General features: G+C 61.5%; 113 protein-coding genes and 6 pseudogenes (1 of these 119 running past the window's edge). 50 read left to right on the forward strand and 69 right to left on the reverse strand.

Annotation, left to right across the window (positions count from 1 at the left end; translation table 11 throughout):
* Together GGD53_RS21505 and GGD53_RS21510 are read left to right on the forward strand one after the other, a co-directional pair.
* Positions 1-100 (forward strand): annotated as a pseudogene (locus tag GGD53_RS21505) (IS481 family transposase); the annotation flags it as partial.
* Positions 96-1,145, forward strand: a pseudogene (locus GGD53_RS21510) (alpha-L-fucosidase); the annotation flags it as partial. The pseudogenes GGD53_RS21505 and GGD53_RS21510, both read left to right, overlap by 5 nt.
* 34 nt (positions 1,146-1,179) lie before the next feature.
* Here the strand turns inward: GGD53_RS21510 and GGD53_RS21515 are convergent.
* Together GGD53_RS21515 and GGD53_RS21520 are read right to left on the reverse strand one after the other, a co-directional pair.
* A complete protein-coding gene (locus tag GGD53_RS21515) occupies positions 1,180-2,322 on the reverse strand; it encodes a M24 family metallopeptidase (protein ID WP_184458889.1) in 1,143 nt (380 codons plus the stop codon).
* Positions 2,323-2,372: 50 nt separating this feature from the next.
* On the reverse strand, positions 2,373-3,077 hold the full coding sequence (locus GGD53_RS21520) for a GntR family transcriptional regulator (RefSeq protein ID WP_184458890.1): 705 nt from the start codon (positions 3,075-3,077) through the stop codon (positions 2,373-2,375).
* A 137-nt stretch (positions 3,078-3,214) separates the two neighbouring features.
* On the opposite strand from GGD53_RS21520, the gene GGD53_RS21525 reads away from it, so the two are divergent.
* Positions 3,215-4,126 (forward strand): dihydrodipicolinate synthase family protein, encoded by a 912-nt coding sequence (locus GGD53_RS21525; protein WP_184458891.1) that lies wholly within the window; start codon positions 3,215-3,217, stop codon positions 4,124-4,126.
* Between the two features lie 51 nt (positions 4,127-4,177).
* Here GGD53_RS21525 and GGD53_RS21530 read toward each other — a convergent pair whose 3' ends face one another.
* Positions 4,178-5,236 carry a LacI family DNA-binding transcriptional regulator gene (locus GGD53_RS21530; RefSeq protein ID WP_184458892.1) on the reverse strand — a complete coding sequence of 353 codons (1,059 nt, stop codon included), beginning with the start codon at positions 5,234-5,236 and terminating at the stop codon, positions 4,178-4,180.
* Between the two features lie 142 nt (positions 5,237-5,378).
* Here GGD53_RS21530 and GGD53_RS21535 point away from each other — a divergent pair, with 142 nt between their 5' ends.
* The 5 genes from GGD53_RS21535 to GGD53_RS21555 all read left to right on the forward strand — a co-directional run bounded on the left by GGD53_RS21535 (position 5,379) and on the right by GGD53_RS21555 (position 11,771).
* A complete protein-coding gene (locus GGD53_RS21535; protein WP_184458893.1) occupies positions 5,379-7,700 on the forward strand; it encodes an alpha-L-rhamnosidase in 2,322 nt (773 codons plus the stop codon).
* Positions 7,701-7,737: 37 nt separating this feature from the next.
* Positions 7,738-9,021 (forward strand): ABC transporter substrate-binding protein, encoded by a 1,284-nt coding sequence (locus GGD53_RS21540; protein ID WP_184458894.1) that lies wholly within the window; start codon positions 7,738-7,740, stop codon positions 9,019-9,021.
* A gap of 65 nt (positions 9,022-9,086) precedes the next feature.
* Positions 9,087-9,965 carry a carbohydrate ABC transporter permease gene (locus GGD53_RS21545; RefSeq protein ID WP_184458895.1) on the forward strand — a complete coding sequence of 293 codons (879 nt, stop codon included), beginning with the start codon at positions 9,087-9,089 and terminating at the stop codon, positions 9,963-9,965.
* A complete protein-coding gene (locus tag GGD53_RS21550) occupies positions 9,962-10,789 on the forward strand; it encodes a carbohydrate ABC transporter permease (protein ID WP_184458896.1) in 828 nt (275 codons plus the stop codon). The genes GGD53_RS21545 and GGD53_RS21550 overlap by 4 nt, the downstream gene beginning before the upstream one ends.
* Before the next feature lie 4 nt (positions 10,790-10,793).
* Positions 10,794-11,771 (forward strand): ABC transporter ATP-binding protein, encoded by a 978-nt coding sequence (locus GGD53_RS21555; protein ID WP_184458897.1) that lies wholly within the window; start codon positions 10,794-10,796, stop codon positions 11,769-11,771.
* A 56-nt stretch (positions 11,772-11,827) separates the two neighbouring features.
* Here GGD53_RS21555 and GGD53_RS32305 read toward each other — a convergent pair.
* Both GGD53_RS32305 and GGD53_RS21560 read right to left on the reverse strand, forming a co-directional pair.
* A pseudogene (locus GGD53_RS32305) lies at positions 11,828-12,140 on the reverse strand (type II toxin-antitoxin system RelE/ParE family toxin).
* Between the two features lie 41 nt (positions 12,141-12,181).
* On the reverse strand, positions 12,182-12,415 hold the full coding sequence (locus tag GGD53_RS21560) for a transcriptional regulator (protein ID WP_184459008.1): 234 nt from the start codon (positions 12,413-12,415) through the stop codon (positions 12,182-12,184).
* 535 nt (positions 12,416-12,950) lie between these two features.
* Between GGD53_RS21560 and GGD53_RS21565 the strand changes: the two genes are divergently transcribed.
* On the forward strand, positions 12,951-13,892 hold the full coding sequence (locus GGD53_RS21565) for a phosphatase PAP2 family protein (RefSeq protein ID WP_184458898.1): 942 nt from the start codon (positions 12,951-12,953) through the stop codon (positions 13,890-13,892).
* Positions 13,893-13,996: 104 nt separating this feature from the next.
* On the opposite strand, the pseudogene GGD53_RS21570 reads toward GGD53_RS21565, so the two are convergent.
* The 14 genes and pseudogenes from GGD53_RS21570 to GGD53_RS21635 all read right to left on the reverse strand — a co-directional run bounded on the left by GGD53_RS21570 (position 13,997) and on the right by GGD53_RS21635 (position 28,145).
* Positions 13,997-14,826, reverse strand: a pseudogene (locus GGD53_RS21570) (phosphate/phosphite/phosphonate ABC transporter substrate-binding protein).
* Positions 14,827-14,834: 8 nt separating this feature from the next.
* Positions 14,835-16,289, reverse strand: coding sequence for an NAD-dependent succinate-semialdehyde dehydrogenase (locus GGD53_RS21575; RefSeq protein ID WP_184458899.1), 1,455 nt, complete (start codon positions 16,287-16,289; stop codon positions 14,835-14,837).
* 10 nt (positions 16,290-16,299) lie between these two features.
* Positions 16,300-17,379 (reverse strand): ABC transporter ATP-binding protein, encoded by a 1,080-nt coding sequence (locus tag GGD53_RS21580; protein ID WP_184458900.1) that lies wholly within the window; start codon positions 17,377-17,379, stop codon positions 16,300-16,302.
* Positions 17,376-18,176, reverse strand: a complete 801-nt coding sequence (locus GGD53_RS21585) for an ABC transporter permease (RefSeq protein ID WP_184458901.1) — start codon at positions 18,174-18,176, stop codon at positions 17,376-17,378. The genes GGD53_RS21580 and GGD53_RS21585 overlap by 4 nt, the downstream gene beginning before the upstream one ends.
* Position 18,177: 1 nt before the next feature.
* The gene (locus GGD53_RS21590) at positions 18,178-19,050 is read right to left on the reverse strand and encodes an ABC transporter permease (protein WP_184458902.1); all 873 of its coding nucleotides are present in this window, start codon (positions 19,048-19,050) and stop codon (positions 18,178-18,180) included.
* Positions 19,051-19,162: 112 nt separating this feature from the next.
* On the reverse strand, positions 19,163-20,173 hold the full coding sequence (locus tag GGD53_RS21595; RefSeq protein WP_184458903.1) for an ABC transporter substrate-binding protein: 1,011 nt from the start codon (positions 20,171-20,173) through the stop codon (positions 19,163-19,165).
* A 48-nt stretch (positions 20,174-20,221) separates the two neighbouring features.
* Entirely contained in the window at positions 20,222-20,545 is a 324-nt protein-coding gene (locus GGD53_RS21600; protein ID WP_184458904.1) for an NIPSNAP family protein, read from the reverse strand.
* Between the two features lie 5 nt (positions 20,546-20,550).
* The gene (locus GGD53_RS21605; protein ID WP_184458905.1) at positions 20,551-22,014 is read right to left on the reverse strand and encodes an aldehyde dehydrogenase; all 1,464 of its coding nucleotides are present in this window, start codon (positions 22,012-22,014) and stop codon (positions 20,551-20,553) included.
* A gap of 4 nt (positions 22,015-22,018) precedes the next feature.
* Complete coding sequence (locus GGD53_RS21610; RefSeq protein ID WP_184458906.1) at positions 22,019-23,059, reverse strand: LLM class flavin-dependent oxidoreductase; 1,041 nt, start codon at positions 23,057-23,059, stop codon at positions 22,019-22,021.
* Positions 23,056-23,991 carry a flavin reductase family protein gene (locus GGD53_RS21615; protein ID WP_184459009.1) on the reverse strand — a complete coding sequence of 312 codons (936 nt, stop codon included), beginning with the start codon at positions 23,989-23,991 and terminating at the stop codon, positions 23,056-23,058. Before GGD53_RS21615 ends, GGD53_RS21610 begins: the two co-directional genes overlap by 4 nt.
* On the reverse strand, positions 23,991-24,833 hold the full coding sequence (locus GGD53_RS21620; RefSeq protein WP_184458907.1) for an alpha/beta fold hydrolase: 843 nt from the start codon (positions 24,831-24,833) through the stop codon (positions 23,991-23,993). The genes GGD53_RS21615 and GGD53_RS21620 overlap by 1 nt, the downstream gene beginning before the upstream one ends.
* A 15-nt stretch (positions 24,834-24,848) precedes the next feature.
* Complete coding sequence (locus GGD53_RS21625) at positions 24,849-25,451, reverse strand: amino acid synthesis family protein (protein WP_184458908.1); 603 nt, start codon at positions 25,449-25,451, stop codon at positions 24,849-24,851.
* A gap of 482 nt (positions 25,452-25,933) precedes the next feature.
* Positions 25,934-26,629, reverse strand: a complete 696-nt coding sequence (locus tag GGD53_RS21630; protein ID WP_184458909.1) for a GntR family transcriptional regulator — start codon at positions 26,627-26,629, stop codon at positions 25,934-25,936.
* A 145-nt stretch (positions 26,630-26,774) separates the two neighbouring features.
* A complete protein-coding gene (locus tag GGD53_RS21635; protein WP_184458910.1) occupies positions 26,775-28,145 on the reverse strand; it encodes an FAD/NAD(P)-binding protein in 1,371 nt (456 codons plus the stop codon).
* A 202-nt stretch (positions 28,146-28,347) separates the two neighbouring features.
* Here GGD53_RS21635 and tauA point away from each other — a divergent pair, with 202 nt between their 5' ends.
* Genes tauA through GGD53_RS21650 form a run of 3 tightly spaced genes read left to right on the forward strand, consistent with a single transcriptional unit; the run spans position 28,348 to position 31,057 of the window.
* Complete coding sequence (gene tauA / locus GGD53_RS21640) at positions 28,348-29,361, forward strand: taurine ABC transporter substrate-binding protein (protein WP_184458911.1); 1,014 nt, start codon at positions 28,348-28,350, stop codon at positions 29,359-29,361.
* Between the two features lie 56 nt (positions 29,362-29,417).
* Positions 29,418-30,206: a taurine ABC transporter ATP-binding protein gene (locus GGD53_RS21645; RefSeq protein ID WP_184458912.1), complete on the forward strand. Its 789-nt coding sequence runs from the start codon at positions 29,418-29,420 to the stop codon at positions 30,204-30,206.
* Entirely contained in the window at positions 30,203-31,057 is an 855-nt protein-coding gene (locus tag GGD53_RS21650; protein WP_184458913.1) for an ABC transporter permease subunit, read from the forward strand. Before GGD53_RS21645 ends, GGD53_RS21650 begins: the two co-directional genes overlap by 4 nt.
* Before the next feature lie 97 nt (positions 31,058-31,154).
* On the opposite strand, the pseudogene GGD53_RS31915 reads toward GGD53_RS21650, so the two are convergent.
* Together GGD53_RS31915 and GGD53_RS21655 are read right to left on the reverse strand one after the other, a co-directional pair.
* A pseudogene (locus tag GGD53_RS31915) lies at positions 31,155-31,434 on the reverse strand (hypothetical protein).
* Positions 31,435-31,468: 34 nt separating this feature from the next.
* Positions 31,469-32,050 (reverse strand): RBBP9/YdeN family alpha/beta hydrolase, encoded by a 582-nt coding sequence (locus GGD53_RS21655; protein ID WP_184459010.1) that lies wholly within the window; start codon positions 32,048-32,050, stop codon positions 31,469-31,471.
* 194 nt (positions 32,051-32,244) lie between these two features.
* On the opposite strand from GGD53_RS21655, the gene GGD53_RS21660 reads away from it, so the two are divergent.
* Positions 32,245-32,520 carry a hypothetical protein gene (locus tag GGD53_RS21660; RefSeq protein ID WP_184458914.1) on the forward strand — a complete coding sequence of 92 codons (276 nt, stop codon included), beginning with the start codon at positions 32,245-32,247 and terminating at the stop codon, positions 32,518-32,520.
* Here GGD53_RS21660 and GGD53_RS21665 read toward each other — a convergent pair.
* The 11 genes from GGD53_RS21665 to GGD53_RS21715 form a co-directional block, all read right to left on the reverse strand.
* The gene (locus GGD53_RS21665; RefSeq protein WP_184458915.1) at positions 32,502-32,699 is read right to left on the reverse strand and encodes a hypothetical protein; all 198 of its coding nucleotides are present in this window, start codon (positions 32,697-32,699) and stop codon (positions 32,502-32,504) included. The two genes, GGD53_RS21660 and GGD53_RS21665, sit on opposite strands and share 19 nt — an antisense overlap.
* 8 nt (positions 32,700-32,707) lie before the next feature.
* The gene (gene msuE, locus GGD53_RS21670; protein ID WP_184458916.1) at positions 32,708-33,268 is read right to left on the reverse strand and encodes an FMN reductase; all 561 of its coding nucleotides are present in this window, start codon (positions 33,266-33,268) and stop codon (positions 32,708-32,710) included.
* Positions 33,269-33,389: 121 nt separating this feature from the next.
* A complete protein-coding gene (locus GGD53_RS21675) occupies positions 33,390-33,986 on the reverse strand; it encodes a DsbA family protein (RefSeq protein WP_184458917.1) in 597 nt (198 codons plus the stop codon).
* A 54-nt stretch (positions 33,987-34,040) separates the two neighbouring features.
* Positions 34,041-35,075: an LLM class flavin-dependent oxidoreductase gene (locus GGD53_RS21680; protein WP_184458918.1), complete on the reverse strand. Its 1,035-nt coding sequence runs from the start codon at positions 35,073-35,075 to the stop codon at positions 34,041-34,043.
* Between the two features lie 14 nt (positions 35,076-35,089).
* Positions 35,090-36,025: an ABC transporter substrate-binding protein gene (locus GGD53_RS21685; RefSeq protein ID WP_184458919.1), complete on the reverse strand. Its 936-nt coding sequence runs from the start codon at positions 36,023-36,025 to the stop codon at positions 35,090-35,092.
* Between the two features lie 70 nt (positions 36,026-36,095).
* Complete coding sequence (locus GGD53_RS21690) at positions 36,096-37,040, reverse strand: transporter substrate-binding domain-containing protein (RefSeq protein WP_184458920.1); 945 nt, start codon at positions 37,038-37,040, stop codon at positions 36,096-36,098.
* A gap of 91 nt (positions 37,041-37,131) precedes the next feature.
* Positions 37,132-38,907, reverse strand: a complete 1,776-nt coding sequence (locus GGD53_RS32185; RefSeq protein ID WP_184458921.1) for an amino acid ABC transporter permease/ATP-binding protein — start codon at positions 38,905-38,907, stop codon at positions 37,132-37,134.
* Between the two features lie 36 nt (positions 38,908-38,943).
* Complete coding sequence (locus GGD53_RS21700) at positions 38,944-39,498, reverse strand: GNAT family N-acetyltransferase (RefSeq protein ID WP_184458922.1); 555 nt, start codon at positions 39,496-39,498, stop codon at positions 38,944-38,946.
* Entirely contained in the window at positions 39,495-40,694 is a 1,200-nt protein-coding gene (locus GGD53_RS21705) for a M20 aminoacylase family protein (protein WP_184458923.1), read from the reverse strand. The genes GGD53_RS21700 and GGD53_RS21705 overlap by 4 nt, the downstream gene beginning before the upstream one ends.
* Before the next feature lie 17 nt (positions 40,695-40,711).
* Entirely contained in the window at positions 40,712-42,061 is a 1,350-nt protein-coding gene (locus tag GGD53_RS21710; protein ID WP_184458924.1) for an LLM class flavin-dependent oxidoreductase, read from the reverse strand.
* Between the two features lie 24 nt (positions 42,062-42,085).
* Positions 42,086-43,078: an LLM class flavin-dependent oxidoreductase gene (locus tag GGD53_RS21715; RefSeq protein ID WP_184458925.1), complete on the reverse strand. Its 993-nt coding sequence runs from the start codon at positions 43,076-43,078 to the stop codon at positions 42,086-42,088.
* 202 nt (positions 43,079-43,280) lie between these two features.
* On the opposite strand from GGD53_RS21715, the gene GGD53_RS21720 reads away from it, so the two are divergent.
* Together GGD53_RS21720 and GGD53_RS21725 are read left to right on the forward strand one after the other, a co-directional pair.
* A complete protein-coding gene (locus tag GGD53_RS21720) occupies positions 43,281-43,562 on the forward strand; it encodes a type II toxin-antitoxin system Phd/YefM family antitoxin (RefSeq protein WP_184458926.1) in 282 nt (93 codons plus the stop codon).
* Complete coding sequence (locus GGD53_RS21725) at positions 43,562-43,885, forward strand: type II toxin-antitoxin system RelE/ParE family toxin (RefSeq protein ID WP_184458927.1); 324 nt, start codon at positions 43,562-43,564, stop codon at positions 43,883-43,885. The genes GGD53_RS21720 and GGD53_RS21725 overlap by 1 nt, the downstream gene beginning before the upstream one ends.
* A 74-nt stretch (positions 43,886-43,959) precedes the next feature.
* Here GGD53_RS21725 and repC read toward each other — a convergent pair whose 3' ends face one another.
* From repC to GGD53_RS21745, 4 genes are all read right to left on the reverse strand, one after another.
* Positions 43,960-45,264, reverse strand: coding sequence for a plasmid replication protein RepC (gene repC, locus GGD53_RS21730; protein ID WP_184458928.1), 1,305 nt, complete (start codon positions 45,262-45,264; stop codon positions 43,960-43,962).
* Positions 45,265-45,464: 200 nt separating this feature from the next.
* Positions 45,465-46,454 (reverse strand): plasmid partitioning protein RepB, encoded by a 990-nt coding sequence (repB, locus tag GGD53_RS21735; protein WP_184458929.1) that lies wholly within the window; start codon positions 46,452-46,454, stop codon positions 45,465-45,467.
* Complete coding sequence (gene repA / locus GGD53_RS21740; protein ID WP_184458930.1) at positions 46,451-47,668, reverse strand: plasmid partitioning protein RepA; 1,218 nt, start codon at positions 47,666-47,668, stop codon at positions 46,451-46,453. Before repA ends, repB begins: the two co-directional genes overlap by 4 nt.
* Positions 47,669-48,718: 1,050 nt before the next feature.
* On the reverse strand, positions 48,719-49,801 hold the full coding sequence (locus GGD53_RS21745; RefSeq protein WP_184458931.1) for an ROK family protein: 1,083 nt from the start codon (positions 49,799-49,801) through the stop codon (positions 48,719-48,721).
* 123 nt (positions 49,802-49,924) lie between these two features.
* Here GGD53_RS21745 and otsB point away from each other — a divergent pair, with 123 nt between their 5' ends.
* The 7 genes from otsB to GGD53_RS21780 all read left to right on the forward strand — a co-directional run bounded on the left by otsB (position 49,925) and on the right by GGD53_RS21780 (position 56,774).
* Positions 49,925-50,704 carry a trehalose-phosphatase gene (gene otsB / locus GGD53_RS21750; RefSeq protein WP_184458932.1) on the forward strand — a complete coding sequence of 260 codons (780 nt, stop codon included), beginning with the start codon at positions 49,925-49,927 and terminating at the stop codon, positions 50,702-50,704.
* A 200-nt stretch (positions 50,705-50,904) separates the two neighbouring features.
* A complete protein-coding gene (locus tag GGD53_RS21755) occupies positions 50,905-51,789 on the forward strand; it encodes an AraC family transcriptional regulator (protein WP_184458933.1) in 885 nt (294 codons plus the stop codon).
* Between the two features lie 210 nt (positions 51,790-51,999).
* Positions 52,000-53,073, forward strand: a complete 1,074-nt coding sequence (locus GGD53_RS21760) for an ABC transporter substrate-binding protein (protein ID WP_184458934.1) — start codon at positions 52,000-52,002, stop codon at positions 53,071-53,073.
* Positions 53,074-53,137: 64 nt separating this feature from the next.
* Positions 53,138-53,956 carry an ATP-binding cassette domain-containing protein gene (locus GGD53_RS21765; protein WP_184458935.1) on the forward strand — a complete coding sequence of 273 codons (819 nt, stop codon included), beginning with the start codon at positions 53,138-53,140 and terminating at the stop codon, positions 53,954-53,956.
* Positions 53,953-55,212, forward strand: a complete 1,260-nt coding sequence (locus GGD53_RS21770) for a sugar ABC transporter permease (RefSeq protein WP_184458936.1) — start codon at positions 53,953-53,955, stop codon at positions 55,210-55,212. The genes GGD53_RS21765 and GGD53_RS21770 overlap by 4 nt, the downstream gene beginning before the upstream one ends.
* A gap of 25 nt (positions 55,213-55,237) precedes the next feature.
* Positions 55,238-55,966, forward strand: a complete 729-nt coding sequence (locus GGD53_RS21775) for an SDR family oxidoreductase (protein ID WP_184458937.1) — start codon at positions 55,238-55,240, stop codon at positions 55,964-55,966.
* 43 nt (positions 55,967-56,009) lie between these two features.
* Positions 56,010-56,774, forward strand: a complete 765-nt coding sequence (locus GGD53_RS21780; RefSeq protein WP_184458938.1) for an SDR family NAD(P)-dependent oxidoreductase — start codon at positions 56,010-56,012, stop codon at positions 56,772-56,774.
* Between the two features lie 75 nt (positions 56,775-56,849).
* Here GGD53_RS21780 and GGD53_RS21785 read toward each other — a convergent pair whose 3' ends face one another.
* A complete protein-coding gene (locus GGD53_RS21785) occupies positions 56,850-57,245 on the reverse strand; it encodes a VOC family protein (protein ID WP_184458939.1) in 396 nt (131 codons plus the stop codon).
* A gap of 93 nt (positions 57,246-57,338) precedes the next feature.
* Positions 57,339-57,767 (reverse strand): tautomerase family protein, encoded by a 429-nt coding sequence (locus GGD53_RS21790; RefSeq protein ID WP_184458940.1) that lies wholly within the window; start codon positions 57,765-57,767, stop codon positions 57,339-57,341.
* Positions 57,768-57,887: 120 nt separating this feature from the next.
* Here GGD53_RS21790 and GGD53_RS21795 point away from each other — a divergent pair, with 120 nt between their 5' ends.
* Positions 57,888-58,487: a TetR/AcrR family transcriptional regulator gene (locus tag GGD53_RS21795; protein WP_184458941.1), complete on the forward strand. Its 600-nt coding sequence runs from the start codon at positions 57,888-57,890 to the stop codon at positions 58,485-58,487.
* Positions 58,488-58,515: 28 nt separating this feature from the next.
* Here GGD53_RS21795 and GGD53_RS21800 read toward each other — a convergent pair whose 3' ends face one another.
* Positions 58,516-59,784: a D-tagatose-bisphosphate aldolase, class II, non-catalytic subunit gene (locus GGD53_RS21800; protein WP_184458942.1), complete on the reverse strand. Its 1,269-nt coding sequence runs from the start codon at positions 59,782-59,784 to the stop codon at positions 58,516-58,518.
* Positions 59,785-59,787: 3 nt separating this feature from the next.
* Positions 59,788-60,771 (reverse strand): tagatose kinase, encoded by a 984-nt coding sequence (locus tag GGD53_RS21805; RefSeq protein ID WP_184458943.1) that lies wholly within the window; start codon positions 60,769-60,771, stop codon positions 59,788-59,790.
* A gap of 304 nt (positions 60,772-61,075) precedes the next feature.
* Here GGD53_RS21805 and GGD53_RS21810 point away from each other — a divergent pair, with 304 nt between their 5' ends.
* The 4 genes from GGD53_RS21810 to GGD53_RS21825 all read left to right on the forward strand — a co-directional run bounded on the left by GGD53_RS21810 (position 61,076) and on the right by GGD53_RS21825 (position 65,491).
* Positions 61,076-62,389: an ABC transporter substrate-binding protein gene (locus GGD53_RS21810; RefSeq protein WP_184458944.1), complete on the forward strand. Its 1,314-nt coding sequence runs from the start codon at positions 61,076-61,078 to the stop codon at positions 62,387-62,389.
* A gap of 146 nt (positions 62,390-62,535) precedes the next feature.
* Complete coding sequence (locus GGD53_RS21815; protein ID WP_184458945.1) at positions 62,536-63,306, forward strand: L-iditol 2-dehydrogenase; 771 nt, start codon at positions 62,536-62,538, stop codon at positions 63,304-63,306.
* 38 nt (positions 63,307-63,344) lie between these two features.
* Positions 63,345-64,355, forward strand: a complete 1,011-nt coding sequence (locus GGD53_RS21820) for a zinc-dependent alcohol dehydrogenase family protein (RefSeq protein ID WP_184458946.1) — start codon at positions 63,345-63,347, stop codon at positions 64,353-64,355.
* A gap of 125 nt (positions 64,356-64,480) precedes the next feature.
* A complete protein-coding gene (locus GGD53_RS21825; protein ID WP_184459011.1) occupies positions 64,481-65,491 on the forward strand; it encodes a LacI family DNA-binding transcriptional regulator in 1,011 nt (336 codons plus the stop codon).
* Positions 65,492-65,498: 7 nt separating this feature from the next.
* Here GGD53_RS21825 and GGD53_RS21830 read toward each other — a convergent pair whose 3' ends face one another.
* The 5 genes from GGD53_RS21830 to GGD53_RS21850 all read right to left on the reverse strand — a co-directional run bounded on the left by GGD53_RS21830 (position 65,499) and on the right by GGD53_RS21850 (position 71,275).
* A complete protein-coding gene (locus tag GGD53_RS21830; protein WP_184458947.1) occupies positions 65,499-67,388 on the reverse strand; it encodes a bifunctional sugar phosphate isomerase/epimerase/4-hydroxyphenylpyruvate dioxygenase family protein in 1,890 nt (629 codons plus the stop codon).
* Between the two features lie 23 nt (positions 67,389-67,411).
* Positions 67,412-68,272 carry a shikimate dehydrogenase gene (locus tag GGD53_RS21835; RefSeq protein WP_184458948.1) on the reverse strand — a complete coding sequence of 287 codons (861 nt, stop codon included), beginning with the start codon at positions 68,270-68,272 and terminating at the stop codon, positions 67,412-67,414.
* Positions 68,273-68,335: 63 nt separating this feature from the next.
* Positions 68,336-69,352, reverse strand: coding sequence for a TRAP transporter substrate-binding protein (locus GGD53_RS21840; RefSeq protein WP_184458949.1), 1,017 nt, complete (start codon positions 69,350-69,352; stop codon positions 68,336-68,338).
* A gap of 68 nt (positions 69,353-69,420) precedes the next feature.
* Positions 69,421-70,701, reverse strand: coding sequence for a TRAP transporter large permease subunit (locus tag GGD53_RS21845; protein WP_184458950.1), 1,281 nt, complete (start codon positions 70,699-70,701; stop codon positions 69,421-69,423).
* 10 nt (positions 70,702-70,711) lie between these two features.
* Entirely contained in the window at positions 70,712-71,275 is a 564-nt protein-coding gene (locus GGD53_RS21850) for a TRAP transporter small permease (protein WP_184458951.1), read from the reverse strand.
* A 280-nt stretch (positions 71,276-71,555) separates the two neighbouring features.
* On the opposite strand from GGD53_RS21850, the gene GGD53_RS21855 reads away from it, so the two are divergent.
* Entirely contained in the window at positions 71,556-72,194 is a 639-nt protein-coding gene (locus GGD53_RS21855) for a TetR/AcrR family transcriptional regulator (protein WP_184458952.1), read from the forward strand.
* 13 nt (positions 72,195-72,207) lie between these two features.
* On the opposite strand, the gene GGD53_RS21860 is transcribed toward GGD53_RS21855, so the two are convergent.
* The 6 genes and pseudogenes from GGD53_RS21860 to GGD53_RS21880 form a co-directional block, all read right to left on the reverse strand.
* Entirely contained in the window at positions 72,208-73,230 is a 1,023-nt protein-coding gene (locus GGD53_RS21860; RefSeq protein WP_184458953.1) for a sensor histidine kinase, read from the reverse strand.
* Entirely contained in the window at positions 73,230-73,934 is a 705-nt protein-coding gene (locus GGD53_RS21865; protein WP_184458954.1) for a response regulator, read from the reverse strand. Before GGD53_RS21865 ends, GGD53_RS21860 begins: the two co-directional genes overlap by 1 nt.
* Before the next feature lie 45 nt (positions 73,935-73,979).
* Positions 73,980-74,780, reverse strand: coding sequence for a DUF4153 domain-containing protein (locus GGD53_RS31930; RefSeq protein ID WP_348647445.1), 801 nt, complete (start codon positions 74,778-74,780; stop codon positions 73,980-73,982).
* Positions 74,689-75,792, reverse strand: coding sequence for a hypothetical protein (locus tag GGD53_RS31935; RefSeq protein ID WP_246717853.1), 1,104 nt, complete (start codon positions 75,790-75,792; stop codon positions 74,689-74,691). Before GGD53_RS31935 ends, GGD53_RS31930 begins: the two co-directional genes overlap by 92 nt.
* Before the next feature lie 76 nt (positions 75,793-75,868).
* Positions 75,869-76,057, reverse strand: a complete 189-nt coding sequence (locus GGD53_RS21875; protein ID WP_184458955.1) for a hypothetical protein — start codon at positions 76,055-76,057, stop codon at positions 75,869-75,871.
* A 145-nt stretch (positions 76,058-76,202) separates the two neighbouring features.
* Positions 76,203-76,355 (reverse strand): annotated as a pseudogene (locus GGD53_RS21880) (autoaggregation protein); the annotation flags it as partial.
* A gap of 442 nt (positions 76,356-76,797) precedes the next feature.
* Between GGD53_RS21880 and rpsU the strand changes: the two are divergent.
* The 4 genes from rpsU to GGD53_RS21900 are packed head-to-tail and all read left to right on the forward strand — an operon-like array spanning position 76,798 to position 78,401.
* Positions 76,798-77,031, forward strand: coding sequence for a 30S ribosomal protein S21 (rpsU, locus tag GGD53_RS21885; RefSeq protein ID WP_011427834.1), 234 nt, complete (start codon positions 76,798-76,800; stop codon positions 77,029-77,031).
* 46 nt (positions 77,032-77,077) lie between these two features.
* Positions 77,078-77,272: a hypothetical protein gene (locus tag GGD53_RS21890; RefSeq protein WP_064807118.1), complete on the forward strand. Its 195-nt coding sequence runs from the start codon at positions 77,078-77,080 to the stop codon at positions 77,270-77,272.
* A 19-nt stretch (positions 77,273-77,291) separates the two neighbouring features.
* Entirely contained in the window at positions 77,292-77,861 is a 570-nt protein-coding gene (locus tag GGD53_RS21895) for an alpha-ketoglutarate-dependent dioxygenase AlkB (RefSeq protein ID WP_184459012.1), read from the forward strand.
* 60 nt (positions 77,862-77,921) lie between these two features.
* Positions 77,922-78,401 carry a pyridoxamine 5'-phosphate oxidase family protein gene (locus GGD53_RS21900; RefSeq protein WP_184458956.1) on the forward strand — a complete coding sequence of 160 codons (480 nt, stop codon included), beginning with the start codon at positions 77,922-77,924 and terminating at the stop codon, positions 78,399-78,401.
* Positions 78,402-78,445: 44 nt separating this feature from the next.
* On the opposite strand, the gene GGD53_RS21905 is transcribed toward GGD53_RS21900, so the two are convergent.
* Complete coding sequence (locus tag GGD53_RS21905) at positions 78,446-79,357, reverse strand: LysR substrate-binding domain-containing protein (protein WP_184458957.1); 912 nt, start codon at positions 79,355-79,357, stop codon at positions 78,446-78,448.
* Positions 79,358-79,454: 97 nt separating this feature from the next.
* Here GGD53_RS21905 and GGD53_RS21910 point away from each other — a divergent pair, with 97 nt between their 5' ends.
* Positions 79,455-80,330: an aldo/keto reductase family oxidoreductase gene (locus tag GGD53_RS21910; protein ID WP_184458958.1), complete on the forward strand. Its 876-nt coding sequence runs from the start codon at positions 79,455-79,457 to the stop codon at positions 80,328-80,330.
* Between the two features lie 128 nt (positions 80,331-80,458).
* Here the strand turns inward: GGD53_RS21910 and GGD53_RS21915 are convergent, their stop codons facing one another.
* From GGD53_RS21915 to GGD53_RS21950, 8 genes are all read right to left on the reverse strand, one after another.
* Positions 80,459-80,650 (reverse strand): hypothetical protein, encoded by a 192-nt coding sequence (locus GGD53_RS21915; RefSeq protein WP_184458959.1) that lies wholly within the window; start codon positions 80,648-80,650, stop codon positions 80,459-80,461.
* Positions 80,651-80,807: 157 nt separating this feature from the next.
* On the reverse strand, positions 80,808-81,722 hold the full coding sequence (gene ppk2 / locus GGD53_RS21920) for a polyphosphate kinase 2 (RefSeq protein WP_184458960.1): 915 nt from the start codon (positions 81,720-81,722) through the stop codon (positions 80,808-80,810).
* Between the two features lie 153 nt (positions 81,723-81,875).
* Entirely contained in the window at positions 81,876-83,528 is a 1,653-nt protein-coding gene (locus tag GGD53_RS21925) for a GMC oxidoreductase (protein WP_184458961.1), read from the reverse strand.
* Between the two features lie 83 nt (positions 83,529-83,611).
* Positions 83,612-84,694 carry an ABC transporter ATP-binding protein gene (locus GGD53_RS21930; RefSeq protein ID WP_184458962.1) on the reverse strand — a complete coding sequence of 361 codons (1,083 nt, stop codon included), beginning with the start codon at positions 84,692-84,694 and terminating at the stop codon, positions 83,612-83,614.
* Positions 84,695-84,701: 7 nt separating this feature from the next.
* Positions 84,702-85,586 (reverse strand): carbohydrate ABC transporter permease, encoded by an 885-nt coding sequence (locus GGD53_RS21935; RefSeq protein WP_184458963.1) that lies wholly within the window; start codon positions 85,584-85,586, stop codon positions 84,702-84,704.
* Positions 85,586-86,473: a carbohydrate ABC transporter permease gene (locus GGD53_RS21940; protein WP_184458964.1), complete on the reverse strand. Its 888-nt coding sequence runs from the start codon at positions 86,471-86,473 to the stop codon at positions 85,586-85,588. The genes GGD53_RS21935 and GGD53_RS21940 overlap by 1 nt, the downstream gene beginning before the upstream one ends.
* Before the next feature lie 76 nt (positions 86,474-86,549).
* Positions 86,550-87,782, reverse strand: a complete 1,233-nt coding sequence (locus tag GGD53_RS21945) for an ABC transporter substrate-binding protein (protein ID WP_184458965.1) — start codon at positions 87,780-87,782, stop codon at positions 86,550-86,552.
* A gap of 57 nt (positions 87,783-87,839) precedes the next feature.
* Positions 87,840-88,793 carry a sugar phosphate isomerase/epimerase family protein gene (locus GGD53_RS21950; protein ID WP_184458966.1) on the reverse strand — a complete coding sequence of 318 codons (954 nt, stop codon included), beginning with the start codon at positions 88,791-88,793 and terminating at the stop codon, positions 87,840-87,842.
* A gap of 221 nt (positions 88,794-89,014) precedes the next feature.
* Between GGD53_RS21950 and GGD53_RS21955 the strand changes: the two genes are divergently transcribed.
* The 10 genes from GGD53_RS21955 (at position 89,015) to GGD53_RS22000 (ending at position 96,964) form a co-directional block, all read left to right on the forward strand.
* A complete protein-coding gene (locus tag GGD53_RS21955) occupies positions 89,015-90,085 on the forward strand; it encodes a substrate-binding domain-containing protein (protein ID WP_184458967.1) in 1,071 nt (356 codons plus the stop codon).
* Positions 90,086-90,224: 139 nt separating this feature from the next.
* Complete coding sequence (locus GGD53_RS21960; protein ID WP_184458968.1) at positions 90,225-90,503, forward strand: CopG family ribbon-helix-helix protein; 279 nt, start codon at positions 90,225-90,227, stop codon at positions 90,501-90,503.
* A complete protein-coding gene (locus tag GGD53_RS21965) occupies positions 90,491-90,781 on the forward strand; it encodes a type II toxin-antitoxin system RelE/ParE family toxin (protein ID WP_184458969.1) in 291 nt (96 codons plus the stop codon). The genes GGD53_RS21960 and GGD53_RS21965 overlap by 13 nt, the downstream gene beginning before the upstream one ends.
* 198 nt (positions 90,782-90,979) lie before the next feature.
* Positions 90,980-91,399: an acetyl-CoA carboxylase biotin carboxyl carrier protein gene (locus GGD53_RS21970; RefSeq protein ID WP_184458970.1), complete on the forward strand. Its 420-nt coding sequence runs from the start codon at positions 90,980-90,982 to the stop codon at positions 91,397-91,399.
* A complete protein-coding gene (gene accC / locus GGD53_RS21975; protein ID WP_184458971.1) occupies positions 91,399-92,793 on the forward strand; it encodes an acetyl-CoA carboxylase biotin carboxylase subunit in 1,395 nt (464 codons plus the stop codon). The genes GGD53_RS21970 and accC overlap by 1 nt, the downstream gene beginning before the upstream one ends.
* Complete coding sequence (locus tag GGD53_RS21980; protein ID WP_184458972.1) at positions 92,790-93,215, forward strand: acetyl-CoA carboxylase; 426 nt, start codon at positions 92,790-92,792, stop codon at positions 93,213-93,215. Before accC ends, GGD53_RS21980 begins: the two co-directional genes overlap by 4 nt.
* The gene (gene pxpB, locus GGD53_RS21985; protein WP_184458973.1) at positions 93,212-93,919 is read left to right on the forward strand and encodes a 5-oxoprolinase subunit PxpB; all 708 of its coding nucleotides are present in this window, start codon (positions 93,212-93,214) and stop codon (positions 93,917-93,919) included. Before GGD53_RS21980 ends, pxpB begins: the two co-directional genes overlap by 4 nt.
* On the forward strand, positions 93,916-94,911 hold the full coding sequence (locus tag GGD53_RS21990; RefSeq protein ID WP_184458974.1) for a biotin-dependent carboxyltransferase family protein: 996 nt from the start codon (positions 93,916-93,918) through the stop codon (positions 94,909-94,911). The genes pxpB and GGD53_RS21990 overlap by 4 nt, the downstream gene beginning before the upstream one ends.
* Positions 94,912-94,932: 21 nt before the next feature.
* A complete protein-coding gene (locus GGD53_RS21995) occupies positions 94,933-95,700 on the forward strand; it encodes a 5-oxoprolinase subunit PxpA (RefSeq protein WP_184458975.1) in 768 nt (255 codons plus the stop codon).
* A 61-nt stretch (positions 95,701-95,761) separates the two neighbouring features.
* Positions 95,762-96,964, forward strand: coding sequence for a pyridoxal phosphate-dependent aminotransferase (locus GGD53_RS22000; RefSeq protein WP_184458976.1), 1,203 nt, complete (start codon positions 95,762-95,764; stop codon positions 96,962-96,964).
* A gap of 13 nt (positions 96,965-96,977) precedes the next feature.
* Here GGD53_RS22000 and nac read toward each other — a convergent pair whose 3' ends face one another.
* The gene (nac, locus tag GGD53_RS22005; RefSeq protein ID WP_064807084.1) at positions 96,978-97,883 is read right to left on the reverse strand and encodes a nitrogen assimilation transcriptional regulator NAC; all 906 of its coding nucleotides are present in this window, start codon (positions 97,881-97,883) and stop codon (positions 96,978-96,980) included.
* A gap of 256 nt (positions 97,884-98,139) precedes the next feature.
* Here nac and GGD53_RS22010 point away from each other — a divergent pair, with 256 nt between their 5' ends.
* The 7 genes from GGD53_RS22010 (at position 98,140) to GGD53_RS22040 (ending at position 104,039) form a co-directional block, all read left to right on the forward strand.
* Positions 98,140-98,901: an SDR family oxidoreductase gene (locus GGD53_RS22010; protein WP_184458977.1), complete on the forward strand. Its 762-nt coding sequence runs from the start codon at positions 98,140-98,142 to the stop codon at positions 98,899-98,901.
* Complete coding sequence (locus GGD53_RS22015) at positions 98,898-99,605, forward strand: ABC transporter permease subunit (RefSeq protein ID WP_184458978.1); 708 nt, start codon at positions 98,898-98,900, stop codon at positions 99,603-99,605. Before GGD53_RS22010 ends, GGD53_RS22015 begins: the two co-directional genes overlap by 4 nt.
* The gene (locus tag GGD53_RS22020; RefSeq protein WP_184458979.1) at positions 99,602-100,360 is read left to right on the forward strand and encodes an amino acid ABC transporter permease; all 759 of its coding nucleotides are present in this window, start codon (positions 99,602-99,604) and stop codon (positions 100,358-100,360) included. The genes GGD53_RS22015 and GGD53_RS22020 overlap by 4 nt, the downstream gene beginning before the upstream one ends.
* Complete coding sequence (locus GGD53_RS22025; RefSeq protein WP_184458980.1) at positions 100,357-101,121, forward strand: amino acid ABC transporter ATP-binding protein; 765 nt, start codon at positions 100,357-100,359, stop codon at positions 101,119-101,121. The genes GGD53_RS22020 and GGD53_RS22025 overlap by 4 nt, the downstream gene beginning before the upstream one ends.
* Before the next feature lie 31 nt (positions 101,122-101,152).
* On the forward strand, positions 101,153-101,989 hold the full coding sequence (locus tag GGD53_RS22030) for an ABC transporter substrate-binding protein (protein ID WP_184458981.1): 837 nt from the start codon (positions 101,153-101,155) through the stop codon (positions 101,987-101,989).
* A gap of 90 nt (positions 101,990-102,079) precedes the next feature.
* Positions 102,080-102,754 (forward strand): 4-carboxy-4-hydroxy-2-oxoadipate aldolase/oxaloacetate decarboxylase, encoded by a 675-nt coding sequence (locus GGD53_RS22035; RefSeq protein ID WP_184458982.1) that lies wholly within the window; start codon positions 102,080-102,082, stop codon positions 102,752-102,754.
* Between the two features lie 100 nt (positions 102,755-102,854).
* Positions 102,855-104,039 carry a hypothetical protein gene (locus GGD53_RS22040; RefSeq protein ID WP_184458983.1) on the forward strand — a complete coding sequence of 395 codons (1,185 nt, stop codon included), beginning with the start codon at positions 102,855-102,857 and terminating at the stop codon, positions 104,037-104,039.
* A 25-nt stretch (positions 104,040-104,064) separates the two neighbouring features.
* Here the strand turns inward: GGD53_RS22040 and GGD53_RS22045 are convergent, their stop codons facing one another.
* The 8 genes in view from GGD53_RS22045 to GGD53_RS22080 are tightly spaced (at most 38 nt apart) and all read right to left on the reverse strand, a layout consistent with a single transcriptional unit that may run on beyond the window.
* Positions 104,065-105,078 carry a succinylglutamate desuccinylase/aspartoacylase family protein gene (locus tag GGD53_RS22045; protein ID WP_184458984.1) on the reverse strand — a complete coding sequence of 338 codons (1,014 nt, stop codon included), beginning with the start codon at positions 105,076-105,078 and terminating at the stop codon, positions 104,065-104,067.
* Between the two features lie 31 nt (positions 105,079-105,109).
* Entirely contained in the window at positions 105,110-105,454 is a 345-nt protein-coding gene (locus GGD53_RS22050; RefSeq protein ID WP_088394588.1) for a RidA family protein, read from the reverse strand.
* Between the two features lie 38 nt (positions 105,455-105,492).
* Complete coding sequence (locus GGD53_RS22055; RefSeq protein ID WP_184458985.1) at positions 105,493-106,803, reverse strand: alanine racemase; 1,311 nt, start codon at positions 106,801-106,803, stop codon at positions 105,493-105,495.
* The gene (locus GGD53_RS22060; RefSeq protein ID WP_184458986.1) at positions 106,796-107,752 is read right to left on the reverse strand and encodes an amidohydrolase family protein; all 957 of its coding nucleotides are present in this window, start codon (positions 107,750-107,752) and stop codon (positions 106,796-106,798) included. Before GGD53_RS22060 ends, GGD53_RS22055 begins: the two co-directional genes overlap by 8 nt.
* Positions 107,749-108,690, reverse strand: a complete 942-nt coding sequence (locus tag GGD53_RS22065; protein WP_184458987.1) for an ABC transporter permease — start codon at positions 108,688-108,690, stop codon at positions 107,749-107,751. The genes GGD53_RS22060 and GGD53_RS22065 overlap by 4 nt, the downstream gene beginning before the upstream one ends.
* Positions 108,687-109,649 carry an ABC transporter permease gene (locus GGD53_RS22070; RefSeq protein ID WP_184458988.1) on the reverse strand — a complete coding sequence of 321 codons (963 nt, stop codon included), beginning with the start codon at positions 109,647-109,649 and terminating at the stop codon, positions 108,687-108,689. Before GGD53_RS22070 ends, GGD53_RS22065 begins: the two co-directional genes overlap by 4 nt.
* Entirely contained in the window at positions 109,646-111,160 is a 1,515-nt protein-coding gene (locus tag GGD53_RS22075; protein ID WP_184458989.1) for a sugar ABC transporter ATP-binding protein, read from the reverse strand. Before GGD53_RS22075 ends, GGD53_RS22070 begins: the two co-directional genes overlap by 4 nt.
* Positions 111,161-111,182: 22 nt before the next feature.
* On the reverse strand, positions 111,183-111,227 hold the 3' portion of the coding sequence (locus GGD53_RS22080) for an ABC transporter substrate-binding protein (protein ID WP_184458990.1). It continues 1,026 nt past the right edge of the window; only the last 45 of its 1,071 coding nucleotides appear in the window; its start codon lies off the right edge, out of view; it ends in the stop codon at positions 111,183-111,185.

Genomic DNA, 111,227 nt, shown 5'->3' on the forward strand with positions numbered 1-111,227 from the left:
TCGCTACAATTGGCACAGGCCTCACGGAAGCCTAAATTCAAAACCACCAATCAGCAGACTCGCTCTTACCCAGGACAACCTGTTGAGGCTCCACAACTAGAGCCACCGACTTCAAAGTGACCAACACGCCGTATGGCAAAGATCTGCTGGGGCCCTTCGTCGACGCCTTCCGCGCCGAGGGCCTGAGGATCGGCTTCTACTATTCACTGATCGACTGGCATCATCCCGACTTCACGGTCGATCCGCGCCACCCGCAGCGCAATCATCCCGATGCCATGAAAATCAACGAAGGCCGCGACATCAGGCGCTATGCCGCCTTCATGCGCGAGCAGGTGCGCGAACTGCTGACCGGGTTCGGGCGGATCGACATCATGTGGTTCGACTTCAGCTATCCCCAATGGAAGCTCGGAGAGCTGGTCGGAAAGGGCCATCAGGATTGGGAAAGCGAGAAGCTCGTGCGGCTGGTGCGCGAGCTTGCCCCCGATATCATCATCAACAACCGGCTCGATCTCGCCGGCCTGCAGCCCGACATCGTCACGCCGGAGCAATATATGCCGCGTGCCTGGCCGAAACGCGACGGCGGGCGGGTCGTCTGGGAAGCCTGCCAGACGCTCAGCGGCTCCTGGGGCTATCACCGTGACGAGGATACCTGGAAGAGCACCGAACAACTGGTGCAGATGCTGGTCGGCACCGTTGCCATCGGCGGCAATCTGCTGATGAATGTCGGGCCGACGGCCCGCGGCACGCTCGACCATCGCGCCATATCAGCGCTTTCAGCCTATGAGGAGTGGATGGCGCTGCACGAGCGCAGCATCGTCGGCTGCACCCAGTCCGACTTCACCGCGCCGCCCGATTGCCGCCTCACCCAGAACGGCGATCGCCTCTACATCCACCTGTTCAACTGGCCCTATAAGCATCTGCATTTCGATGCGCTGGCGGGCAAAGTCGAATATGCGCAATTCCTGCATGACGCCAGCGAGGTCACCTGGCTGCGCCCGTCGGCCAATACCTTATGGGCGAACACGCAATTCCCCGTCGCCGAGGACGAACTGACCTTCGTCCTGCCGGTGCGCCGCCCCAAGGTCACCGTCCCGGTCATCGAGGTCAAGCTCAAGTCCGGAAGCGCTGCCGGCATCCAAAAATGAGGTGCAGCTGCCTGAGTGGGCGGACGGCGCCCGCTCAGGAGAACGGCTCGGTCGGTCCGGCTGCCGGCGCGGTGAACCAGCGCGGTCCCTCGGCGGTCATATGGATATGGTCCTCCAGCCGGATCCCGAATTTGTCGGGAAAGACAATCATCGGTTCGTTGGAAAAACACATGCCGGCGGCAAGCGGCGTGTCGTTGCCGCGAACAATATAGGGCTCTTCATGGATTTCCAGCCCGAGTCCGTGGCCGGCGCGATGTGGCAATCCCGGCAGGCAATAGTCGGGACCGAGCGAATGTTTGGCGAGCACCTTGCGGGCCGCATCGTCGAGACTGGAGCAGGCGGCGCCGATCCGGGCGGCGTCAAAGACGGCCTGCTGCGCCTCGCGTTCGATCCACCAGGCACGCTCAAAGGCGCCGTTGCCGCCGCCGAGCATATAGGTCCTGGTGATATCGGAATGATAGCCGTCGATCCGGCAGCCGGTATCGACGAGAACGACGTCGTCGTCGCCAAGGATCTGCTCGCCGTCGGCGCCATGCGGAAGCGAGGTCGCCGCGCCGAAGGAGACGATTGCGAATGTCGAGCCGTCGTCGGCGCCGGCTTGGCGATGCTGCCGATCGATGAAATCGACCACCCCCGGTGAGCTGATGCCGGGCTTCAACAGCGCGTGCACCTGTCTGTGGACATCGAGCGTCAGGTTCATCGCATATTGAATGAGCGCAATCTCGGCCGCCGACTTGATGCGGCGCAGGCCGTGGATCAGCCGCCCGCCATCGGCGAGCCTTTCGGCGCCCATCGCCGCCGCCAAGGCGTGATAGAAGAAAAGCGGCAGGCCGTCATCAAGGGCAAGCCGGCCGCTCTGGCCGACTAGCCGGGCGATAAGCGCGGCACTGTTTTCCTCCTCTTCCCAGACCAGGATCTCTCCCGGCAGATGCGGCAGGGTTTCGACGCGACTGCGCTCGAAACCGGGAACGATATAGAAAACGGCCGTGGGCGTGACGAGCGCGCCAAGGAACCTTTCGCTCGGATGCCAGACGAGGCCGGTGAAATAACGCAGACTTTCAGTCGGGCCGAGAAGCATACCGGCCAGTCCTTCGGCGTCGATCGCTTCTCGAAGCCTGGTGAGGCGAACTTGCCGTTCGTCTGCAGTGATGCGGGGTATGGGATGCTGCCACGACATGTCGTTTTCCTGTTCTTACCGTTTCTGCTGTCCTCGCCGCGACCGGCGCTTCAGGACAGGCCGATCGCCACCGGCCGGTCAAGGTCGCGGGCGAGATAGTCCTGGATCTGGCGGACGATCTGGCCGGCGTGGGCGATTGCCAGCCGATCAGCGCGCTCGGCGTCGCCGGCCTCGATCGCGGCGATGATTTCCTCATGCTCGTCGACATATTGGCGGGGCAGCCGGTCGTCGAAGGTCGAATAATACAAGCGAAGGATGCGCCGGCCTTCGTCGAGCAGTTTGGCGAAGAAGGCCGTGTAATAGGCGTTGCCGGCAAGCTCGGCGATCGCCACGTGGAATTCGCGGTTGGCTTCGATCATCGCATAGGCGTCGCGCTTAGCAACCGCGCTGGCGAAGTCCTTCTGGTGCCGGCGGATGGTCTCCATGATCGCGTCGTTTCGCCGCCCGGCGGCCCCGCGAGTCGTCACCCGGTACATCAGCGTCAGCGCTTCGAAATAGGTGGGCAGGTTGGCGAAATCGATCGGCGCAACGATCGTGTTCCGGTTCGGCAGGGTCGTGACCAGCCCATCGGCGGCAAGCCGCAACAGCGCTTCGCGAATAGGTGTCCTCGACATGCCGAAACGCTCCGACAGCCGCACCTCGTCGAGCGGACTGGCTGGCTCCAGCGCCATCGACAGGATCTCCCGGCGCAGCGTGGCATAGATGCTCTGCGTGCCGGAACCGCGCACCCGCACATTTTCCGCGTCGTTCTGCATGCGTCCCTCCCCTTGATGAGAGCCTTGTAGTGCGTTTTAGGTGATTTCGGCAACGCCCCACGAATTTACAAATTGTGGCGATTGAGTCTTGTCGACAGTTTGTATATAACGAACCGACTTTAACGGAGTTTCGATCGATGACAACAGGATGGAAGGGCGTATTTCCCGCCGTAACGACGCAGTTCAACGAAGATCTGTCCGTGGATCTTTCCGCGACCCAGCGTGTTCAGGACGCGCTCGTCAACGACGGCGTCAACGGGCTGATCGTCATGGGCACATGCGGTGAGAACAACTCACTCGATCCCGACGAGAAGCGCACGATCCTCAAAGCCGCCGTCGAGGTCGTCAACGGCCGCGTTCCCGTCGTGACGGGCGTCTCCGAATTCGATACGCGCCGTGCCGTCGCCTATGCCCGCGACGCCGAAAAACTCGGCGCCGACGGGCTGATGCTGCTGCCGGCCATGGTCTATGTGCCGAAGCCGGAAGAGCTGATCGCGCATTTCCGCACCGTCGCCGAGGCGACCTCGCTGCCGATCATGCTCTACAACAATCCGCCCGCCTACCGCGTCAACATCGGCGCCGATGTGCTGAAGGTGCTTGCCGACGTGCCGAACATCAAGGCGGTCAAGGAAAGCGCCCCGGATCCGCGCCGCTTCACTGACCTTATCAACGAATTCGGCGACCGTTTCGATATCTTTGCCGGCCTCGACGACGTCGCGCTCGAGGGCCTCATGCTCGGCGCCAAGGGCTGGGTCTCGGGCCTGACCAGCGCCTTCCCTGAGGAATCCGTGCAGCTCGTTGCCGCCGCCGAACGCGGCGACTGGGAAGAGGCCCGCAGGATCTACCGCTGGTTCATGCCGCTTCTGCATCTCGATGCCGAGCATGACCTCGTGCAGTCGATCAAGCTCGCCGAGCAGATCATGGGCCGCGGCTCCGAGCGCGTCCGTATGCCGCGCCTGCCGCTTTCAGGGGCACGGCGCACCGAAGTCACCGCCATGGTCGAGAAGGCTGCCGCCACCCGTCCCTCGAAACTCGGCAAGGCCGCCTGAGATTACGAGCCCGGCAGCGCACACGGGCTGCCGGCCCTTCCATCCCTCGCTTTAAGTGACCGGAGCCTTGCCGGATCGGGTCAGGCTGTTGCGGCTGACCAGCGACGGCATCTGAAAAATATGCTCGGCGCCGGTGCGGCCCTCTATTCTCGAGATCAACGTCCGGGTGGCGACCTGACCGAGCTCCCTTCCCGACTGATCGATGCTTGCGAGATTGACGAGGCCGAGCGCTGCGGTCGACGAATTGTCATATCCGACGACGGCAAGATCTTCGGGCACACGCACACCCATCTCGATCGCCAGGCTCAGAAGGGTGATGGCATCGAGATCGCTCCAGCAGAACACGGCGCGCGGCCTGTTCTTCCTCGACAGGAACTTTCGCATCGTTTCCTCCCGCTTTGGCGGGGCGATCGGAATTTTAGTGATCGGCGCAGACGATCCCAATCCGGCGCGCTGTATCGCCCGGCGGAAGCCGATCTCGCGCTGGCGGACGACGGAGACCTGGTGGCCCTCACGCTCGCCGAGGCTCAGCATTTCGATGTCGCGATAGCCGCAGGCAAGCAACGCTTCCACCGCGATCTCGGCTCCACGCTGATCGTCGGCATTGACGGTATCGAAGGCCGTGGCGCCGGCATCGTGATAACCGACTGCGACGATCGGTATCTGAGCCGCGAATTTTGCGATGATGTCCGAAGGCAGGCGCGGCGCAACCAGGATCAGGCCGTCCATCTTATAGTCGATCATCGACTCGATCAGCGACGTCTCCAATTGCACGCGCGCATCGCTGACGCCGATCATCGCCTGGTAATGCGAAGGCGCCAGCACGCCGTTCACGCCGGCAATCACCTCCGGAAGGAAGGGATTGCGAATGTCGATCAAAAGCACGCCGATGGTGAAACTGCGGCCCCGTAACCCGCGCGCCGCCCGTGACGGACGATATCCAAGCACTTCGATAGCGTTGGTCACTCTCGCCCGTAGCGCCTCACTGACACCGTAGGCGTTTCGCATCACCTTGGAGACCGCGGCGACCGATACGCCTGCATGCGTTGCCACTGTCCGGATCGTCACGCGATCATTTCGTTGCAGTCTTTTTTTCTCTTCGATCGACATGAAATCTCTGGGCTACTCTGCGGGCCGTCACAATCGCCCGCAGAACCACCATGGCAGACTGGCGACGAAATTTCTATTGCGCTTCCGAAAAAAATGTAGAACGTTATATGGAGAACGTTCTACAACTCGTCGGGAGAACTTGATGAACTTTCAGCCGGCAGCCATCGACGGCAATCTCGTTTCGCGCGCCTGGTCCGGAGAGATGATCGCACCGCTGTCGGACCGCGGCCAGGGAACGGCCGCAAGCTTCGTCTCCAAGACCTTCGATCATGGCGGCACCGGCCTTCCGATCGAACTCTTCATCTCGGCGCTCGGCCTCTATCGCTGCTTCATCAACGGCACGCGCGTCGGCAACGATCTGCTGACCCCCGGCTGGACGAATTACGACGCCCGCATTGCCTATCAGCGATACGACATCTCGAGATTGCTGAAGTCAGGCTCCAACCGGATAGAAATCTGGCTCGCCGACGGATGGTACCGCTCGCCGATCATGTGGGGCGCCCAGGCTATTCCCAACTGCTGGGGCGACAGGATCGGGGCCATTGCGGATCTGGTCGGCCCCGGCGGCACCATTCTTTCTACCGATACGACTTGGCAAAGCGGCCTTCTGCCGATCCAGAAGTCGGGGATCTATTTCGGTGAGATTTACGACGCACGCCTGGAAAAGGTCGCCGAAACCCACGGGACCGAGCGATTGCCGTTCGACGAGGGGCTGCTCGTCGCGCATGAGACGGCAGCGGTGCGGGAGCTGCGGCCGCTCACCCCCATCGAAAACTGGACCGATCATGAAGGCAGGACGATCTATGATTTCGGCCAGAATGTCGGCGGCTACGTCAGATATACGGTCCGTGGCGTCGGCGGCGCCGAAGTGCGGGTCGAGCACTCGGAAGTCCTTGGGCCGGAACGCCACTTCGACAATCGCAACTATCGCGCGGCTGCCGCGCACACCCTCTATACGCTCAGCGGAGATAGCGACGAGACCTATGCGCCGCATTTCACCTTCCACGGCTTCCGTTATGCCAGGGTGACGATCAAAGGCGATGCGGAGATTGTTGACATCGCCTCGATCCCGATCTCCTCGGTGCCGGAACCGGCCGGCGGCTTCACCTCGGGCAACCCTCTCGTCAATCGCCTGGTTGAGAATACCATCTGGTCACAGCGCGCCAATTTCATCGAAGTGCCCACAGATTGCCCGCAACGCGACGAACGGCTTGGCTGGACGGGTGATGCCCAAGTCTTTGCCGCGACGGCCTGCTGGCTGAGCGACAGTCAGTCCTTCCTCAAGAAATATCTGCGCGATGTGATGGCCGACCAGCGCGAGGACGGCGCCGTTTCGCATTTCTCGCCCGACCCGACGCGTCTGCACCCCGGCAATTTCCCGGGCTATGCCGGCTCGACCGGCTGGGGTGACGCGATTGTCGTGATCCCCTGGGTCCTCTACACCCATTACGGCGACCGGTCCGTTCTTTCCGAATGCCTGAGCTCGATGGTGCGATGGGTCGATTTCGTCTGGTCCATCTCGGAGGGCCCGATCGTCCATCCGCCCTCGCATTGGGGCGCCCGCGGCTTCACCTTCGGCGACTGGCTGCAGCCGGTCGGCGATAACAGAAAGCCGCGCCCGACGATTGCCGACGATTGTGCAGCCACCCTCTACCACTTCATTTCGACGGATCTTCTCGCGAAGATCGCAGGCGTACTCGGCGAGCAAGCGCTTGAAGAACAGATGAAAGGCCGCGCTGACAAGATCAGGTTGGCTTTCGCCAACGAGTTCATCACGCCGGCCGGGCGGCTCGCCCATAACGATCAGACATCCTATGCGCTGGCCTTCCTGTATGACCTGATACCGGGCGAGCATCATGCGGCCGCCCGGCGACATTTCAGGCAGGTGGTCGTCGATGCCGACTACAAGATCGGCACCGGCTTCATTGGCACGCCGGCCCTTTTGCCGGCCCTGACGAAACTCGGCATGGACGACCTCGCCGAAAAAGTCTTCCTGCAGGAGGATGTGCCGGGCTGGCTCTACCAGGTCTCCAAGGGGGCAACGACGATCTGGGAGCGCTGGGATTCGATGGCGCCCGACGGCACGATCTACGAACCCGACATGAACAGCTATAATCACTATGCCTATGGCGCGGTCTGCCAATGGCTGTTCGAATGTGTCGCCGGCATTTCGCCGAGCCCGGCCGCACCCGGCTTTGCCGAAGTGATCGTCGACCCGGCGCCGATCCCGTCGCTTTCGTCGGTTTCGGCCTATCACGATATCAGCCAAGGGCGCATCGAGGCCGGCTGGCACTGCACCGGCAGCGAGGTCACCTATGCGCTGACGCTTCCGGAGGGTTGCGTCGGCCGCTTCCGGCCCGGTCGGCGGCACCGGAATGCGTCACTCAATGGGGAGCCTGTTATCGAGGAGGCGGTTCTTCCCCCGGGTACGCACCAGCTGGTCTTTTCCCTACCCGATTACTGAGGAGCATACAGGTCACACCGTTCAGAGGAGGAACGTCATGACACATCGGATAAAGCTCATTCTTGCCGGCGCATCCACGCTTCTGGCCTTGGCCGCGGCCAGCCCGTCGCATGCAGAAACCACGCTGTCTTTTCTGATCGACAACAACCCCGACACGGTCGCGGCAGCCGAAGCACTGGTTGCGGCCTACCAGGCCAAGGCGCCCGACGTGACGATCGAAATCGAGCCGCGGGCAGGCGGCGGCGAGGGTGACAACATCATCAAGACGCGCCTGGCAACGGGAGAGATGTCCGATGTGTTCCTCTATAATTCCGGTTCGCTCTTGCAGGCGCTGAAGCCGGCGCAGACACTTATCGATCTGAGCGGTCTCGCCTCGCAGGCGAAGGTGGACGAAAGCTTCAAGTCGGTGGTCAGCGCCGGCGGCAAACTCTACGGCGTTCCTTTCGGCACGGCCATGGCGGGCGGGATCCTTTACAACAGGAAGATCTATCAGGATCTCGGCCTTACCGTTCCGAAGACATGGGCGGATTTCATGGCCAACAATGCCAAGGTCAAGGCTTCGGGCAAGGTCGCCGTGGCGCAGACCTATCGCGATACCTGGACATCGCAGCTGTTCGTTCTGGCCGACTATTACAATCTGCATGCCGCCGTGCCGAACTTCGCCGCCGACTATACCACCAACAAGGCAAAATATGCGGAGACACCCGCCGCCACCAAAGGCTTCGAACGGCTGAAGGACGTTCACGACGCCGGCCTGATGAACGAGGATTTCGGCGCGGCAAGTTATGACGACGGCCTGAGAATGGTGGCGACCGGCGAAGCGGCGCATTATCCGATGCTGAGCTTCGCCATCGGCGCCATCAAGCAGAATTATCCCGAGAATCTCGCAGATGTCGGTTTCTTCGCGCAACCGAGCGACGATGCGGCGACGAACGGCCTGACCGTCTGGATGCCGCCCGCCCTCTATATTCCCCTGACCAGCCAGCACCCAGAGGAAGCGAAGAAATTCGTGGATTTCGCCGGCAGCGTCGAAGGCTGCAAGATCATGGTGGAAACGAACACCGTGCAGGGGCCTCCGCTGATCAACGGCTGCGATCTGCCTGCCGACGTACCGCCCGCCGTAAAGGACATGCTCCCCTATTTCGACGCCAAGGGAAAGACGACCCCGGCATTGGAATTCGTATCGCCGGTGAAGGGCCCGGCTCTCGAGCAGATCACCGTCGAAGTCGGTTCCGGCATTCGCCAGCCCGCCGAGGCAGCGAAGCTCTATGACGAGGATGTGCGCAAACAGGCCAAGCAGCTCGGCCTGCCCAACTGGTAGCGGTCGTTCGGGCCAGCTAACCTCGCTCCTGACGGGGCGAGGTTTCCCCGATCGAAGAGGTAGTCATGACCGAGATACGCCCGCACTCGCGCAAATCGCCCTACCCGCTGTGGTTTTTCATTCCCGCCGCCATCATCTACGGCGTGCTGTTCCTTTTTCCGACCATATCGTCTCTCTGGTACAGCCTGACGCGTTGGGATCTCTCGACAGCCCAATTTATCGGGCTTGAAAATTTCCAGCAGTTCTTTTCCGAGCCGTTCCTGGTCAAGGGGCTGATCAACACGCTGATCTATGCGCTGACGACATCTGGCCTGAAAACGGTCTGCGGCCTGCTGCTGGCCGTGCTGCTGACCAGCAATATCTTCGCCCGCGGCTTCCTGCGCACGCTGGTCTTCTTTCCCGTGCTGGTCTCGACCATCGGCATCGGCATCACCTTCACGGTCATGATGCATCCGACCAAGGGCATCATCAATGTTACGCTCGAGACGCTTGGAATGCCTGGGCCTGGATGGCTGACCAATCCGACGCTTGCGCTTTTTTCGGTGGCCCTGGTCGATGTCTGGAAGGGTGTCGGCCTCGCCACCCTGATTTTCATCGCCGGTCTTGCCGCGATCAGTCCCGATTATTACGAGGCGGCGAGAATCGACGGCGCCACGCGCCTCCAGCAATTTTTCCGCATCACCCTGCCGCTCGTGCGCCCCGCCACGGTCATCGTCGTGACCTTGTCGCTGATCGGCGGGCTCCGTTCCTTCGACCTGATCTGGGCCATGACCCGGGGCGGACCCGGTTTCTCCTCCGATGTGATCGCCTCGGTCATCTACAAGCAGTACCAGGCTGGTTTTTATGGGCTGTCGACGGCCGGAAACGTCATTCTGTTCGCACTGATCGCCGTGATCATCCTGCCCTTCACCCTATGGTTCAACCGACGCGAGGTCGAGGAATGAGAAGCGTCCGCCCCTATGTGACGGGCGCGATAGCCCTTGCCGTCGCGGCCGTCATCTTCGTCATGCCTTTCGTTTTCGTCGCCCTCCAGGCCGTCAAATCCAAATCGGAGGCCTCCCGCCTCGATTTCGAACTTCCTGAGCATTGGCTGTTCTGGGATAATCTCGTCGCCGTCTTCAAGGCGCGCGACTATCAGCTCGTGCTTGCCTATTTCAATTCGACATTGATCACGGTCGTTTCCGTCACGATCCTGATCCTGCTGTCGGCGATGGTCGGATATGTGATGCAGCGCCGTAAGACGGCCTGGAACCGCGTGGCTTTCGCTGCGCTGTTCATGGGTCTGATGATGCCGCCGGCCGTTGTGCCCACCATCGGCCTTTTGCAGGATATCGGCCTCTTCAAGACCATGACCGGGATGATCCTGATCCAGGTGGCCTATAATCTCTCCTTTTCGGTCCTGCTCTATCGGTCGTTCATCTCGACCATCCCGTGCGATCTCGACGAGGCGGCGCTGATCGACGGCGCCAAGCCCCGGCAGATCTTCTTCCGGGTGGTCCTGCCGCTACTGAAGCCGGTGACCGTGACCAATATCGTCGTTCAATCGATCGCGATCTTCAACGATTTCACCAATCCGCTCTACTACCTGCCGGGCAAGGAGAATGTGACGGTGCAGCTGACGCTCTATAATTTCCAGAGCATGTATTCGAGCCAGTATAATCTGCTCTTCATGAACATCCTCCTCGTGACGATCCCGCCGCTGATCGTCTTCATTTTCTTCAACCGTCAGATCGTCGCAGGCATGACGTCAGGCGGAGTCAAAGGGTAGCAGAATGGCTGAGCTCACTCTCAAACAGGTTCGCAAGAGCTTTGGCGCTCTCGAGGTCATCAAGGGCGTCGATCTGGAGGTTGCCTCCGGCGAGTTCGTCGTCTTCGTCGGCCCGTCGGGATGTGGGAAGTCGACGCTGCTGCGTATCATCGCCGGCCTGGAAGAGACGACCTCGGGCAGGCTGACCATCGGCGGCAAGGACGTGACCTATGCGGAACCTTCCGAGCGGGGCATCGCCATGGTGTTCCAGAGCTATGCGCTCTATCCGCATATGACGGTTGCCGAGAATATCGGCTTCGGGCTTTCGCTCGCCCGCCGCCCGAAGGCTGAAATCGCCGAGAAGGTCGCGGCGGCGGCCGAAACGCTGCAGCTCACTCATCTGCTGCAGAGAAAGCCGAAAGCGCTTTCCGGCGGCCAGCGGCAGCGCGTCGCCATCGGCCGGGCGATCGTGCGCGATCCCAGGGTGTTCCTGTTCGACGAGCCGCTCTCCAATCTCGATGCTTCGCTGCGGGCACAGATGCGCCTGGAGATCTCAGAACTCCACGCCCGTCTGAACTCGACGATGATCTATGTCACCCACGACCAGGTCGAGGCGATGACGATGGCCGACAAGATCGTCGTTTTGAACGGTGGCGCCGTCGAGCAGATCGGCAGCCCGATGGAGCTCTACCGCAATCCCGCCACACCCTTCGTCGCCGGCTTCATCGGCAGCCCGAAGATGAACCTCTATGGCGGCGAGACGGCACGGCGAATGAACTGCACGACCTACGGCATCCGCCCGGAACATGTCAGGCTTTCGGAAGGCACCGGCCAGTGGCAAGGCAGGATCCGACATGTGGAACGGCTCGGCGCCGATGCGATCCTTTATCTCGATGTTCCCGAACTCGGCGAAATGATCGTGCGCGCCGAAGGCGAGACGCCATTTGCATCAGGCATGACGGTCTGGGCAAATCCGGTGGAGGGAGCGGAACACCGGTTCTAAGACCGGGTTAAAGCCCCACCTCGAGGAGCAATCCTACTGACCGAAAGTCCCGCCCCTCACGGCTGTTTGTTTGAGAGAGCCGCCAGATCCTCTCTGAGCCGGACCGGCAGATTCATCCGTTCGTGAAGAATGCTCATGACACCAAGATCGCCGTTCTTAAGCTCGCGAAAGAACACATGGTGATGCTCATAACGGCCGAAAAAGGCTGAACGCTTGATGTCTGCCGGAACTGCCAGACGTTGCGGAAGTCGTCGCCAGATCGACCGATCCTCGCACAAACGCTGCAAATAGGCCGTGCAGCCCGAGAATATAGGCGTCTGCCTGCTTCTCTCCCCACGCCTCAACCGTGTCGCGCCAAATCTTGTCCAGCGCTCCTCAGCACGGATAAAATCAGTTTGTCGCCATCAGGCTTATCGGCGCTTGTTGCGGCGGATGACGTCGTCGGCCGAAACCGCGACGAATTCGATGTCTTCAGCCCGCATCGCCGGCGCGAGCTCCCTTTGCAGCAAATCCCAAGCCTCATCACGGGTCTGCAAGTCGCAGCGAATGAGAGCGCGAATATACTCGCTGGCGTTTTCATACAGGCCGTCATCGCCGACCTGCAACTGCCCACCGATCTTCACATGAATACTACCGGATGCCATCGGCATACCCTTTCGTTCGTCTGATCGTGGGTAGCGTAGCGAATATTGTCAATATTCATCACACCCAGCCCAAACACATAATCCCCAGAACCGGTCGGGACGAAGCGGCGTCAGATCCGCAGCGGGCGTCCGGCCGCCGACAAGCTCAGTAACGAGATAGCCAGTCAGAGGGGACAATGTAACGGCGAGATGGCCGTTCCCGAAGGCATAGGTGAGGTGGGGCAAGAGGCGGGAGTTGCCGATGACGGGAAGCGAATCGGCGGAACATCGCCGTCGCCGCGGATTCAAGGGAGCGGCAAGCCCCAGAGTTCGAGGTTCCGGCCGCGCGCACTCGGTCCGCCCATCGGCACCATGTAGCAGCCGTGCTCGGGATAACAGGGCGGGCGCGAGAGCAGCTTGCCAGCCTGCGGGAAGGGACACTTGGGTGCCATCCGGTCACGTGCCGGTGCGCGGTCGAAGCAAGACTTACCGCGCCGGAGCTACTTAATCTTAACTTGTCACACGTAATAAGTCGCGCATAAATTGAGGGTATTCGATGACGGAGACGTCCATAGCGCGAGCCTTTCTGATAGGCCTTACTGGAGCTGTCTACGCGATTGTTCCGATGCTGGCTTGGCTCGTCGGCCTACCGGTGGATCCGAGAGGCTTTATGCAGCTAAGCACGGTCGCCCTGATTTATCTATTGGGATTCGGCCTCCTATGCAGTTGGCGGAGAATCCCATCGCTGCTCTGCATTGTCGAATGCACAGGCATCGGCTTATTGCTAACGAGCCCGCTTGTCGTGTCCACTTACGTTGCTTTTGCGTTGAATCGGCCCCTGCAGGATCAACAACTGCTCCAATTGGATCGTCTTCTTGGCGTCGACTGGTTGAGCTTGATTGCTTTTCTCGACGCAAATCCTCTGCTTGCAAAGTCAATGACGTTTGCTTACCAAACGTTCCATCACCAGCTTTTGTTTCTTCCAGTTGTGCTAAGTCTGTGTGGTCACCGAGCGCGCGCGTATCAGGTTGTCGGGACATACGGCTTGATCTGCGTCATCGCGAGTTTCATCACCATTTGGTATCCTGCCCTAGGTACCTACACTGATTTTGCCGTCAATCCCGGCGATCTCAAAAACATCAATGGAATGCTTGGTTTGGAATACGTTCCTCAGATCCTAGCAGTCAGGGATGACCCCCACTTTGTCCTGCAACTGGAGCATGCAAGCGGCATTATCTCGTTCCCGTCGGTTCATGCAGCGGTAGCGGTGTTGTGCTGTTGGGGTGCGTGGACGATACGATGGACACGATTTCCGATGATCTTCTTAAATACGCTAATGCTGCTGTCCGCAATCACTGAAGGCGGACACTATATCGTCGATTTGATTGCCGGAATTGGTGTCGCCGGATTCAGTATAGCGTCGGTGTTGTATATATCGCGTACCGGCAGCGTTCCGTTCTATCGCAACCAATTTCAGCAAAACCCTCAACAGATCTAACGCGGTAATGAACCGAATAAATTCCTTGAAAGCAATGCGCCATCGCATCGCCCATCATCTCACGGAAACAGAAGCAAAGCCGGCGCTCTGAATCATTCGGCTCTTCAGGCTCTCAGCTGTGGCAGCGTATCTCCGGCCAATGATAGAAGCGGCTCGTAATCGGCTTCGGAAAGCACCGAAATATCAACGAGACCCAGAGCCGCACGCATTTCGGCCAGCAACGGCTCCTTGGTGGCGGCATGCAGTGCGTTTCGCAGGAGTTGGACCCTCTCCTCCGGTGCATCGCCCGACGTGATGAACGGCAGGCCGGGGCCTTGAGGTGTTTCGGCGAGGACGCGAACCCGCTTCAGATCGACGGCATCGAAACGGCCGATATTGGCATAGGTGATGCAATCGACGGCCGCGCTGTCTGCCAGGCCTTCAGCCACTGCGGCAATGCTGCCGCCGTGGCTGCCGGTTTCGATGATCCGGCCAAAGAAGCGGCCGCCCTGGGCAAGCGGAGCGACGGCGGCGCGAAACAGATTGCTGCCGGAATTGCTGTCGGGACTGTTGATCGCGGCGGTGGTGCCGCGCAGATCCTCCAGCGACCGAAGCGCAGAATCCTTGCGGACGATGATGAAGCTGCGCATCAGCGGACCGTCGCAGCCGGGATGGCCGTAGAAGGGCGTCGCCACTAGGCGTACCTGCCACGCAGGCGCGTGGCAAAGGGATAACCGCATGTCTGGGACAGGAGCAGATCCGGCCGCAGCCAGGCCTCGTCATAGCCAGCCGTCCGGTCAAGCTTTTCCGGCACATCCTGAAGGCCGGCCTTCGAGAGATAGTCTCGGAGGAACGACCACAGCTCGGCCGTCGCATGCGCGAGCGGCTCTGATGTGACATACATGGCGATGCTGACGAGCCCCGTTCCGGTGCTTTCCGCGGGAAGCGCAAGCATCGACCCGCTCAGGCGATGCCGCCCAGGCACACATATTTGAGTTCGGTATATTCGTCCAAACCATGGCTCGACCCTTCGCGACCGAGACCCGACATCTTGACGCCGCCGAACGGCGCTTCCGCCGTCGAGACGAGACCGGTATTGACGCCGACCATCCCATATTCCAGCGCTTCGGCGACGCGAAACACCCGCGACAGGTCGCGCGCGTAAAAATAGGAAGCTAGGCCGAACTCTGTATCGTTCGCCTGCTCGATAACGTCCTGCTCGTCGCGGAAACGGAAAAGCGGGGCAAGCGGCCCGAAGGTTTCCTCGCGCGCGACCTGCATGCCGGCATCGACATCGCGCAGGATCGTCGGTTCGAAGAAATGACCGCCGAGCGCGTGGCGTTTGCCTCCCGAAACAATGCCGGCACCTTTTGCAACGGCGTCCTGAATATGGCTTTCGACCTTTGCCACAGCGTTGTCGTCGATGAGGGGGCCAAGCACGACGTCACGTTCCAGACCGTTACCGACCTTCAATGCCGAAACGGCAGCGGCCAGCTTGGTGGCAAATGCCTCATAAACGCCGTCCTGGACGTAAAGCCGGTTGGCGCAGACGCAGGTCTGGCCGTTGTTGCGGAACTTGGCGATGATTGCGCCTTCGACCGCCGCATCGAGATCGGCGTCGTCGAAGACGATGAAGGGGGCATTGCCGCCGAGTTCGAGACCGAGTTTCTTGATCGTCGGCGCGCATTGCCGGTAAAGCAGCTCGCCCGTCCGAGTGGAGCCGGTGAATGTCAGGACTCGGACGTCGCGGCTTGCGGTCATCGCTCCGCCGATTGCAGCGGCATCTCCCGTGACGATGTTGAGCAGCCCCGCCGGCAGGCCGGCGCGCTCTGCGAGAACGGCAATCGCGATTGCGGAGAATGGTGTCTGCAGCGCCGGTTTGAGGACGACGGCGCAGCCGGTGGCAAGCGCAGGGCCGATCTTGCGGGTGATCATCGCGTTCGGGAAATTCCAGGGCGTGATCGCCGCCACGACGCCGGCCGGCTGGCGCAGGACGAGGATGCGCTTGTCCGGCTGATGCCCCGGTATGGTCTCACCGTTGATGCGCCTTGCCTCTTCGGCAAACCATTCGATGAAACTCGCGCCATAGGTGATTTCCCCCTTGGCCTCAGTGAGCGGCTTTCCCTGCTCCATCGTCAGGATCATCGCCAAATCGTCGCGGTTTTCGATCATCAGACGATGCCAGGCCTTGAGGACAGCGGCGCGTTCGCCGGCGGTCTTCTTCGCCCAGAGCTTCTGGGCGACGACGGCGGCGGCGATGGCGTCTTCCGTTTCGGCCGCACCGAGATCAGGGACCGCGCCCAGCACCTCACCTGTCGCCGGATTGCGGACCATGGCCGCCCGGCGCCCTTCTGCCTCGATCCAGCGATCGGCGATGGGGCAGGCCTGACGGAACAGCGAGGGATCATTGAGCTTCATGGAACAACTTTCAGCAGAATACGTGAGCGGCGCCGGGATCGAAATCCAGATGGACTATATCTCCACGATTGAGCCCGGCAATAGCCTCATGACCGAACGGCAAACGAACCGAAAGCGCCTCGCCTGTCGCCGTCTCTGTGGAGACGTGGATATTGTTGCCGAGAAAGGTAATGTCGCTGACGGTTGCGGCAAGACCTGCGCCGGCGGCTCTTGCGCGCGACAGCCGAATGCGCTCCGGTCTCAGCATCAGCGCCGCCCTTGCGCCGGAGGTGCCTTTGCCATGCACCGGGATTTGATTGAAGATGCTTCCGCCTCCGAGCGCGATGGTGGCCTGTCCATCGGAGGAGGACACCAGGTCGCATGAAATGAAGTCGCTATCGCCGATGAATTCGGCGACGAAGCGGGTCTTGGGATTGGCGTAAAGTTCGGGGCCAGTCCCGATCTGGTCGATGACGCCCTTCGAAAAGACCGCGATGCGGTCAGAGAGCCGCAGCGCCTCTTCCTGGTCGTGCGTGACATAGAGGATCGTCACTTCGGTCTGCTGGTGGATGCGGCGGATCTCGTGCTGGATTTCCTCGCGCAGCTTCTTGTCGAGCGCCGACAGCGGCTCGTCCATCAGCAGCACTGGCGGATCATAGGCAAGTGCCCTGGCAAGGGCGACACGCTGCTGCTGGCCGCCGGACATTTGCGCGGGCTTGCGATCCTCGAAACCTTCGAGCCTGACGAGACGCAGCATCTCCTTTACCTTGCTATCGATCTCGGCCTTCGACCTGCGCCGGACTTTCAGCGGAAATGCGATGTTCTCACCCACCGTCAGATGCGGAAACAGGGTGTAGCGCTGGAACACCATGCCGATGTTGCGCTTGTGCGACGGCGTGGCGAGCAGGGTCTTGCCCTCGAGCGTAATGTCGCCCTTGGTCGGGTTTTCGAAGCCCGCCAGGATGTAGAGCGTCGTGCTCTTGCCGGATCCGGACGGTCCGAGAAAGGTCAGGAACTCGCCACGCCGGACATCGAGATTGACGTCGTGCACGGCGACGACGGGGCCGTATTCCTTGCGTATGCCGCAGATCTGAAGGAATGGTTCGTTCATTGTTTCAGTACCTTACGCACGACGGCAACCAGTGCCATCAAGATGATCGTCAAGAGGATGAGAAGGGTCGAGGCTGCTGCGACGACGGGTGTCAGATCCTGCCGCAGCGTCGCCCAGACCTTCACAGGCAGTGTCTGCAGGGTCGGACTGGACATGAAGATCGCCACCACCACCTCGTCCCAGGATGTCAGGAACGAGAAGACGGCCGCCGAAAACAGCCCGTGGCTGATGGCCGGAAGCGTGACCCTGATCTTTGCTTCGAGCGGCGAGGCGCCGCAGAGCACCGCCGCGTCCTCGATCGACTTGTCAAAACCCTCGAGCGCACTCGATATCGACAGGATCGAGAAGGGTAGCGCCAGCACGAGGTGCGAAATGACAAAGCCCGTCAAGGTGCCGCCAAGGCCGATCCTCAAGAAGAAGGCGTAGAGAGCAACCGCGAGAACCACGACCGGCAGGATCATCGGCGTAAGGAACAACGCCTTCAGCGCATCGCGGAACAGGAACGAACCGCGCACCAGCCCGAAGGACGTCACAAGCCCGAGCAGCACCGACAGAACCGTCACAATGACCGCGATCTTGAAGCTCGTCAAAGCCGATTCCAGCCATCGCGGATCGGCGAAGAGTTCACTGTACCATTGAAACGTCCAACCGGGCGGCGGAAAGATCAGCCATTGCGAGGAGCCGAAGGACAGCGCGGCGATAAAGACGATCGGCAACAGCAGGAAGGCTGCAGTCAGAAGCGTGATCGCCAGGAGGAGATATTTCCACCAGCCAAGACGATCGAAATTGAGCAACATATCAACGCCCTCCCGGGTTCTGGCTGCCGAAGAACCGCAGCTGCACGGCATAGAGCGACAGTGTCACCACGAGGAGCACCAGCGCCGCCGCACCGCCCATTCCCCAGTTGACCAGCGACTGCACGAATTGCGCGATCAGCTCCGCGAGCATCATGTTGGCGGTACCGCCGAGAAGCGACGGGGTGACGAAATAGCCGAGCGACATCACGAAGACCATGAGGGCGCCAGCCGCCATGCCGGGCATCGCCAGGGGCAGCAGAACGCGGGTCAGGCACTGCCAGCGGTTGGCGCCGCAAAGGGCTGCCGCCTGCAGGGTCGACGGGTCGATTTTCTTGATCACCCCGTAGAGCGGCAGGATAATGAAAGGTAGCATGATATAGGTCATGCCGATCGTGACGCCTGTGAGATTGTTGACGAGCGCGAGCGGCTGGTCGATCAGGCCCATTCCCATCAGCATCTTGTTGATCAGCCCGGTCCGCTGCAGCAGCACCATCCAGGCATAGGTGCGGGCCAGCAGATTGGTCCACATCGACAAGAGCAGGATCGCAAAGATCACCGACGTCAGGCGACCGGGCATGATCGCCAGCGACCAGGCGACGGGAAAACCGGTCAAAAGCGAAATCACCGTGACGAAACCCGAGACGATGAAGGTATTGGCGAAAATCTTGAGATAGGTCGCCGACCCGATCAGTTGCGCATAATTGCCAAGACCCGGGACGGGTTCCAAAACGCTTCGCAGCAGCAGGACCACCACCGGCACGACGAAAAAGATTGCCACGAAGGCCAGAGCCGGAACGACCCCGCCAAAACCTGTTGCCCTGCGCGCCTTCGGCAGAGGCATGATCGCGCCAGAGGCATCGCTATATGTCGTCATGACAGTCCTTCCCACCCGTCAGTTTCCGCTGGCGGCGAGGTCCGATGACCGGCGCCGACGCTGCGGGAGGCACGGCGAACAATCGCCGTGCCCGTTGCTATGCCATTCCAGCTTATTTCGCCTGCCAGGCGTACCACTTCTCGCCGATGGCATCGCGATTGTCGGCCCAGTAATTCATATCGGCATTGACCTGGCTTGCCGTCTGTTGGTCCGGCAGGGTCTTGGCGGTTTCCGGATCCATCAGCTTGGCCGACTCGACATTGATCGGCGCATATCCCGTGGCCTTTGCAAGGGCAGCCTGCGGTTCGGCGGAGGTCGCCAGCGCGATGAATTTCATCGCAGCCTCGGCATTCGGCGCGCCCTTCGGCACGACGAGCGCATCCGCAGCGGTGATGTTCTGCTCCCAGGAGGTCTCCACCTTGATGCCGGTCGCCGCAAGCGCCGTCATGCGGCCATTCCAGACGCTGCCGAAGGGCGCCTCCGCGGAGGCCAGGAGCTGCTGCGACTGCGCGCCGCCCGACCACCAGATGATATCGGACTTGATCGTATCCAGCTTCTTGAAGGCGCGGTCGAGATCGAGCGGATAGAGCTTGTCCGCAGGCACGCCGTCGGCAAGCAGCGCCGCCTCGATCACACCGGGAGCCGACCATTTGTAGAATGTGCGTTTTCCCGGAAACTTCGCCGTGTCGAACAGGTCGGCCCATGTCTTCGGGCAAGCTTTGACGGCGTCGGCATTGCAGCCGATCACGAAGGAATAATAGAAGCTGCCGACCGAATAATCGGTGACGAAACGCGGATCGAGCTTGGACTTGTCGATGACGGAGAAGTCGAGCTTCTCGAGCTGGCCGTTCTTGCCAGCCTGAGCGGCGTAATCACCTTCGACGTCGACGACATCCCAGTTGACTTCGCCGGCCTCGACCATCGCCTTGAGCTTGCCGTAATCCGTCGGCCCGTCCTGCACGACGGTGATGCCCGTCTTCTCGGTGAAGGGGCTTGCCCATGCAGCCTTCTGCGCATCCTGGGTTGTTCCTCCCCAGCTCGAGAAGACCAGGCTGTCGGCCCTGGCCGGGGCGGAGACCGCCACGAATGCGGCAACCGCCGCGAAAGCAAATGCTGTTTTCATGTTCCCTTATCCTTGTTCTGGTTTGTCCTACGGGTATGCCTTATGCCGTCAGTGCGCCTCGCCCCTGGGAGAAAAGCTTGCTGGCTTCATAATCTTGTTTTCCGCCACCTCGATGAGATCGCGGATCTTGGGCAGGAAGGCCTGCCAGCGGGGATCGGCCAGAAGCCGTTGGCGTCTCGCCTCCCGGTCGTCCAGGCTCGCAAAGGCCCAGATGTGAACGATTTCGTTGATCGTCCCGATCTCCGAAAAGAAGTAGCCGACCAGCGTGCCGAGATGGCTCTTCTGGATTTCGATCCCCTCTTCCTCGACGACCTTGAGATATTGCGGGATCGCGCCGTTCTTCAGCCGATAAGTGCGGATTTCGTAAAACATCGGCGCTACCTCATCACGAAAGGATCGGGGATCGGATCGTCCGACGTCCGGAGCCAGATCGTCTTGGTGCGGGTATAGTCGAGCGCTGCGGCCATGCCGCCTTCCCTGCCATGGCCGGAGAGGCCGAACCCGCCGAACGGCGCGATCGGTGATACCGCCCGATAGGTATTGACCCAGACGATGCCGGCGCGGATCCCCTTCATCAGCCGGTGCGCCCGCGTCAGGTTCTGGGTGAAGATGCCGGAGGCCAGGCCATAGCGCGTATCGTTGGCCAGCTTCAGCGCCTCGGCCTCGCTGTCAAACGAGACGACGGAGAGGACCGGGCCGAAGAATTCCTCGATCAGCGAAGGCGAGATGACATCGTCGCAATCGAGGATCGTCGGCGCGAAGTAAAAGCCTTCGCCATCGATCTTGCGTCCGCCGGTGACGAGACGGGCGCCGCTTTCGATCGACTTTGTGACGAGCGCGCCGATATTGTCCTGCTGGCGCTTGGTGGCGAGCGGACCGACCTCGGTCGCCATGTCGAGCGGCGCGCCGATCCGGATTGTCTCGGCCTTCTCCCGCAGCAGGGCGACGAACTTGTCCTTGACGCTGCGTTCGACGATCAGGCGCGATCCGGCAACGCAGCTTTGTCCCGTTGCGGCGAAGATGCCGGCGACCTGGGCGTTGGCGGCACTTTCGAGGTCGGCATCGGCAAAAACGATGAAGGGCGACTTGCCGCCGAGTTCGAGCGAGGTGGAAGCGAGATTTTCGGCCGAGTTTCGAACGACGTGCCGCGCGGTCTCGGGACCGCCGGTGAAGGCGACGTGAGCGACTTTCGGATGACGGCCGAGTGCCGCACCGCAGGAGGCGCCGAAACCGGTGATGATGTTGACGACGCCGGCGGGAAAGCCCGCTTCATGCACGAGGCGCGCAAATTCGAGAAGCGGCGCCGGCCCGTCTTCCGAGGCCTTGACCACCATCGTGCAGCCGGCCGCGAGCGCCGGGCCGATCTTGACCGCCGACAGGAAGAGCTGACTGTTCCATGGCACGACCATCGCGACGACGCCGATCGGCTCGCGGCGAAGCCAGACATCCATGTCGGGCTTGTCGATCGGCAGGTAGGAACCTTCGATCTTGTCCGATATGCCGGCATAATAGCGATAATATTCGGCGACATAAGCGATCTGCGCCGATGTCTCGCGGATGATCTTGCCGGTGTCGCGGGTCTCCAGCTCGGCAAGGACCTGTGCATTGGCGGCAACGAGGTCGGCGAGTTTATAGAGCAACTTGCCGCGCTGCGTGGCCGTCATCTTCGCCCAGGGACCCTCGTAAAGCGCCTTCTCGGCAGCGTTCACGGCCCGATCGACATCGCCCTCGCGCGCTTCTGGCATTTCAGCCCAGACCGCGCCGGTGGCCGGATCGATGCTCGGATAGGAAGCCTCGCCATCCGAGAATTCGCCGTTTATGTAATGCTGGAAACGCCGCATGGCCCTACTCCTGAAATGCCGGCATGACCTCGGCGATGAAGCGCTCGAGCGACGCCTTCTTGCGCTCGAAACTCATGCCGGTATCGATCCAGAAGGAATATTCGTCGTAGCCGAGGGCTTCATAGGCCTTGAGCCTGCTGATGACGGTCTCGGCGTCGCCAACGACATTGTTGGTGCGCATGACCTGATCCGAGAGCATGGCGTTGGCTCGGATCTGCTCGTCCGGTATCCGTTCGATCAGGCCTTGGGTCACCGGCTTCTCATTCTTGAACCAGGCGAAGAAGTAGTTGTAGTAGACGCTGAGTTCATGGGCGGCCTGGGCGACGTCTTCTTCCGAAAAGCCGACATAGGTATGCCGCAGCAACATGATCTTCGGCCGCTCGATATACGGATTCTTGGCGCAGGCATCGTTGAAGCGGTCCATCAGCGACTGGACCTCGTCGTCGCCCTGCCAGAGCGGCGTGACCTGAACATTGCAGCCGTTGGCGACGGCAAATTCATGCGAATTCGGATCGCGGGCCGCAACCCAGATCGGCGGGTTCGGCTGCTGCAGCGGCTTCGGGGCAGACGTCGTCGCGGGGAACTTGAAAAACTCCCCGTCATGGGCGTAGTCGCCGTTCCAGATGCCCTTGACCGCCGGGATAAGCTCGCGCATGCGCTGGCCGGCACCCCAGGCGTCGAGGCCGGGCAGCAGGCGTTCATATTCGAAGGAATAGGCGCCGCGCGCAATCCCGATATCGAGCCTGCCGTCGCAGATGATATCGGTCATGGCAGCTTCGCCGGCAAGCTTGATCGGATGCCAGAAGGGGGCGATCACCGTTCCGGTCCCAAGCCTTGCCCGCGAGGTGCGGCGGGCGAGATCGGCGATGGTCACGAAGGGGTTGGGGGCGATGGTGAAATCCATGCCATGGTGTTCGCCCGTCCAGATCGCATGCATGCCGCCCTTGTCGGCGATCTCGCAGAGCGCGACGAATTCGTCGTAGAGGCTCTTGTGGCTCTGGCTGGCGTCGAGCCGTTCCATGTGGACGAAGAGGGAGAACTTCATGCTTTTGCGCTCTTGGCTGGAATAGGATGAACTTTGCCGCCGGTCTCGTCGCCGAAATAGACGCCGAAATTGCCGATCGAGCTTTCCATCGCGAAACGGTTGACGATATCGGCGGTCGAACTGGTCTTGAATTGCGCGCCAGATAGAGCGTCGGGTTTCACGAACCTGCCGCTCGCCGGCTCCCCATCGCCTGCCACAGCGTGGTAGACGATGTGCTGCTTGCCGTCGCTCTTGCCCTCGTAGACCGAATAGAGAAAGCCGATGCTGACCTTCAGCCCGGTGAGAGCCTCCAGGTATTTTTCCAGCGCCTCGGTCGGATTGCCGTCATGGGCGTCGATGCTCGGGAGAGCCAGCACGTCCTCACCGAGGAGCAGAACTTCGCCGCGGCGTTCGACGACGGCCGCAAGTTCGATATTGCCTTCGGCCGCCGCCGAAACCGCCTTGCTGGCGAGCGTCGGCGTGAAGTAGCCGCCACGGGCATAACCGAGGCCGTTGCGGCCGCTATTGTCGAAGGATTCGATGCGCCCCATCAGGATGACGTGGTCGCCGGCCTCGATGACCTCTTCCAAGGCGCATTCGAACCAAGCCGCCACATTCGAGAAGACCGGGCAGCCTGCCGACCCCTTGGTCCATTCGACTGCCGCAAATCGGTCTTCAACAGGGCGCGCGAAGGTATTCGACACGTCCTTCTGCGTTTCCGACAGCACGTTGATCGCGAAATGCTGCGCGCCGGTCATGGTCGCGAAATTGCGCGAGGTCTTGGCAAGGCAGACGAGAAGCAGCGGCGGGTTGAGGGAAACAGAGGTGAAGGAATTCGCCGTGAAGCCGATCGGATTCCCCTCCCCGTCGCAGGCGGTGACGACGGTCACGCCGGTCGGAAAAGCCCCGAATGCATCTCGCAATGCCCTTGGATCGACAGTCTGGATTGTCATCATTTATCCTCCCCGAACGACAGCCACTCAGCGAGCAGCGAATTGACGATATCGGGCGCGGTCAGGTTCACCATGTGGCGATGACCTTCGACGATGCGGGACCAGCCCTTGGGTGCAAGCGCCGCCATCTGCGTTGCCATCAGAGGCGTCGAGTTGGGATCATCCGATCCCGTCAAGAACAGGGCCGGGCCGCGGACGTCCTTCCAGCGATCGGCATAGGTTTCGTCTCCTCCAGCGAAGGCGGCGTAAGCGACGGCATAGCCCTCCGGATCGACGAGGTTCAGCCATTCCCGTGTCAATTCACGCGCAACGAGGCTGTCCGGGTCGTCGCCGAACCAGCGAGCCAGAGGGCCTTCCTTGTCGACGCCCGTCGCCGGAATGGCGGCAGCCCGTGCAAGGACGGCAGCCTTTGCTTCAGGGTCGCGCCTGTAGACGCCGTTGAGATATGCGACACGGCTGATCCGTTCGCCGAAGGTCGCCGCCGCCCCGCCGGAGACCAGCGCCCCCATGGAATGTCCGGCGACATTCGTCGTTTCGATCGCCATCTCATTGAGAAAGCGCCCGAACCAGGCGACGAACTCCTCAAGGCGGCTGCCCACCGGCAGCTTCGCGCTCTCGCCGTGTCCCGGCATATCGACAGCGATGACGCGATGACCGACCGACAGAAAGGCGATCTGCGGCGCCCAGGCCTCGAGCCGCATGCCGACGCCATGGATCAGAACCAGCGCTTCGCCGCTACCGACCTCGTGATAGGCCGTTCCGCTTGCCGTCCTCTTTCGGGGCAAGGCACCGGCAGCGCTCGTTGCTGCAGCGGTGCCTTTGGTCGATCCGGCTGTCAGCATCTGAGACGCGCTCCCTCAAACGCCTGCAGGATTGGCGACGTCCTGCCCCAGGTCTTTCAGATCCTGGTAGCGGTCGCCAATGCGGTGATGCGGACGTCCGCCGACCGAAGCGCCGAGAGCCACGACGATCTCGTCGGAAGCAGGCGCGTCTGGGATCGACGTCTGGATGGTCAGATAGTGCGAGCGGCGGCCTTCGTCATTCTTGTCCATCAGCGGGATCATGATCGGCGCGTTGGCAGGGCCGCGGGTATTACAGAAGGCGAGATAGGACTTGGCGCCGACGGCCTGGCGATAGAAGTTGCCGAAGCGCAGCGTATGGATGAGCGCGGACGCATGTTCGATCTCGCCATCCAGGCCGACAACGGCCGATTTTCCATAGGCTTCGACAGCATCGCCCGATCCGACGGCATCGATGATCATCTTGGTCAGCAATTCGCCAAGCACCGGCGCGCTCGCCTGAATCTCGGGCTTGAGGTCTTCGACGAAGCCCTGCCCCGCCCAGGGGTTCTTCACGATAGCGTAGGCGGAGAACAGCCTCAGCGGCACGGCCGCGGCCTTGCCGCCTTCGATCAGCGTCGTTTCGATCTGCAGTCCCGTCTTGCGAATTTGAATGGTCACCTGAACACCTCAATCTCGTTAATGCGTATTATGGTATACCATAGTATCGGACTGTCAAGTTCGTTATGCGCGCGGCCTCGACAGAGCCAAGCGCCTTTCAGGATATTCGCCAGAAAACAATAGATTACTGCTTCGCCAGCTTTATCCGCATGGGCCACCACGGCATTTACCCCGGCTGCCAACTTCGAGGCGCACTAAGTCGCTTAGTCCCAATAATCTCTTCGTTCCTGTCCATTGTTGTCAGCTGACACAGCCTCTGCGCACGGCGGCCCACGGGCTCGCAAGGAGGCTGCAAGGCAGAAGGATCCAAGCCCATGCCATGTCACCTTAGATATTATTTATTATGGCATACCATCACATCGGACAAACTGGGTGTCAAGCGGGAGTGGAGACTCTCCGGCATGGTGACCACGTATGATGATAGAGTCGATCGTGCGAATGCTTCGCCCGCTTGCTTTGGAAGCTGGGGCGATTGCCCGAGGTTACTCGGCGGACTTCTTGGCCGACAGCACCGCTTCGGCAATCGCGCTCGCGGCAGCAACATGTTCCATCGCCGCCCGGTAAGCGCCCTCGCCGTCGCCACGACGGATGGCGTCGACGATCTTGGACATCTGCGCCGGCCCTTCGATGCCGCGCCTCTCCGTCTTGATCGTCATCGAGCGCAAGTGGTTTATGCGCACGGTGAGGAGATTGACGACACCCCAGGCAACGTGCCTGTCGACCATCGTGAACAGCGTCTGGTAGAAGGAAGAGGTGTTGGCCAGCACTCCTGCCATATCGTTGTCGCGATAACTGTTGCGGATCCCGGTAAGGGCTTCCTCCAGCGCGGCGACGATTTCGGGACTGCTGCGTTCCGCACAGAGCCGCGCCGCCATGCCTTCGAGCGCCCCACGGATTTCATAGATCTGTTTGGCTTCCTCGATGTCGAGCTGCGCGACGATCGGTCCCTTGTTCGGCCGATTGGCGACCAGACCTTCCGATTCCAGGTGCCTCAGAACCTCGCGCACCACCGTGCGGCTGACGCCGAGCTGGGCGCAGAGGTCACGCTCGACAAGTCGATCGCCAGGACGGAAATAGCCGTTCACAATGGCTTCGCGCACTTTGTCGAGTGCCAGCTCCCGCAATGTCTTCGCAGGACGCTCGACCCTGATTGCTGCGTCCTTGAAAGCACCGCTCATTCTGCACCTCAGAGTTGGACCGACTTCGCACGCTCAAAATCCCGCGGCGGCCGAATTCGAAAATCGTATTATGGCGTACCACACACTGTAGCTGTCGGCGGCCGGCAATTCAACAAGCACCGAACCGAACCTGGGGATAGCCGGTCTATGCCTCGGCCGCCGGCCGCTGCGCGACGATCTCTTCGACCACGGCCCTGGCCTGCACCCGAATGTCGGGGACGGCCGTAATTTCCCAGAATTGTCCCGCCGTCAAGGCGCCCACCGCAAACAGCCGGACAGGCGAGATCCGGGATGACCCTATAACCTCGGAAGCGGCATCCACCTGAATGCCGAGGCCGAGAGGATCGGCGGCGATCAGCTGAGACCGGCTCATTTCCTTCAAAAGCGGTGAATGGCTGATCCCGGCGCGCTCCATTCCCGTGCAGTTGATCAGCCAATCCGCCTTGATTGCGGCGAGATCGCGTGTCGCTCTGACCCTGTATCCGGCAACGAGCCTGCCCTCCTCGGCCTCGAGCGATTTCAGGAAGCCGGCATGGAAGCGAACGGTTCCTTCCGAGACAAGTTGGTCGAACCTGTCGAACACGTCAGGCGCGACCCGGTGACGGTGGATGTTCCACCATGGAAGCGCATGCCTGAGAAAACGAGCCCGCTCCTTGCTGGAAAGCCGTCGCCAAAGAACGTGCGTTTGAGGTCTCAGGCCATCCATCACGCTTCGCCAATCGTCGACCGCCCTACTCTTTTCCCGCAAGCTCTTCAATATGCCGCTGATCGTACCGGGAAGCGCCTCCACGTCGATCGGCAGAGGCGCGGGGGATGTCTTCGCATGCCCGAGCGGCGCAAGCCCGCGGCGCGAAAGCACGTCGATCCTGCCTCTATAGCCGTGAGCGCGCAGAGCCAGAACCTGATCGATCATCGTCAGCCCGGAACCGAGGATGCAGACCGTATCGGACGATGCAACGCGTCTCAGCCAGGAGAGCCGCCACGGGTTCTCGACGATCCGCGATCGCACCGACAGGGACACGCCAGCCGGATCGATCGGCAGGTTGGCGTTGCCGACGCCAAGACAGAGCACCACGTTCCTGCCGGCAATCTCGTCGCCATTGCCGAGATGGAAGGCCAGAGTGCTGTTGTAACGTTCCACGCATCCCGCCGCCTTGGCCCGGATGAAATCAACCCGACAGCGGCCGTCCCGCTTCCGAAGCAGCTGCGCGAGCGTATCCCTGACATAGAGACCGTAATCGCTGCGCGAGGCGAAATCGCCGGCCTGCAGCCGCCGTCCGCGATTTTTCAACCAGTCGACAAAGTCGTCGGGCTGATGCGGCATCAGGCTCATCCGGCCCGCGGGCACGTTGAGACGATGAAGATAGAGTTCCGTCCGGTACGCCGTCCCGCGGCCGAAGCCGGGATCGTCGCCAACGACGGCAACCGTCGCCGAAGCTGGAAGCTGCTCGATGAGATTACAGGTTACGGCAATCGCCGAAAACCCGGAACCGACCACGATAACATCGTATATCAACGCATTCTCCCTGAGGGTGTGCACCTTGGCTCCTGCCGCTCACCCGTTCCGGGGACCGCGCAATCGGCAGAATCACGAAAACAAGTGTCTCTATAGTCTATAAATATAGTTTGTTATTCCTCCCGCTAGCCCGTTCTCAACCACTACCCTTTTGAGGGTGAGATCAAGGGCCCGGATGTGGCCCTGAACAAAGGGGCTCAAGATGAATTTCAGAAATTTGATTGCCGCGATCGCTGTCGGCGTCGGCACTCTTGCAACGGCTGTTGTCGCCGAGGCGGCGGACAACAAGGTCGTCGTCGGCTATCAAACCGACGCACTGCCGTCATCGGTCGCGATCGCCAATGGCGAATTCGCCAAGACCACGGGATATGAGATCGACTTCCGCAGGTTCAATTCGGGCGCCGAAATCTTCGCCGCCATTGCCTCCGGCGATGTCCAGGTCGGTTATGTCGGCTCCAGCCCGTTCGCGGCCGCCGTCTCGCGCGGGCTTGAGGTTAAGGCCTTTTATCTCGCCTCCATCTCGGGCATCGACGAAGCGCTCGTCGTCCGCAACGGTTCCGGCATCGAAAGCCTGAACGATCTAAAAGGCAAGAAGCTTGCCGCCGCGCCCGTGTCGACGGACCATTATCAGCTGCTTGCGCTGATCAAATCGCTGGGCCTGACCGAAAAGGACGTCCAGGTCTTCGCAATCCCCCAGCCGGAGATCGTTGCCAGCTATAACCGCGGCGATATCGACGGCGGCTTCGTCTGGGATCCGGCGCTCACCGAACTGAAGAAGAACGGCAAGGTCCTCGTGACCTCCAGGGACGTGGCGGACAAGGGCGCGCCGACCTTCTCGGCCTGGGTTGCGACCTCGAAGTTCGCCGCCGACAATCCGGAATTCCTCAAGGGCTTCGCCTCGGTCGTCACCAAATACTACGCATCCTTCGCGGCTGATAAATCCGCCTGGGGTCCCGACAGCGACAACGCCAAGTCGCTCGCCAAGCTTCTCGGCGGAACGCCCGAGCAGCAGGCCTCGGCCTTGAAGAACCTGACGCTGCTCACCCCCGACGTTCAGGCATCGGACGCCTGGCTCGGCGGCGGAGAAAAGGCAGGCGCCGGCAAGATCCTCAAGGACACCGCATCCTTCCTGAAGGAGCAGGGCAAGGTGTCCGGCGTGCTGGACAATTACGGAAGCTTCGTCACCGCGGACGCGCTCGCCGGCGTCAGCAACTGATCCTCCCCGACGCCGGCGCGGCTTGCCGCGCCGGCGTCCAACGTGCGAGTTCCCATATGCTTAAAGTCGACCACGCCAGCGTCTTCTTCGCAGCCCGCGACGGGCGAACCGTTCACGCGCTCGATCGCGTGTCTTTCGATATTCCCGACCGCGGTTTCGTCGTCGCACTCGGAGCCTCGGGCTGCGGCAAATCAACCCTTCTCAACGCCATTGCCGGTTTTCTTCCGCTTTCGGATGGCCGCATAACGCTCGACGGCGGCAGCGTCGAACGTCCGGGCGCCGATCGCGGCGTCGTCTTCCAGAAGGACTCGCTGCTGCCTTGGAAGTCCGTCCTCGACAATGTCACGCTCGGCCTGAAATTCGCCGGCATAGGCCGGAGGGAGCGGCAAGCGCAGGCCCTTGAACTGCTCCGGCTCGTCGGTCTTGCCGAATTCGCCGGCGCCTTTCCCTATGAACTGTCGGGCGGCATGCGCCAGCGCGTCGGTATCGCGCGGGCTCTGGCCACCAATCCCGATATCCTGCTGATGGACGAGCCGTTCGGCGCGCTCGACAGCCTGACACGCGAGCAGATGCAGGAGCTGCTGGTTTCCGTCTGGAGTAAGACGGCAAAAAAGATTTTCTTCATCACGCATTCGATCGAAGAGGCCTTGTTCCTGGGCACTGAGGTGCTCGTCATGTCGCCCCGGCCAGGGCGCGTCGTTGCGCGCTTCGATCTCGATTTCATCAGACGCTTCGCCGAAACCGGGGATGCCCGTTCGATCAAGGCCTCGCCGCAATTTGCCGAGCTGCGCGAAGAGATCCGCGCCATTCTCCACAGCACCGAAGACTTGAGGAGCGTTGCATGAGCGATATAATACAGGCTCCGCCGATTGCGGCCCACACCAAGGACCATCAGGTCAAGCTAGTGAAAATGGCCGGCCTCGGCGCCGGTGAAAAATCGACGGTGGCGATCAGTATCGCCACCGCCCTCGCCATATTGCTGCTGTGGTGGTTCGTCGCCGCGCTAGGCGTCGTTCCGCACCTGTTTCTGCCGCGTCCGGACGAGGTGCTGACGCAGATCGGCGTCATCTATCGCGACGGCTATGCGGGGGCATCGCTTTCCGAGCATGTCTCTGCGAGTTTGTTCCGCATCGTGGTCGCTGCCCTCATCGCCATCTCCGCCGGCATTCCGCTCGGATTGCTGATGGGCTTGAACCGCTGGGCAAAAGGCGTGCTCGACGCGCCGATCGAATTCTACTGGCCGCTTCCACCCCTCTCCTACCTGCCGCTGATGATCATTTGGCTCGGTATCGGCGAGACGTCGAAAATCACGCTGCTGGTGCTTGCAATGTTCGCGCCGATCTGCCTCTCGGCCCAGGCCGGCGTTCGTTCGCTGCCCATCGAGCGCGTCAATGCCGCCCTTTCGCTGGGCGCGAGCCGGCTGCAGCTCTTCCTCGACATCGTCCTGCCGTCGGCCCTTCCCGAGATCCTCACCGGCATCCGCATTGCGCTCGGCGTGGGCTGGAGCACGCTGGTCGCCGCCGAACTGATCGCATCCACGCGCGGAATCGGCTTCATGATCATGTCGGCCTCGCAGTTCCTGGCGACCGACGTCGTCTTCGTCGGCATCGCCATTATCGCGATCTGCGCCTTCACCTTTTCGGCCGCCATCCGCTTCCTCGAGGCCTTCCTTGTGCCGTGGAAAGGTAAGCTCTGAAAGGGCAATTCAGTCGCTCCCTCAGTTTACGACGCGTAGAGTCAGGGTGTTAGCAGCATTCCTTGTGCGTCCGAAAGGACGCACGGCGCGCTCAGTCTCAATGCACCGTAAACCTGGCCGCCTCGGTTCGACGACGCTCCAGACTGCGTATCAGCATCGCCGCTTCCCTCACAATCGCCGAGAATGTCGCATCGTCGGCCTCGGCGATCCTTGTTGGTCATGTCGCGGATGATCGTCGTCAGATGAATGAGTGACTGGCGGCTCTGCGCATCGTCCGGTCCAAACTGGCTATCGGCCATGCGAACGAGCGCATGCCACTCCATCGTCTACCGGCGCCTGCTTCTCGGGTCGGCATTCGGATCTTCGCTCAGGCGCAGGAGATCGGCGACGTATCAGACCTTCCGGCTCCATTCACATCGCAAAGGCCGGCGACGCGGAAGCGATATTGCGTCGACCCCGCGCCTGCGTTTTCAAGCCTTCCAGCAGCCGGTAACCGTTGCGCCAACGGCCGAAGCCGCTCGCGATGTTGATATGTCCGGCAAGGCCGATATTCCTGGTCTCGGCGTTCCACAGGCGGCCGAACAGGGTCAACCGGTCGACGGCCATGTAAGCATCGTTCATGCTGCCGACGACGACGGAAGGAAAAGGCAAAGGCGCTGTCGGCATCTCGCCGAACGAGATATGCCCCGGATGCAGAATTTCCGTGACCGCCAGGTCGCATGGCGCAACAAGCAATGCCGCCTTCACGCGGCACGCGGCGCTCCGTCCGGCGAGCCGGGCGGCCAGCAGGCATCCGAGACTATGGGCAACCAGATAGGCCTCGCCAGCCTCTTCGAGTGCGCTCTCCAGTCGAAGCAGCCAGCGGTCAAGGTTCGGATGGTCCCAATCGTCCTGGGTAACACAACGACTGCCCGGCTGGTCCTGCAGCCAGTGCTGTTGCCAATGTCCTTCAGCCGAACCGAACAGGCCGGGAAGAATGAGCACATCACTCATCGAATCAACCCGATCACCAGCGCGAATAGAAATGTGAATGAGCCCGCTATCGTACAGATCCCGGCCGCATGCCGGAATCGCGACATAAGACTTCCCGTTGCTCTTACAGCAGCGTGCCGGCGGAGGCCGGTCTCGATGACGATTGCCATCATACCACCTCCTCAATACCAAAGGCCGGGTGTAGCGCCCCAATAATGAAGTTCGTATTCGCGTGCAGACCGGTCGCGCTCTTCGTCGCGGATGAGCAATTCGTTTTGAAACTTTCGCGCTGGCTTCAGATCAAGGAAGCGGCTGATCGCGAGCTTCAGCCAGAAGGGGAAATCAAACCTCATGCGAACCTCCTGTCTGAAACTGATGTTCTTGGCGAAAGCGCGCCGCATCAACCGGACTCATGTGGAGCGCTTCTGATGTCGTTATCCCAAAACCGCTACGCACTTTTGGGCGAGCCGCATCAGGAAATCAGCGAATGACGTCGCGCATTGGCGAGAAGATCGCCAAGCGGTGCGGTCGGTCCGTAGAGCATCAGCAGGCGGTTCTCTTCCCGCTTGGCGAGGCGATAGCGCCGGGCGAATTCGAAGACACTCCACATCTGCTCGCCCGCTTCGGGCCTTTCCGCATCGTCCGGCGCCGTCTTTTGAGATCGGAGCATGGCGGCGACTATTCGGCCGCCGCCAGTGCCGGCTTTACTTCGGGGAAGAAAGCCGCCAATTCCCTGACCACTTCGCCGATCCGGTTCGAAAGCGCATCCGAAGAGACCGCGTAGGCGGTAAAATCGCGATCGGAGGCGTAAACGGCAGTCGGCAACGTATGGGCCATGAAGAAGCCGAACAGCGGTCGAAGCTGATGCTCGACCATCAGCGCGTGCCGGTCACCGCCGCCAGTCGCCGTGATGATGATCGGCTTCGCCCGCAGTTCGTGCGGGTCGATCAGATCGATGAGGTGCTTGAAATGCCCGGGATAGGAGCCCTTGTAGGTCGGCGAGCCGATGATCAGGGCATCGGCCTGCACGATCTCGTCGAGGACGCGCCTCGCCTGCTCGTCGAGGTCCTTGCGCCATAAGGAACTGCCCAGGGAAGGACCGACATCATTGAGATCATAGGTCTTGCTCGTAAAGCCATATCGATTGCTCGCTCGTTCGGCAACATGCCGAACGAGGGCCAGTGTCTTCGATGGACGATTGAAGCTGCCAGCAATGCCGACGAGTTTGAAACCTGACATCAGTTTTCCTCTCTGTAATTGCTTCAACTATTGTCTACAAAAATGATAGATTAAAGGAATGGGCGTCTCTCCTTGCTCGCCAGGGTGAAAAAATATTCGTCTTCGCCTCGATTGATTGCGCCTAAGGCCTGTCGCCGCCGAGATGACGTTCGAGGAAGGGCAAATTGTCCTGTCCCCAATAGAGGTCACCGTCGTAGAGGTAGCTTGGAAAGCCGAAGACGCCGCTGTCGCGCGCATGCACCCGATCCGCCGACCACTTGTTCTGGACATCGTCATCGGCCTGCCGCCTGAGAAGTGCTGCGCCATCGAAACCAGCCGCGTTAACGATCGCCTCGCGCACATCGGGCTTGCCGATATCCTTCGCCTCGCTCCAGAAGGCATGCTGCAGGGCACGGGCGACGCCGATCCAATCCTGCCCGTCGAGATAGGCGGCGATCACGAAGAGAGAGGCGGGCGTGGGATCGCTGAGCTCCGGGCGATGTTCGAGCCGCAGCTCCTTGCCGCGCACGCGCGCCCAGCGTTTGAGGTCCCGCGTCCAGTAGGCACGGCGGATTTCCGGACGGTTGCGTGAAAATATGCCGCCGTTTTCTTCGACCACCGTCGTCAGATAGGGCGTAATGACCACGTCGTTCTTCGCCGCAAGTTCGGTAATGGCGTCGAAGCCGATGTAGGACCAGGGCGAGCCGATCGAAAAGAAGTATTCTAACGTTTTGGTCACTGATGAAAATTCCTCGTAAAGCGATTGTTCTGGGGTCGATTGTTGGCGATCAAATCAGGAAGCGGCCCGAATTCCGGGTTGCGCTTTCCATCCGAGTTCGGGTGCGATTGCCGTCACGAAATCGTGGAGGATCTGGCGATATTGCTCGTGCTCGAACTCGTAAGGGAGTTCTAGCCTCAGCTCGCTGACCTCAGGCAGGATCGGATCGGAAAAGAGCCGCTCCAATATCTCCTCCGACGTGCCGACGATATCCCGGGCGAACAGGGTGCGCCGCTCGCCCTGCGGCGAGAGCGTCCGCTCATGGCGGCCATCGGCATAATCGCGGTAACGGCGGCGTGTTGCCGCATCGGCGCTGTCGAAAGGCACGATGACGCGGCCGAGCGCGATACGGCGCTCAGTTCCAGAGGCGCGATAGGTTTCGATCAGCCTGGATTGAGCGACGAAGAAATCATCCGTCCCCTCCCCGGTGATCACATTGCCTGTCAACAGATTGAAGCCGTTGCGGCCTGCCCATTCGGCCGAGCGCTGCGACCCGCCGCCATACCAGATGCGGTCGATCAAACCTTTGGCAAAAGGCTGCAGGCGCGGCCGCTGCGGGCCGAATGGCGTCTTGATGAAGGTCTGCTCGTCGCCGATATAGCTGCCGCGCAGATTGCCGGCGAAGCGCAAAACGCGATCGTGGGAGAAATCGTAGCTCGTCCAGTCCCCGTCGAAGGCGAGGGGGCCAATCAGCTCGGCGTGCAGCGGCCGGCCGGCGCTGACGCCGATATTCAGCCGCCCGCGCGAGAGGACATCGACGGTCGCAAGGTCTTCGGCCAGCCGATAAGGGCTTTCATAACCGATCGGAATGACCGCCGTTCCGAGCTCGATCCGGCTGGTGCGCTGTGTGGCCGCCGCCAGGAAGGCGCTCGCCGAAGAAATCCCCGGCTCCAGATGCCGCTGGCGGACCCAGGCGCTTTCGAAGCCCAGCTTCTCGCCATATTGCAACTGCTGGAGCGTCTGCTCCAATCCCGATAAGGGATCATCGTCGGGATAATTGCCGGGGGTGAGAAAGCCGATATGGCTGATGGATATATCGCGGCCGCTCATGTCATGCCTTCCGTTCAATATTTCGGCAGGCCGGGTGGGTTGGTCTCGGATGCCGGCAAAGCTTCCTCGGAAAGGTGCCAGTGCTCGAGGATTTTGGCGTAGGTGCCGTCCTTGATCAGGCCGTTGGTGGCGATGGTCAGCGCGTTCGCCAGCCCACTTCCCTTGCGGGTGGTAATCGCGACATCCGAACGATCCGGCCAGCCGGCGCTCAGCGTGCCGACCCGCTTGATGTTCTTGTCGCGCGCGGCGATGAAGACGAGCTGGGCGTGCGGCTGGACGATGACATCTGCCCGGCCGGAACGCAGCGCGAGCAGGCTCGCCGCCTCGTCATCATAATATTGGAGTTCGATCGGCTTCAGGCCCGCGGAGACGTCCTCTTCGCTCCACTTCACCAGAATGCGCTCCTGGTTGGTGCCGGCGCCGACGATGATCCTGAGGCCGGCCGCATCCTTCGGCTCCTTGATCGAGCTAATGGGGCTGTCGGATTTCACGAAGATACCATGCAGGCCCTGGCGATAGGTGGAGAAATCGAACTTCTCCTTGCGCTGCTCGGTCACACCGACATTGGAGATGACGGCATCATATTTGCCGGAGGTCAGGCCGAGCGGCCAGTCGATCCAGGCGACCGGGACGATCTCCAGCGTTAGGCCGAGGCTATCGGCAATGGCATAGGCATAATCGGGATCGGCCCCGACCACGGTTTTGGCATCTGTCGCATAGGTGGAAAGCGGAGGGCCGCCGGGACTGACGGCGATGGTAAACTTGCCCGGCGTGACGAACTTGAAGTCTTTCGGAATGGCAGCGATCGCCGCATCGTTCCTGGCGGCATGAAGCCTGCCCGGCTGCCGCGGGCTGAGGTCGAAATCATCGGCCGCACGGGTTGCGCCGAAGAAATGGCAGAACGCCATGGCCGCAATCAGCAGGGTGCGGAATGCCGGAAAGGCAATCATTGTCTTCAATCTCCAAATTAGCAGGCAGGAATGGTCGGCAGGAATACTGCCGGCCGGATAAGGATAAGGATCAGGAGCCGCTCTTCGGCAGGCCTGGCGGGTTGGTCTGGGCCTTGTCGATTGCCTCGGGACCGAGATTCCACGTATCGAGGATCTTCTTATAGGCGCCGCTGGCGATCAGATCGTTGACGACATCAGTCACGGGCGCCGCCAGCCCGCTGCCCTTGCGCGTGGTGACCGCGATCTCGGCCGTGATCGGCCAACCGCCGCTGACCGTGCCGACGAGTTTGGTCTTGCCATTGATGCCAGCCGCATAGGCCTGCGTCGCGTTGACGCTGAAGACGGCGTCGGCCCTGCCGGACTGAACGGCAAGATCCTTGACCGCGTCGTCGTCGTAATATTGCACCTCGATCGGCTTCAAGCCGGTCGCGACATTCTGCCGGTCCCATTCCAGCAGGATCTTCTCCTGGTTGGTGCCGGCATCGGTGATGACCTTCAGGCCGGCAATATCCTTCGGCTGCTTGATCGAGCTAATCGGATTATCGGCCCTGACGTAGAAACCGAGCTCATCCTTGCGGTAGGTCGAGAAATCGAATTTTTCCTTGCGCTCTTCCGTGACGGTCACGTTCGAGATCACCGCGTCGAACTTGCCCGAAGTGAGCCCAAGCGGCCAATCCGCCCATGCTACGGAAACGAGGTTGAGCTTCAGGCCAAGGGTGTCGGCAATCGCCTGCGCGAGATCGACGTCATAACCGATGACGGTCTTGGAATCGGAAGCGTAGTCATGCAGCGGAAGATTGCCGCTCGAACTGATCCCGACGGTGAAGACGCCGTTTTCGACGAACTTGAAGTCCTTGGTTTCGGCGATACGCTTCTCGTTCTTTTCCACCCGCAGCCGGTTCGGCTGTTCAGGGCTGAGATCGAACTTCTGCTGCGCCTGAGCGGAACCGAAACCGATCGCTGCAATGGTGACGGCTCCCGCTATCAGAAGCCTTGCTCTATCTGTAAATGTCACACCCCTTCTCCACTTCATCTTAGGGTTGCAGTTGTTGTCATTCGACCGGAGCAGCCCGTCGCGGCCCGGCATTTCGCCAGCGCTTTCGGCGCTAGAGAACTTTGGCGAGGAATTCGCGTGTTCGAGGATGTTCCGCTTGCGTAAAGATCCGGGCCGGTGGGCCGGCCTCCAGGATACGGCCGCTTTCCATGAACACGACAGTGTCGGCGACCTCACGGGCAAAACCGATTTCATGGGTGACGATGACGAGCGTCGTGCCGGTGCGGGCCAGCTCCTTGATGACATCGAGCACTTCGCCGACGAGTTCGGGATCGAGCGCTGAGGTCGGCTCATCGAAGAGCAGCACCTTAGGGCGGAGCGCCAATGCCCGGGCGATCGCAACTCGCTGCTGCTGGCCGCCCGAGAGCTGGCGTGGATAGGCGATGATCTTGTCGCTGAGGCCGATACGGGCGAGGAGTTCCTGCGCCAATTGCACGGCTTCCTCGCGGCCGATGCCGCGAACCTGGATCGGCGCCTCGATGAGGTTTTCGAGCACGGTCAGATGCGGGAAGAGATTGAAGCTCTGGAAGACCATGCCGATATCGGCGCGGCGCTTGAGGATATCCTTCTCCTTGAGCTCATAGAGCGTATCGCCCTTCCTGCTGTAACCGACGAAATCACCGTCGACGGAAATGAAGCCCTCGTCGACACGTTCCAGATGGTTGATGGAGCGCAGCAGAGTCGATTTTCCCGAACCGGAGGGACCGAGGATGGCGGTCACGCTGCCGGCCGGCAGGTTGAGTTCGACATCATCGAGCACTTTCAGCGAACCGAAGCTTTTGGAGATCGCGTGGATGCGCACTGCACCGCCTGTCCGCAGCGCCGTCCTATCATGAAAATCGGGATTGCGCGCGCTATCGGTCGTGTTACCGAGAGCCGGCACCGGACGGCGGAAGCGCTCCAGGAATGCCTGGAAGGGCAGCGGTGTCGGGTTGCGCACCGCGCCTTTGGAGAAGTAGCGCTCGATATAATACTGGGCGACCGACAGCACGGTCATGATGATCAGATACCAGACCGTTGCGACCATCAGCAGCGGAATGACTTCGAGATTGCGGCGATAGATCACCTGGACCGTGTAAAAGAGCTCCGGCAGCGCCAGCACATAAACGACGGACGTGCTCTTGGCCAATCCGATGAGTTCGTTGAAACCGGTCGGCAGGATAGAGCGCATGGCCTGCGGCAGCACGATGCGGAAGGCTTGCCGGCGGCGCGGCAGACCAAGGGCGGCCGCGGCCTCCAGCTGCCCATGATCCACCGACAGAATGCCGCCGCGGACGATCTCGGCGAAAAACGCCGACTGGTTGAGCGTGAGGCCGAGATAGGCGGCGGCAAAAGGCGTCAGCAGCTGCACGGTGGGATAGCTGAACAAGACCGTATCGGTGAAGGGAACCCCGATCCTGATCGTTTCGTAGAGGTAGCCGAGATTGTTCAATATCAAGAGCAGCACGATCATAGGGATCGAGCGCAGCAGCCAGATGTAGCCCCAGGACACGCCTGATAGCAGCGGCGACTTGGAAACACGGGCGAGCGCCAGAGCCGTTCCGAGAATAGAGCCGGAAACGGCGGCGAGCGCGGTCAGGAGCAATGTCCTGCCAAGACCGACGAGCACCGGCTCGGCAAAGAACCATTCGGCAAAGACGCCCCAACCCCAACGCGGATTTGTGAAGGTGGAATAGAGCACGGCGACGATGACGACAGCGGCGAATATCGTGCCCGCCAGCCGCTCGGGATGGCGCGCCGGCACGATGCGGTAACGGGAAGTGTCCTGCCTCGGTTCTGCCGTCCTGCTGGCGGGCTCGAGGCCCGCAAAATCCGTCGTCAGTGCCATTGTTGTTTCCCTTTTATGAATGTCGGTCTTGCCGTTTCAGAGATTTGCCCCGGCCACCTTCAGGCGCGGTTCGCTTTCCAAAGCCGGCGCAGCGAGATGGGTGATGTCCTTCTCGAAGGGCAGGCTCTTGTAGATCTCGGGATCGGCAGCCGTGTCGAAGAGCGCGGTGTAGCCATAATTCAAATAAAGACCGACGGCCTCGGGCTGGCGGAAACCGGTCGTCAGATAGATCCTGCTATAACCCTGGCGGGCCGCCTGAGCCTCCAGCTCCACCAGCACCTTGCGCGCGAGGCCCTGGCGGCGCAGGTCGGAGCGCGTCCAAATACGTTTGAACTCGGCCGTGCGATCGTCGTAATGTTTGAAGGCGCCGCCGCCGATGGTTTCGCCATTCCGGATCAGCAGCAGAAAATTGCCATGGGGCGGCGCGAAGGCTTCGGGGGGATAGCGGGTGAGCTCGGCCGCAGCGCCTTCGGAATTGAAATAATTGCCGTAGCGGCTGTCATATTCGTAGATTAGCTCGTCGATCAGCGGCTTGGCGCGGGGATCGAGAGTGGTCGTATAGAGAAACGTATCGCTCATATCGTTCGTCACCCGTTGTCTTCAGTGAGGAAGGTTTCTGCGAGCCGCACCCAATAGCGGGCGGCCGGCGCGATGATCGCGTCGTTGAAATCGTAGTGAGCGCTATGGAGAGCAGCGCTGTCGCCATTGCCGACGAAGAGATAGCTGCCGGGATTGGCCTGCAGCATGAAGGCGAAATCCTCGCTCGCGGTTCTCGGCCGGAAATCCTTCTCGATCGCGGCAAGGCCGAGCGCGTCATAGGCGACGTCCCGGGCAAAAGCCGTTTCTTTTGCGTGGTTGACCAACGCCGGAAAGCCGAGCCGGTAATTCACATCCGCCTCGGCGCCGAAGCTTTCGGCCTGGGCGCGGGCAAGGGCCGGAATGCGCTCCTGCAGCAACTGGCGAACCGTCTCGCTGAAGGCCCGCATGGTGAGCTTCATCTCCACGCTTTCCGGGATCACGTTCGAGGCGGAGCCGGCATGGATCGAGCCGACGGTGGCGACCGCCATGTCCTGCGGATCGACATTGCGCGAGACGACGCTTTGCAGCGCGGTGATGAAGGAGGCCGATGCCAGCACCGGATCGACGGCGCGGTGCGGCTCAGCACCGTGGCCGCCCTTGCCGACGATCCTGACGACTGCCTGGTCGACCGACGCCATGGCGGGGCCGGTGACGAAGCCGAACTGACCTGCCGGGACGCCCGGCCAGTTGTGCAAGCCGAAGACCGCATCGACGGGAAAACGGTCGAACAGCCCTTCCGAGATCATTTTGCGTGCGCCGGCGCCGATCTCTTCGGCCGGCTGGAAGATCAGCCTCAGCGTGCCGCTGAAATTGCCGCTCGCTGCGAGATAGCGGGCGGCGGCAAGCAGGATGGAGATATGGCCGTCATGGCCGCAGGCATGCATGACGCCGGGGTTGCTGCTGGCATAGGCAAGGTCGGTCGCCTCCTCGATCGGCAGTGCATCCATATCAGCCCGGATGCCGAGCCGCTTCTTGCCTTTGCCGCGCCTGAGGGTGGCGACGATACCGGTGCCGGCAATGCCCGTCGCCACCTCATAGCCCCAGGAGGAAAGGCGGGATGCCACAAGCTTGCTGGTGCGAAGCTCCTGGAACGCCAGCTCGGGATATTGGTGCAGATCGCGGCGAAGCGCGATGATTTCATCGAGATAACGGGCGATGCCGTTCTCGACCGGATCGTTGCTGCGCGGGTTCTGAGCGATGAGGTCCATGGCGGTTCGCCGGCGCCTCAGGCGCCGACAGCCTTTCCGCGTTCGAGCTCATCCGCAGCGGCCGCATAGCGGCTTTCGCGGAAGGGCAGGCCCAGATGATCGCGCAGCGTCTCGCCCTTCAGGACAGGATCGAAATAGCCGCGCTCAATGAGAATCGGCAGGACATATCGGGCGAAATCGTTGAAGCCTTCGGCGATGACGGGGAAGCCCAGGATGAAGCCGTCGGCGGCGCCATGATCCACCCAGCGGATGATCTCGTCTGCAATATGCTCGGCGGTGCCGATGAAGGCGGTGCGCGGCGTTGCTGAATCGAGCGCGACCTGGCGGAGCGTCAGCCCTTTTTCGCGCGCCGTCCTTTTGATGCGATCGGTTGTGGCGCGGAAATTGTTTCTGCCGACATCGCCGAGTTCGGGGAACGTCTCGTCGAGCGGATAGACGCTGAAATCGTGATGATCGAAGAAGCGGCCGAGATAGAGGAGTGCCTCATCGATCGTGACGAGGTTGCGGATCGCCTGGTATTTGGCTTCCGCCTCCTCAGGCGTCGCGCCGACGATCGGCCCGATGCCCGGATAGATACCGACTTCCGCGGCACTGCGGCCATGCGCAATCACGCTGTCCTTGAGCTGGCGGTAGAAGATCTGCGCCTCTTCGAACGGCCCGCCATTGGTGAAGACGGCATCGGCATGTTTGCCGGCGAGCCTGATGCCGGAATCCGAAGCACCGGCCTGAAAGACGACCGGTTGCCCCTGCTTCGAACGGCCGATATTGAGCGGCCCCTCGATGCGGAAAAAGCGGCCCTTATGGTTGAGGCGATGCATCTTCGCCTTGTCAACAAAGACGCCAGTCTCGCGATTGCGCACGAAAGCATCGTCGTCCCAGGAATCCCAGAGACCTTTGATCGCGTCGATATAATCCTCAGCGATCTCGTAGCGCAGCTCATGTTCGGGATGTTCGCGGCTGTAATTGCGCCCCGAGCCTTCGAGCGGCGAGGTCACCGCATTCCACCCTGCCCTGCCGCCGCTGATGAGATCGATCGAGGCGAACTGGCGGGCGATGGTGAAAGGATCGCTGTAGGAGGTCGAGACCGTGCCGACGAGGCCGATCTTCGAGGTGGAGGCCGCCAGCGCCGAGAGAATGGCGATCGGCTCGAACCGGTTGAGGAAATGCGGGATCGACTGCTCATTGATATAGAGCCCGTCGGCGACGAAGGCGAAAGCGATGCCAGCCCCTTCCGCCTTGCGCGCCGTCTCGACGAAGAAGTCGAAATTGACGCTGGCATCGGCCGGTCCGCTCGGGTGTTTCCAGGCATTCATATGGCCGCCTGGGCCCTGCAGCATGATGCCGAACGTGACGTGTTTCTGAGCCATGGGATCGATCCTCCTTGAAAGAGGTCAGGCGACGAGGGAAAGCCGCTCGGCAGCGAGCAGTTCGATGGAGGCAAGACGATCGGCAGTTGAAAGCGCCGGCGTGTCGAGGACGAACTCGTTGACGCCGTAGCGGCGGTGAAGCTCATCCAATTCTCCGCGGATCTGCTTGGCTGTGCCGTGGAGCACGCTCGGCACCTTTTCCTCGATGCGGTAGTCGGTGACGCCCGCCTGGCGGACAAATTCGGCCGCCTGCTCCTCGCTGCCAACATTGACGGTCTGGCCGTTCGGCAGGAACACCTTGACGATGCGCAGTTTGCCGACCCGCTCGCGGGCATAGTCCTCGCTTTCGGCGGCAAAGGCTGCGAGCGCGAGGATCGGGCGCTTGCCGCCGGATGCCTGCTCATAGGCCTCGAACGTCTTGTTGAGATTGTCAGGATCCCCGTTCAGGTGGCCAGCGAAGACGAGTTCCCAGCCCTTCTCGGCTGCGAGTCTGGCGCTTTCGACGCTGGCGCCGAGCAGAAACCGTTCCGGAGCCGTCGGCGGGAAAGGGGTCGCCTGCGCGCCGGCGTAATTGGGGTCGGCAGCGAGATAAGTGTTGAGATCGGAAAGTTGGCTTGCAAAATCCGGCTTCCTGGACGGATCGACGGCGAGCTGCAGCGCGCGCGTCGCCAGCGGAAAACCGCCCGGCGCCTTGCCGACGCCAAGATCGACGCGGCCAGGCGCAAGCGAAGCTAGTAGATTGAAGATCTCGGCAACCTTGTAGGCGCTGTAATGCTGTAGCATGACGCCGCCGGAGCCGACGCGGATCTTGGAGGTCCTGGCGAGAAGGTAGGCGATCAGCGCCTCCGGAGCGGAGCTCGCCAGGTTGGACATGTTATGGTGTTCGGCGACCCAGAAACGGTGATAACCAAGCTCCTCGGCCCGGCTGGCGATCTTTACCGTAGCCCTCAGCGCATCGGCGGCGGAAAGGCCCTGTTCGATCGGGCTTTTGTCGAGAAGGCTGAGGAGGTAGGTCATGACGCCACGATCCGCTCAATGGTTGCAAAGTTTAATCTATAAAATCAGTAGACAAAGTTGTAAGAAATGACATTCTCTTTCGGAGCCGCTGAGGGGAAAAAAGAGGCGCGCATGACGCCTGAGCCGCATGTTCGGATGACTGGCCTGAACTCTTCCAATCGACCATTTGATGATCTATATTCTGGTCGAAAGGGAGAACCGCATGAAGCTGTCAGAACAGGTCAAGCCGATCAGCTATCTCAAGGCGCACGCGCCCGAAATCATCCGGACGCTGAAAGACAACCCGCAGCCTGTCGTCATTACCCTTCACGGCGAGGCAAAAGCGATCCTTCAGGATGTCGGCCAATATGAAGAAACACAGGAGACCTTGGCACTCCTGAAGGTGCTGGCGCTCACCAATCGGCAAGTCGAGGAAGGTAAGACGCGCCCCGCTGCGGAATCCTTCGCGCACATTCGCAAACGTCTGGCCGACAGCCAGTCCTGATGCCCTATCGTGTTCTTTTCGCCGAAGACGCGGAGCGCGACGTCGAGGATCTCTATCGTTTCATCGCCGGTCGCGACGGCACCGAAACGGCGGAACGCATCCTGACGGAAATCGAGAACGCTTGTGCCGATCTCGAAGAATTCCCCGCCCGCGGAAATATCCCAAAGGAACTGGCCGGCATCGGCATCTCCGAATATCGGGAACTGCACCAAAAACCCTGGCGTATGATCTATCGTATCATCGGCACAGACGTCATAGTCTACTGCGTGGTCGACGGACGCCGCGATATGCAGGCTTTCCTGGAGCGAAGGCTTATTCGCTGAAACTCCGCACATCGCCCCTCCCCCGTTTCGACATGTTTCGCCGGCATCCACCGACCACCGGCAACCGTCCAGACCTATCCAACCTTTCGGCCAGCCGGCGCATTTGCCCGCAGGAGCGCCATCAGCATCGGGCCGATCGCGAACTCTCCCTTTTCACTTCGCCGCGTCAGGTCGCGAAGATAACCACCGGCTGAAGTGATGTGGCCTCCGCGTTCCAGAATGCATGCCATCACGGTCGCCGCGTTCTCAGCGCCCATCACATTTGCCGCCTCTTCATAGGCCGACGGACTGACGCCCAGCATCGATCGAACCGTGACGGCGGCGCTCATCAGGTCGCGCCAGTTGCGGATCACGCCATCCGGCCCGTAGGCCAGGATTTCCGGGCAGGCCTGCAGAACCAGGCCAAGCGGGAAGGATTTCAGGCCGCCGGCATCATGGCGACCGCCCGGCCCCCCGTCTTGCCGTTCCTCCGGCCTGGTCATCTCGGCATCCTGGTGCTTCTTCCCTTCCATCGTCACGGCCCCTCGCCCATTGTCTTGCGCCGCCGCTGCGCCCTGCTTCGTTTCGAAGCTTGGTTCAAGTTCAGAGGTGGATTCGGGGTTTGAATTCTGTATGTGACGCTCGGTATAACGGGCATTGCCGCGCTGTTTTGTTGATTTAATTTGAGTTTCCAGCCGGTTAAGGATCTCTGCCCGAAGTCCTGTCAATTCATCCAGCATCTGTTCGAGCTGGGCTGTCGTCGGCGACCTCGGCAGGCCTTCGACCAAGTCCCGAAATTCCTGATGCAGCCCCTGCCAATCCCCTGGTACGTCCTCCTCGACGGCCGCTTCGATCAGTTTCGCGATATCACGGCGGCAAAGGGTGATGCGCTCGCGCAAGCGCTGGACGTGCAGCCGCTCGGCCATCACCTCGGCTGCGAGCTGCTCGATCTCCTCGGCCCGGGCAAGCAGTGGCGCCAGCGAGAAGCCGAAGGCCTCGTTGATCTCCCCTGCCCTGTCCCTGCGGACATAGCGCTTGCCGTTGGGACTGTCCTTGCGCAACAGAAGCCCCGCCTCGACCAGTGCGGCAAGATGGCGCCGCACCGTCTGTTCGGCCATGCCATGCGTTCGGAGCGACAGCTGGATATTTGACGGGAAGACAATCAAGCCGTTTTCCTGGGCCAGCTCGTTCTTCGGGTAAAAGCTCAACAGCGCATTGAGCACGGCAAGCGCCCGATCGGTGATGCCGAGCAGCGGCTTTGCTTCGCACAGCGCACGAAACAGTTTCCATTTAGCGACCGACTGATCAGGCTTGATCTCACCTGCCATGACCTGGTTTGCGAGCATTCCAAGCGTCATCGACCGCCGCCCAAAGGGCGTCGTTATACTTCCAGTTTCCATCTCTTCCACCTCGACGAGGCAAAAGAAATCCGCTCACCTAAACGGCGCCAAAAACTCTTGACAGCGATTCTCGGAAGTGCGATTCTCGGAGGTGTTCAAGACTACGAGGAAAGCTTCCGTGACGGTGACGTTCGGGGGCTTTTTTCTTTTGCGCGTTATCTCCTGTTCAAATTGTCAGCTGACAATTAGTCTAACTGACCTCATTTTCCTTCATTTTCCTCTTCAAATTCGGCGGCGAGGACTGCCAACCGCCGAGCCAGGAATTCCGAAAATGCCGCCGATTTGACGGTGATGCGAAAGCTCTTGCCCGAGCGGCTCACCGAAGCAAGCGTCCCGCCGCTTTGCGTCCGAAGCGTCTGTTCGACCCGCTGCGGCGTACCCTTCTCCTCCAGTGCCTTCCAGATGACATCGAAGCGGCTATTGCTCTCCAGTGTTGGGAAAGCGCCGGCAGCGATTGCCGCCTGCACCTTCTTCCGCCCGCCTGTCTCCCTGAATTTTTCAGCAAAGGCCAACCAGCGGGGGCGCCCCACCTTCGGCGCGGGTCCGATGGCAAGAATGATCTCGGGATCGATCGTCTGCGCCACCTGCAGCAGCCGTGACGTTTCCGGTTTATCCGTCGCCAGCGCCTGAGCAATCATGTCGCGACTGAAGCCATGTTCATCCATGCGTCGCGCAAACAGCGCCCGTTCGATGAAGCTCAAGTCGACACGCGGGCCGTTCTCCTGACCCTGCGCGAGAATCAGCTCTTCATCCGTGAGCTTGCGCACCACCGCCTTGACGGGAACACCGATCTCCGCGGCCGCACGCAAGCGCCGGTGGCCATAGGCGGCCTGGTAATACCCAGCCTTTACCGGGTCCGGACGCACGAGGATCGGAACTTGCTGTCCGCTTTCCTGGATCGACTGCTTCAATCGCTCGAACTCGGGATCCTTGTCGACTGGGATGCGGTCGCGGATAAAGGACATTTCGACGACAGCCGCATCGATCTCCAGCACTTTGTCACCAGAGGCGAGGGACTCACGCAGGGCCTTGGCGGCTGCTGCTTCCTCTCCCAACCGTCCCAGCGACAGGTTCATCGCCTTGACAGCACCCGATGGTCGATGCGGCGGCGGCGCGCTTGGCGTCTCCGGCCGCGCCGGTTCGACGGCGCCAACCATGCTCTTCAGGATATCGCGACCTTTTGGGCTCATGTCCTGCTCCATGCACTGCGGATAAGTTGCTCGACCTCGGCATTGACGTTGTCGACGGATTCGACGCCGCGGTCATAGGTCTGGCGATGCATCGTCTCGCGGCCCGCCTCGTAGATCGTCTGCTTGGACAGGCCAGCGTCCGAAACCGCCGTCGACTTCACCATCATCGAGGTCAGCACACGCTCGCCGAACAGGCTGCGCAGGAAGGCGACGATCTGCGCCTGCGGACCGTCATTGGACTCATAACGGGTGATCAGATAGCGCATCCAGTCATATTCGAGATTGCCGCCTGCCTGCTTGACGACGGCCAGAAGGTCGGAGGTCATCGTCAGGAACTGGTTCATCGACGCCACGTCGAGCATCTGTGGGTGGACAGTGATCAGCACGGCAGTCGCTGCGCAGAGAGCAGACAGCGTCAGAAAGCCGAGAGTAGGGGGGCAATCGATGATGACGACGTCGTAGCTCTGCTCTAGCGAATGCAGGGCATTGCCGACCCGCATGAAGAACATGTCCTTGTCGTCGCGATTGCTGTCGGCCAGCGCCTTCGGGGTATCGTGCTCGAACTCGTGCAGTTCGAGATTACCCGGAATGAGATCGAGACCGGGGAAATAGGTCTGGCGGACGATATCGGCCACGTCGCGGCGCGTATCGTCATATTTGATGGCGCCGTAGAGCGTCTCGTTTTCACCGACGTCGAACTCCGGCTGATATCCGAGCATCGCCGACATCGACGCCTGCGGGTCGAGGTCGACGGCAAGCACGCGATAGCCGCGCAATGCCAGGAACTGCGCCAGATGGATTGACGTTGTCGTCTTGCCGGATCCGCCCTTGAAATTGGTGACGGCGATGACCTGGAGATGGTCGCCCGGCCGACGCGTCGGCAGATAGGAGGGTTTGGTGCGCCCCAGATGCTGGCGCATCGCATGGATTTCTTCGAGCGAGAAGACAAGGCGGCCCGCCGCAGTCTTTTCGGGATTGATGCTTTCCACCTGGGCGGTGAGGTGGCGAACATAGCTGTCGGTGACGCCGAGCAGCTTGGCGGCTTCGGTGCTGCTGAACCGCCGCAGCGACTTACGGGCATTGGGCGAAAACAACCGCTCAAACAGCACCTGGAGTTGACTGCTGAGTATCGTCGAGTCCTGCGCAATCGTCTCGTCGATTGAGACTTGACTCGCTCTTCTGGCTTTCTCAACAATCGCGGCCTTGGTCGGCATTCACGCAAATCCTGATAAATCGGGCAATTTTGCGCAAATGATCGTGAGTCTGGCGATTCCGTCAAGCGGTTTCTTGGTTAGCCAATATATAACACACTGAATTCGTCGAAAAAATTACGTGGAATTCCGGAATCTTAGCGCGATTGTCAGCTGACAATGGCAGCGACACCGCATCGGCCGAAGCAGCCGACCCTATCGCAAAGACTTCCGAACCTTCGCCGACCCACCGTAGGAGTAATCGCCGCCGCTTGGTACAAACAGGATCAGGCAGATGCCGTTCTTATTTATAGGCAGACGAACGGCAAAGGCTCTCGGCCTCCAGCCCGCGGACGGGCTCGACGGCGGAAGACTTGCCATTTGCATCTTGGGATTCGGGATCGCGGCGTGACGGAACAAGGCCGAGCATTTGTTCGAGACGGCCTGCATTGATCGGAGCGCTTATTCCCTTGAAGTTCATCTTATATCTTTCGTCTGCAGGTGAGCTTGCGTGACGTGGAGATAAGCGCAATTTGAACGCACGGAGAACCGCCCGCCGATGTTATCACCATCTTTTGCAGTTGTGAGGCAGAAAAGGGCAGGGGCCAAACCAAGCATTCCTCCCGAGATAACTGCGACAACGACAATGCGCGGCATACTCGACAGACACGCCGAACCGAGTTCTATTCGGACCGTACGCATTGCCAGAGTCGCGACTTGTGTCCGCGACTGAGCCGCTCCCCGGAATCATCTACTACGACGGGGGCCAGCCGAATGTCGGCGCGATGAACCGATCGGCCGCAGTCAGATGCTGACAGGAACAGTTGGCGTGACGGACATTACAAGCGCAATGAATGTGAGGTTTGCCCAGCGCTATGCGAATCACGCCGGGACGGTTATCATCGGGTTCAGCAAGGGCCCCACGTACCTGTCTCTGCTGAAACCGGCACTCTCCCTAGCGGAACTTACGGGTGCCTTTGCTTCCGTCTACGGAATTCCTCGTTGTTTACCCGTTATTTACCATAAGGCTACACAACGGCAGTTGCCGGCCGCTTTCCCGTCTTTGATCTGCTATCACGCTTTCATTCCCTCACGATTGGTAAAATGGGCATTGCCCAACCCTGTTCCGATGGTCAGCACCGCCCACCTCGAAACGTCCTCCATGAAAGGGATCTGCGACAAGCCCTGCACGACGGCGTCATTGTGCATCATCACGAACGTGCTGTGATCGCCGATTGAGGGAATGGCCTTCATCAGTGCGGCGGGAAGATTGAAGTTGTCGCTTTCCCAATTGCCGCCTGGCAGGTTCTGTCCGCCGCGTTCGATCGAGCCGTCTGCCTTGATGATGCCGGGACAGCCGATGCCGATGATCGGAGCCGGCTTCAGATTGGCCTTTTCCGCCTTGTCGATCAATTCCTGTAGCATCGCCGCCATTCTTTCCACCGTCGCACTGCGGCTCGGTTCGTCGTCGGCGTGGCGCCAGATAGTCGATTCCCAGACGCCCGCATCGGCAAAATGGGGGCTTTTTTCCTTTCCGAACTCGACGACGCCGGCACGGACATTCGTGCCGCCGATATCGACGGCGAGCATCGCTTTATAGCCCTTGAACATCCAGGGCGGCATGAGGTGGACGGAGCCGATCAGTCCCGCCTCGTCGGGATGGTGGACGATCGGGAGGACCTCGATATTGATCCCCGCCGCCTTGAGAAGAACCATGGTCCTGGCGATTGCCAGCTCCCCGAAGCGGCTTTGCCTGAAGCCGCCGCCGACGACGATGCGCTCCGTCTTGCACCAGCGCTCGTCCTTGAGGAACTTGCCGATGACCTCGGCAAAATCCTGCGCGAAGTCCTCCACCGCCCCCATGACCAGTGCGGCGGCCTCCATATCGTCCCCTTTCAGCAGAGACTCGATCTTTTTCTTGGAAAGCTTAGCTGTCGCAACCTTGCCGATCGGGTCATCTCCGAATTTGCGGACGTGTTTTCTCCAATCGTCGAGCTTCTGCTGGAAGGTCTTCTTGTTGGCGTTGTCGCCAACAAAGCCGTTCTTGTCACGCAGTTCATTGTTGTAGTCGTCGATCGTCACCAGCGGCAAAACAGTCGCGCCATGCGCCAACGGCGCTGTAATCTCCTCGCTATTCTTGGAACTGCTTTTGGCCATCAATTTACCTTTACGGCACGAGTGCTTGAACGGGCAGCGAGATTAAACGCTGACCCGCCTTTGGATGTTCCAGTGCCGGCCACGTCATCTTGTCCTTGCCGGCGGGCGACCTAGGTTCAATGATTGCAGAGTTTGGAGAATGCCGTGCAGGACGACACCACTACGCAGGAAATGCTTTCATTGGTGCTGGGGGAACCGGAGCACTGGGCAATGTTTCTAGACATCGACGGAACGCTGCTTAATCTTGCGCCTACGCCGGACGCGATTGAGGTCCCAGAGGATCTGCCCGGACACCTTCATCGCCTTTCGCACAAGCTGGGCGGTGCCTTGGCGCTGGTCACTGGGCGCTCGCTTGCCTATGCAGACGAGCTGTTCAAACCCTTTGCATTTCCAACCGCAGGCCTGCACGGCGCCGAGATTAGGAGCGCCGCCGGGATGCATACCGTCGAGGCGACACCCGAGTTCCAGGCGCTGAAACATGCATTGACCGCCGAAGCCGAACATTATCCGGGAGTTCTGATAGAGGATAAAGGTGCAGCGGTTGCCGCGCACTACCGGCTGGCGCCCGAATATGAAAAAGTGCTCGAGGAGCGCATGCATCACTACGCGGAGCTGGCCGGACCGAACTGGGCGTTGCAGCTTGGTAAAAGGGTGTTCGAGTTGCGACCGGCACGGTCGAGCAAGGGAGACGCGCTGGAGCGCTTTTTTCAGTCCGACCCGTTCAAGAACCGCGTCCCCATCACCATCGGCGATGATCTCACCGATGAGTCGATGTTTGCTATCGCCAATGCGCGCGGGGGGGTCTCCGTTCGCGTCGGGGCCATCGGCGCCCCAAGCTGCGCTACGAGCCGGCTGTCTTCGGCTGCGCTGGTTAGGAATGTCATTGCCGCACTGGCCGCCTGAGATAAATTTCAGACGGTCTCAAAAGCAGATTGCCGTCGTCTTTGCGCCGCCTGCGTAGCGTCAATCATCAAAAAAGTATCGGTATTGGGCGGGAATCGTGGTGGCGGGCAAGAAGCGAGCCCACTAAACTCGCCATAATAATATAAGCCAAAAGGGAATTTGGCAGGCGGACTTAGAACCGCCCCTGGGTGGAGGAAACGATGGAACCTGACTTGGAAGTCGTTCAGATCAGACCGGGCGAATCCTTCGCAACGAAGGCCCATGGCTATCCCTATCACACCGTTCGCTGGCATTTTCATCCGGAGTATGAACTGCATCTCGTCGTGGCGACCACAGGACGCTATTTCGTCGGCGATTTCATCGGGGAGTTCGAACCGGGCAATCTCGTGCTGGCCGGCCCCAATCTTCCTCACAACTGGATAAGCGACGTCCCGAAGGGATCGAGTATCCCGCTTCGATGCCAGCTCATCCAGTTCAGTGAGAATTTTATCAGCGACACGATGAAGGTGCTGCCCGAGCTCGGTCCCTTCGAGCCGGTCCTCGAAGCGTCCCGCCGGGGCGTGCTCTTCGGCACTGAGACCAGCCGGCAGGCGGCGCCTCTGATGAACGAGGTGCAGCAGGCCCAGGGCGTACGCCGTATCGAGCTCTTCATGATGATCGTCGGGCTGCTCAGCCGGGCTCAGGATGCCCAGCTTCTCGCAAGCCCCAGCTATCTGCCCGATCCCTCGGGCTATATGTCGGCCGGCATCAACAAGGCGCTCGCCTATATCAGGGAAAATCTGACGAAATCCTTCGACGAAACCGATCTCGCGGCGATCGCCGGACAATCGACAGGCGCCTTCTCACGCGCCTTCCGCCGCCATACCGGCATGTCGCTCGTGCAATATGTGAAACGCCTGCGCATCAATCTCGCCTGCCAGATCCTGATGAGCGACGACCATGCGTCGATCACCGACATCTGCTTCGAGGTCGGCTTCAACAATCTGTCCAACTTCAACCGCCAGTTTCTCGCGGAAAAAGGCATGACGCCGTCCCGCTTCCGGCGGTTGCTCGGCGACAATATCAACGTGGCGAAGGCGGCATAAGGTCCGCCGAAGACGGCAATAGGGGAGGACAAGGAGGAGGAACGAAACTGACGCAGGCTTGAACGTGAGCGCGCGAGGAGCGGCTCGCGAGAGGAGACGCTTGTCCTCAGAAACAGCAAACCGCTGGGACAGGCACAGCCGCTCATTCAGCCGAACGGCACAGCAGAACACTGCAATCATGGACTACACGATTTTTTCCAATGGGAGGAGATGGAAATGATGAAATTTTCGACAAAAGCGGCAGGCGCCGCGGCACTTATGCTGTCCTTGCTCGGCGGGACTTCCGCCTTTGCACAGGGCGCGGTTGCGGATGCGACCGTCGCGTTCCTCATGCCCGACCAGGGCTCGACCCGTTATGAAGAGCACGACCATCCGGGTTTCGTCGCCGAAATGAAGAAGCTTTGTGCGTCCTGCAAAGTCATCTATCAGAATGCCGATGCCGATATTGCCAAACAGCAGCAGCAGTTCAATTCGGCCATCACCCAGGGCGCCAAGGTCATCGTGCTGGATCCGGTGGATTCGGCGGCGGCAGCCTCTCTCGTTCAGCTCGCCCAGAGCCAGGGCGTCAAGGTCATCGCCTATGACCGCCCGATCCCGAAGGGCAAGGCCGATTTCTATGTTTCCTTCGACAACAAGGCGATCGGCAAGGCGATTGCGGAATCGCTCGTCAAGCATCTGAAGGCGAAGAAGGTGCCGACCGACGGCGGCGGCATTCTGCAGATCAACGGTTCGCCGACCGATGCCGCCGCCGGGCTGATCAAGGACGGCATTCATGAGGGTCTGGCGAGCGGCGGATACAAGACGCTTGCCGAATTCGACACGCCGAACTGGCAGCCGGCGAACGCCCAGCAATGGGCGGCCGGACAGATCACCCGCTTCGGCAAACAGATCGTCGGCGTCGTCGCCGCCAATGACGGCACCGGCGGCGGCGCCATCGCCGCCTTCAAAGCGGCCGGCGTCGATCCCGTGCCGCCGGTGACCGGCAATGACGCGACGATCGCGGCACTGCAGCTCATCATATCAGGGGATCAGTACAACACGATCTCCAAGCCGAGCGAAATCGTCGCCGCTGCCGCTGCCGACGTCGCCGTGAAGCTCTTGGCAGGCGAGACGATCAAGGCCGAGATGACGCTCTACGATACGCCAGCGCAGCTTTTCGTGCCGGCTGTCGTGACCGCCGAGAACCTGAAGGCCGAGATCATCGACAAGAAGATCAACACCGCCGAGGAGCTGTGCACCGGCCGTTACGCCGAGGGCTGCAAGAAGCTCGGCATTATCAAGTAACGCGCCAGGGAAGCGCGGCCGCCATCGGTCGCGCTTCCGCTTCGCATTTCGGAAAGGCCAGGCGATGTCTGACACCTCTCACACTTTTGACTCGCGCCAGCCCGTCCTCAGCCTGCGCGGAGTTTCGAAAAATTTCGGAGCGGTGTCGGCGCTGACCGACATCGAACTCGACGTGCATGCCGGCGAGGTCGTGGCGCTGGTGGGCGACAATGGCGCCGGCAAATCGACACTGGTCAAGATCCTGGCCGGCGTCCACCAGCCGACCTCGGGCACCATCCTGTTCGAGGGCCAACAGGCAGATTTATCGAGCCCCAGCGCTGCGCTCAATCTGGGCATTGCGACCGTGTTCCAGGATTTGGCGCTTTGTGAAAATCTCGACGTCGTCGCCAATATCTTTCTCGGCAAGGAGCTCAATCCCCTCCAGCTCGATGAGGTCGCGATGGAGATCCGCGCCTGGAAGCTGCTGAACGAACTTTCCGCGCGAATCCCAAGCGTGCGCGAGCCTGTCGCCTCGCTATCCGGGGGCCAGCGCCAGACCGTGGCGATCGCCCGGTCGCTGTTGCTCGAACCGAAACTGATCATGCTCGACGAACCCACGGCCGCACTCGGCGTTGCCCAGACGGCCGAGGTGCTGGATCTGATCGAACGCGTGCGTGAACGCGGCCTTGGCGTTATCATGATCAGCCATAACATGGAGGATGTGCGGGCCGTCGCCGACCGTATCGTCGTGCTTCGGCTCGGCCGCAACAACGGCACCTTCATGCCCGACGCATCCAACGAAGAGCTCGTCAGCGCGATTACCGGCGCATCCAACAATTCCGTCTCCCGCCGCGCGATGCGCCGCAAGGCGCAAAGCCAAGAGAATGAGGAGGGCAGGCCATGATGAAGACCATTCAGAACGAGCCGGCAGCACCCGCGCTTCTCGACCGGCGCGACGAAAGAGTGCGCCATGACGACAGCCTTGCCGGGTCGGTCCGTGCCTTCTGGGACCGCATCCGCTCCGGCGACCTCGGCTCGCTGCCGGTCATTGTCGGCCTGGCGATCATCTGGACCGTGTTCCAGGCGCTCAACCCGGTGTTTCTCTCCAGCGCCAATCTCGTCAACATGCTGTTCGACTGCTCGACAGTCGGCGTCATCTCGCTCGGCATCGTCTGCATCCTGATCGTCGGCGAAATCGATCTTTCCGTCGGTTCGGTCAGCGGTTTCGCCTCGGCGCTCACCGGCGTCTTCTGGGTCAGCCAGGGCTGGCCGGTGGTCCTGGCGGTGCTCGCCGCAATGATCATCGGCGTCCTGATCGGCTCGCTCTACGCGTTCCTGTTCAACCGTTTCGGGATGCCGAGCTTCGTCTCTACGCTGTCCGGGCTGCTCGCGGTTCTCGGCCTGCAGCTCTATATTCTCGGAGCAACCGGTTCGATCAATCTTCCCTATGGGTCCTGGCTGGTGAACTTCGGCCAGATCATGGTCATGCCCGACCCGGTCGCCTATCTGCTGGTGGCGGTCGCCGGCTTTGCCTTCTTCTTCGCGAGCTATCGCACGGCGGCGCGCCGACGGGCGGCCGGATTGTCCTCGAAATCCGCTGGCGGGCTGCTCCTGCGCGCCGTCATCATTACCCTCGCCCTGGAAGCAGTTGCCTTCTACCTCAACCAGTCACGCGGCATTCCCTGGATGTTCGGCCTGTTCGTCGGCCTCGTCGCAGCGATAAACTATGCGCTGACGCGCACGAAGTGGGGCCGCTCCATGCATGCCGTCGGCGGCAACAGGGAGGCTGCCCGCCGCTCGGGCATCAATGTATCGCGCATCTATGCCAGCGCCTTCGTCATGTGCGCCCTGTTGGCCGCGACCGGCGGCGTGCTTTCGGCGGCGCGATTGGCGACGGCCAGTCAGCAGGCCGGCACCGGCGACGTCAATCTCAACGCCATCGCTGCGGCGGTCATCGGCGGCACCAGCCTGTTTGGCGGGCGCGGCAGCGCCTATTCGGCCCTTCTCGGCATCATCGTCATTCAGTCGATCGCGAGCGGTCTGACGCTCCTCGATCTGTCGTCATCGCTTCGTTACATGATCACGGGGGCCGTTCTTGCCGTCGCCGTCATCGTCGACTCGCTGGCACGCCGATCGCGCATTTCGCACGGCCGGGCCTAAATCAACGGGAAAGCAGAGGAAGAAAATGGGACAGGATCTGTCTGGAAAAGTCGCGGCCGTCACGGGGGCGGCGTCGGGTATCGGCCTGGAGTGCGCCAGGACCATGCTTGCATCAGGCGCCCGCGTCGTGCTGATCGACCGCAACGAAGAGGCATTGAGGGATGTCTGCTCGAAACTCGGCGAAAAGGCCATTCCCCTGGTCGTCGATCTCTTGGATCCAAAAAGCGTGGCGCAGATGATGCCTGCTATCCTGGAGAAAGCGGGCCAGTTGGACATTTTCCATGCCAATGCCGGCTCCTATATCGGCGGTGAAGTGCTCGACGGCGATCCAGACGCCTGGGATCGCATGCTCAACCTGAACATCAACGCTGCCTTTCGCTCGGTGCACGCCGTCCTGCCGCATATGGTCGGACGTAAGACCGGCGATATTATCCTGACGAGTTCGGTCGCCGGGATGATCCCGGTGGTTTGGGAGCCGATCTATACGGCTTCCAAACATGCGGTCCAGGCCTTCGTCCATACCCTCAGGCGACAGGTCGCCAAGCACGGCTTGCGGGTCGGCGCCGTCGCACCCGGCCCTGTCGTCACCGCTCTTCTCAGCGATTGGCCGCAGGAGAAGCTCGACGAGGCACTCGCCGCCGGTGGTCTGATGGAGCCGAAAGAAGTGGCCGAAGCAGTGCTCTTCATGCTGACGCGTCCACGTAACGTCACGATCCGCGACCTCGTCATTCTGCCGCAGAGCACCGACATCTGAGGAGGATGTGCCGCCCCCCCACGACCGCAGAAAGGAATCGGCCATGATCTTCGATAGTTTTCGCTTGAACGGACAGGTGGCGCTTGTGACCGGCGGCACGCGCGGTATCGGCCTGGCGATCGCCGAAGCGCTCGGCGAGGCGGGCGCCAAGATCTTCATCAGCGGAAGAACCCGCAACGCGGCGGCGGAAGACCGGCTCGCCAAGGCCGGCGTCGATTGCGATTTCATCGCCGCCGACATGACGAAAGATAATGCCGCCGATGCGCTCGTCACTGGGGCCCTCTCTCGGGCGGGTCGACTCGATATCCTCGTCAACAATGCTGGCATCGCCATTCATGGCGACAGCGGCGAATTCTCCGATGCCATCTGGCGCGAGATCATGACCGTCAATGTCGACGCCGTCTTCCGCGCCTGCCGCGCAGCACTTGCACCGATGCGGCGCCAGGGCGGCGGCGTCATCCTCAATATCGGCTCGATCTCCGGCATCATATCCAACATTCCGCAGAACCAGGTCGCTTATAACGCCTCCAAAGCGGCGGTCCATATGATGACGAAGAGCCTGGCAAGCGAAGTCGCCGCCGAGAACATCCGCGTCAACGCCATTGCGCCCGGTTATATCGAGACCGATATGTCGCGCGGCGGCATCGCCAATCCCGACTGGTTCCCGACTTGGCGCAGCATGACGCCGATGGGACGTGTCGGGCAGCCGGAAGAGGTGGCCGGTGCGGCCCTGTTTCTCTGCTCGCCGGCGGCAAGCTATATCACCGGCGAGGTGCTGGTCATCGATGGCGGCTATACAACACGATAATGGACGGACATCGGATAGGGGAGGAGCCGCAGCTGCTTCGTCGGCGAACCACAATTGCTCATGGTCAGCCCATGCTCACGCCAAGCAATCGACCATCCACTGAACACCAAAGCGATCGGTGAACTTGCCGTAGTAACTCCCCCATGGTTGGACGGCGAGGGGTGTCGTTATCTCACCGCCTTCGGCCAGCCGGGCGAAAAGCCTGTGTGTCCTGTCATGGTCGTCCATAATCAGCATATGGGCGGAGCCGCGCATCGGCTCGGCATCGTGATTGTCCGAGGCGAAAAACATAATGCCAGGTCCTTCGAAGCGGGCATGCATCACCTTGCCCCGCATGGTTTCGCTGGCAATAGGCATTCCGTCTGCGCCGTGCCGCTTCAACTGCGTGACATGCCCGAGCCCGCATTCGGCATAAAAGGCGAGCGCCTCCTCGCAGCCGGAGGAAAAGAACAGATAGTTGGCAAGCTGCATGGCTTGGCTCCGTGGTGGTGCCGGACCGCGACTCATTGTTGTCGCCGGTCCGGTCTTGCATCAGGTCAGAGATTTCCGCGCGTGCGCCGATCGTTACGAGGCGGTAGCCGCGCCCTGGATGGCGCGGGCAAACTCGGCGTTGGTGTAGCTGCGGCCGGCGATACCCCACGCCCCCTCAGGCGCGTAGACGATGTTGGACCATATATGCTCGCGCTTCAGCCGGCCCTCCGCGGCGCGTTCGACCACATCGGCCGCTTTTTCGAAGAAAGCCTGTTTTGCTTCAGCGCTCGCCAGCGCGATCTCGGGCAGCTTGAGTTCGATGAACGCAGCGGCAACTGGCGTTCCCCCGGCAAGCACATGTTGGCGCGGCAGCACGTTGATGGTGCCGACGATATTGGCGGTCATGAAAGCATTGCCGGTCAAATCGGCAACATCAAGCAACGCGTCCGTCAATCCGGCAAAGACTTGCGCCTGTGCTTGCTGCGAAAGCAGGCCTTCCGGCACGGTGAGTGTAAAGGGCATCGCATTTCTCCCTATTTTGGATCGTGACCGTTTCTGATATATACCGATCACTCTTTATGAATACACACTGATCACTCTCTTAGCAAGCCATAAAGAGTGATCACTCTAAATGAGGTATCCATGCGTTATAGTGCCGAACACAAGCAAGAGACCCGAACGCGCGTCATCGCGGCGGCCGGACAGGTTTTCAGAAAGGAAGGCTATGGCGGCGCCGGTATTGATGCGTTGACCAAGGCGGCGGGCGTGACCAACGGCGCCTTCTACGGACACTTCAAGTCGAAGGGCGAAGCCTTTCGCACAGCCGTGCTGGTGGGCCTCGAAGAACTGCGGCAGGGAATTGCGGCGCTGAAAGCCAATCAACCGAAAGACTGGCTGACGACATTCGTCGGCTACTATCTCGGCTATAAAAGGACCTGCGAGCTGGATGAGAGCTGCGCTCTGCCGAGCCTTTCCCCCGACGTGATGCGCGCGGACGATGAAACGCGAAATGCCTATACGGAAGAGATCAAACGCCTCGTCGAGGAAGTGGCGGCCGGCCTGCAAGAGGGTGCGATACAGGGCCAATCCGGCCCACGGCGCGAGGATCGGGCGATCCTGCTGCTCGCGATGCTGAGCGGCGGCGTTACCCTCGCGCGCGCCGTCTCCGACCCAGCGCTGTCCGAACGCATCGCAGATGTCATCGCGCAGGCTGCGTTGACAGTGATGGAGCCTGGAAATTGATCCGCTCGCCTCGACAACGTCGCGCCGCTCAGATTGGCCTGCCGCAGGCGCTCTGATAGTCGGCAAGAACACGATCGACCGCTGAAACCAGGATATCCTCGGGATCGCCGGCTTCGGCCGCCGAAAGCTGCGGCAGGAACTGGTGAAGCAGCGTTTCCGGAATGGTCTTGCCACGCAGCGCGCCGAGCAGCTTCTCGAAAGCCCGGCCGGCCTCGGGCCTATTCCAATAGTAGCGGATGCGGTCGCTGTAGCTATAGTGCCGTTGCAAGCGCAGGGCGGTGGCGTCACCGTGATAATGGGCCTGCCAGTCGCCGGGCGCCGACAACATCACCGCCTCCATCGCGGCGGCGAGCGGCCTGTCGCCATAACCGGGCACCATTTCGGTGGCGATCAAATCCAGCGCATAGGCGGCCTCGCGCAACGCAAAGGTCAGGTCGGGGCCAACCTTCAGGATCGGAAAGCCGTCCTGTACCAGCCGCGTCAGCGCATCGCGCGTCTGATAATCCGTGGAATGAGCCTCGAAGACGAATTGCGGTTCCTCGTCGAGCAGTGCGGTCAATTCAGTCGCAAGCTCGGGCCTGTAGCCGATGACGTTCTCACTGCCGAATTCGACGCCCGGCTGGACAACGAAGGCGATGACGCGGGAAAAGGCGTCTTCCAATCCCGCTTGTGAAAAGATCTCGCGATGAATGGCGATCGTCGCCCGGGCAGCCTCCGGCCCGGTCGGCCGGAGTTCTTCGAGCGCATGGTCGGCGCCGCCCGGCACCGGAACCTCCGTGCCGAGGATATAAAGCGGCAGCGGCGCACCGCTCGCCTTCGCCGCCCTTTCGCTCACCTGCGCAAGTCTTGCGGCGCGCTCGGCGATGGTCCGGTCGTCGAGCGCGGCCGGCTCGCCGGCGCAGCCCATCGAGGCATCGAGATGGATCTTGCCGAACCCAGCTCGGACGTAGGCTTCGACCATGGCCTCAGCTTTCTCGAGCGCTGCTTCCGGCTTCTCCTTGCGCCATGGATTGGGACCGAGGTGATCGCCCCCGAAGATCATCTGCGAACGGTCGAGCCCTTCCTTGGTAGCGATGCGCTCGGCAAAACGGATGAAGTCTTCCGGTGTCATCCCGGTATAGCCGCCGAGATGGTTGACCTGATTGCAGGTCGCCTCGATCAGAACCGTCCCGCCGTCGCGCACCGCCCGCCGGATGGCGGCCCTGAGGACGAGGGGATGAGCGGAACAGACGGAGGTAATACCGAAAGGGGTGCCTTCGCGCCGCGCAGGTGCAAGACGGGTCAATATCCGGTCCATCGTCTATCTCCTCGGGGTCTCAGTGATGAAGGCCGTCAGTTCCGCAAGGGTGGAAACGCCTTCCATCGGCCCGAGCCGGGTCACATTGCGGGCGCCGGCCGCATTGGCGTGGAGGAGGGCTGCCGCCGGGGTCATGCCCTTACGGCGGCAGGTGAGGTAGGCCGCGCCGAAGCAATCCCCGGCGCCGGTGGGGTCGATTTCGTCGACCGCGAAGGCAGCGCAATCGACGCGCTGGAGATCGCGGCCGAAGAAGGACGCGCCCTGTTCGCCCCGTTTCAGGACGATTTCACCGATACCGCTTTCCAGCAGCCTTGCGACAGCCCCGACCTCGTCGCTCACTCCAGCGGCGGTGAAAAGCTCGTCGCCTGATGGCAGCAACAGATCGGCTGCGGCCAGCACCTTGTCGAAGCTTTCCAGAGCGTCGCCATCCGTCAGCAATTCCTTACGGAGATTGGGGTCCAGGGAAACTGACCCGCCGCGAGCACGCACCGTCTCGATAGCGTAGAGGATCACCTCGCGGGCGCCGGGAATGGAAAGCGCCGTTCCCATGACATGTACATGGCCAGCGCGCTGAACCAGAGCCTCAGCAGCCGGGGTCAGGGCAATCTGACCGGCGGCGGATCTGGCGATATTGAAGACGAAGTCGCGGGCCCCGTCCGGTCGATAGCGGACGAATGCGCTGCCGGTCGGCCAGTCCTCTCTAACGGCGACGGCAGAGACGTCGACGCCGTCCCGTCGCAGGCGTTCGATGTTCAGCAGACCGAAATCGTCCTTGCCGACGCTGGCGATGATGCCGCCGCCGCCGCCCATGCGGGCGACCTGATCGATGAAGATGGCCGGCGCGCCGCTTGGGTAAGGCCCAGTCAGGGATTGCGGCTCCAGGAAGCCCGCGCCGACCGTCGTCGCCATGATCTCCACCAGAATTTCGCCAATTGTGATCGTCGGTCCGAGCGCCTCTGGCGCAAGTGCCCTGGGACGTGACGACATCTGCAGTCTCCTTCATGCGGGCGGATCAATGCCCACGCTTCTGTCCGCGCCATCCGGTCGTATCGCGCCGTTCCATAGTTCGTCAAGAATTAATTTACGCACGGCAATATTTTTGTTGCACCGCAGAAAGCTATTTCGTGTTTCCAGTGCATTGCAAAATGACATCAGGCTTGCCAGATTTGCGTATTTAGTCATTCCGCACAACAGATCAAGCGAGCAGAACACGCTTGACAACAGAACTGGAGAAGCGGATACAAAGTTTACGCATGTAATATTATGCGTGACATCCGTGGAGGAGGAAATCATGAGCAAGATCATTTGCATCCTTTCTGCATCCGTCGCATGCCTCGCGCTGGCCGCCGGGATGGCGGACGCCGAGGAACTGACGATCGCCACCGTCAACAATGGCGACATGATCATCATGCAGAAGCTGTCGCCGGAATGGGAGAGGGAGACCGGCAACAAGGTGAACTGGGTGGTTCTGGAGGAAAACGTCCTGCGCCAGAAGGTCACCACCGACATTGCGACGAAGAGCGGCCAGTACGACATCATCACGATCGGCGGTTACGAAGCGCCGATCTGGGGCAAGCAGGGCTGGCTGGCACCCGTTGGCGACCTCGGCGACGGCTACGACTATGACGACCTTCTGGCCCCGATCAAGACAGGCCTGACCGTCGACGGCAAGCTCTATGCCGTGCCCTTCTATACGGAAAGTTCGTTCACGCTCTATCGCAAGGATCTCTTCGACGCCGCCGGCATCAAGATGCCGGATGAGCCAACCTACGACCAGATCAAGGAATATGCGGCCAAGCTGACCGACAAGTCCAAGGAACAATACGGCATCTGCTTGCGCGGCAAGCCCGGCTGGGGCGAGAACATGGCGTTCCTGGGGACGATGATCAACTCCTATGGCGGGCGCTGGTTCGACATGGATTGGAAACCGCAGATCAATTCCGAGCCCTGGAAGAAAGCCATCACCGACTACGTCGATCTGATGACCAAATACGGTCCTCCTGGCGCGATCGGTAACGGTTTCAACGAAAACCAGGCGCTGTTTTCGACCGGGCATTGCGCCATGTGGATTGATGCGACCTCGGCTGCCGGCCGCGTTTATGACCCGAAGCAGAGCAAGGTTGCTGACAAGATCGCCTTCACCCGCGCTCCCGTCGCCGTCACCGCCAACGGCTCGAGCTGGTCATGGTCCTGGAACCTGGCAATTCCAGCCACCTCGACCAAGCTTGATGCGGCTAAATCCTTCCTGAAATGGGCGACCTCCAAGGACTATGTGAAGATGGTCGGTGAGAAGGAAGGCTGGGTCGCCGTGCCGCCCGGCACACGCAAATCCACTTACGCCCTGGCCGAATATCAGAAGGCGGCCCCCTTTGCCGATACCGTACTGAAGGCAATCCTCTCGGCCGATCCGGCAAAGCCGACCAAGGATCCTGTTCCTTATACCGGCGTGCAATTCGTCGCCATTCCGGAATTCCAGGGCATCGGCACCATCGTCGGTCAACAGATCGGTGCGGCATTGTCCGGTCAGCAATCAGTCGATGCCGCTCTCGACAACGCGCAGAAGCAGGTCGAGCGCGACATGAAAAAGGCAGGCTACCCGAAGTGAGTTCGTCCTCGCGGTGGTGCTGCCGCGAGTTCCTCCCGGAGGTTTCGTCAGCGCTGCTGTCGAAACCTTCTGGCTGCCGGAGCCGATAACAGACAGGGCAGGCGCCGTAGATCTTCCGGCTCTACGTCGGCTGAATGGAGACAGACATGAGACTGAAAGACAAGATCGCCCTGATTACCGGCGGGGCACGCGGCATCGGATTGGGCTTCGCCGAAGCCTTCGTCAAGGAGGGCGCCAAGGTCGTCATCGCCGATATTGACATCGAACGGGCAACGAGATCCGCTGCTGCGATCGGCCCCGCAGCAAAGGCGATGCAGCTTGACGTTACAGACCTTGCCGCGATCGAGGCTGTCGTCAATACGATCGATGCCGAGTTCGGCGGCATCGACATTCTGATCAACAATGCCGCCATCTTCGACATGGCGCCGGTCAACGAGATCACCGAGGAAAGTTATGACCGGGTCTTCTCCATCAACCTGAAGGGACCGCTCTTCATGATGAAGGCAGTCTCGAACGTCATGATCAAGCGGGGCAGGGGTGGCAAGATCATCAACATGGCGAGCCAGGCCGGCCGCCGCGGCGAAGCGCTCGTGCTGCTCTATTGCGCATCGAAGGCCGCCATCATTTCGGCGACGCAGTCGGCCGCACTTGCGCTGGTGAAATACGGCATCAACGTCAATGCGATCGCACCGGGCGTCGTCGACGGTGAACATTGGGATGTCGTCGATGCCCATTTCGCCAAGTGGGAGGGCTTGAAGGCGGGCGAGAAGAAGGCCGCGGTTGCCAAATCCGTTCCGATCGGCCGTTTCGCCACACCTGACGACATCAAGGGTCTGGCCGTCTTCCTGGCTTCCGCCGATAGCGATTATATTCTCGCCCAGACCTACAATGTCGACGGCGGCAACTGGATGAGTTGATCGCTCTGCAGCTGCCACCAAGCCGGGGAGCCAAAGGAATGGAAGCCATCTGCTATACCGAAAAGGGCGTCGCGGTCACCAAGACGCTGCCGGTGCCGGAGCTGAGGCCCGGCCATGCGCTGGTGCGCGTGCGCGCGGCCGGCCTTTGCCATACCGATATCGACGTCCTTCATGGCCGTTACGGCGAGGGCCGTTTCCCGCTGGTTCCCTGCCATGAATATGCCGGCGTGGTCGAGGCGGTCGCTGGCGACGTCTCCGGCCTTGCCGTCGGCGCCCGGGTCGTCGTCGATCCCAATCTTCCCTGCGGAGAATGCCCGGCCTGCCGCAAGGGGTTGACCAATCTCTGCCGTGACCTGAAGGCCTATGGGGTGACGGAGAACGGCGGTTTTGCCGAATACAGCCTGGTCAGGACCGATCATCTCTATGAGATTGGCGATCTCGACTTCAACCTCGCCGCACTTGCCGAGCCGCTCGCCTGCGTCTTGAACGGCCTTAACAGCGCCGGCCTGAGGACCGGTCCTGCGGGAACGCAGACCGCGCTGGTCTTCGGCGCCGGACCGATCGGGCTGTTGCTGGCGTTGTCCCTGAAAGCCAAGGGCGTTTCATCGGTAACGGTCGCCGATATCAATGAGGGACGGCTTGCCTTTGCGGAAAAGCTGGGGCTGGAGATAACAGTTTCGTGTTCCCAGGCACTCGCGGAACGCCGCCGGGCCTTCGATTTCGTCGCCGATGCGACCGGGATCGCCCGCGTCGTGGAAGGCATGATCGATTTCACCGCCGATGGCGGCACGGTTCTCGTCTTCGGTGTCTGCGCGCCCGACCAGCGCATTTCCATCTCGCCCTTCGAGATCTTCCGGCGCCAGATCCGTTTCGCCGGGTCCCATTCGCTGAACCGCAACATTCCCGAGGCGCTTGCCATCCTCAAACGGGACGAGGGCGCTATGGCTGCGCTGGTTTCCCATCGCCTGCCACTCGGCGAGGTGTTGCCTTTCATCACCAGAAAGTCCGCCGATCCGGCAACGATGAAGGTACAGTTCTCCATCGATTAATCTTGAACTATCGCCGTCATCACGGCCGCTCGACAGGACCGCTTTTCGTTCGGCGATGAGTCATCTAGAAAGCCGTCAGAAACGCCATGTCAGGAGATCAGGTGGTGGGAAAGACGATCAAAACCATGGAGGACTTTTCGGAGTTCGTCGGCCTGTCGCGTCCCACCGTCTCCAAATATTTCAGCGACCCGATGTCCGTGCGCCAGAAGACCCGGGAGACGATCGAGCAGGCCCTGAAGAAATCGGGGTTCCGACCGAACATATTCGCCGTCAATCTCAACCGGCGGCGCAGCAATATTCTCGGCGTCATCATTCCCAATTCCACCGATCCCTTCTATATGGCGCTTACCCGCCGCATCGAGATGATCGCCAACGAAACGGGCTTCCTTGCCTTCGTCCTGTCGTCGGACGGCAAGGCCGAGATGGAAGACCGGGCGATCAAGACGCTGAAATCGATGAATGTCGCCGGCGCGATCATTGCGCCGCTCGGCGTCGAATCCCATCATGCGACGCTCGACGAACTCGGCCGCAGCGTGCCCCTCATCTATGTGGACTCGCCGCTCGACGAGACGTCCTCTTTCGTCGGCACCAACAATCGCCAGAGTTTTAGCCTGATCGTCGACTATCTCTGCCGCTCGGGCGAGCCGCCCTGCTACTTCGGCATGCCGCATGTCAACACCAACGCGCTGACACGCCAGACGGCATACCTGGAGGCGATGGAGCAGTTTCGCATGGCGCCCAGTATTGTCGAGCTTACCGACAGCAAGAGCTGGGATTTCGAGCGTTTCGGCTTCGAGGAGGCAACCCGCATCCTGGCGTCGGGCCAGGGCTTCCCGACACGCACCGTACTCTGCGCCAACGACCGCGTCGCCTTCGGCGTCATCGCTGCCGCCTACCAGCTGGGCGTCAAGGTCGGCCACGGCGCCAGCCATGACCTGCGTGTCGCCGGACATGACGACCATCCACTGTCCCGCTACGCCTGCCCGCCGATCACCACGGTTGCGCAGAACTATAACGAGATCGGCCGGCTGGCGATCGAGCTGTTGCTTGACAGGCTCGGTGAAGGCGAGGGGCCGGCCGCGCCGGCGGACCGCATTCTTATCAATGCCGAACTGATGCTGCGGGCTTCGGCCTGACGGCCTTTCAGGCGCGGGGCAGACCTGCTGGTCTCAGATGTTTCCTCAGTGCCGCAATCCTGAAAATGGCGTTCGCGGCGCCATAACCACGATAACCGCGCCGCTCGACGATCTCGAAGAACAGGCCCTCGCCATAGGTCGGGCTGTAGAGCTGGAAATATTCGCCGGAGTCATCGCGATCGTAGAGGATATTGTTGGCCTTGAGGCGATCGGCAAATTCGGCGTCGAGGCCGAAGCGGGCTTCGAGATCGTCATAATAATTCGGCGAAATCGCCAGCGACACGAAGCCGTTTGCGGCAAGGGCAGCGGCGGTGGCAAAGATGTCGTCCGTCCTGAAGGCGAGATGCTGGATGCCGGAGCCGAAGGTTTCGGCGATGAAGCGGCCGGCTAGCGTGTTGCGGTTTTCCGCGCCGTTCATGGTGATGCGCAGCGAACCTTCGCTGTTCTCGACCACCTGGCTGCGGACGATGCCGGAGGGATCGACGATATCGACCATCGGCGTCTTCTCAGCTTCGACGAGCGAGGTATAGAACAAGAGCCAGGTCAGCAGCTCCTCGTATTTCATCGTCTGCGCCATATGATCGATCGATCGCAGCCCGGCCGGCTGCAAAGCGGCATCATCCTCGATCGCATCGAATTCGATTTCCCAGATGCGACCAAGCTCGCTCTTGCGGTCGAGAAAATAAAGCACTCCTCCGCCGACGCCGCGAACCGCAGGCATCTCGATCTCGCCGGCATCGAGCGATTGAGCAAACCGTTCGGCGCCAAGCACCACGGCGCGCTGCAGGGCTGCCTCGGCATCATCGACCATCAGGCCGGCGGCATAGGCCGAGGTGCCGTGCACGGCATAGGAGGCGCTGGCAAATCCCTTCCGCTCGGTGTTGATCACGAGATTGATGGCGCCCTGGCGGAAGACCGTCACCCGCTTGGTCTTGTGTCTCGCCGCCTGCCGGAAACCGAGGCTTGCAAACAGCGCCTCGAGTTCCCGCGCCTCCTCCTCGTCGGCGGTGAACTCGATGAAAGCGATGCCCTCGACGGCAGCGCGCGGCGGCATAGCGGGCACCGGCAGCGCGCTTTCCGGCTGCTGCCGCTTCACCTGATCTCCGAGATAGATCAGCGAACGGCGGCCGTCGACGGCGATCGCGGTCGGCGAACCGCCGCGGAATTGGTCGTTGAAGATCTCCAGCGAGAGATAGCCGTCATAGCCGGTTGCCGCCGCAGCCTTCATGAAATCAAGCACCGGCAGGTCGCCTTCACCCGGCATGTTGCGGAAGTGCCTGCTCCAATAGAGCAGGTCCATGTCGATCAGCGGCGCATCGGCAAGCTGGATGATGAAGATCTTCTCCTTCGGGATCGACCGGATCGAGTTGACGTCGATCTTGCGCGACAGGGTATGAAAGCTGTCGAGGATCAGGCCGACATTCGGATGATCGGCCCGCCGGACGATCTCCCAGGCGTCGCGGTGATCATGAATGTGGCGGCCCCAGGCAAGCGCTTCGTAGCCGACGCGCAGACCGCGTTTGGCGGCGCGCTCGCCGAGTTCATGAAAATCGGCCGCCGCCCGGTCGAGACCGCCGAGTGATGCCGGCGAGACGTTGGAGCAGACCAGCACGAGGTCGGTGCCCATCTCCTGCATGAGGTCGAATTTGCGCTCGGCCCGGTCGAAGGTGCGGCCGCGCAGCGGCTCGGGCATGCCTTCGAAATCGCGGAACGGCTGAAAGAGGGTGATCTCCATACCGAGATCGCGCACCATGCGGCCGACCTCCTTCGGGCTTTCGTCGAAGATCAGCAGATCATTCTCGAAGATCTCCACCCCGTCGAAGCCGGCCTTGGCGATCGCCTCCAGCTTGTCGCGGAGGTCGCCGCTCAGCGAAACAGTCGCAATCGATGTCTTCATGGGGAGTGGTCCTTGCGAGAGCGTTAAGTCGTCATGGTCTTGAAATGGGCGAGCATGCGAGCGGCATCGGGTTCCCTGCCGGTAATCAGGCGAAAGGCGCCGACCGCCTGAAAGACCGCCATGCCGCCGCCATCAAGCGTCCGGCAGCCGCGCTGCCTCGCTCGCCGTAATAGCTCGGTCTCCAGGGGGAAGTACACGATTTCGGCGACCCAATGCCGCCTCTCCAGGAGTTCGGGCGGAAGCGGCGTGCCGGGATATTTGGCCATACCGGTCGGCGTCGCGTTGATCAGCCCGGATGCCGTCTTCATCGCGGCCTCAAGGTCGTTGCCGGCGGTGATCGACGCATCGGGAAAGAGCGCGGACATCGTTTCCGCCAGATCGACGGCGCGCTCATGCTCGCGATCGAAGACCGTCAGTCTCTTCAGGCCAAGCGTCAGGATCGCATAGGCGGTTGCGACACCCGCTCCGCCCGCTCCAAGCTGGACGGCCGAGGAAAGATCGGCTTGCGGCAGCCCGCGCCGGAAGCTCTCGGCGAAGCCCCACCAGTCGGTATTATGCCCGAAGCGCTTGTTGTCTTTCAGCACGACCGTGTTGACGGCGCCGAGTGCCCGGGCTTCCGGCGACAGCTCGTCGAGCAGGGCAATGACGAGCTGCTTGCAGGGATGGGTGATGTTGAGGCCGGCAAGACCACGCTCTTCGCCATCCGCGACCAGCCGCGAAAGATCGGCAGGCGAGGCATTCAGCGTGACGAGATCGATCAGCTCATAATCGTATTCCAGCCCCTGGGCCGCACCTTCCTCCATATGCATGGCAGGCGTCAGCGAGGCCTGGATGCCGGAGCCGATCAGCCCGGCCTTCAGCGGTTTCAGCAGTGTCTCGGCCATGCGCCAGGTTCCGTTTGCTCGTGATGGGAAAGGCCCGCAGGATCGCTGCGGGCCCTGGTCCGTTTACTTGCCGCGAACCGTGTCGAGCTCCTTGAAGAGCTGTGTGACGGTCTCCGCGCCGATCTCAGCCGTGAACTTGTCGATCAGCGGCTTGACGGCGTCGCGCAGCTTCTGCGTCTCTTCGGGGCTAAGTTCAGCGACTTCCATGCCGGTCTTCTTGATTTCCGCGATCGCGTTGGCATCCTTTTCCCTGGACACCTTGCGCTGGTAGTCGCGGGCTTCCGTCGCGGCCGACTGGAAGACCGCCTTTTCTTCATCGTTCAGGCTGTCCCAGAACTTCTTGCTGATGAGCACGATCTGCGGATTGTACTGGTGACGGGTGATCGTCATGTACTTCTGCACTTCGAAGAATTTGGCGTTGATGATGTTGGCGGCCGGGTTCTCCTGGCCGTCGACGGTGCCGGTCTCAAGCGCTGTATAGAGCTCCGTATAGGGCAGCGGCACGGCATTGGCCCCTAGGCTGTTGAAGAGTTCGATCGGGATCGGCGACTGGATCGTGCGGATCTTCAGGCCCTTGATATCCTCGAGCTTGGTGACGGGATGACGGTTGTTGGTGAGATTGCGGAAGCCGAGCTCCCAATAGCCGAGACCAACGAGGCCATTATCGGGCAGAAGCTTCATCAGGTCGGTGCCGAACGCACCGTCCATCACCTTGTCGGCCTCTTCGCCGCTGTTGAAGAGGAAGGGCAGGTCGACAGCGCCGAACTGTTTGACGTTGCTGGCGAGAATACCGGCGTTGAGCACCGTCATCTCGATCACGCCGCCCTGCAGCGCCGACACGGTCTGGACATCGCCGCCGAGCACGCCGCCCGGAAACAGCTTGACCTCGATCTTGCCGCCGCTCTTTTCTTTCATCAGCTCGGCAAACTTCTCCATGCCCATGACCTGGGGATGGCCCTTGTTGTTGGCAGCGGCGAATTTGAGGCTGTGTTCGCGGATTTCGGCCACCGCAGGGCCGCTTGCCAGGAGGGCGATCGGCAGGGCCAGCCCCAGAGCCAGTTTCGTCAATCTAGTCAGCATGTTTTCCTCCGAGGATGAGGCCGGTATCTCCCTCCGGCCATGTTGAAATTCCATCGCCGCAGGCGAAGTCAGTGCCCGAACCAGGCGACCGGCGCGGTCACCAGTGTGGGAAAAAGGACGAGCAGAAAGAGAACGATCAGTTCGGCGATCATGAAGGGAATGACGCCCTTCATCAGATCCTCCATCGAAAGCTTCGACACGCCGCAGATGACGTTGAGCACCGTGCCGACCGGCGGCGTTATCAGCCCGATCGAATTATTGATGATGAACAGCACGCCGAAATAGACCGGATCGATCCCCGCCTGCTTGATGATGGGCATCAGCACCGGCGTCATGACGAGGATCGTCGGCGTCATGTCCATGGCGGTACCGACGACGACGATCAGCACCATGATGGCAAGCAGCAGCAGTGTCTGATTGTCCATGAGCGGTTCGACGAGAGCGGCGAGTTCGCCGGGCACGTCGGCGACGGTGATCAGCCAGGCCGAAACGGCGGCGCAGGCCACCAGGAACATCACCACTGAGGTGATTTTCGCGGCAGCGACGAAGACCTCGAACAACCGCGACGGCGGCAGCTCGCGATAGACGACCATCGACACGAAGAGCGAATAGACAGCCGCGACGACACCGGCTTCGGTCGGCGTGAACACGCCGAATTTCAGGCCGACGATGATGATGACGGGCAGCATCAGCGCCCAGATGCTCTCGGCGAATGCCCTCATCCGCACCGCCCTGCTTTGCTTCGGTGGAAGGGCGAACTGCTCCTTGCGCGCCACGATCAGCCAGGTGACGCAAAGGGCCGCGCCGATCATCAGGCCCGGGAAAATGCCGGCCAGGAACAGCTTGGTGATCGAAACCCCGCCGATCACGCCATAAAGGATGAAGCCGATCGAGGGCGGGATGATCGGGCCAATGATCGAGGCGGAAGCAAGCAGACCGCCGGCGCGAGCAGGATCATGGCCCGATTTCAGCATCATCGGGAAGAGCAGGGCGCCAAGCGCGGCCGCATCGGCGACGGCCGATCCGGAAAGGCTCGACAGCACACAGGCCGCGAAGATGGCGACGAAGCCGAGGCCGCCTCTGATATGGCCGACCATGGCCATGGCGAGATTGACGATGCGGCGTGACAGGCCGCCTGTGTTCATCACCTCGCCGGCGAGAAGGAAGAAAGGCACGGCCATCAGCGGAAAGCTGTCGGCGCCGTTCAGCACGTTCTGCGCGACGATCTGCGCATCGAACATGCCGAGATACATCATCAGCGCCACGCCTGTGATGATGAGGGCAAAGGCGATCGGAACGCCGAGCGCCATCGGACCGAGAAGGGCGCCGAGGAAGATCGTGACAGTCATGACGCGCTCCTCAGTGCTTCGGCTTGAGAACGGGGAAGGCCGCCTGCGCGGAATCTTCGAGTGCCGCCTGTTCTTCGCTGTCGCGCACGAGCTCAGCGGTCGTCACGTCGATGCGGTCGGTCACGATGGCAAAAGCGTCCCAGAGAAGGATGAAAAAGGCCGGGACGCCAAAGGCGAGCCCGGCGCCGTAGAAGACGCCCATCGAAATGCCGGTCGCCGGGGCCGAGACGTGAAGATTGATCAGCGTCTGGGCCCAGCTGCCGCTGATCATCAGCCAGGTGGCGACCAGCATCATTCCATAGCCGAGGAGCACGGCGAGCTTCGCGAGCGGTTTCGGGAGGCGGATGATGAGGGAGTCGACGCCGAGATGGGCATGCTCGCGCATTGCCACCACCGCGCCGAGGAAAGTCAGCCATATGAAGAAGATGCGCGACAGCTCTTCCGACGAGGTGATGCCTTGGTTGAAGGCATAACGCAATACGACGTTCCCGAAGACGAGGACGACCATGCCCGCCAGCAACAGGGCGATCGTTGCTTTCAGCGCTAAGAAATAAAAGTCGATAATACGGGTCATTCGCTCCTCCAAGCGCGGCCTTGTTTAGGCCGTCCGCCGACCATCCGTCAGACATGCGAAAGCATGCCGTGACCGAACAATTGCCGTCGCGATCAATTCCTCCATTGTCGCGCTTCCAAAATGTACTAACTAGTTCGTATGTCAAGCGTCATCTATTGAAACATGTGGCCAACGTGAATAAGACTGACGGAAAGACAGATGGAGACGTTCGCTTCGAACGCCGCCCACAGTCTGAATTCCCTATGCACGACAATAAGTTAGAGGATCGGCAATCAGGCTCATGGCGGAACGGGGCGAAAACGGCCGGAAGAACGATCCACAGCAGACGAAGGAAGATATCCTGCTCGTCGCAACCGAGGAATTCTCCACTCATGGGCTTGCCGGCGCCCGCGTCGATGCGATCGCCGAGAAGACGCGCACCTCGAAGCGGATGATCTATTATTATTTCGGCAGCAAGGAAGGGCTCTATCTTGCCGTGCTCGAGCAGTCCTACCGCAAGATCCGCTCGCTGGAATCCGATCTGCATCTGTCCAATCTCGAGCCGGAAGAGGCGTTGCGGACGCTGATTTCAACGACCTTCGATCACGACGAGGCCAATCCCGATTTCGTCCGTCTCGTCAGCATCGAGAACATCCATCATGCCGCCCATATGCTTCGCTCCGAGGCGATCCGCGATCTCAACGTCTCGGTCATCGAAACCATTGCCGGCATATTGGAGCGCGGTTTCGACCAGGGTGTCTTCCGGCGCAAGGCCGACCCGATCGACATCCATATGATGATTAGCGCCTTCTGCTTCTTCCGGGTCTCGAACCGCTATACGTTCGGCACGATCTTCCGGCGCAATCTCTCGGACGGCGACACCATCGAGCGCCATCGCGGAATGATCGCCGATGCCGTCGTCAGCTATCTGAAAAGCTGACGGCGCGGTCTCCTCAGCCGCGCTGGGAAAGCAAGGGTATCGCAATCTCGAATTCGGCGCCGGCGCCGGTCGTCTGCCGAAGGTGGATCGTGCCGCCGTGGGAGCTGAGCATGGCATGGACGATGCCGAGCCCCATGCCGGTGCCGCCCTCTTCGCGGCGGGTCGAGAAGAACGGCTGAAAGATGCGGTCGCGGTTTTCCTCGGAAATACCGCTGCCGTCGTCACGGACGAGAATGAGCGCTGTTCGGGTGTCGGCCGACACTGTGAATTCAAGCAGCGCGGCGCCGTGCTGAAGGGCGTTGTCGGCAAGGTTGGCGAAGACGATGGACGCCGCCTCGTCGGGAAGCGCAATCAATGACTCCGTATCGCCTGTCCCTGAGATATCAAGAGCGGGAAATCGGTGGCGCAGTAGGGCCATGACGCTTGCAATGCTGCTTCCGCCCCCGGTCATCGGCATTTCCGCCTGTGCAAGTTCCCTCAGCCGCTGCAGCAAGGCGTCGAGACGGACAGCGTCGGCGGCGATGTTGTCCAGAAAGTGCAGGCGTTGCGCCTTCGTCATCGCTCTGTCGGCATCATCATCGCGCAGAAGCTCCGCCGCGCCCCGAATGGCCGTCAGCGGCGATTTCAATTCGTGGGACACATGTGCGGCAAAGGAGCGGACATATTCGGTGCGGTCGACCAGTTTTCCCGCGAGATCGAGGAAGCTCTGCGACAACACGGCGATCTCCCGCGTCCCATAGCTTTCAAGCGGACGGATCGCTGCCTTGCCGCCGCGGGCGATCTCATCCGTCCGGGCGATGAGGGCGTCGATGGGGCCAGTGATGGTGCGCGTCAGCACATAGGCGACGGCGAGCGTCAGCACGAGAACGACGACGAGGGCGATGATCTCCACCGGCTCCATCCGGTTCGCGCTCGCCTCCGTCGCGCGAAACCAGATGACGATCAGGACAGGCAGCGCCATCACCGTGAGAAGCACCGCGTAGACGATCAGCGCCAGCGGCGGCCGCCATTTCACCCGGACTTTCGGCGCCGGCATCACGCCTTCCTCCCGATTTCACCGCCGAGCTTGAAGCCGATGCCGTGAACGGTTGCGATGACCCCGGAGCCGCCGGCGGCAGCCAATTTGGCCCTGATATTGCGGATATGGCTGTCGATCGTGCGATCGGCGACATAGGTGCCGGCGCCGTAGGCCGCCTCCATCAATTGCTCGCGGCTGAAGACCATACTGGGCCGTGACAGCAATGCGTTCAGGATGGCGAATTCGAGCGCCGTCATCGCAATAGCGCTCTTGCCGAACATAACGGTCCTGCCGGCGCGATCCAGGCTGAGCTCGCCGGCGACGAGCGTGGCGTGGCGCCTGTCAGGCCCCGCTTCATTGCCACTGCGCTTCAGGATCGCCTTCACCCGCGCCACGAGTTCACGCGGGCTGAAAGGCTTCGTCACATAGTCGTCCCCGCCGATTTCGAGCCCCAATATCCTGTCAATCTCCTCGTCGCGCGCCGACAGAAACAGGATCGGCAATCCTGACGTCGTGCGGATCTGACGGCAGACTTCCAGACCGTCCATACCGGGCATACCGATGTCGAGAATGATCAGATCGATGTTGCCGCGGCGGAAGACCGCCATCGCCTCGGTGCCGTTGCGGGCCGCCATCGATGCCAAGTCGGCGCGCTCAAGGGCAAAACAGATCACATCGCGGATATGAGGCTCGTCATCGACGACGAGAATGCGGGGCGCCATCACCGGTCCTGTACTGGTTGTCGTGCCTGTTGTTATCGTTCTGTCCTATCTTGCAATGGCTGCAGGGGCCAGAAGATAGCTCTCCAGCCGCGCCGCCCGGAAGGTCCAGTTCCGCCAGTCACTCCGGCGCATGCCGAAATTCCTGGCGAGGTAGTACCGAACTGTCACCGCTTCGCTCCTCCGGTCGATCAGGTGTTCCGGCAGCATGCTGAGATAAAGATCGAGCGCCGGAATGACGGAGGGGCCGAGCGAGGAGAGATAAGCAAGGTCGAGCGGCGGGCCTTCCTGGCTGATCTCCTGGCTATGGTAGACATTGAAGCGGGCGATGAACGCCGGGAAATTGATGAAGGCGCTGATGTAGAGAACCGTCACGAGAGAGGCGAGGTTAGCCGCGATCAGCCACTGGTTGGATCGGTTGAGCAGAATGCGCAGCAGGATCAGGACGAGGCCGATGGCGACGAGACCCATCCAAAGACCGGCGGCGACACGCAGTTCGGTCAGCGAATAGGCTTCGACGTAAAGCCCGAGCCGCAGCATCGACGACAGGCAGAGAAGGACGTTCTGGGCAATCCAGGCGTGGACAAGGCCGCGGATGAGCGGACTATAATCGCCGGGGCCGCCGCGTCGCATGGCAACGAGGACGAAACCGGCGGCAAGCAGCGCGGTCGCAATCAGCGGATAGGCACCGCGATGAGCGTATTCGGCATGGCTCATGTGATCGGGCAGATCCGCGCCGCCCCAGAGATAGACGAGATCAAGGAGCGTCTGCACGGCAAAGACGGCATTGAACAGGACGAGCGACCGCAGCAGCGAGGCGTGGCCGAGCGGCGCATTTCTGGAGGGCACGATCATTTGTCCTGCCGGCCTGCGACCGCGCACCACGCCGCTTCAAACGCGGCCGCAGCATCGCCCAAACCACGATGGCGGTCATCAACCAGAAGCCGATCCGCCAAGGGTCGAGGAACTGCAGCAGAATGCCGAAATCGATGCTCCGCAACGCGATCTCGATAAGCGGGTTCGCAGCCGCAAAGAGAGACACGAAGACCGCGGCGAGAACGAGAGGCATGATCCAGAGGGCAATGCTCTGCTGAACGCCGGTTAGGGATAGATGGTTACCCGGTGTCGCAAGATATTTCCTGATATCCCCGACAAGTCGCAAGGGAATGACAAGTGCGAAACGGCAAAATACTAGAGGCAGCGCGGTTGGCCGGCGAGGCATGAGCTTGGCGCTGATGAGAGCAACCAACATCAGCGCGCCGAGGCAAAAGGCAAGGCCCGTGAGTGAGGGCGCTTCCAGCAGGGGAGCCGCAGCCAGGACCAGAAAGCTCACGAGAAGAGCCGCCGTCGAAGACGATGGCGGCTTGCGCGCCGAGAACAGAATGCCGACGCAGACCGCAACAGCAAAGAGGAAAAGATTGATCCCGGGCGCGTGGCCAAAGATCAGAAAGTCGGCAAGCGCCACCAGCGCAAGCAGCGCGGCGACCCGGCCGCTGCCGCGCCTGATGGGCATCGGTTGTGTCAGGATGTCGGCTGTGTCCATTGGTGCTCCTCTTGCGGATGCCGAGTTTCGATCGCGATGAGCGTATTTCCCAACCTTGCCTCGATAGGAATCTCGGTCAGCCACCATCCGTCCTTGCGCAGGCGATCCGGCAAGGTGGGCGATGTGAGGCGCGGCGGGATATCGCTTTTGCTCATGGCGGGAAGATGCCGCGCCGGATTGCAGATTTTGTGCAGAGTGTGAGGAGCAATTCAGGAGATTGTCTGATCGGGAAGTCATGGAGGGTCGCTCCGGCTCACAGCGGGCGTGACGGCGGATGGGAATTCCCCGATCCCTCCGGAGCGCGATGACGACCGTCACCCCGCCGGTTCACGGGGATGGCCAGTCGAAATCAACTAAGGAAGCGGGGAATATCGCCGGTCGACGAGCAAGGACCTCATCGGTATCGAGGCGCACGCCTGGCATTATGAAGCAACTCGCAGGCTGTCGCGAATGGCCCGAAGAGTTTGAGCAACAACGCTTGCTGCTCGACATCTATCCGATGGCGAGCGCAGAACTCGGTGACAGACCAGACTTTCGTTAGATCGTCCGTTTCAATTTGTTTGGGTTCGATGTGTTCGGTCAAGGGCGTGTCCTCCGACCATCGAGACTACGACGGCCTCTCCTATATAAGAACTAGCTAAAAAGAGCTAGTTTTGCAACCCCTTGCTCCAACAGCGGCGCATATACAAAAAGCCCGCCGATTGCGCGGCGGGCCTCTTGTCTCACGATCAAACACCGACGCCGTCGGGATGAGCGTCCGTGCCGGTGATGTCGAGCGTCACCAGGGCAGTGTCCGTATGGCCTTCGCCGTCGGAGATCTTGTAGTAACGGAGAACTTCCGTGTAGGTCTGACCATCGTTCAGATCGCTCGTCATTACGTACGCCGCTTCAATCAAATTTGAAGCAATTTAGAACAATTTACACGCGGTAAACTTGAAGGAACTTCTGTGGCGACTAGGTTACGGCGGCGTTTTTCTGGTGCTGCTTTATGGTGTCCGCACTCCATTGCAATCCCCATCGCCGCCACCTATTTTTAGAGCCGAACCCGATCCCGTCGGTCACTCAAGCAGTGCCGACTCGTCAAAGAACGTAAAGGATCGGCGGTGGGCGTCATCCGCGCGCGCTATGGGCAATCCCAGCAACAAACGATGAATCCGGCCGCGGCCGGCAGAGGATTTCTTTTTGAGCGACGAAACACAGCGACTGCGATTGCGGTCGTAGGCCAGGCATTTCAGCCTCTTTAGCCGCAGCGAATGTAGACGCCGATCGCCGCGCAGTTCGGCTGAAAGACGATCGACACTCATCCAACAAGGAGAATTCGACATGCAGGTACTCGTCAGAGACAACAATGTCGATCAGGCCCTCAGGGCCTTGAAGAAGAAAATGCAGCGCGAAGGGTTGTTCCGCGAAATGAAGGAGCGGCGCGCCTATGAGAAACCGTCCGAACGCCGCGTCCGGGAAAAGGCGCAGGCGATCAGCCGGCAGCGAAAGGCTGCACGCAAGAAGATGCAGCGTGAAGGGCTGCTGGTCGGGCGCAAGCGGACGGCCGCGCGTTAGAATCCTGCCCCGGTCTCAGCGGTTACATTCCCCGAAAGGATAGACAATGGACGAATTGAATAGCCTCACCATTTCGGAGGAACGCCTCGAGGATTGCCGCGACGTCGTGGAGCCGGATTTGCAGGAGCTGATCCAGCGCGCACTGACATCGGGCTTTTCACGGGAGGAAATCCTCATAGCAGTCAGCGAATTGGTCGCAGAAGATTTCGCGATGGTCATGGAAACCCCGAGCGTGCATTGAGGAACGAGCGGTTACCATGATGGCACAGAAGGATCTCTTTGGTGGGGCCGACGATGGCTTTCCTGAGGGTTTCCGATATTCGCGGGATATTGTGCCCGCCGATCTGCAGCGCTCGCTTCTCGAAGCAATACCTGTCCTGCCGTTCAAAGCCTTCGACTTTCATGGGTTCGAAGGCAAACGCAGGACCGTCTCCTTCGGCTGGAGATACGATTTCGAGAGTCAGCGCATGAGAAAGGCAGAGGAAATACCGTCATGGCTGCTCCCCATTCGCGAGACCGCCGCACGCTTCGCGGATATCGTGCCGGAGGCGCTCGAACATGCTCTCGTGACGGAATACGCCGCCGGCGCGCCAATCGGCTGGCACAAGGATAAATCCGTGTTCGGCCGGGTCGTCGGCATCTCCCTGCTTTCGTCCTGCACCTTCAGGCTGAGGCGCCGGAACGGCGACAGGTGGCAACGGCGATCGCTCGTGCTTGAACCCGGCTCTGCCTATCTCATGGCCGGGGCCTCAAGAACGCTCTGGGAGCATTCCATCCCGCCTGTCGATCGACTGCGTTATTCAATCACCTTCCGGGAATTGGCCACGTAAACCGCGGAACATCGGCTCCAGCAGATGGTTACTCCGTCTTTCGCACAAATGGAGATGACGATGGCCGAGCAGGATGACGCGACACGCGTATGGGAGTTGATCGACAAAATAGGGTTCTGCATGTTGACGACCCGCAACGGCGACAATCTACGCGCCCGGCCAATGTCCGCCTACAGCGCGCAACTTGAAAACGCGGTCTATTTTCTGACTGATCTCGCCAGTCACAAGGATGATGAGGTCGCCTGCTGGCCGAACGTCTGCCTGGCCTTTGCCGACACCAAGGCACAGAAATATGTTTCCGTATCAGGGACGGCCGAGGTGCAGAACGATCGCGAGAAGATCCGTGAATTGTGGGCCACTCCGGCAAAGGCCTGGTGGGACAATCCCGACGATCCCTCCATCCGCATCCTCAAAGTCACCCCGTCTTCGGCTGAATATTGGGACAGCCCCGGCACCATCATCAGCTATATCAAAATGGCGGCCGCAGCGGTCACAAACAGCAAACCGGATATGGGCGACAATGCCGAGGTCACGCTCTGAGACACAGGCGCGGAGGCCGAAGGCATGCCGCTCGCCAACCGACGTCAAGCCCGGTTGGCCGACGCCTTGACGAAATCGATGAATGCCCTGAGCGGCGCAGGCACCAGACGCCGGCCGGGATAATAGAGGAACGGCCCGGAAAAGCGCTGCCACCACGGCTCGAGAATAGGCTCAAGTGCGCCGCTGTCGAAATGCGGGCGCAGCCAGTCTTCGAAAATGCAGATGATCCCTGTGCCCGCCATTGCCGCGTCGACGGAAAGATCGGTCGCCCCGCCGACCCTGACGATCAATGGGCCGGCCGGTTCGATCCGCACCACCTCGCCGTCCCGCTCATATTCCCATGGGGTGGTCAGCGCACCGCTGGCAAAACGGCCCAGCAAGCAGGCATGAGCGAGGAGTTCACTCGGATGTTGCGGCCGCCCGTGGCGGTCGAGATAAGCAGGCGACGCCGCGGTGGCAAAGCGCTGGTGGCGCGGACCGATAGGAATCGCGATCATGTCCTGCTCCAGCCGCTCGTCATAACGGATGCCGGCATCGCACCCCGCAGCGAGCACGTCGACAAAGCTCTCCTCGGCGACGATCTCCAGGCGAATGTCGGGATAGGCGGCGAGGAATGGCGGGACGATAGCGGGCAGCACCAGCCGCGCAGCGCTGACCGGAACATTGAGCCGCAGCGAACCAGCCGGCCTGTCGCGAAAACGATTGACCACGTCGAGCGCGGCCTCCACCTCCGTCAAAGCAGGGGCGAGCCGCTCCAGCAGACCCTTGCCCGCTTCGGTCGTAACGACGCTGCGCGTCGTGCGATTGAGCAGCCTGACCTCGAGATCAGCCTCAAGGCGACGCACCGCTTCGCTCAAGAAGGAGGCGCTGCTGCCACTGGCACGCGCTGCCTCGCGAAAACCACCCGCCCGCGCCACCGCGACGAAGGCGTTGAGGTCACTCAGGGCTGCTTTCACTGTTCGCCACTCCGCACGGCCCGTGCGCATTGTACCCAATTATCACACGCACCGCCAAGGAGTAAGTTTGGTCTCATCTCTTGAAAGGAGCGAGATCATGCCCATCACAAATCAGTCCGGCACTTTCAATATCGGCGACCGCAAGGTGAGGCGACTCGGTTATGGCGCCATGCAGCTTGCCGGGCCTGGCGTGTTCGGCCCGCCTAGGGATCATGACGCCGCCCTGGCGGTGCTGCGCGAGGCGGTCGCAAGCGGTGTGAACCATATCGACACCAGCGATTTCTACGGCCCGCATGTGACCAATCAGATCATCCGTGAAGCGCTCCATCCCTATGGCGACGATCTCGTCATCGTCACCAAGGTCGGCGCGCGGCGCGGCACGGACGGATCCTGGATTCCGGCCTTCTCGCGCCAGGAACTGACGCAGGCGGTTCACGACAACCTTCGCAACCTCGGCCTTGACGTGCTTGATGTCGTCAACCTCCGGATCGCATTTGACCTGCATAGCCCGGCCGAAGGCTCGATAGAAGCACCCCTGACGGTTTTGGCTGATCTCCAGCGGCAGGGTCTGATCCGTCACCTAGGCTTAAGCAACGCCACATCGAAACAGGTCGCCGAAGGTCGCGGGATCACCGAGATCGTCTGTGTGCAAAACCAGTACAATCTGGCGCATCGGAACGACGACCGGCTGATCGACGATCTCGCCCGTCAGGGCACCGCCTATGTACCGTTCTTCCCGCTCGGCGGATTTACGCCGCTGCAATCGTCCACGCTCTCCAATGTCGCCGCGCGCCTCGGCGCCACGCCGATGCAGGTTGCGCTCGCCTGGCTGTTGCGCCGCGCACCCAATATCCTGCTGATCCCGGGTACCTCGTCACTCGGCCATCTCAGGGAGAATCTCGCTGCTGCCGGATTGGCACTGCCGGATGATGCCGTCGAGGAGTTGAACCACATGGCTGACATCGCGGCCTGACGGCTGGCGGCGGTGCGATCGTTACGCCGTGTTCTCGCGCGGCGTGGCGATCCTGCCGGACGTGGTAGCGCAATCTGTCGGTCGGCCGTACCTTGTTGGCTGCGCCAACGGGCCGATAAACGATAGCATCAGGATGACTTCCGTGTCAGAAGCTCATAAGCCACAAAGGCCGCTGACATCGCCAGAAAAACCACGATTGCCAAAGGATAATTGGCACTGGCGTTCGGATCAGCGAGCTTGGGAAGGCCGATAACACTGCCGGCCGCCAGAATCGCCGAGAGCACAACCTCCTGAACGATTAATCTCCAAAAGCCCGTCATGACCAACCTCCTTTCATCTCCGTATTATCGGCCGATGGGACACCCAGTCTTTATACTTCACGATGCAACCGTTGCGAAACACGCATTGACCGCACGGTCCAGTGACCATGCGGTCTCGGTTTCAACGCTTCGGCAGCCGACTTGTTGCGGCATGCTTTCAATAGCGCTCCGGTACGAGCATTTCAGGCGGAACCGGCGCCCTGATATAATCGGCGTGGCGGATACGATCCGGCAGCTGAATCTCAGGCTTCGGCACATCCTCGTAGGGAATCTGGTCGAGAAGATGGGCGATGCAGTTCAGCCGCGCCCGTTTCTTGTCGACGGCCTGCACCACCCACCAGGGCGCTTCCTTGGTGTGTGTGCGCGCCAGCATTTCTTCCTTGGCCTTGGTATATTCCTCCCAGTGGATGCGGCTTTCCATATCCATCGGCGAAAGCTTCCACTGCTTCAGCGGATCATGGATGCGCATCTTGAAGCGGAACTCCTGTTCCTCATCGGTGATCGAGAACCAGTATTTGATCAGCACGATGCCGGAACGGACGAGCATCCGTTCGAATTCGGGCACCGAGCGGAAGAATTCCTCGAGTTCGTCAGAGGTGCAGAAACCCATCACGCGCTCGACGCCGGCGCGGTTGTACCAGCTGCGGTCGAAGAGCACCATCTCGCCGGCGGTGGGAAGATGCGGGACATAACGCTGGAAATACCATTGATGGCGCTCGCGTTCGGTCGGGGCGGGCAGGGCCACGGTTCGGCAGACGCGCGGGTTGAGCCTTTGGGTTACGCGCTTGATCGCGCCGCCCTTGCCGGCCGAATCCCGGCCCTCGAAAAGCACGACCACTTTCAATTGTTTGTACTGGACCCAATCCTGCAGCCGCACCAGCTCATGCTGCAGCCGGAACAGTTCGCGGAAATAGATCTTTCGATCGAGCGTCTGCTCCGCCGGTTCCGTCATTCCTTCGACGACCAGATCGTCCAGCCGGTCTTCCTCCATCTGCATTTCCAGCTCCTCATCGAAGCTGTCGGCGATTTCGGCCTTTATCCGGCTGAGCTGGTCCTGATGTGTTTTAGACATGGCTTTCCCTTCCTGCTCATTTGACAGGAGCATGTCACTGCAAAGTTTGTGTGACGGTTGGATAACCCGAAGCTCGTTCACTTGTTCGCCTCTTTCGTCATTCCGCATGCCGGAGGTCTTTTCGACGCCGGTCGCACCGAGGCGGAGGCGTGTCTAGAGCAGCCCCGTCCTGTAGCGGTCGACGAGGTTGCGGCAGGCGCGGACCGCCAGCGCCATGACGGTGAGCGTCGTGCCGGCGATGCCGCTGCCCGGGAAGGCGCTGGCATCGGTGACGATGATGTTCGGAGCGTCCCAGACCTGGTTGTAGGCGTTGAGCACCGAAGCCTCCGGGCTTTCGCCCATGCGTGCGCCGCCGGTTTCATGGATTGCCGCGCCCATGCACATGGTTTTGCGGAACCATTTGCGGAACATGAAGCGGCTGAAGGCATCGGCCTCGGGGAAGGCGCCCCCGCCCATCTCCTTGAGGCCGGTGGGCGAGCCGATGAATTCGAGGTCGCCGCCGACTTCTTTGACCATGGCGATCAGCGTTTCCTCCTGCCGGCGAAGCAGCGCCTGCTCCTCTTCCTGCATGACGCAGCGAATGTGCGGAACCGGAATGTTCCAGGCGTCCTTTCGCTTGGCATCCAAGGTAATGCGATTGTCGGCATAGGGCAGCATGCGGCCGAAGCCGAAGAAGGCGAGACGCGCATCGCTCTCCTCTGAAACCGGCGCCCGGCCGACGCTGCCCTGGTAATCGAAATCGCCCCGCGCCGCGTCGTCCTCGCCGAAGCGGGGGATGAAGATGCCGCCCGACGGATTGTAGAACGGGTCCGTTGGAGCGGATTCGTCGGGCGCCCAGCCCCTCGCCTTCGAAAACGATCCGAAGGCGAGGCATGGAAGTTGATCCATGAAATAGCGTCCGAGCGCGCCCGAGCTGTTTCCGAGCCCGTTAGGATGTCTTGCCGATGCCGAATTCAGCAGCAGCCGCACGCTCTCGATCGGCGAGGCGGAGAGCACGACCGTCGCGGCACGCGCCGTCGAAACCTTGCCCGTATTGCGATCGATGAATTCCGCACCGGTGGCGCGGCCGGTCTTTTCGTCCGTGGTGATGCGGCGGACGACGGCATCGTAGCGGATCGTCAGCCGGCCGCTGGCCTTGGCTTCCCGCAACGGCCGTGGCATACGTTCGGCATCGGGCGCAATGTAGCGCCAGGAGACGACGTGCCGTTCCGGAAAGAGGCTTTCCACAGCCTGCTTGAAGATCTGTTCGGCGGGCGTCAGGCTCGCCGGCTTCGCATAGATGCCGTCCGGCAGGGTCGGCACCTCGTCCTTATTGCCATAGAGGCCGAGATAAGCCTCGACTTCGTCGTAGAGCGGCGCGAGCTCGTCATAGGAAACCGGCCAGTCCACGCCCTTTCCGGTACGCGATCGGATCTTGAAATCATCGTCGGTCCAGCGCAGCAGCACGCGGCCGAAACTATGCAGACGCCCGCCGCCCTGGCGGCCGCGGATCCAGAGAAAGGGCTCACCCTTCGGCGTCGTATAGGGGTTCTTGCGGTCGTTGACGAAGAAGTGGCTGAAGCGTTCGGTAAAGAAGGCCGCGCGCGCCTGGATCGGCTGGCCCTTGAGGGTGGCGCGTGCGCGCTCCCAGATATTGATGCTGCTTGCCGGCGCCTTCTTGCGCGCCGGGTCGAAATCCCTGGGGCCGACGGCGGGTCCAGCCTCGAGCAGCAGCACCGACAGTCCTTGGGCCGTCAGCTCTTTGACGGCAAAGGAACCCGCCGCACCGGAGCCGATCACCAGCGCATCATAAACGATCTCAGACATGTCTTTTCAAATCCTGTCCTGGGGCAATTCCTCAAAGCAGCGCGATACGCATCCGGAATGCGGGAAAGCGAAGGGATGGCGCGTCATAGCCGCGATCCATCGGCAGCAAAGAGCGACGCCTTGGTGATATCGAGGCCTGGAGCCACGGCATCACCGGGCTTGAGGTCGACGTCGCCCATTAAACGAAGCGAGAGGCTTTGCTCCGCCCAGTCAAACCAGACGACGGTATCCGAACCCATCGGCTCGACGACCGAGACCACGCCTGGAATGATTGGCAAGCCGCTTGCCGCCCCGTCGAGCACAAGGTGCTCAGGGCGAAAGCCTAGCGTAACGGGCCCATGCGCCACGGCTGCCCGGAAGGCGTAGCCGGAGAGGTCGACGGCCAGCCCGCTATTGCGGAAGAGGAGAGCCTCCCCGTCGCGCTCGACCCGGCCCTCGATGAAATTCATCGCCGGGGCGCCGATGAAGCCGGCGACGAAGAGATTGGCCGGACGGCGGTAGATCTCCGCCGGCGATGCGAGCTGCTGGATCACGCCGTCGCGCATGATGGCGATGCGATCGGCAAGCGTCAGGGCCTCGACCTGATCATGAGTCACATAGATCATCGTATTGCCGAGGTTCTGATGCAGCTTCTTGATCTCGACGCGCAATTCATTGCGCAGTTTGGCGTCGAGGTTCGACAGCGGCTCGTCGAAGAGGAAGACATCGACTTCGCGCACCAGCGCCCGGCCGATGGCGACACGCTGGCGCTGGCCGCCGGATAGTTCGGCAGGGCGCCGGTCGAGCAATTTGTCGAGATGGAGAAGGGCAGCGGTCCGGGCGACGCGGGCCTCGATCTCCGGCTTCGGCAGACCGGCGACACGAAGGCCGAAGGAGAGGTTCTTGCGCACCGACATGCGCGGATAGAGCGCGTAGGATTGGAAGACCATGCCGATGCCGCGGTCCTTCGGCTCTTCCCAGCTGACGTTCTTGCCTGAAATCCAGACCTCGCCCGCCGTAATGTCCTGCAGGCCGGCGATAGCGTTCAGGAGCGTGGACTTGCCGCAGCCGGAAGGGCCGAGCAGCACCAGGAACTCGCGAGTCGCGATATCGATCGACATCTTTTCGATCACCGTGTGGTCGCCATAGGCGATCTTCAGGTCTTTGACGGAGACGGCGGATTGCATGGAAGCCTTACCCCTTGACTGCACCGGCCGCGATGCCGCGCACAAACCAGCGGCCGGACAGGAAATAGATGGCGAGCGGAACGATGGCGGTCAGGATCGTCGCCGCCATGTTCACATTGTAGGTTCGCTCGCCCATCGTGGTGTTGACGATATTGTTGAGCTGCACGGTCATCGGCAGGTTATCGCGCCCGGCGAAGACGAGACCGAGCAGGAAGTCGTTCCAGATGCCGGTGAACTGCAGCATGGAGACGACGACGACCATCGGCACGGCGATCGGCAGCATGATTTCGAAGAAGATGCGCCAGAAGCCGGCGCCGTCGACGCGCGCCGCCTTGCAGAGTTCCTCCGGCACGCTGACGAAATAGTTGCGGAAGAGCAGCGTCACCAGCGGCAGGCCGAAGATGACATGGACGAGAATGATGCCGGCGAGCGAATTGTAGAGGCCGATATTCGCCATGGCGCGAACCATCGGATAGAGGAAGATCTGATAGGGGATGAGACCGCCGGCCATCAGCAGGCCGAAGAGCGCATTCGCCCCGCGCGGCCGCCACAGCGACAGCGCATAGCCATTGACGGCGCCGATAAAGACCGAGATCGCGACCGCGGGGACGGTGATCGCCACCGAATTCCAGAAGCCGCTGCGAATGCCGACACAGACGGTTCCCATGCAGGCGCCCGACCAGGCGGTCACCCAGGCGGAGAAATCGAGCCTTGTCGGCAGGGCGAAGATCTGCCCGAGCCGGATCTCGTCCATGCTCTTCAGCGAGGTGACGACCATCGTGTAGAGCGGCAGAAGGAAGAAAAGCGCAGCGGCGACGAGAAAGGCATAGAGACCGATGCGTCCAGCCGTGATCCGTGTCGGCTTCGGCCCGTTCGGGTGAGGCTGGGTCATCACGCCGCTCCCTTTGCCCGGTTGCGCATGTGCATTGCGTAGCGGAACGGCGCGACCGCGATGATGACGCTAAGGACCAGCACCGTTGCGCCCGCGGTGGCTAGGCCGAGATTCTGGCGCCCGAAGAGATTGTCCATGATGAACTTCGCCGGCACCTCGGTCGCATTGCCGGGGCCACCATTGGTCATAGCGACGACGATGTCGTAGGTCTTGATCACGCCCATGGCGAGCAGCATGCCGGCCGCGGCGAGCGCCGGCTCGAGCTGCGGCAAGATGATCGAGACATAGATGCGCCAGACGGGAATGCCGTCGATCCGCGCCGCCTTCCATTGCTCAGCCTCGATGCCGCGTATGCCGGCGAGCGCAATGACCATGACGAGCCCCGCGCCCTGCCACACGCCGGCAAGCACCAGCGCATAGATCGCCATGTCGCGATTGACGACCCAGTCGAGGACGAAGCTGTCCCAGCCGAGCGCACGCACGCTCGCCTGAATGCCGAGCGTCGGATTGAGCATCCATTGCCAGATCAGCCCCGTCACCACGAAGGACATGGCGTAGGGATAGAGAAAGATCGTCCTGAAGGCGCTTTCGAAGCGGATCTTGCGATCGAGGGCGGCGGCCAGCAGGAAACCGAGCACCAGACAGCCCGCCACATAGAGGACGCCGAAGATCAAGACGTTCTGCAGCGAGGCGAGCCATTTGGCCGAGGCGAAGAGCTTCGCATATTGCGCGAAGCCGACATAGGTCGAAGACGGAAAGAGCGTGGAATTGGTGAAGGACAGCCGGATCGACCAGGCCATCGTGCCGATGAAGACCACGACTGCGGCGAACCATGTCGGCAAGAGGGCGATGGTCGCGGAAAGATTGCGCTTGCGTTTGACGGACATCGGCCAGCTCGTTGACGGATGGAAAGAGGAACACGCGCCGTGGCGTTGGGATCAATCCGACGCCACGGGCACGATCCTACTCGAAGATGGCGAAGAAATTCTCGGCCGCAGACGCCGCGTCGTTCGAGCCGCCGCTCCAGTATTCGTCGACGAAATCATCGAGCGCGCCGACCTGCTGCGGTGTGAGCACGATCGCCTGATCCGGTACAATCGCGCCGGCGGCCATCAGCTCTGCACCCTTCTGGGCGCAGACATCAAGCTGCGACTTATCGACATCGGCACGCATCGGGACCGAGCCCTTCTTAAGGGCGAATTCGACCTGGACGGTCGGGTCCATGACGACCTCGGCAAGAAGTTTCTGCGCCTTGTCGGTCTGGGCATTGCCGGTCTTGGGGAACCAGAGGGCGTCGGCGATATAGACCATGCCCTTGGATTCAGGAGCGATCATGCAGCCATAATCCTTGCCCGGCTCCTTGCCGGCGACGGTGAATTCGCCCTTGGCCCAGTCGCCCATGAACTGCACGCCTGCTTTGGCGGTGATCAGCATGGCGGTCGCGTCGTTCCAGTTGCGGCCGGCCGCACCCGCATCGACATAACCGCGCAGCTTGCCGAGGATTTCAAGCGTCTTCTTGACACCGGCGACAGACGCTTCGCTCTTGTCCTTTTCTACATAGATCTTCAGGAAGCCGTCGATCCCGACCTGCGAGAGCAGGATCATGTTGAAGACCTTGGTCTGTTGCCAGGGCTGTCCGCCCCAGGCGACCGGGATGATGCCGGCGGCCTTCAGCTTGTCGAGATCAGCGAAAAACTCGTCCCAGCTTTTCGGTTCCTGCCCAATGCCGGCCTTGTCGAAGGCTTCCTTGGAATAGAAGACCCAGCTTTCGCCATGGGCGCCGGTCGGCGCGAGATAGACCTTGCCGTCATAGGAAATGAGATCATGGATCGATTTCGGTAGAGCGCTGGCCCATTTGCCGGCGGCGGCCACGTCGTCGATCGAATTGAACAGGCCTTGGCTGACGAAATCGGCAGCAGCAAGACCGATGACGCCCTGCTTGGCGCCGGGCGCATCACCGGCAACGATACGGTTCTGAAAAGCCGCATCGGCTGCGCCGAAACCGGCGATCGAGGAATCCTTCCAGACGCCGCCGCGCCTTTCGAATTCGCTTCTGATGACGTTGAGGGCCGCGGCTTCGCCGCCCGACGTCCAGGAGGACATGATCTCGATCGTCGGCTTGTCCTCGGCATGCGCCGCGGCGAATGGACCGGCGAAAGCCACGCCGGCAAGAAAAAGCTTCATCATGGTCTTCATTGTTCCACCTCTTGAAAATGCCCTCTTTGCGGGGCGTTTATCGTCTTCGGAATGATATCAGCGGTAGATCGGCAGGAGCGCCTGCCGGACGAGCGTGAGCCCGTTGGCGATGTCGCGGACGGGATCCGGCGCGGCATCGAGTTCGAGGATCGCCCAGCCTTCATAGGCCCGGTCACGCAGCAGCCGGATCCAGGCCGGCCAGTCGACCCGCCCGAGGCCGAAGCCGCAGAAATAGGGCTGGTGGCGTTCGTGGATGTGCTTGTCGATCGGGGTATCGGCAGGCATCGGACCGATCGCGTCCTTCCAGTGAGCGATGATCATGCGCTCGTGATGGCGGTCGACGAGCTGGACGGGGTCGGAGCCGGCAACGATGATATGGGCCGTGTCCGGGCACATATGCACATAGGCCGGATCGGTCAGCAGCATCATCAGATCGACATCGCGCGCCGCGGCAAAGATCGAGTGAGCCTCGGTATGCAGCGCGAGCCGGACGCCTCCGGCATGGAGGATCGCGCCGAGCCGGTTGAGGAAATCGGCGATCTTCTTGGCGCGATCGAAATCATGGAACTGCACCGGCTGGGCGCCGAGCGTCTGGCGCAGGGGGGCGCCGATCACCATGATGTCGCTGCCGCAGGCTTTCAGGAAATCGGCATAACGTTCCGCCTTGTCGATCAGCGCGCGCTGGGCTTCAGGGTCAGTAAAGTCTCCCGCTGCCTCGAGCTCTGCGAAGAAGCCGCTGCAAAGCGTCAGGCCGCGCCTTGCCAGTTCGGCGGCAAAGCCATCGATCAAACCGTAGGTCTTAATCGCGTCCTGCCAGTTGAAGGGAGAGAAGGTCAACTCGACGCCGGTGACGCCGGAGGCCTGGACGCTGTCGAGGATCTTGTCCCAGAAGGCGCGCGGCGCGGCGCGTGCATGGTCGACGATCGCATCATGGCTGCCGACGCCCCAGAAGCCGGGATGGAAGAACGTCACGAGATCGACGCCGAAGCGTAGTCTGTCGCCAGTGGCCATAACCTATCCATTCTCAAGGCACGACCCGCCTGCATGCGAAACAGAGGCTCCGCATTCAATAAGTCGTGCATTTTCAAACCATTAAGGAATGGCAATCGTTTGCCATGCCCAGATGATAGCCAAGCTGATTTTTTAAGCAAGCAATTTTTGGCAATCGTTTGCTATAAACCGCCACCTGCCTTAGAGTTGCAAATCGAAGCATCCGGGAGACGGAACTAAAGGTGAATAAAAACAAGGATGTGGCGGCAGAAGAGCCGTCGGGCGCGTTGATGGCCGACGTTGCGCGGCTCGCCGGTGTCGCGATATCGACGGTCAGCCGGGCGCTTGCCAATCCCGGACGGGTGAACGAGAAGACCCGCGCCAAGATCAATGCGGCCGCCAGGCAGCTCGGCTACACGCCGAACGCAATGGCGCGCGGCCTCAGGGTCGGAAAATCCAATACCATCATGATCATTTTGCCGGGTTCGCCTTATTATGGCGCCTCGCAGATCATCCCGCAGGTCCTGCAAAGCATCAATAAATCCCTGATCCAGAGGGGGTATAACTTGATGATCGCCAATCTCGATCGCGAGGAAGCTTCCGAACGGCACATACTTGATCTTGCCTTCAGCGGCACGGTTCGGGGAGCCATTATCTTCTCGTCGAAACTTCCGGAGATCGAAGGGCGTTCGCCTGCCGGGGCAGGCCTGCCGATCGTCTCGATGTTGTTCGACATGAGTGATGCCGGTTTGCCGAGCGTCGTCACCAATGACCGGGAGGCGATCCGTGATGCGACGATGGAATTGATCCGTTCGGGTCATCGGCGCTTCCTCTATATAGCCGGCCCCGAGGGAAACTACCACGACGTCGAGCGCTACGCCGGGGTCCTCGAGGCTCTACGCACAGAGGGACTTTCCGAGGAAGCCGTGTCGAGATCTGGCGGCGATCTCGAATACCAGCATGGCTTCGAGATCGGCATTCGTGCCGCCGATGATTTCATGAAGCTCGCCGTCAGGCCGACGGCTGTCATCGCAACGAGCGATGACATGGCAATCTCGTTCATGAGCATTATTCAACGCGCAGGCCTTGTTATTCCAGAGCACGTGTCCGTCGTTTCCTTCGACGGCTCCCCGGTCTGCGAATTCTGTTCGCCGCCGCTCTCGACGATCAAACAGCCCGTGGAAGAGATGGGACGCGCGGCCGTGGAACTTCTGCTCGGCGCCATCGGCCAGACGCAGGATGCGGCAACGATGCGCACCGTCATCCGCAGCCAGCTTATCCTGCGGGAGAGCATTGCCCCTGCGAGGGATTGACGGTGCCGGAACCAACCACGCACAGAAAGCACATGACCGTAAGAATAAGCGCTGCGCGATGGGTAAATTCATTCATAGACAAATACCGCAGGGAAGCCTAAGTTAGCGCCAGGTATTACCTGTAGCTAAGGAAAGCCTTATGGCATCGCCAACCTCGCTCAAGCTCGATGACGAGCTGAAGGGCCGCGTCCAACAATTGGCCGAGGCTCGCCGCCGTTCGTCCCACTGGATCATGCGTGAAGCGATTGCGCAATATGTCGAGCGCGAGGAGAAGCGCGAGGCGCTGCGGCAGGAGACGCTTGGCGCCTGGAATGAATTTGAAGCGACGGGACTGCATGTTACCGGCGCCGAGGTTGAAAAATGGCTTTCGACTTGGGGAACTGACGACGAGTTGTCCGCACCCGAATGCCACAAGTGATCTTCTCCCCGGCCGCAATCCGCGATCTTGAGCGGCTTCGGGAATTCTTGCGACCGAAAAACCCATCAGTCGCCAAGCGGGCAGGCGAAACTATTCTCAAAGGCGTGAGCGTCCTTGGTGCGCATCCCCATATAGGACGCCTCATCGAGGATATGCCCGAGCAATACCGGGAATGGCTCATCGATTTCGGAGATACCGGGTACGTCGCTCGTTATCGTATGGATGGCGACATTTTGACGATCCTTGCCGTGCGGCATCAGAAGGAAGCTGGGTTCTGACCAGGATTTCGAGGGCCCCGCACCTGTCGGTTGGGGAATTCGCAACCGACCGGCGAGATGTCCCATAGGGTACAGATTGCGCTCCATCAAAACTTCGTCTGACCCCATCAATCCGCCCGTCGTGCTACGAAATCACAACACCGGGCGATCTGAAACTTCGGCTATGCGCGGTGGGATTTTGAAATTCCGAGCACGCACATGGACCTCTCGAAGATCAAGACGCTGATCGACTTTGTCGGACGATCGAATATTACCGAGCTCACCGTGACGGAAAAGGACGTGACGGTTCGGATTTTCCGAACGGCGGCGGGGCAGGAGGCTGTCGCCGAACCCGAGCAAAAGCCGAGACCGATCGCCGCTGCGTCCTCGGGCGTCAAGCAAACCTTCCATGCGGTGACGGCGCCTGTTTTCGGCGTTCTACACAAGGCCCCGGCGCCCGGGGAACCGCCATTTGTCGCGATCGGAGACGCGGTGGAGGAGGGGCAGACGCTCTTCATTATCGAGGCGATGAAGGTCTTCAACACGATCACCGCACCGCGGGCCGGGCGCATCATGCGCCTGACCGAAATAGATGGCGGCGAGGTCGAGACCGGCGACCTGCTGGCGGAGATTGCCTGATGCCGGAAACATCTGAACAATCCGCTGTCTCGGGGCGCCGCTTCGATACCGTCCTCATCGCCAATCGCGGCGAGATCGCAGCGCGGATCCAGCGTGCCTGTCGCGAGCTCGGCCTTACGACGGTCGCCATCTGCTCCGAGGCGGACAGGGAAGCACCTTACGGCAGCACCGCTGACAGCTTTCTCTGCATCGGCCCGTCGAGCGCGGCGAAAAGCTACCTCAATCAGGATGCCATTCTTCTCGCGGCGCGCCTGACCGGTGCGGGCGCCATCCACCCCGGTTACGGATTTCTATCGGAAAATGCGGCATTCGCCGACGCCGTCGAAAAGGCAGGGCTGGTCTTCATCGGTCCGACGGCTTCATCGATCGCGACCATGGGCGACAAGATCGCGGCGAAACGGGCGATGATGGCGGCGGGCGTGCCCTGCGTTCCCGGGCCGGACACGGCGCTGCCCGACGATCCCGCATCGGTGGAGCGGCTCGCGCTGGAGATCGGCTATCCCGTCATCATCAAGGCATCAGGCGGCGGCGGCGGGCGCGGCATGCGCGTCGTTCCGAAGGCCGACCAGTTGAATGAAGCGATCGCGCTGACCCGGGAAGAAGCCCGCAAGGCTTTCGGCTCACCCTCTCTCTATATGGAGAAGTTCCTCCAGCATCCGCGCCATATCGAGATACAGGTTCTTTGCGACGACCAGGGGAATGCTGTGTGGCTGGGGCATCGAGACTGCTCGATGCAGCGCCGCCATCAGAAGGTTGTGGAGGAGGCGCCGGCGCCTGGAATCGCGCCCGACATCATCCGGCCGGTCGGCATGGCCTGCGTCGAGGCCTGCCGCCAGATCGGCTACCGGGGCGTCGGAACTTTCGAATTTCTCTATGAGGACGGCGCTTTCTATTTCATCGAAATGAACACGCGGCTTCAGGTCGAGCATCCCGTCACCGAGATGACGAGCGGGGTCGATATCCTCCAGGCGCAGATCAAGGTGGCCCAGGGTGAGGTTCTGAACCTCATCCAAAGTGAGGTGATCTGCGAAGGCCATTCTTTCGAATGCCGCATCAACGCCGAAGATCCCGACAGCTTCCTGCCGTCGGCGGGCATCATCACCCGTCTGGCTTTGCCGCAGGGGCCGGGCATCCGCGTCGATACGCATATCCATGCCGGCTATAAGGTCTCGCCCTATTACGACTCGCTGATCGCGAAACTGATCGTGCATGCGCCGACGCGGGCGAAAGCCATGGCCAGAATGTGCGAAGCGCTTGCCGGCACCGAGATCAAGGAAATCGCCACCAATATTCCCTTTTTGCGCGCCCTGTTCGAGGACCATGCTTTCGCGCGCGGCGAGACGGACATTCACTATCTCGAACAATGGCTGAAGCTGCGGAGGGCGGCGGCATGAGCGCGATCGATTTCAGCGATCCGGCCGCCATCGCGCTGCTGACCCAAGCACTGACGGCCGCCGGAGTGGACGGGCTGGAAATCTCCCGTCCGGGCGCACAGCTTCGCATCGTCATTTCAGGGGAGGGGGAGGCGCGGATCAGCGCGACGGAAGCAGCGCCGCGCGCGCCGGGCTCTGCACAGACGGTCGTGACGGCGCCGATGGCGGGCCGCTTCTGCGTCGAACATCCGGCCGCCTTCGTCGTGCCGCAAAATTTGCCGCGGTCCCTATCCGACGCCGATGTCCTCGGCTTCATCAGGGTAGGGGATGTGCTGCTTCCCCTTCGCGCCGGCAGTTCCGGCGTTATGACCAGGCTGCTCGCCGCGCCCGGCGCGCTGGTGGGCTACGGCGATCCTCTGTTCGAAATCGAGTTCCCATCATGATCGTCACGACGAACAGGCACGCTTCGCAAAGCGAGATCGTTCCGGCCACCAAAAGCCGGGCACGGGTTTCCTCGATCGGCGCCAGGGCCTTCCTGCTCGAGGCGCCCGGTGAATTCGACCTTGCCGCGCAGCGGCGGATCTGGGCTCTGTCCCGGAGCGTGAAAGGCTGGGCGGACCTCGCGGAAGACATTCCGGGGATGACCAACCTGCTGGTGATCTTCAAGCAGACGCCCGAAGATCCCGATCTGGTGGTCACGCGGCTGCTGGAGGCCTGGGCGAATGCCGAGAGCATCGATCTCGAAGGCAAGACCATCGAGATCCCGGTCCATTATGGCGGCGAGCACGCGACGGACCTGCCGGCTCTTTGCAATCTCTCGGGATTGAGCGACCGTGAGGTCGTCCGCATCCATCACCAAGCCACCTATCGTGTCTTCGCCGTCGGCAGCGCGCCTGGTTTCGGCTATCTGCATGGCCTCGACCCACGTATCTACATGCCACGGAAGACCGTTCCCTCGCTGAAGATGCCGAAGGGCTGCGTGACCATTGGCGGTATGCAGACCGGCGTCGCCATGTTGACCGGCCCCAACGGCTGGAATTCCATCGGCTTCGCGTCACTTGAGATGTTCGACCCGACGTCGACGACCCCTGCGATGATGGCGCCTGGAGATACGGTGCGGTTCCTGCCGGAAAGGATCGAGCTATGATCGAGATCTTGGAAAGCGGCCCTTTCAACACGGTGCAGGATCTCGGACGCCCCGGCTATCGCGACATCGGCGTATCGGCGAGCGGCGCCATGGATCCGCTTGCGGTCAGGATCGGCAATATTCTCGTTGGCAATGACGAGAATGCGGCCGCAATCGAGGTGCAGACCTTCCCGTTCAGCCTGCGTTTCCATCGGCGCGCCGTCTTTGCCGTAACCGGCGCCGACGGCAATCCTCATCTCGACGGATCGGAACGGCTTGCCTGGTGCGCCTATGTGGCCGAATCCGGACAGGTTCTCGAACTGAAGCAGCCTCCGCGGCTTGCGCGCTCCTATATCGCGCTCGGCGGCGGGCTGGATGTTCCTGTTATCATGGGCTCGCGCAGCACGTCGCTCCGCGGCGGCTTCGGAGGCAATGCAGGCCGGCCACTGGCGAAGGGCGATCGGATTGCGGTCGGCGAGGACCTGGAGATTGCCATGCTGCCGGCCACCGGCCTCGCCGTCGTCGAACCGGCGACAGCACTCAGCAATGTCTTTCCGGCCCCGGTTGACGGCGTATTGCCGATCCGTGCCCTGCCGGCCGCTGAGCATGAGCTTTTCGCGGGAGACGGCGGGCCCTTCTGGAGCCAGATGTGGAGGATTTCTTCCCGAAGCGACCGGACGGGCTACCGCTTGTCAGGCGAACCGATCAAGCCGGTGGCATCGATCGAGATGCGCTCCCACGGTGTCGTTCCCGGCGTCATCCAGGTGCCGCCCGGCGGCGAACCGATCGTGCAGATGAGCGATGCGAACACCGCCGGCGGATATCCGAAAATCGCCGGCGTGATCGAATCCGATCTCTGGCGGCTGGGACAGGCCCGCATCGGCGCCCGCCTCAGCTTTGTTCGCTCGACACACGCCGAAGCGCGCGCTGTCGAACAGGCCGTCACCCGCTATGTCGACGACGTCAGACGCACGTCCCGGATGGTCAAGCGCGCTTTGAAGGCGATGGCTTAGGACCCTTATAAGGAGGAACTCATGAAGATCGATCTGAATTCCGATATGGGCGAAGGATTTGGTCCCTACCGGCTGTGCGACGACGAAGCGATGATGAAAATCGTCTCCTCGGCCAACATCGCCTGCGGTTTCCACGGCGGTGATCCCGATACGATGGGGCGCATGGTCCGGCTCGCCAAGCTCAACGGCGTCGGCATCGGCGCTCATCCCGGCCTGCCCGACCGGCTCGGTTTCGGCCGGCGCGAAATACCGTTTTCGGCAGACGAGCTTCGCCAGCAGATGCTCTACCAGCTCGGCGCCCTGATGGCCATCGCGAGAGCCGAGCGGGTTGCCGTCTCCCATATCAGCTTCCATGCGGCCATGGGCAATATGGTTAACCGCGACCCTGTCCTCGCCGACCTGATGATGGATGCGATCGCTACTGTGGACCCCGGTCTCGTGGTCTTCGTCACGTCGGGCAGCGAGATCGAATTGGCGGCCAGACGCGCGCGCCTGAAGACGCTGGCACTTTTCCTTGCGGACCGCGCCTATGATGGCAACGGCAAACTCGTCGCGCGCGGCCTTCCGGGCGCCGTCATCAAGGACGAAACCTCGGTGCGGGCGCGGGTGCGGCAATTCCTGCTCGACGGGACCGTCCGGACGATCGACGGCGCCGTGATCGCCATGCCGGCGCGCTCGATCCTCGTTCACAGCGACACACCTGGCGCCTTCGAACTTGCCGGCATCGTTCGCGGCGAAATCGAAGCCAGCGGCGCGGCGCTCGCTCCCGCTGCCGAACTCGCCGAATGACACAAGTCAGATCGCCCGCGGGCGGTCCATAACTCCAATCCCTCACCGAAGGACCATTCCGATGTCCATCAAAGCCGACCGCCTGAAAAACGTCTCCATATCAGCATCCGCCGCCATGACCCAGCGGGCCAGGGAACTCGCCGCCAAAGGGATCAAGGTCGTCAGCCTCTCCTCCGGCGAGCCGGATTTCCCCACCCCGGCGCACGCCATCGAAGCAGCCCATGCCGCAGCGCTGGCAGGCGATACGAAATATCCGCCGATGGACGGGACGCCAGCCCTCAAGTCCGCCATCATCAGGAAGTTCAAGCGCGACAACAATCTCGACTACGATGCCAGCCAGATCGTCGTCTCGGGCGGCGGCAAGCAGGTGATCTTCAATGCGATGCTGGCCACCTGCAATCCGGGCAACGAGGTCGTCATTCCGACGCCCTCCTGGGTCAGCTATGCCGATATCGTCAGATTCGCCGGCGGCGTCCCTGTCGCCGTACCCTGCCACGAGCAGACCGGCTTCAAGCTGCGCCCGGAGGATCTGGAGGCGGCGATTACGCCGCGCACCAAATGGCTCTTCCTGAATTTCCCGAACAATCCCACCGGTGCGGCCTGCTCGCGAGCCGAGATGGCCGCCATCGCCGAAGTCATGCTGCGCCATCCTCATGTCTGGATCATGACCGACGACATTTACGAGCACCTGGTCTATGACGACTTCCAGTTCTGCACCATGGCGGAAGTCGAGCCGAGGCTCTATGAGCGCGTCCTGACGATGAACGGCGTCTCCAAGGCTTACGCGATGACGGGTTGGCGGCTCGGCTTCTGCGCCGGCTCGAAAGAGTTGATGGCAGCTATCAGCAACGTCAACGGTCAGAACGGCGGCGGCATCGCGACGCTGACGCAGGCGGCCGCGACCGCGGCGCTCGACGGACCTCAGGATCTCCTGAAGGAGCGGGCGGCGATCTACAAGAAGAGACGCGACTTTGTCCTCGACAAATTGTCGGAGGTGGAGGGGCTGCGCTGCCACAGGCCGGAAGGCGCCTTCTACATCTATCCCAACATTTCAGGGCTGATCGGCAAGACCAGCAAGGGCGGACGAAAGATCGAAACGGATGTCGATTTCGTTATGGCGCTGGTCGAAGAGCATCATGTGGCGACCGTTCAAGGCGCGGCTTATGGAATGAGCCCCTTCTTTCGCATTTCCTACGCCACCAGCATGGAGAAACTCGACGAGGGCTGCGCCCGCATCGCCGAGTTCTGTAAGGATATGCGCTAACCGGCAGCCCGCCTCAGTCTTTCAGCCGCGCCGTCAGCTCGAGGAGGATGTCCCGGACGGCAAGCGCCGGCTCCGACAGGGGATTCTGATCGGAAACGCAAAGCGACAGGGTTTCCTCGATCCGCGGAGAGACGAGCCGGCAGATCAGCGGCTCGCTCGATTCCGATACGATGCGATCGGCGATGGCTTTCGGCATGATCGTTGCGCCGAGACCGTCGCCGACCGCGCGCCCCAGGGTGCGGACGATCTCAACTTCCGCCACGACTTTCAAATTGGTGCGGGTGCGCGTGAAGGCGGTATCGACTGCGCGGCGGACAAAATTATAGGCCGGCGGCAGCAGCATCGGTATCCCGTCGAGAGCGTTGACGGCGACAGGTTTCGCATCCGCGTCGATCGCAAAATCGCGATGCGCGACCAGGAAAAATTCCTCGCTAAGGATCGGTTCGAACCGCACGCCTTTGATTGGCCCGGTTCCATGCAGAAGGGCCATCTCCAGCCGGCCGTTCATGATCATTTGGCTATAGGTCTGACCCACGCTTTCGGTCAGATGTAGCAGAATGCCGGGATGCCGCTTCCGGGTCTCCGCCAGCAGATCGACCGACAACGTGGCAGCGCTGCTGAAAGGAACCAGACCGACGGAGACACGCCCTGCAAGCGAATTGCCGGCCGCAGAAGCATCCGCTTGCGCCTGCTCCATCTGCCGGAGGATAATCTGGGCATGGCGATACACCGCATGGCCCGCATCGGTCATGCTGACGCCCTGCTGGCTTCGGATCAGAAGCTTCTGGCCGAAATGCTCCTCCAGCGCCGCCAGCTGCTGGCTGAGCGCCGGCTGGGCGATATGCAAAAGATCCGCCGCGCGCGTGATGCTGCCGCTGTCGACGATCACGATGAAGGATTTAAGGCGTCTGATGTCCATGAGGATCGGGGAACCGTTCTGATCTGCTGGGATGGCATGTTTGCAGACGCGTATAGCTTTTGCAACGCGACGCGATCGTCAACCGGCCGGGCCTTGCTGAGGCACGAACACTGCGAATAGCGCCGACATCGCATCTTTCTGTTCTTCGGCAGCCACGCAAGGCTCCATAACCGTTGCTTATTGCTCCAGAGATAATCGGTCTTAGGCAAGGGGTTAAAGCTTCGCTACTCTCTCGATCAACAACTAGGGAACGACAATGCCATTCTCCGACTACAAGACCGCATTGGTAACCGGCGCATCCTCCGGAATCGGCGCAGCCGTTGTCGAGCGGCTCCGCCGGGAGAACATCGAGGTCCATGCCGTTGCCCGCAGCACCGAGGCGCTGCAGCAGCTGGCCGCGCGGACGGGCTGCATCCCTCATGCCATCGACGTGACAGACCGCCAGGCGATGGCCGAACTCGCGGCTCGGGTGGAATTCGACATTCTCGTCAACAATGCCGGCGTCGACCGGCCGAAGAAGTTCCTCGAAGCCGACGAAGGCGACATCGATCTCATCGTCGACGTCAATCTGCGGGCGGTACTGCACCTCTGCCGTCTGGTGGTGCCGGGCATGGTGGCGCGCGATCGCGGCCACGTCATCAATATCTCGTCGATCGCCGGCGCCTACAATTTCGGCGGCAACTCGTCCTATCACGCCACCAAGGCGGGGGTGAGCATGCTGTCCAACCAGCTGCGCATCGACGCCTTCGGCAAGCGGGTGCGGGTCACGGAAATCTGTCCCGGCCGGGTCGCTACCGACATCTTTAATCACGTCCACGGCAATGACCCCAGCGTCCGGGAACGGTTCATCGACGGTTTCGAATTGCCGCAGGCGGCCGATATCGCCGATGCGATCGCCTTCGCAATCGCAGCCCCGGTCGCAGTCAACATCGGACATATGGAGATCACCCCGACGCTGCAGGTCATGGGCGGTCTGCAGACGGCGAAGCCGGATCAGTCCAGGGAGCCAAAACCGTGAGCGGCTTCGACCTTTCGGCGATCCTCGGAAATCCGGAATATGCCGCCATGCTGCTGCATGGCATCGAGATGACCTTCATCATCTATGCCGGATCCTGGTTGCTGGCGATGACGCTGGCGCTTCTGCTGCTGGGTCTGCGCCTATCACCCTTTCGCTTCGGCGATCCGTTGGTCGCCGCTTACGTTTCCTATCACCGCAACGTCCCGACGCTGGTGCAGCTCATGCTCTGGTATTTCGGGATCTTCACGCTGATGCCGAGCGGCATCGCGACTTGGCTGGCAAGCCACAATGCGGAATCCATCTTCGCGGTGATCGGGCTGGGGCTCTGCCAGGCGGCCTATTTCAGCGAAGATCTTCGTTCGGGCGTACGCTCGGTCGGTGACGGCCAGATGCAGGCAGCCCGTGCACTGGGCCACGGCTACGTCTCGGCGATGCGTTTCGTCATCATGCCGCAGGGTGTGCGCAACGCTCTGCCGCCGCTCATCAATCACAGCGTCTCCCTGTTCAAGAACAGCAGCCTCGCCGTCGTCATCGGCGCGTCGGAACTGACGCATGCCGTCAAGGAAATCGAGAACCTCAGTTTCCGCACCTTCGAGATCTACCTGATCGGCACGGTTCTCTACCTCTTCTTTTCCCTCGTGATCATGAGCATCGGCGCCTACCTGTCGATGCGCGCCGATCCTGCCCGGAGTGCCCGCGCATGATCCAGGACATGATCGCCATCATCAAAGACTATTGGTTGCTGCTGTTGATCGGCCAATATCCGAACGGACCGCTCGGCGGGCTTGCCAATACGCTGATCCTCTCGGCGCTCAGCATCACTCTCGCCTTTCCGGCCAGCATTCTGTTTGCAATAGCGCGGCTCTCCAAGTCGCGGCTGCTGCGCTGGCCGGTCACCGCGCTCGTCTATTTCACCCGCGGCGTGCCGCTTCTGATGCTCATCCTGTGGAGCTATTTCCTGGTGCCGCTCTTGACCGGCGCCGATGTGCCGAGCTTCGTCACCATGTTGACGACGCTGGTCGTCTATCAGAGCGCGTTTCTCAGCGAAGTCGTCCGCGCCGGCATCGTTGCGCTCGGACCCGGCCAGATGGACGCGGCGCGTGCGCTTGGCCACGGCTATATGGGCGCGATGCGCTACATCATCCTGCCGCAGGCGCTCTACAACATGATCCCGAGTATCCTCTCCACTTTCGTCTCGACGATCAAGGATACGACGCTCGGCTATGTGATCAACGTGCCGGATCTCACCTTTGCGGCAAGCCAGGTCAACAACCAGCTCCTGACGCAGCCCTTCCAGGTCTTCCTCATCCTGGCGATCGTCTACTTCATCATCTGCTGGACGCTCACCTACTTCGCAAATCGCCTCGAGCGGCGCATCACGCGGCGGCGTGCGGGACTTCTCAACGTTCCCACGGCCTCTCTGGTCACGCCATCGAAAATCGTATCGGAGCAGCTATGACCATGTCAGTTTCCGCGCAGGAATCGCAGACGATCCGGCTTTCGCAGGTCTGCAAGAGCTACGGCGACTATCCGGTCCTGAAGAACATCGATGCTGAGGTCGCGCGTGGCGAGGTGGTCGTCATCTGCGGTCCATCCGGTTCGGGAAAATCCACGCTGATCCGCACGATCAATCGCCTCGAAGAGATCAACAGCGGATCGATCTCGCTCGACGGACAGAACATCCATGCGTCGATGCGGGCGAAGGAGCTCAACGCGATGCGCAGCCGGATCGGCTTCGTCTTCCAGAACTTCAACCTCTTTCCGCATCTTTCCGTGGCTGAAAACGTCTCGATGTCGCCGATCCGGGTGAAAGGCGTGGCGCCCGATGTCGCGCATGAGAAGGCGCTCAAACTTCTCGACCGCGTCGGCCTCGCCGACAAGGCCCGAGCCTATCCCGGCCAACTGTCGGGCGGCCAGCAGCAGCGTGTGGCGATCGCTCGTGCCCTTGCGATGGAACCGCCGGTGATGCTGTTCGACGAGCCGACGAGCGCGCTCGATCCCGAAATGGTCGGCGAAGTTCTGGCCGTGATGAAGAGCCTGGCATCGGAAGGCATGACCATGCTCTGCGTCACCCATGAAATGGGCTTCGCGCGCGAGGTCGCGGATCGGATCTGGTTCATCGATGCCGGCCAGATCATCGAAATGGCGACGCCTGAAAATTTCTTCAGCAATCCGACCCATCCTCGGGCTCAGCGTTTCCTCGCTGATCTCAGGCATTGATACCAACCATCAAAAACAAAGGAGAACAGCAATGAACTGGAAATACCTGAGCGTTACCGTCGCATTGGCCGGCCTGGCGGCGGCGATGCCCGCGAAAGCCGATCAGCTCGACAACATCATGTCGGCAAAGACCCTGCGCTGTGCGACTTTCGCCGACGTTCCTCCCTTCGCTTCGCCCGATCCGAAGACCCGCGAAATGGCCGGTTTCGACGTCGATCTCTGCGGCGCCATCGCCAAGGAATTGGGCGTCAAGGCAGAAATCAAGCCGGTTTCGGTCGAGGCCCGCGTGCCTGAGGTCAAGCTTGGCCGCGTCGACATCACCGTTGCCAACCTTGCCTATACGCTGAGCCGCGCCGAGCAGATCCAGTTCAGTGATCCCTATTATCTCGCCAAGGAAATGCTGATCGTGCCGGCGGACGATGCCGGCAAGACGAAGGCCGATTATGCAGGCCAGCGCATCGCTTCGACCAAGGGCTCGACGTCAGAAATGTCGATCAAGCTCAACAAATCGGAACCGCTGACGTTCCAGGATACCGCCTCGGCCTATCTCGCCGTTCAGCAGGGCAAGGCGCGCGGCATGGTGGCCAACACCATGACGACGACCAAGTTCGTCAATGAATCGAAGAGCAAGGGCAAGGAAATGCGGATGATCGAAGAGCCGATGCTCTACCAGCCGATCGGCATCGGCATGGCCAAGGATCAGCCGGCGCTCACCGCCAAGATCAACGAAATCCTGCACAAGCTCGATGAGTCCGGCGAGATCAACAAGATCTGGGACAAGTGGCTCGGCCCGAGCACCGAATATAAGATGACCCGTACCGACAAAGTCGTGCCGCTCGCGCAGCTGAAATTCGACCCGATCCCGTAGACCAACCGGTCTTCGGAACCTCCCGAAGACAATTCAACCGAGATCAGACGGCGGGATATGCCCGCCGTCTACTAACGAGGTGAGGCATCCATGATCCATATAAAAGACATCGCTGAACGGCCCAGCAAAGCCGACGTCGAGGCCGTTTCCAGATTTTCGCCGGCGACCATCCACGAAGCCCAGGGACGCCGCGGCGCACTCTCCTCGCGGCTCAAACCCGTCGACTACCGCATGAAACTCTGCGGTCCGGCATTCACGGTCAAATGCGCGCCGCGCGACAACATCATGCTGCAGCTCGCCATCAACTACGCAAAGCCGGGCGACATCATCGTCGTCTCGGCTGGTGAATACGAAGAGGCCGGTTCCTTCGGTGACGTGCTTGCCAATGCCTGCCTGGCAAAGGGCATCGGCGGTCTCGTCACCGACACCGGCGTGCGCGACACGTTGCAACTGCGGGAACTCGGTTTTCCGGTCTTCTCGCTCAGCGTCTGCATCAAGGGGACGGTCAAGGAAACCATCGCGGCGGTAAACGACACCATCATCGTCGGCGGCGAAACCATCAATCCCGGCGATATCATCGTCGGCGATGCCGACGGTCTGGTGGTCGTGCGCAGGCAGGAAGCCCAGGAAGCCGCCCGGCTGTCGCAGGCCCGCGAAGATGCCGAAGCCGGTTATATCGCCGCCTACAAGGCGGGCAAATCGGTCATCGAGGTCAGCAATCTGGCACCGGTGCTGCAAGCCAAGGGCCTTGTCGTCAACATCTGACAAGCGAGGGAGGGCTCCAAGGGCTCACACTCAAAGATCGATCTGGACACTATTATGGACACATGTTCTATAACGCGGACAGATTCGACGGGAGCGCGCCATGCATTTTTCCATGTGGACCTATCCCTGGGATATCCAGGACCAGGGGCTCGGCGTCTTTGCCGCCGAGCTTACCGGCCGGGCAGGCCTGACAACGGTCAGCCTGGCGACCTCCTATCATGCCGGCCGCTTCCTCCAGCCGCGGAGCCCGCAGCAGAAGGCCTACTTCCCGGAGGACGGAACGGTCTATTTCCGGCCTGATGAAAGCCTGTGGCAGGACAAGCCGATCCGGCCGCTGATGGCGGGCAACGTGACCGAGCGCGGCGATATGCTGGAAGCGCTCGTCAGGAAGCGCGAGGCGACAGGTCTAAAAGTCTCCTGCTGGACGGTCTGCCTGCACAATACCCGTCTCGGCACGCTGCATCCCGATCATGTGACACGAAACGCCTTCGGCAATCCCAATTATTACAACCTCTGCCCCTCCAGCCCAGCCGCGCGGGATTATGTCGTCACTCTCGTGCAGGACCTCACCACAAACTACCGGCCCGAAATGGTCGAGCTCGAGAGCCCGAACTTCATGGGCTTCGCGCATGAATACCACCACGAGAAAGACGGCGTCGGCCTCAATGCCGAAGACGATTTCCTGCTGTCGCTCTGCTTCTGCAAACATTGCACTTCGCGCGCCGCAAAGGCCGGCGTGCCGGTCGAAGGCGCGCGCCGATCAGTGGCGCGCTTCATCGACGAGCTCTGCGAACGAGCCGTGCCGGAGCGGCAGTTCCCGGATTTCCCGACGGCTGGCATCGATGCCTTCCGCGGTCATCCCGATCTCCATGCCTATCTTGCGTGGCGCAGCGAGCCGGTGACCAGCCTGATCGGCGAGATCAAGGCCGCGGCCGATCCGGCGACGCGTATCGTGCTTATCGATTTGAAGGACGGCTGGCTCGGCGGCGTCGATCTCGCAGCCGTCGGCAAGCTCTGCGACGGTGCGATTCTTTGCTGTTACGACATGACGCCGGAGGCCGTCGGCGATGTCATCCGAGCCGGCCGGGCGGCACTTGGATCGGAAAAATTCCTGGGCGTCGGCCTGCGTGTCTTCTATCCCGAGGTCGGCGAGGCTGCAGTGCTGGCGGCCCGCGCCAGGGCCGCCGTCGATGCCGGCGCCGACGGCGTCAATTTCTACAACTACGGCCTCATTCCGGCAAAGCGCCTCGACTGGGTCAGGGCCGCCGTGGACGCAATCAGTTAAGTGGGATCTCGCGCGGGGGATCGGCTCAGGATGCGATAGGTTCGGCGACCTGGATCAGGCAGTCCCCGGCCTGGCTGTCGCAATGCAGCCTTTGGGAAATAACCATGCCGCTCTCGGAAAAGCGCAGCTCTTCCTCCGGCTGCTCCAGGCGTTCCAGATCATGATACCATCCCGCCAGATCGCCGGCGGCAACGGCGGTACCGAGCGCGACAGCCGGCTCGAACCAGCCTCTGCGGTTGGCGTAGATGCCCTGGCTGTGCCGGGATAGCGAAAGCAGTTGCAGCGGCCCGGGCTGAGAGAGTGGTCCGCGCGACAGGACCGGGCGCTCAACGATGCCGAGTGTCAAAAGCAGCCGGTCGATTGCCGCCGCCGTGAAGGTCATCGTCTCGGGCGTCACGGTTCCGCCGCCGCCAAATTCGCCGGAAAGCCCGATCGTCCCCGCCCGCGCGGCAGCCCCCATCGATGTCGGTGCCGCCGGTCCGTTATCGGCAATGAAGGCATAGGACGCACCGAGCGCCCGCATCAGCGACACGGACCGCTCGAAGCGGGCGGCATCCGCCTGCCGCTCGATCAGCGTGCAGGGCAGGTGGGCCATCGACGTGCCGCCCGAATGCAGGTCGAGCAGGACGTCGTGGCGCGGAAAGAGTTCACGTTCGAGGAAATGCGCCATCCGCGCTGTCGGCGACCCCAAAGGATCGCCGGGAAAGGCCCGGTTGAGGTTGCCGCCGTCAAAGGGCGAACAGCGCTTGGCCGCCATCACCGCCGGCAGGTTCGCCATCGGCAGGATGGTGACGGCGCCGCGGATTTCCGCAACATCCAACAGTCGCATCAGCCGGCCGAGCTGCAGTTCACCCTCATACTCGTCACCGTGATTGCCCGCCATCAGCAACAGAGACGGACCCTCGCCATTCCTAAAATGAAGGACCGGGATGCGGATCTGATAATAGGGCGAACGGTCTACCGAATAAGGAATGGCGAGGTGGCCGGCCTGCCGGCCCTCGCGCGAGAAGTCGATCGGGTTGACGAGGCCGCTGTGCATGATGTCTCCAGTCCGGGCGGTTACTGCGCCCTCAGAGCGCGGCGATCGCGGTCATTTCGACGCGCAGATCGGGATCGGCGAGGCGTGCTTCGGTGCAGGCGCGCGCCGGCGGGTTTTCGATGTCGATCCAGCCGTCATAGACGCCGTTCATCGCCTCGAAATCGACGATTGCGGGAAGGAAAACATTGACGGCGATCAGACGCGAGCGGTCCGTACCGGCTTCCTTCAAAAGAGCATCGATTTTGCCGAGCACATCACGAGTCTGCTCTTCGATCCCAGCCTTGCGATTTTCCGCGACCTGGCCGGCAATATAGACGAGACCGCCATAGCTGACGGCTTGGCTCATTCGCGAACCTTTCTGATAACGCTGGATCATGGGCAGGTTTTCCTTTTCTTGCTTTTTGGAAGGAGAGGTCAGCCGAAGCTTGTGAGATAGGCCGCCGTCACCGAATGCTCGGGGTCGAGACCGTAGAGAATGGCGTGCCGGTCAAGGCAGGTGCATGGATGCGAGATGCCGAACTCGATCACGTCGCCGACGCGGACGTCACTGCCCTCGGCGAGGGCGACGAAGGCGTGTTGATCGTTGAGTCGGAAAACCTCGGCGCCCTTGAGATCGCCGATATATGCTCCATCGCGATAGAGCGCCAGCGGCCGTGGCAGGCCCTGGTCCATCGCCACGTCGCGCAGGCCCATGCCTGAGATCGCAAGCCGCGGCTCCGGCCGCGACAGGACTTCGGCCCAGACCCGCAGCGCCGGACGAAACCCTGCCGCCGCCGAAAGCGTCTCGCCAGCCACACGGAAACCGCCGCGCGCATCGAGACCGGCAAGGCCGCGCTCGTAGACGCCGTGATCGTGGAAGAAGATGGCGCCGCTGCGCAGGATCAGCCGGCAGGCCGGATCGGCCGCAACCGCGGCCGAAAGCCCGGCGATCACGACATCGAAAAACACCGAGCCGCCTGATGTCACAAGAAGCGGCCGGTCAGGGCCGGTGCGGGCGCGCACCTTCGGCAGAAAATCTGCCGTCATTGCCATCAGAGTCTCGATGCGAAGCATCGTCTCTGTCGCATCGACGGTCGCGGCAGCACCTTCATAGGCGGCGATGCCGCTCAACCGGAAGGTCGACGTCTCGGCGGCAAGGATTGCATCGAGGACTGTCTCCGCGGCAGCGGCGCTACGGAGACCGGCGCGACCTGCGCCGAGCTCCACCAGCAGGCCGAGCGACGGCAGGTCCGAACGCTCGCGCCATGCGGACCGGAGCGCTTCGACAAGCGCTGCCGAATCCACGAAGACGTGAAGTTCAGCATCGGGATATCGGCAAAGCAGGGCGGCAAGCCGTCTGGCCGCGGCCACGCCGCCGATCTCGTTGGCGAGGATCAGGCGGCGCTGTCCAGCCTCGAGCAGGACGGCGGCCTGGCGGATATCGGCGACTGTCGTGCCCCAGGCACCCGCCGTCACAAGCGCCTCTGCAAGCACCGTCGACATCGGCGTCTTGGCATGCGGGGCGATTTCGGCGCCATGGCTTTTCACATAGGCCATCATCAGTTCGACATTGGAGGAGAAGGCCTGCCGGTCGAGCGAGATCAGCGGCAGAGCCATCCTGCCGTCATAGGGCTTCCACCCCTGCTTGCCGATTTCCGAGAGCGAAAGCGGCGGATGCCCCGGCGGAAAACCGCGCACCCGCTCATCGATCAGCGCGTTTTCCCACGCAGCATGAAGGTCAGACAAGGCAATCCCTCCGGGCGTCGGCCGGGTCGGCGATGCCGAGACGGTAGGTGTCGTTGGCGGTGGCAAAGAACAGAGCGCGCTGCTCGTCCAGAGAGAATTGTGAGGCGACCGTTCGGAAAATCTCATAGATCTCGTCGAAAGAGGCGTGCAAACCTGCGACCGGAAAGTCGCTCGCAAACATCGAACGTTCAGGACCGAAACATTCGAGGCAATGCTCGATCACCGGCCGCAGGCTTTCGAGTGTCCAGTCATTGTCGTAGGCGACGAGATCGGAAATCTTCAGCCGCACGTTGGGCTCTCTGCCGAGCGCCCGCAGGCCGCGGCGCCAGAGCGCCATGCCCTCCTGTGTCCTGTCGGCAGGGCTTCCGCCGTGATTGAGCACGAAAAGCGTTTGCGGAAAAGCCCGGGCGAGCTCGAGCGCTTCACCCATCTGCCAGGGATAGAGCATCAGGTCGAAGACGAGCCCGAGCCGCGTGGCATGGGCAAGGCCTGCTCGCCAGGCAGGATCGCTCATGCGATCCGGACGCGACGCAAAACTCTTGGCCACATCGGGATGCCAGCTCAGAATATCGCGGATGCCGACGACGTTGGGATGTTCCGCTTCCGCCTCGAGCAGGCGCAGGGCGTCCGGCCGGTCGAGGTCAATGCCGGCGATATAACGGTGCGCCACACCGGATCCGCGGTCGAGGCCATCCAGCCAGCGGCTCTCCTCCAGCGGATAGGCAGCGGACCAGCCGGCCTCGACATGGACGGTCGCAACCACGTTCTGGCGCGCGGCGTCGGCTCGATAATCGTCGATGCCATAGTCGCGCAGGATCGGCGCCAGGCTCCCGAACACCATCCCTTCACCTGATACCCGCGCTTTATGAAGCCAGGGATGACGCTGAAGGCCGAGGTCCCAGAGATGGTGGTGCGGGTCGATCACCGGCCCATCATAGCGTCCCGTCATCGGCGCGCCTCGCGGCCGGAAACGAGCAGAAGGGCGAGGATCAGCGTGCCGAACATGATCGACCGCCAGCCGGGCGAAGCGTTGACGACGGTGATCAGCGCCGTCGCCGTCACAAGCAGGATCGCTCCCGGGATGGTCCCGGCATAGGTGCCGCGGCCGCCGAGGATCGAGGTGCCGCCGAGCACGACGGCAGCGATTGAGGTCAGCAGATAGGGATCGCCGATGCCGACATAACCCTGCCGGTTCATGCCGAGAACCAGAATGCCGGCAAGCCCTGCGAAAAGGCCCGACAGGGTATGCGCGATCAGCGTGTTGCGAGTGACGCTGACGCCGGAAAGCCGGGCGGCCAGCGGGTTCGCCCCGAGTGCCAGGAAACGGGCGCCGATCGGCATGCGGTGGACGAGCAGCAGGACGACGACCGCGACAGCGAGCCAGAGAATGATGCCCGAGGGAATGCCGAGCGGCCGCGCCTGCCCAAGCAGGATGACGGCGGGATTGCTGACGGTGACCGCACTTCCGCCGGCAACGATGACGAGCAGGCCCTGCAGGAAGGTCGCCATGGCAAGCGTCATGATGATCGGCGGGACGCGGAGATAGGTGGCACCTGCGCCGTTCATCAAGCCGATGCCGGTGGCGATGGCAAGCGCCGCCGCGATGCCGGCAAGGCCGGTCGGATCCCATGCCGGCGAAATCAGCGGCAACAGGATCGCCGTGACCGTGATGACAGCGCCGACGGAAAGGTCGATGCCGCCCATCAGAATAACCAGCGTCTGCCCGGCGGCGACGATGCCGATCACGGCGGCGAGTTCGAGGAGGTAACGCAAGTGGCCGTAGGCGCCGAAGCCGCGCAGCGTGAAGCTTGCGATGATCCAGACGAGCGCCACCAGGAGAAAGGTCAGGAACGGCGGGTTGCGGAATGCCGATCTGATGATGTTCATCGCCTTGCCCTCCATGCGCAAAGAAGTTCCGGAACGGCGACCGCGCCGACGATGATCAATCCTTGAGCGACATATTGCGCCACCGGCGGGAAGCCGAGGAAGAACATGACGTTGATCATGACCGAGAGCAGCAGGCTGCCGCAGATCGCACCGCGCATCGTGCCCTTGCCGCCGAGGAAGCCGACGCCGCCGAGCACGGCGGCAGCGATCGAGTTCAGCGTGAAGGGCGTGCCGATGACAGGATCACCGGAGCCGGTCTGCGCGGCGACGAAGAGGCCGGTCAGCGCTGCCAGCAGACCGGAGAGCGCAAAAGCCGTGACTTTCACCCGTTCGACCGGCACGCCGGAACGGAATGCGCCGACCGGGTTGTCGCCGGCCGCATAGATGCCGAGGCCGAGCGGCGTGGCGAGAAACAGCTTCCACAGCGCCAGGATCGCCAAGAGCATCAGAAAGGCGACGGGCGTATGGCCGGCCAGCACCGTCGACAGCCAGTCGGGAACGATGCCACCCGGCCGCGGCAGCAGGATGAGTGCGACGCCGCTGATGATGAAGGAGCCGGCGAGCGTGACGATGATAGCGGGAAGCCTCAGATAGGTGACGATGGCGCCGGTGGCGGCGCCGACCGCAAGGCCGGCGGCGGCGACCGCGAGAATGCCGCCCGACACGCCGAGCGCCCCTTCCATCGTCGTCGCGGCGATGACCGCGCCGAGGCTGACGAGCGGACCGATCGCCAGCGTGATGCCGCCGTTCAGCATGAGCAGCGCCTGCGCCATGGTGACGAGTGCGAGCGGGAACCAGTTCTGCGTGAACTTCGAGAAGCCGCCGATCGAAAGGATGCCCGGAAAGAGCATCGCATAGAGGATGAGAAAGGCCGCGACGACAAGATAGAGGCCGGAGAGGCCGCGATTGCGGCGCATCTGGATCGAGGGATAGAGCCGGGATGAAGAATTGGTGTTCATGCCGCCTCTCCCTGTGCCGTGGTGCTGACGCCCATGGCCGCACCGACGATCGCTCCTTCACTGATATCATCCTGCGACAGCACCGCCGCGACGCGGCCCTCGCGCAGAACCACGACACGATCGCAGAGATGCACGAGTTCCGGCGTATCGGAACTGGCGAGAATGACGAGCCGCCCCTCGGCGGCGAAGGCGCGGAGCATGAGATAGATTTCCCGCTTGGTCTCGATGTCGACACCGCGCGTCGGGTCGTTGAGCAGCAGCACGGACGGATCGAGCGGCAGCCATTTGGCGAGCGCCACCTTCTGCTGGTTGCCGCCGGAAAGCGCCTGCACCGGCCGGGCCGTATCACCCTTGATCGTCAGCCGGTGTGCGAGCTTGGCGACCAGGCCGGTTTCCGCCCGCCGGTCGCGCAAGCCCTTGGCGGCAAGCCGTCCGAGCGACGGCAGGATGAGATTGGAGGCGATCGAATGCGACAGCACCAGCCCCTCGTGCTTGCGGTCGGCCGGGACATAGACGATGCCAGCCGCGTTCGCCTCGCCGACGTCAGCGGGCAGGCCGGACTTGCCGGAGACTTCCGCTCGGACGGCTGACGAAGGAATGGCGCCGTAGAAGCCAAGCAGCAGGTCCTCCTGCCCTTGACCCACAAGACCGCCGATGCCGACGATCTCGCCGGCGCGGGCGGAGAAGGCGATGTCGCGCACCGTGCCGGCGGAAAAGCCTTCGACGCTGATGCGTATGACACCGGGTGTAGTGGCGCCGCGCGACGGGAACAGGTCGCCGGTCTCGCGGCCGACCATGAGACGCACCAGCCCTTCGCCGTCGATGCCGGAGAGCGACTGATCCGCAGTGACCCCGCCGTCCTTCAGCACCGTGACATGCGAGCAGAGCGCCTGCACCTCGTTGAGGCGGTGGGAAATATAGAGGAGTGCCATGCCGCGACCCCGGAGCGCCTCGATCAGCCGGGCGAGGACGCCGGCTTCATGGGCCGAGAGTGACGAGGTCGGCTCGTCGAGGATCAACACGCGCGGCTTGCGGAACAGCGCCTTGGCGATCTCCACCATCTGGCGGCGGCCGAGCGCGAGGTCGGCGACCGGCATGTCGAGCGGTTCGGTGAGCCCGACCATGCCGCAGACCTCCTGCACCCGGCGATGAAGCGCTCGGTAATCAATGAGGCCGAAGCGGCGCGGAAAGGCGCCGAGCCCGATATTTTCGGCAATCGAGAGGCTGGCCGTCAGGCTCAGCTCCTGCTGAACCACAGCGATACCGGCTTTGCGGGCCTCCGCCGGGCTGAAACGCCCGACGGGTTTGCCGTCGACAAGGATGGACCCGCCGTCGGGCTGGAGGGCGCCGGACAGAAGGTTGATCAGGGTGGACTTGCCGGCGCCGTTTTCGCCGAGCAGGGCATGAACCCTGCCCGGCAGAAGGGCGATGTCGACGCCCTTCAAAACCGGATTGCCGAAAAATCCCTTGAACACCTGCCGGGCTTCCAGCAGCGGGTTTTCTTCCGTCATGACGACGTTCCCCAGACGCGGATTACTTGGTCAGCAGCTTGTCGAAGAGCGCCTTGTCGTAGTCCGA

It is taken from the genome of Rhizobium aethiopicum, from assembly GCF_014197535.1.
GTDB lineage: Bacteria > Pseudomonadota > Alphaproteobacteria > Rhizobiales > Rhizobiaceae > Rhizobium > Rhizobium aethiopicum_A.

What these genes read in the sequence shown, in the direction of transcription:
- GGD53_RS21515 (WP_184458889.1), bottom strand. Translation starts at nt 2,322, where the DNA reads ATGTCGTGGCAGCATCCCATACCCCGCATCACTGCAGACGAACGGCAA.
- GGD53_RS21520 (WP_184458890.1), bottom strand. Translation starts at nt 3,077, where the DNA reads ATGCAGAACGACGCGGAAAATGTGCGGGTGCGCGGTTCCGGCACGCAG.
- GGD53_RS21525 (WP_184458891.1), top strand. Translation starts at nt 3,215, where the DNA reads ATGACAACAGGATGGAAGGGCGTATTTCCCGCCGTAACGACGCAGTTC.
- GGD53_RS21530 (WP_184458892.1), bottom strand. Translation starts at nt 5,236, where the DNA reads ATGTCGATCGAAGAGAAAAAAAGACTGCAACGAAATGATCGCGTGACG.
- GGD53_RS21535 (WP_184458893.1), top strand. Translation starts at nt 5,379, where the DNA reads ATGAACTTTCAGCCGGCAGCCATCGACGGCAATCTCGTTTCGCGCGCC.
- GGD53_RS21540 (WP_184458894.1), top strand. Translation starts at nt 7,738, where the DNA reads ATGACACATCGGATAAAGCTCATTCTTGCCGGCGCATCCACGCTTCTG.
- GGD53_RS21545 (WP_184458895.1), top strand. Translation starts at nt 9,087, where the DNA reads ATGACCGAGATACGCCCGCACTCGCGCAAATCGCCCTACCCGCTGTGG.
- GGD53_RS21550 (WP_184458896.1), top strand. Translation starts at nt 9,962, where the DNA reads ATGAGAAGCGTCCGCCCCTATGTGACGGGCGCGATAGCCCTTGCCGTC.
- GGD53_RS21555 (WP_184458897.1), top strand. Translation starts at nt 10,794, where the DNA reads ATGGCTGAGCTCACTCTCAAACAGGTTCGCAAGAGCTTTGGCGCTCTC.
- GGD53_RS21560 (WP_184459008.1), bottom strand. Translation starts at nt 12,415, where the DNA reads ATGGCATCCGGTAGTATTCATGTGAAGATCGGTGGGCAGTTGCAGGTC.
- GGD53_RS21565 (WP_184458898.1), top strand. Translation starts at nt 12,951, where the DNA reads ATGACGGAGACGTCCATAGCGCGAGCCTTTCTGATAGGCCTTACTGGA.
- GGD53_RS21575 (WP_184458899.1), bottom strand. Translation starts at nt 16,289, where the DNA reads ATGAAGCTCAATGATCCCTCGCTGTTCCGTCAGGCCTGCCCCATCGCC.
- GGD53_RS21580 (WP_184458900.1), bottom strand. Translation starts at nt 17,379, where the DNA reads ATGAACGAACCATTCCTTCAGATCTGCGGCATACGCAAGGAATACGGC.
- GGD53_RS21585 (WP_184458901.1), bottom strand. Translation starts at nt 18,176, where the DNA reads ATGTTGCTCAATTTCGATCGTCTTGGCTGGTGGAAATATCTCCTCCTG.
- GGD53_RS21590 (WP_184458902.1), bottom strand. Translation starts at nt 19,050, where the DNA reads ATGACGACATATAGCGATGCCTCTGGCGCGATCATGCCTCTGCCGAAG.
- GGD53_RS21595 (WP_184458903.1), bottom strand. Translation starts at nt 20,173, where the DNA reads ATGAAAACAGCATTTGCTTTCGCGGCGGTTGCCGCATTCGTGGCGGTC.
- GGD53_RS21600 (WP_184458904.1), bottom strand. Translation starts at nt 20,545, where the DNA reads ATGTTTTACGAAATCCGCACTTATCGGCTGAAGAACGGCGCGATCCCG.
- GGD53_RS21605 (WP_184458905.1), bottom strand. Translation starts at nt 22,014, where the DNA reads ATGCGGCGTTTCCAGCATTACATAAACGGCGAATTCTCGGATGGCGAG.
- GGD53_RS21610 (WP_184458906.1), bottom strand. Translation starts at nt 23,059, where the DNA reads ATGAAGTTCTCCCTCTTCGTCCACATGGAACGGCTCGACGCCAGCCAG.
- GGD53_RS21615 (WP_184459009.1), bottom strand. Translation starts at nt 23,991, where the DNA reads ATGACAATCCAGACTGTCGATCCAAGGGCATTGCGAGATGCATTCGGG.
- GGD53_RS21620 (WP_184458907.1), bottom strand. Translation starts at nt 24,833, where the DNA reads ATGCTGACAGCCGGATCGACCAAAGGCACCGCTGCAGCAACGAGCGCT.
- GGD53_RS21630 (WP_184458909.1), bottom strand. Translation starts at nt 26,629, where the DNA reads ATGAGCGGTGCTTTCAAGGACGCAGCAATCAGGGTCGAGCGTCCTGCG.
- tauA (WP_184458911.1), top strand. Translation starts at nt 28,348, where the DNA reads ATGAATTTCAGAAATTTGATTGCCGCGATCGCTGTCGGCGTCGGCACT.
- GGD53_RS21645 (WP_184458912.1), top strand. Translation starts at nt 29,418, where the DNA reads ATGCTTAAAGTCGACCACGCCAGCGTCTTCTTCGCAGCCCGCGACGGG.
- GGD53_RS21650 (WP_184458913.1), top strand. Translation starts at nt 30,203, where the DNA reads ATGAGCGATATAATACAGGCTCCGCCGATTGCGGCCCACACCAAGGAC.
- GGD53_RS21655 (WP_184459010.1), bottom strand. Translation starts at nt 32,050, where the DNA reads ATGAGTGATGTGCTCATTCTTCCCGGCCTGTTCGGTTCGGCTGAAGGA.
- GGD53_RS21660 (WP_184458914.1), top strand. Translation starts at nt 32,245, where the DNA reads ATGAAGTTCGTATTCGCGTGCAGACCGGTCGCGCTCTTCGTCGCGGAT.
- GGD53_RS21665 (WP_184458915.1), bottom strand. Translation starts at nt 32,699, where the DNA reads ATGCTCCGATCTCAAAAGACGGCGCCGGACGATGCGGAAAGGCCCGAA.
- msuE (WP_184458916.1), bottom strand. Translation starts at nt 33,268, where the DNA reads ATGTCAGGTTTCAAACTCGTCGGCATTGCTGGCAGCTTCAATCGTCCA.
- GGD53_RS21680 (WP_184458918.1), bottom strand. Translation starts at nt 35,075, where the DNA reads ATGAGCGGCCGCGATATATCCATCAGCCATATCGGCTTTCTCACCCCC.
- GGD53_RS21685 (WP_184458919.1), bottom strand. Translation starts at nt 36,025, where the DNA reads ATGATTGCCTTTCCGGCATTCCGCACCCTGCTGATTGCGGCCATGGCG.
- GGD53_RS32185 (WP_184458921.1), bottom strand. Translation starts at nt 38,907, where the DNA reads ATGGCACTGACGACGGATTTTGCGGGCCTCGAGCCCGCCAGCAGGACG.
- GGD53_RS21705 (WP_184458923.1), bottom strand. Translation starts at nt 40,694, where the DNA reads ATGGACCTCATCGCTCAGAACCCGCGCAGCAACGATCCGGTCGAGAAC.
- GGD53_RS21710 (WP_184458924.1), bottom strand. Translation starts at nt 42,061, where the DNA reads ATGGCTCAGAAACACGTCACGTTCGGCATCATGCTGCAGGGCCCAGGC.
- GGD53_RS21715 (WP_184458925.1), bottom strand. Translation starts at nt 43,078, where the DNA reads ATGACCTACCTCCTCAGCCTTCTCGACAAAAGCCCGATCGAACAGGGC.
- GGD53_RS21720 (WP_184458926.1), top strand. Translation starts at nt 43,281, where the DNA reads ATGAAGCTGTCAGAACAGGTCAAGCCGATCAGCTATCTCAAGGCGCAC.
- GGD53_RS21725 (WP_184458927.1), top strand. Translation starts at nt 43,562, where the DNA reads ATGCCCTATCGTGTTCTTTTCGCCGAAGACGCGGAGCGCGACGTCGAG.
- repC (WP_184458928.1), bottom strand. Translation starts at nt 45,264, where the DNA reads ATGGAAACTGGAAGTATAACGACGCCCTTTGGGCGGCGGTCGATGACG.
- repB (WP_184458929.1), bottom strand. Translation starts at nt 46,454, where the DNA reads ATGAGCCCAAAAGGTCGCGATATCCTGAAGAGCATGGTTGGCGCCGTC.
- repA (WP_184458930.1), bottom strand. Translation starts at nt 47,668, where the DNA reads ATGCCGACCAAGGCCGCGATTGTTGAGAAAGCCAGAAGAGCGAGTCAA.
- GGD53_RS21745 (WP_184458931.1), bottom strand. Translation starts at nt 49,801, where the DNA reads ATGGCCAAAAGCAGTTCCAAGAATAGCGAGGAGATTACAGCGCCGTTG.
- GGD53_RS21755 (WP_184458933.1), top strand. Translation starts at nt 50,905, where the DNA reads ATGGAACCTGACTTGGAAGTCGTTCAGATCAGACCGGGCGAATCCTTC.
- GGD53_RS21760 (WP_184458934.1), top strand. Translation starts at nt 52,000, where the DNA reads ATGGAAATGATGAAATTTTCGACAAAAGCGGCAGGCGCCGCGGCACTT.
- GGD53_RS21765 (WP_184458935.1), top strand. Translation starts at nt 53,138, where the DNA reads ATGTCTGACACCTCTCACACTTTTGACTCGCGCCAGCCCGTCCTCAGC.
- GGD53_RS21770 (WP_184458936.1), top strand. Translation starts at nt 53,953, where the DNA reads ATGATGAAGACCATTCAGAACGAGCCGGCAGCACCCGCGCTTCTCGAC.
- GGD53_RS21775 (WP_184458937.1), top strand. Translation starts at nt 55,238, where the DNA reads ATGGGACAGGATCTGTCTGGAAAAGTCGCGGCCGTCACGGGGGCGGCG.
- GGD53_RS21780 (WP_184458938.1), top strand. Translation starts at nt 56,010, where the DNA reads ATGATCTTCGATAGTTTTCGCTTGAACGGACAGGTGGCGCTTGTGACC.
- GGD53_RS21785 (WP_184458939.1), bottom strand. Translation starts at nt 57,245, where the DNA reads ATGCAGCTTGCCAACTATCTGTTCTTTTCCTCCGGCTGCGAGGAGGCG.
- GGD53_RS21790 (WP_184458940.1), bottom strand. Translation starts at nt 57,767, where the DNA reads ATGCCCTTTACACTCACCGTGCCGGAAGGCCTGCTTTCGCAGCAAGCA.
- GGD53_RS21795 (WP_184458941.1), top strand. Translation starts at nt 57,888, where the DNA reads ATGCGTTATAGTGCCGAACACAAGCAAGAGACCCGAACGCGCGTCATC.
- GGD53_RS21800 (WP_184458942.1), bottom strand. Translation starts at nt 59,784, where the DNA reads ATGGACCGGATATTGACCCGTCTTGCACCTGCGCGGCGCGAAGGCACC.
- GGD53_RS21805 (WP_184458943.1), bottom strand. Translation starts at nt 60,771, where the DNA reads ATGTCGTCACGTCCCAGGGCACTTGCGCCAGAGGCGCTCGGACCGACG.
- GGD53_RS21810 (WP_184458944.1), top strand. Translation starts at nt 61,076, where the DNA reads ATGAGCAAGATCATTTGCATCCTTTCTGCATCCGTCGCATGCCTCGCG.
- GGD53_RS21815 (WP_184458945.1), top strand. Translation starts at nt 62,536, where the DNA reads ATGAGACTGAAAGACAAGATCGCCCTGATTACCGGCGGGGCACGCGGC.
- GGD53_RS21820 (WP_184458946.1), top strand. Translation starts at nt 63,345, where the DNA reads ATGGAAGCCATCTGCTATACCGAAAAGGGCGTCGCGGTCACCAAGACG.
- GGD53_RS21825 (WP_184459011.1), top strand. Translation starts at nt 64,481, where the DNA reads ATGGAGGACTTTTCGGAGTTCGTCGGCCTGTCGCGTCCCACCGTCTCC.
- GGD53_RS21830 (WP_184458947.1), bottom strand. Translation starts at nt 67,388, where the DNA reads ATGAAGACATCGATTGCGACTGTTTCGCTGAGCGGCGACCTCCGCGAC.
- GGD53_RS21835 (WP_184458948.1), bottom strand. Translation starts at nt 68,272, where the DNA reads ATGGCCGAGACACTGCTGAAACCGCTGAAGGCCGGGCTGATCGGCTCC.
- GGD53_RS21840 (WP_184458949.1), bottom strand. Translation starts at nt 69,352, where the DNA reads ATGCTGACTAGATTGACGAAACTGGCTCTGGGGCTGGCCCTGCCGATC.
- GGD53_RS21845 (WP_184458950.1), bottom strand. Translation starts at nt 70,701, where the DNA reads ATGACTGTCACGATCTTCCTCGGCGCCCTTCTCGGTCCGATGGCGCTC.
- GGD53_RS21850 (WP_184458951.1), bottom strand. Translation starts at nt 71,275, where the DNA reads ATGACCCGTATTATCGACTTTTATTTCTTAGCGCTGAAAGCAACGATC.
- GGD53_RS21855 (WP_184458952.1), top strand. Translation starts at nt 71,556, where the DNA reads ATGGCGGAACGGGGCGAAAACGGCCGGAAGAACGATCCACAGCAGACG.
- GGD53_RS21860 (WP_184458953.1), bottom strand. Translation starts at nt 73,230, where the DNA reads ATGCCGGCGCCGAAAGTCCGGGTGAAATGGCGGCCGCCGCTGGCGCTG.
- GGD53_RS21865 (WP_184458954.1), bottom strand. Translation starts at nt 73,934, where the DNA reads ATGGCGCCCCGCATTCTCGTCGTCGATGACGAGCCTCATATCCGCGAT.
- rpsU (WP_011427834.1), top strand. Translation starts at nt 76,798, where the DNA reads ATGCAGGTACTCGTCAGAGACAACAATGTCGATCAGGCCCTCAGGGCC.
- GGD53_RS21890 (WP_064807118.1), top strand. Translation starts at nt 77,078, where the DNA reads ATGGACGAATTGAATAGCCTCACCATTTCGGAGGAACGCCTCGAGGAT.
- GGD53_RS21895 (WP_184459012.1), top strand. Translation starts at nt 77,292, where the DNA reads ATGGCACAGAAGGATCTCTTTGGTGGGGCCGACGATGGCTTTCCTGAG.
- GGD53_RS21900 (WP_184458956.1), top strand. Translation starts at nt 77,922, where the DNA reads ATGGCCGAGCAGGATGACGCGACACGCGTATGGGAGTTGATCGACAAA.
- GGD53_RS21910 (WP_184458958.1), top strand. Translation starts at nt 79,455, where the DNA reads ATGCCCATCACAAATCAGTCCGGCACTTTCAATATCGGCGACCGCAAG.
- GGD53_RS21915 (WP_184458959.1), bottom strand. Translation starts at nt 80,650, where the DNA reads ATGACGGGCTTTTGGAGATTAATCGTTCAGGAGGTTGTGCTCTCGGCG.
- ppk2 (WP_184458960.1), bottom strand. Translation starts at nt 81,722, where the DNA reads ATGTCTAAAACACATCAGGACCAGCTCAGCCGGATAAAGGCCGAAATC.
- GGD53_RS21925 (WP_184458961.1), bottom strand. Translation starts at nt 83,528, where the DNA reads ATGTCTGAGATCGTTTATGATGCGCTGGTGATCGGCTCCGGTGCGGCG.
- GGD53_RS21930 (WP_184458962.1), bottom strand. Translation starts at nt 84,694, where the DNA reads ATGCAATCCGCCGTCTCCGTCAAAGACCTGAAGATCGCCTATGGCGAC.
- GGD53_RS21935 (WP_184458963.1), bottom strand. Translation starts at nt 85,586, where the DNA reads ATGACCCAGCCTCACCCGAACGGGCCGAAGCCGACACGGATCACGGCT.
- GGD53_RS21940 (WP_184458964.1), bottom strand. Translation starts at nt 86,473, where the DNA reads ATGTCCGTCAAACGCAAGCGCAATCTTTCCGCGACCATCGCCCTCTTG.
- GGD53_RS21945 (WP_184458965.1), bottom strand. Translation starts at nt 87,782, where the DNA reads ATGAAGACCATGATGAAGCTTTTTCTTGCCGGCGTGGCTTTCGCCGGT.
- GGD53_RS21950 (WP_184458966.1), bottom strand. Translation starts at nt 88,793, where the DNA reads ATGGCCACTGGCGACAGACTACGCTTCGGCGTCGATCTCGTGACGTTC.
- GGD53_RS21960 (WP_184458968.1), top strand. Translation starts at nt 90,225, where the DNA reads ATGGCATCGCCAACCTCGCTCAAGCTCGATGACGAGCTGAAGGGCCGC.
- GGD53_RS21965 (WP_184458969.1), top strand. Translation starts at nt 90,491, where the DNA reads ATGCCACAAGTGATCTTCTCCCCGGCCGCAATCCGCGATCTTGAGCGG.
- GGD53_RS21970 (WP_184458970.1), top strand. Translation starts at nt 90,980, where the DNA reads ATGGACCTCTCGAAGATCAAGACGCTGATCGACTTTGTCGGACGATCG.
- accC (WP_184458971.1), top strand. Translation starts at nt 91,399, where the DNA reads ATGCCGGAAACATCTGAACAATCCGCTGTCTCGGGGCGCCGCTTCGAT.
- GGD53_RS21980 (WP_184458972.1), top strand. Translation starts at nt 92,790, where the DNA reads ATGAGCGCGATCGATTTCAGCGATCCGGCCGCCATCGCGCTGCTGACC.
- pxpB (WP_184458973.1), top strand. Translation starts at nt 93,212, where the DNA reads ATGATCGTCACGACGAACAGGCACGCTTCGCAAAGCGAGATCGTTCCG.
- GGD53_RS21990 (WP_184458974.1), top strand. Translation starts at nt 93,916, where the DNA reads ATGATCGAGATCTTGGAAAGCGGCCCTTTCAACACGGTGCAGGATCTC.
- GGD53_RS21995 (WP_184458975.1), top strand. Translation starts at nt 94,933, where the DNA reads ATGAAGATCGATCTGAATTCCGATATGGGCGAAGGATTTGGTCCCTAC.
- GGD53_RS22000 (WP_184458976.1), top strand. Translation starts at nt 95,762, where the DNA reads ATGTCCATCAAAGCCGACCGCCTGAAAAACGTCTCCATATCAGCATCC.
- nac (WP_064807084.1), bottom strand. Translation starts at nt 97,883, where the DNA reads ATGGACATCAGACGCCTTAAATCCTTCATCGTGATCGTCGACAGCGGC.
- GGD53_RS22010 (WP_184458977.1), top strand. Translation starts at nt 98,140, where the DNA reads ATGCCATTCTCCGACTACAAGACCGCATTGGTAACCGGCGCATCCTCC.
- GGD53_RS22020 (WP_184458979.1), top strand. Translation starts at nt 99,602, where the DNA reads ATGATCCAGGACATGATCGCCATCATCAAAGACTATTGGTTGCTGCTG.
- GGD53_RS22025 (WP_184458980.1), top strand. Translation starts at nt 100,357, where the DNA reads ATGACCATGTCAGTTTCCGCGCAGGAATCGCAGACGATCCGGCTTTCG.
- GGD53_RS22030 (WP_184458981.1), top strand. Translation starts at nt 101,153, where the DNA reads ATGAACTGGAAATACCTGAGCGTTACCGTCGCATTGGCCGGCCTGGCG.
- GGD53_RS22035 (WP_184458982.1), top strand. Translation starts at nt 102,080, where the DNA reads ATGATCCATATAAAAGACATCGCTGAACGGCCCAGCAAAGCCGACGTC.
- GGD53_RS22040 (WP_184458983.1), top strand. Translation starts at nt 102,855, where the DNA reads ATGCATTTTTCCATGTGGACCTATCCCTGGGATATCCAGGACCAGGGG.
- GGD53_RS22045 (WP_184458984.1), bottom strand. Translation starts at nt 105,078, where the DNA reads ATGCACAGCGGCCTCGTCAACCCGATCGACTTCTCGCGCGAGGGCCGG.
- GGD53_RS22050 (WP_088394588.1), bottom strand. Translation starts at nt 105,454, where the DNA reads ATGATCCAGCGTTATCAGAAAGGTTCGCGAATGAGCCAAGCCGTCAGC.
- GGD53_RS22060 (WP_184458986.1), bottom strand. Translation starts at nt 107,752, where the DNA reads ATGACGGGACGCTATGATGGGCCGGTGATCGACCCGCACCACCATCTC.
- GGD53_RS22065 (WP_184458987.1), bottom strand. Translation starts at nt 108,690, where the DNA reads ATGAACATCATCAGATCGGCATTCCGCAACCCGCCGTTCCTGACCTTT.
- GGD53_RS22070 (WP_184458988.1), bottom strand. Translation starts at nt 109,649, where the DNA reads ATGAACACCAATTCTTCATCCCGGCTCTATCCCTCGATCCAGATGCGC.
- GGD53_RS22075 (WP_184458989.1), bottom strand. Translation starts at nt 111,160, where the DNA reads ATGACGGAAGAAAACCCGCTGCTGGAAGCCCGGCAGGTGTTCAAGGGA.